This window comes from Nonomuraea marmarensis (genome assembly GCF_043197025.1).
In the GTDB taxonomy this organism is placed as follows: Bacteria; Actinomycetota; Actinomycetes; order Streptosporangiales; family Streptosporangiaceae; genus Nonomuraea; species Nonomuraea marmarensis.
On the sequence record NZ_JBICRM010000006.1, the window covers coordinates 1 to 112,026 of the forward strand.

A 112,026-nucleotide genomic window follows, 5' to 3' on the forward strand; every position below is an offset into this window, starting at 1 on the left:
TGGCCTACCACTGCCAGCAGGCGGTCAATAACGGGACACTCAGTGTCACCGTCTCCTCCGGCCGGAGCCCCTTCATCTACCCCCACCGCCACACATGGCTCGTCGGGCTGGGGCGAAGCCCCATTAGGGCTTGAGCTCCGTCGGGTGGGCAGGGGGAAGCGGCTGACCTTCGGCCAGACTGGCGAGAAGGAACTGACGGCCTGGATGGCTGAACACGCCCGTGTGTGCTGGATCCAGCACGACGAACCCTGGACTGGCGAATCCGAACTGATCGCCCTGCTGGATCTCCCCCTCAACCTGGATCAGAACCGCCACCACGCCTTCCATCCTTACCTAAGCGGCCTCCGTGCCTCGGCGCGCACCCGCGCTCGCAACCTCCCGATCAGCGCCTGACGATGCACGCGCTTTGACGCACCCGGCCAGCCCTCTTCCCCGGCTGTGCCATGCTCTCTCTTCCAGCGGCTATCCAAGGAATTGGGTAGCGCACGGTACAGATCCGCCAGGAGTGGTGTGAGCTCCTTGGGCGGTAAGTCGGCTCTCCGGATTACGGATGCCCTCGACGCCCGACACGGCGCACTCGCCCAATACGTCGGCCAGGCCGGTTCGGTGCAGCTTGCCGAGCTGGTTGTGGGCCATGCCGTTCGTGACGATGCAGACCTGCTATGCCGCGGCACTCAGCTCGGACAATGCCTCCAGCACGCCCAGATAACATCGCACGATGTGCAGCATGCGCTCGCGATAGGCGGCCCACAGCTCGTCGGCAGGTTCCGGCAGCAGGAAACGCTCGCATGCCTTGCCGAAGACGACCTCTTGATGCGCTTACCTGTTCCTGTTCAGGGAGACGAGCCAGGCCACGCCCTCCGGGCCAGCCGTCGTTGCTCGGCGAACTCTTCCGCCCAGTGCAAGAATGCGGTATCGCGGCTGATGTGAGTCCTGTCGAGGTCGAAGAGGGCAGGCGCTGCACGATGACACCCTAGGCGCGGGCATCTCACCGGCAACAGGCCATTCCCTGATCCGGTACGTACCTCGGAGAATTCCTTCCAAATCATCTCTGTATCGAGTGATCAAGGTCTTCTGGCCGCATGCAGGTATCGCCTGGTGCTCCGTTGGAGGCTCTCGTTGGCTGATCGGGGACCGGATCGAAGGAAGATCCCGTAATCTTCTGGACGTATCGGTGATGCGGCCCGACGGGCTTCCGCTTTGGTGGCGGACATGCCCCCATACCGCACGAGTCTTTCGTGCTGCCTGGGGGTATCCGTGGCCGTTTTCCGGCATTCGGCAGAAAGCCTGGTCCAGTTGGTGTCTGAATCGGTGCCCGAGCGCATCCTCAGCGATGTGATCGCTGATCACCTGCGCGCCACCCAAGGCATCAATCCAGGCAAGGGGGAACGCAGGTCCTGGGACCGGAGCATCCCGATTCTGGCCCGAGATCTGGTCGAAGCGGGACTTGGTGGCGTCGAGATGCTCATCGAGTACCAGCTCCCGTTAACCAGCAAGCGGGCCGACGTCATTCTCGCCGGGCACGACCGGCGCACGGGAGCCGACTCCTACCTGATCGTCGAGCTCAAGCAGTGGAGCCAGGCCGAGCTGTACGAGGACGACGCTGATCTCGTCTTGGTGCCCGGCATGGATCATCGGCCCAAGCTTCACCCGGTTGTGCAGGTGCGGGGCTACTGCGACTATCTGGCCGACTTCGTCGGAGCCCTGGACCAGCACCGGAATGCGGTGCGTGGGGTGGCTTACCTGCACAACGCCAGCGACCCGGACATCCACGATCTCTATGACCATGTCGAGGACGAGCGCACCCGGCTCTTCAGCAAGACGCGCCGGGGCCAGTTCGTCGACTATCTCAAGGCGCAGTTCGCGCCCAAGCCTGGGGCCACGGCGGCTGATCGCCTGCTGTCCAGTTCCATCCGGCCGTCCAAGCAACTCCTCAAGGCCGCCGCCGAGGAGATCAAGAACCGCGATCAGTTCGTCCTGCTGGCCGAGCAGCGCTTGGCCTACGAGATGGTGCTGCATGCAGTCGAGAAGGCTCGAGCGGGCAATTCGAAGCAGGTGGTGATCATCACCGGAGGGCCTGGCTCGGGCAAGAGCGTCATCGCGTTGTCCCTGCTGGGTGAGCTCTCTGGCCGCGGTTACTCGGCTCTGCATGCCACTGGTTCACGCTCCTTCACTGAGACGATGAGGCGCGTTGTCGCCAAGGGGTCGACCCGGATGAAGGCGATGTTCAAGTACTTCAACAACTTCATGACCGCCAAGCCCAATGATCTGGATGCTCTCATCTGCGACGAGGCCCACCGCATTCGCGAGACCTCGGCCAACAGGTTCACTAGTTCGGCCCAGCGAACGGGCCGGCCACAGTTGGACGAGCTGATCAACGCAGCGAGGATGCCGGTCTTCCTGCTGGATGAGCATCAGGTGGTACGGCCGGGCGAGATGGGACGGGTCGCCGACATCACCACCTACGCCCATTCTCTTGGTCTAGCCGTGCACCAGGTCGATCTGGACGCGCAGTTCCGCTGTGGTGGGAGCCGCAAGTACGAGGATTGGGTGCTGCGCCTGCTGGGCCTCGACGGCGGCGCTCCGGAGACGTGGACGGGTGACGACCACTTCGCGGTTTCCCTCACCGAGTCGCCCTACGAGTTGGAGGCTCTGCTGCGGAGCCAGCTGGAAGCGGGGTACTCAGCGCGGATGACGGCCGGTTTCTGTTGGCCCTGGAGTGCCCCGAACGGAGATGACAGCCTGGTCGCAGATGTGCGTGTCGGTGACTGGGCGCGGCCGTGGAACGTCAAGGGTGACAGGGCCATGGGGAACGCTCCCGCCAGTGCCTTGTGGGCCTCGGCGCCCGGTGGGTTCGAGCAGGTGGGGTGCGTCTACACCGCGCAGGGCTTCGAGTACGACTGGAACGGCGTGATCTTCGGTCCGGACCTCGTCTATCGCGACGGCAAGCTGGTCACCGTGCGCAGCGCCAGCAAGGACCCGGCGCTGATGCGGAAGGGGGTCAGCGACGAACAGGCGGACCGGCTGATCCGCAACACCTACAAGGTGCTGCTGACCCGCGGCATGATGGGCACCGCCGTGTACTCAGTCGATCCGGCGACGCAGGAGTTCCTCGCGGGACTGCTGGAGCCGTGTGCAGCCGTTCGTTGATGCGAGAGAGTGCGCGTCTGCCAGATCCTGTACCGTCGGGTGCCTCCCGCCAGGTGATGCCCGTGCGCCTCTTCCACCAGACGCCGTTCAGCACCCCCTGTAGGTCACCCTTTGGCGGATCGCTCGGAGCGTGGATCGCCTGCCTGCCCAAAAGGAGGTAGCCGGCCTGCGCAACCTGCCCTGCACGGCCTGGCCCAGAACCAAATCTGGCTGGAGCTGGTCGCGCTGGCCTGCGACCTGATCGCCTGTATGCAGATGCTCACCCTGCCCGGCACCCCGGCCCACCGCTACAAACGCAAACCCCCAACGTCTCAGGCTGCGGCTCTTTGCGGTGGCCGGATGCCTGGTCCGCGGCAGCCGACGGCTACATCTGCGCATCGCCGCCGGCTGGCCCTGGACATCCACGATCATCACCGCTCTGACCCGGCTGCAAGCCCTGCCCACCCCGACCTGACCACCCGCAAAGCCGCCCCCACGAGCAGAAAGGACAATCCGCGGCCCCGTGGAACCCTGCCCGCTCCCAGCCGAACGCCTCAGTCGACCACGGCGAGATCATGAAAGATCTAGGCTTGACTTCCGGCGATCACTCGTGCCTGTGGGACGCCCGAGTGATTGCCAGGAAACGCGGACACATCCACGCCGATGGCTTCATAATCCCGACATGAACCGTGAGTACCGGTACGGCGACGCAGTGCGTCTACTGGGTGGCACGGATCCGGCGATCAAGAAGCTGGACACGCTACTCGGTTTGGGCACGCTCGGCCTCTGGGACCTCGTCGACGCCAAGAACGAGCTCATCAAGCTGGGCAACGACCTACTGGGGCGATGGCGCGAATGGCGCTCTGGCGACGACTGGCGAAGCCGTACCGAACGGATCGAGGCTGCTTACGAAATCCTCGTGTTCACGTCGCTCTTTGAAGCCGTAGATGACCTGAGGCTGCCATTCACGGGCGACGACCTGAAGCTCGCCAAACAAGCGGCGGGCAAGCTCGATTCTAAGAGGCGCACCATGCTCCAGGCCAACGTGCGCAACGTTCTGGACGGCCTCGAGGTTCCTCCGGGTCCTTCGCCACAACGCCCATATGAGGACGTCAAGGTCGATATCGTCAAATTTTACGAAAGACTCGCGAATAATATCCTTAGGGTCCTGCAGGGCGTCGCTGGATGGGATGAGCTGACCGCCCATGGGATGGAGCGGGTCACCATCGAAATCGGTATGGCGCTCCCAGGGCTCGCGCTGGCTCGGTACGAGGATGGCTACCGGCGACTCGCGGGCGATGTGCCCGAATTCGCGTTGTGGGCCCAAATGATGGAGCATCAAGCCACCCGGGCCAGCCTTGCGGGGTTGGAGCGGGTCCTGGCCGGAATGACCGCTGGTAAGGTCCTCCCCGACGAGCTCAAGGCACTAAGAAATGCACAGCAGAACGCACTCGCGTGTTCAGTAGCGGAAACCGGCGATGTGCCCGGCATGCGGTTGCCGACCCTGGAGGAGGCGTACCTCCCGCAGCGGTTTCGTGCGGGTGAGATCATGTCGGGCCGTGACAACCCGAGCATGGAGTCCTGGTGGAAGGACAAGCTGGTACGCGAAGACCTGCCGAGCTTCATTACGGCCTGCTTGACGCGTTCGGCGGCCGGTCGCATGCCGTTGATTGTGCTGGGGCTGCCAGGGGCGGGCAAGTCGGTTCTGACCAGGATCCTTGGTGCCCGCCTGCCAACGGCGTTCTTCCCCATCCGGGTGCCGTTGCGCGAGGTGTCGGCGAACGCTGACATCCAGGAGCAGATCGAAGAGGCGATCTATCACGCGACTGGGGAGAAGCTGCGGTGGCCCGCTCTTGCCAGATCGGCCGGCAATGCATTGCCGGTGCTGATCCTAGACGGCTTCGACGAACTGCTGCAAGCCACAGGTGTCAGGCAGTCCGACTACTTGGGAAAGGTTGAACGCTTTCAAGAAAGGGAGGCGGCGGCGGGGCGTACTGTCGCAGTGATTGTCACGTCGCGAACTGCTGTCTTCCACTGTGCGAAGCCTTCGATCAGCACCATTGTCACGCGGCTCGAGCCATTCGACGAGGACCAGATCGGCCGTTGGCTGAGAGTGTGGAACAAGACCAACGCCTCGTATTTCAATAAGCTTGGTGTGAAGCCCTTCGCGCTCGACCTCGCGTTGGCCCACCGAGATCTCGCCGAACAGCCGCTGCTCCTGCTCATGCTCGCGCTGTACGACGCCGACGACAACGCCCTTGGGAAGGCTGCTCCCGGCTTGGGCCAGGCCGAGTTGTACGAGCAATTGATGATCAGCTTCGTCAAGCGAGAGCTGAAGAAGGGCCGGTGCCCGGACGACGAACTGAATGACCGAGCGGAAATGGAGCTGCAGCGGCTGGGTTTCGTGGCCTTCTCCATGCTCAACCGGCGCACCCAGTGGGCCACGTCGATGCAGGTAAGCGACGATCTCGGCGCTCTTCGCCAAGATCTGCGAGAGCCCAGCTTCTCCACGCCAGCCAGCCCCGGCGAGCAGACCTTCGGTCGGTTCTTCTTCATTTACGAGGCAAAGGCTGCCCGGGACGCGGATGTGGTGCAAGCCTACGAATTCCTCCATGCGACGTTTGGCGAGTTCCTCATCGCACGGCTCGTCAAGTCGCTGTTGACCGAGATGGTCTCCATGCCCCGCCGCATCCTCACGGAGAGTCTTGATGATTCTTTGCTGCGCTCGCTGCTGTCGTGGGCAACCCTATCGTCGCGCACACCTGTGGTCGCGTTCCTGGGAGAACTGGCCAAAACGGGACAGGAGGCTGATCGCTGGCACGCCCTGGTACGGCGACTATTCAAGCGGCTTAATGCGCAGCCCGATGTCGATCTTCCCAGCTACCGGCCCAGGATCGCCAGTCCTGCGGAGCGGTACGCGTACTATTCAGCGAATCTATTGGCGCTGGCAGTCACCACCGCGGAACAGGTGCTGGCCTCCGAATTACTCCCGGGTCTTGAAGATGTGCCCACCGAGTGGAAACGGTACTTCTACTTGTGGCAATCGCAGTTCACAGACGAGGAATGGGCTGCTCAGCTACGAGTGGTCACCAGTACGCCGAAGGTGACATCAGACGATCTCGTCTTGAGGGTGAACCAAGCGATCAACGGCGGGGAGACGGTGGGTGACTTGCCGACTGGAGGGATAAGCCCACTGACAATGTTCACGCGGACCTACATCGACCTCACGTCGCCAGGCGACGAATCCGTCTAGTGGGGTGACCACGAACGTTCGCCGGGCTTGATCACGCGGCCTTGTGGCGGGTGCGGCCCCAGCGCTGCTGGCGTTCGCTGCGAATGCGAGCGCGTTCGCGGCGTTGGGCGGCCAGCACGTCGGGGTGATGGGCGTTGGCGTTGCGCCAGCGCAGGTAGGCCTGTAGCTCACGGGCCAGGACGGGCGTTCCCAGAAGCCGCCTGCCGTGGGCAGGATCACTCCGGGGGCGAGCAGGGAGTCGTCGGCGGAGATCGGTGGCTTGCCCCCGCCGAGCAGTTCCGGCTTGGCCAGTTCCATGCGTTCCAGGAGGAGTAGCCGCTTGTTGATCTCGGGGCCCTGGGTTCCGGCCCATGCCGCCGTCTGAGGGATGGCGTCGGCGGAGGCGGTCGACAGCCAGGCTCCGCACAGGATGTTCCACAGCTCCTCGCCGATGGAGCCCAGTGAGACTTCGGCCTGGCGTAGTGCGTCCTTCAGGCTGCGGACGCGGTGGGGGACCATGCCCTCCAATTGGCCCATGGCTAGCCCGGGTTGTCCGCCGGCGTGCGGGCTAACAGTGCCCGGAGTTCGTCCACCGCGGCGGCGCAGCCTCTGCTCAAGGCCTGGCGCTGGCCGGTCAGCTCGTCGGCGAAGCGTTGTGCAGCCGGGCCGGTCCAGATGTTCTGGGCCATGAGCCCGGCCACGCGGTCGAGGGCGGGCCTGGCTTGGCGACTTCGGGCGCGTTGACCAGGCTCGGGGTCCAAGATGTAGGCCATTGAACTGCGCGTCTTTGCCACAGCAACCGCATCGCCCGGATTGGTCTGACGCGTCAGGTGGGACGACGCGGTCCCATAGACAACGTCCCCAGGGCGAAGCCGCAAAGTACTTCAGCGCAGTGAGCTGGGGAAACGCCGTGAAGATCATCCCGTATATATCCCGTGATCAAGGTCCTACGGCTGCATACGGGTGCTTCTGGCGACCTATCCAAGGTCTGGAAGCAAAAGACCTGCGGCCGAGAAACCGCAGGTCAGAGGCCGAAATGCCTGGTGGAGAAGTGTGCCCCCGGCAGGATTCGAACCTGCGGCACCCGCTTTAGGAGAGCGGTGCTCTATCCCCTGAGCTACGGAGGCGGACTCCCGTAAGCCTAGCGAAAGTATGGCAGTGCGTGGGACGTGGGCACGGGATGAGTTTGGTGGGGTTGGTTATGGGTGCTCTGAGCTGCGGTAAAGGCATGACAAGTGATCAGATTCTTGCGCATCGCGCGTGGATAGCGTTCGCCTGTGACCAGGAGGCGATGCAAGCAAGCCCGTCGGCGGCCCGTGGTGTTGTTTGGGGCGCTGTTGGCGCCGGCGATCCTTGCTGGAGGGTTGCTGGCTGGGGAGATGCGGGGGCTTGAGGGGGGTGTGGAGGCTTCCAGGGTGATCGGTGGTCGTGGGGGGGTGGCGTTTGAGCCGGTGTTGGTGCCTGCGCCTGCTCATCCGGATCGGCGGTACGAAGGCAGTGTGCCTGCGCCCGTGCGTGTCGTGCCCGATCCGCGGGGTTCGTCCGCTGTTGCAGCTGCTCCTGATCCTCTGGCTGAGGAGCCGTTTACGCCTGCGCCTGGGCGGACTCGGGCCGGATGTCCTGGGGAGTGGGAGGACACCTGGTTGTGGGAGTTGTGCCGGGAACGGGAGGAGGAGGCGGGGCAAGGTGTCAGTGACAGTTGGTTGCCTGGGATTTGAGGGTGGTGGCTGAGCGCTTTGGTGGTTGAGGTGTTGTGGGGGCTGTGAGTGGTGTGGCGCTGGCGGGTGCGACCCGGGATTGCTCTGCGGACCGGGTCGGCGGCAGCGGGTACGCCTGGGGCTCCTGGGGTGGGGATGTGGGGTTCCAGGTGGGCGGGGCGGCATGGGTTGTGGCTGGTTGCGGGCGCTGGCCGTACAAAGTGGGCTTTTTCTCTCATAACAGCTCTCCGGAGTTCGGTCCGGGCACTCGGGGGGCTGTAGTAACGTGCGTGCCTGACCCAGGTAACGAGTTTGCAAACGGAGGAGTCGAACGTGCCAGCCCCTCGATCAGCGGGTCTGATCGCGGTCGTCATGGCGATGGCTTCTCTCTTCGTGCCGTCTACGGAGGCCCGGGCGCAGGTGCAGGAGCTGCGGGATCCGTCCAATCTGACTGAGTTGCGCAAGGAGGCCGAGCGGTCGGCCAAGGAGCTCGAGGACGCCACCAAGGCTCTCGAGAAGCGGCGGGCCACCATCGCCGCCTCCGAGAAGGAGCTCAAGACCAAGCTCACGGCGCTGCAGGAGCTGGAGCAGCGGCTCGCGGTGATGCGGCAGCCTGTGTCGCAGATGGCTGAGTTGCTGTACGAGCAGCCGATCGTGGCTGATGGGGTCGTTCCGTTTCTGTCGGGGGAGGCCGATGAGGGCACCTTGCGGGCGCTTACCGATGCGACTCAGATCGTGACCGTGCGGCAGCAGGCTGTTGAGCAGACGAGTGCGCTCTACAAAGAGACTGAGCGGCTGGCCGGTGAGGCGCAGGAGCTTCGGGCCGGAAACCTGCTGGCTGAGGCGCAGCTCGCGGCTGAGGTCGATACGCTTCGGCAGCGTTCGGACAAGATCGTGAAGTCTCTGACCGCCGCGCTGGTGAAGCTGGGGATCAAGGTTGACAAGGTGGGGCGGGCGGCGCTGGGGTGCAATCCGCTGCAGGCGGCGACGGCCGGCGACTATCCCAACGGGCTGATTCCCAAGGGCATGCTCTGTCCGTTGCAGCAGAAGGGGTTCAGTCTGAGGGCCGACGCGACCATCGCGTTCGTGAGTCTGAACGAGGCTTTTCGGCGGCGGTTCGGGAAGCCTATGTGTGTTACCGATGCTTATCGGAGTCTCGCTGAGCAGCAGTCCATCTACTATCGGCGGCCGGGGTTCGCGGCGGTGCCTGGGCGGAGCAACCACGGGCTTGGGCTCGCTGTGGACCTGTGTGGCGGGGTGGAGAGGTCCGGGTCGACCGAGTTCGTGTGGATGGAGAGGAACTCGAAGAGGTACGGGTGGTTCCATCCATCGTGGGCCTACAGCAGCCCGTTCGAGCCGTGGCATTGGGAGTACGATCCCAAGATCGATTCGCTGCTCTGAGTCTCTTGGTTTCAAAGGGTTCAGCGTGAGCCCCCGATGCAGATCAGGGGCTCATGGTGGTCTCAGGCGCCGTTCTTCGCCAGCAATCGATCGAGCCTGAGGCCGAGCTCGATCATTTCGCACCGCAGGGAGTCGAATTTCTGCACCATCTCAGAACGAGCGGACGTGAAGTGCTCGTTCGTGTGCCGTCGAAGGCCTGCGAGTTCGACGCTGAGGGCGTCGATGTCCTGGGTCATCTCGGATTGTAGGTCTGCGATCTCGGCCTTCACCTCGGCGACGGCGATCGATGTCGCGGTGATGTCGGTCTGTATGCCCTCCATGCGAGTGCAGCTTGCCGCCGGGATGTTCGGGTGCCGGCGTCGAGCCCCGACGTCGCCGGAGGCTGCGCCACCGGAACGTGCGGTCGCTTCGAGGGCTTCCAAACGGAGTTTCAAGTCGAGAATCTCCGCTTCTACGTCCACGTACCCCTACCTTTGCGGTAGCCGGAAGGGACCCCACGCCCTGATGGCCGGGTCCCACTTTCTGTGAGCACATGGTTGCAGCTGGTTCATGATCGTGACGATCGGTCGGAAGGATCAGAGTGTGGTTTATCCACCTCGGAGTCGTGAAGATCATCAATGGGATGAGACCTCTAGACCGGAAGTATCTCCGTGCTGCAGAAGGCGCAGCGGGAGGCGGCCTTCGGGATCTCTGACAGGCATTCAGGGCATTCACGGGTCTTCGTCTCGACCATGGTGGTGGCGCGGTCTCTGAGGTGTGTGTACGGCTTCACGACCAGGAAGTAGATCACCGCGGCGACCATCAGGAACGAGATGACCGCGTTGATGAAGTTGCCGTACATGAAGTTGGACTGGCCGATCGTGACCTTGAGTGAGGAGAAGTCGGGTAGGCCGCCGAACGCCGAGATCAGCGGGGTGAGGAGGTCGGCCACGAACGACTGCACGATCGAGTTGAAGGCCGCTCCGATGACGACCGCGACGGCCAGGTCGATGACGTTTCCCTGCGTGAGGAACTTCTTGAATCCGTTCATGGCAAGGAATCGTAGCTGAACGATTACCTTAAGTTAGGTTTAATGGTGATCGAAAGGCGGCCGCTGGTCTGGGCTGCGGCTAGGTTGGCGGCTTGGGCTGGGGTCGTCGCCAGTACTACTAATGTGCCGTGGCTGTCGTCGGTGTCTGGTGCGGGGATGGTGATGACGGTTATGTCCTCGGCGATCGTGTGGGCTGGTTGGCCTTCCTCCCAGGCTGCCAGGACGCCGATCGTGGAGCCGGGGGAGAGGAGTTTGGCGGCTGCCGGGTCTGCAATGCGTACCGGGGTGGCGATCATGCCTGGTGGGAGGGGGAACGAACGGAGGAGGCGGACGTCTGTCAGCGGCTCGCCCTTGCGCATGGGGGTTGCCAGGACTTGGCCGGCCGTGGACGTACGGACTGCTCCTGCTGGTGGGTGGTTGAGGGCGACTGGGTGGAGGTCGTCCGGGTGGAGAGGGCCGGGGGACAGATCGCGGGCGGCTACGAGGACTGTGGGGGATGGGGGTGGGCGGGTGGCGACAAATGCGGCTATGACGGCTGTGGCGGCCAGCGCCGCCGCTATGAGGCGGCGGCGACGGCCGTAGCGCTGCAACCAGGGCCGGATCATGGCAGCTCGAAGGGGAGCTTGATGCCGTCGAGGGCGGAGCCGCAGGGGCAGGTGCGCTCGTCGGGCAGGGCCTCGACGGTCTCGGCGACCAGGGTGCGCATGCGGGTGACGTTTTGGGCGAAGAACTCGAGGACCTCGTCATGGGTGACGCCCTGACCCGCCTCCACTCCGGCGTCGTGGTCGGTCACCAGGGAGAGTGACGTGTAGCAGAGGGCCAGCTCGCGGGCCAGGATCGCCTCCGGGAAGCCGGTCATGCCCACGATCGACCAGCCGTTGGCCGCGTACCACTGTGACTCCGCCCGGGTGGAGAAACGCGGGCCCTCGATCACCACCAGAGTGCCGCCGTCGACCGTTTCCCACCCGCCGGATCTCGCGGTCCGTACGGCCGTCGCTCGGCCCGACGGGCAGTACGGGTCGGCGAACGAGACGTGGACTGCGCCGTCTATGTCGTAATAAGTCTGTACGCGGCCTGAGGTGCGGTCTACGAGTTGGTCGGGGATGACCAAGGCGCCGGGACCGTACTCCGCTCGTAGCGAACCTACGGCGCTGGGCGCGAGCACTTGACGGACGCCGAGCGAGCGCAGTGCCCAGAGGTTGGCGCGATAGGGGATGCGGTGCGGCGGGAAACGATGATCTCGCCCGTGTCTGGGGATGAACGCCACGGAACGCGAGCCGATGCGTCCGACTGTGACAACATCGCTCGGGGGCCCGTAGGGCGTGGCGAGCTCGATCTCCTCCGCGTCGTCGAGCAGTGAGTAGAAGCCCGAGCCGCCGATGACGCCGATGTCTGCGCGAGTGACCATGGCGGAGAGAGTAGCCGGATTGTCGGTGAGCGAGTGCGGGCCGAATCTCGTTCTGTGGATAACTCTGTTGCGGTGGGTGGGCACACCAGTACGAAGAGTAGGATCGTTGCGGGTGGCAACAGGGGATCAACTCATCGTTATCGCGCTCGTGCTCGGGATGCCGCTGGCTGCGCGACGATCAGACGATCATGTCCACGGTCCCGTTCAGGGGGTTGATGGTGCTGTCCCAGGCGGGCGGATTTGGTGCGGGCGATCCTTGGTGAGGTCGTCTCGGTGCGGGAAAGGGGGGAGACGCCAGGGGGCACTTGTGCGCAAGCCGCATGGTCCTGCTTGAGCTGTGTGCTTGTGCTCACACAACTGAGCGGTCATGGCTGGGCTCGAGTAGGGCGGCCGGACTTGCGCTGGGCCGATGTGCCTCCGCAGGGCGGCCGTGCTCACGCCGGGGCCATCGTCCCAGCTCACGCCGACGCCATCGTCCGTGCGCCAGGTAGCCGGGCCTGAGCTGCGTGGCTGGGCTCGTACTGAATGGTCAGGCCAAAGACCGTCTCGGGTCGGCCTGGGGGATCAGTTGGAGGCGGCGGCCGGTGCGGTGGCCGGGGTCGACGAGCTTGAGTCCGCGGCCTTGGTCTCCGCGGGCTTCGACGTCGAAGGGGAAGTCGTGGAAGGGGAGGTCGACGAAGTGCGGTTGTCCGTCCGGTAGAAGCCGGAGCCCTTGAACACGATGCCGACAGCGGAGAACACCTTCCGCAGGTTTCCCTGGCAGTTCGGGCAAACCGTCAGCGCATCGTCGGTGAACTTCTGAACGACCTCGAGCTGCTCACCGCAGTCGTTGCAGGCGTACTGGTATGTCGGCACGCGCTCCTCCTTCAGGTCTGGCACTCGAGCGATGCGACTGCTAATGGTAACCGATGGGGACAAACACCTATTCCAGCCCCCGCTCCCCGTACCAGCCGGCCAGCTTGCCGCTGCGGCTCACGGCGCGCAGGCGGCGCTCCACCTGGTCGCGACAGGAGGCGGTCGTGACCAGCAGGAGCTGGTCGTTCGCCCTGATCCTGGTGGTGCTGGCGGGCACGAAGGATTTGCCGTCGCGCACGATCAAGGTGACGGCGGCGCCGGCGGGCAGGCGGAGCTCGAAGATCTCCACGCCGTGCAGGCGCGAGCCGGCCGGGATCCTGACCTGGAGCAGGTCCGCCTGGAGTTCCTCCAGCGGCGCCGACTCGACCGCGAGGTCGTGCGCCTCCCCGGGCGCGCTCACCCCGAACAACCGGGCGGCGAACGGCAGCGTCGGCCCCTGGAGCAGCGTGAACACGATGACGATCACGAAAACCTGGTTGAAGATCTCCTTGGAGCCCTCGAGGCCGGACGCCCACGGAATGGTCGCGAGCACGATGGGGATCGCGCCGCGCAGCCCCGCCCACGACAGGAACGCCTGGTCGCGCCAGCTCGTCCTGCCCAGTCGCAAAGCCCGCGCCACCAGGGAACTCGCCAGCACGGAGAGCGGCCGCGCCAGCAGGACCAGGACGGTGCCGGCGATCAGGCCCGGCACGATGGCCGACGGCATCTCCTCGGGGCTGGCCAGCAGGCCAAGCATGACGAAGAGTCCGATCTGCGCCAGCCACGCCGCGCCCTCCGCGAACCCCCTGGTCGCCGCCCGGTGCGGCAGTCGTGAATTGCCCAGGATCAACGCCGTCAGGTAGACGGCCAGGAAGCCTGAGCCGTGCAGCAGCACGGCGCCGCCGTACGAGACGAAGGTGAGCGCGAGCACGGCGATGGGGTAGAGGCCGGAGGCGGGGAGGGCGACGCGGCGCAGTGCGTAGGCGCCCGCCGGGCCGATGGCGAGGCCGACCGCGGCGCCGATGATCAGCTCGACCGAGGTCTCCAGTAGGAACGTTCCCACGGTCGCCTGCGCATGCGACGCACCGCTGAGCAGCACGACGGCGATCACCGTGGGGGCGTCGTTGAACCCGGACTCCGCCTCCAGTACGCCCGCCAGCCGCGGCGGCAGCGGCAGTCTGCGCAGCACGGAGAAGACGGCCGCGGCGTCCGTGGAGGCCAGCACCGCGCCCAGGATGAGGGCCGTTGTCCGGTCGATGCCCAGAAGCGCCTGTACGACCAGCGCCAGCACGACGATGCTGACCGTCACGCCCACGGTCGCCAGCACCAGGGCCATGGGGACGGAACGCCGCACATGGGACCAGTTCGTGGTGAGGCCACCTTCGGCCAGGATCACCGCCAGCGCGGTCAGACCGATCTGCTGGGCCGCCTGAGGGTTGTCAAAAGGGATCCCGAACCCGGACTCTCCCAGAAGCAGACCGAAGCCCAGGAACAGTAGAAGACTGGGCAGACCACTGCGATGCGCGATGCGTACCGACGCGATCGCCGCGATGACAATTCCGGCACCGACAAGAAGCCAGACATCAAGTGTCATCTGGCCCCCTCTCGTACCTGCGTTCACATAAGAGTAGTGAGTCCCCCGGGCGTCATCGCAAAACGGACTCGGCGGTCGTGGGGCTCCGATGGAACACCCTCGATCAACTCGCCGTCGTGCAGCAAGGCCACGGTGGGAACGTTCGGGCCCACCCTGGCCAGGGCCCGATCGTACGAGCCGCCGCCGCGGCCGAGGCGTACCCCTGTCCGCCTGTCCACCGCCAGCGCGGGCACGATCACGAGCGCCGCGGTGCGAACGGCGTCGACGCCGCGGCGCGTGTCAACCGGCTCCATGATCCCGTAGCGGCCCGGGGCGAGCGTGTCCGGCCCGTCGTACACTGCCCAATCCAGGTCATTATCGTCACGAAGCACCGGAAGGATCACCGTGGCGCCGTGTTTCCAGAGAGCGAACACGAGCCCGTGCGTATCCGGCTCCGACCCCGTTGACCAGTAGCAAGCCACCAGACCGGCCATCTGGACCCACGGTTGTTCGAGCAGCGTTTCGCGGACCTTGATGGCGTTTGCCCGCAGCTGTTCGGGGGAGAGGGAGGTACGCGCCGCGTTAAGCTCGCGGCGCAGCTTCAGCTTGTCCACAGATCCCTCCACTAGGGTCTACTCATGGCTGACTTCGACCCTGTGACGAAAGCCGTCGTGCCCGCCGCGGGTCTGGGCACCCGGTTCCTTCCGGCGACCAAGGCGACACCGAAAGAGATGTTGCCCATCGTCGACAAGCCCGCGATCCAGTATGTCGTCGAGGAGGCCGCCTCCGCTGGGCTCCTCGACGTGCTCATGGTCACCGGCAAGAACAAACGGTCTATCGAGGATCATTTCGACCGCGCGTTCGAGCTGGAGGAAGCCCTCGAGGCCAAGGGCGACGAGCATCGGCTGTCCCAGGTTCGTGAGCCCGCCTCACTCGCGACCCTCCACTACGTACGCCAGGGCGAGCCCAAAGGGCTCGGCCACGCGGTGCTCTGCGCCAAGCACCACGTCGGTGATCATCCGTTCGCCTGCTTGCTCGGTGACGACCTGATCGACTACCGCGATCAGTTGCTCAAACGCATGATAGAGGTGCGTGACACGTTCGGGGGCAGCGTGATCGCGCTGATGGAGGTGCCGAAGGAGCAGGTCTCCCTGTACGGCGTCGCGACCATCGAGCCCACCGCCGAGGACGATGTCGTGCGGGTGACCGACCTGGTGGAGAAGCCGCCGGCCGATGAGGCGCCGTCCAACTGGGCGATCATCGGGCGTTATGTGATCGATCCGGCGGTGTTCGAGGTGCTGGAGAATACCCCGCCGGGGCGCGGAGGCGAGATCCAGCTCACCGACGCCCTCCGCACGCTCGCGGCTCGCGGCCCCGACGACGGCGGGCCCGTGCACGGGGTGCTGTTCAGGGGGCGGCGATACGACACCGGTGACAAGCTCGACTATTTGCGGACGGTGGTGAAGTTCGCGGCGGACCGGGAGGATCTGGCGCCGGATTTCGTGCCCTGGTTGCGGGAGTTCCTCAATGAAGTCGGTTGACACGCATCTGGCCGAGATCCTGGCCACTGTGCGTCCGCTGGCGCCGCTGGAGCTGGAGTTGGAGCAGGCGCTGGGGGCGACGCTGGCCGAGGAATTGTCATCGCCGGTGCCGCTGCCGCCGTTCGACAACTCGGCCATGGATGGCTATGCCGTGCGGGCTGAGGATGTTTCGGAAATTCCGGTTAGGTTGCCGGTGATCGACGATGTGGCGGCCGGATCCGTGGAGTTGCGGGCCGTGGGGCCCGGGCATGCCGTACGGATCATGACCGGGGCGCCCATGCCGGCCGGGGCCGATGCCGTGGTGCCGGTGGAGTGGACGGATGGGGGGACGGTCTCCGTACTGATCGATCGTCCGGTCGAGGTCGGCAATGCGGTTCGGCGGGCAGGGGAGGACGTACAAGCCGGTGAGGTCGTGCTCAAACCGGGCACCGTGATCGGTCCCGCGCAGCTGGGCATCATCGCCGGGGTGGGGCGGCGGCGTGTCCTGGCCCGCCCGCGCCCCCGGGTCGTCGTCATCTCGACCGGCGCCGAGCTGGTCGAGCCGGGTGCGCCGCTGGCTCATGGACAGATCTGGGATTCCAACAGCTTCACCCTGACCGCCGCCGTGCGCGAGGCTGGCGCCGAGGGGTTCCGCGCCGGGTCCGTGGGGGACGATCCGGCCGTCCTGCTCGATCAACTCGACACCCATCTCGTACGCGCTGACGCGATCATCACCAGCGGCGGTGTGTCCATGGGGGCGTACGAGCCGGTCAAGGAGGCTCTGTCGCCGCTTGGCACGGTTCGGTTCGAGAAGGTGGCGATGCAGCCGGGGATGCCGCAGGGGTTCGGCGTCCTGGGGGAGGATCGGGTGCCGATCTTCGCCCTCCCCGGCAACCCGGTGTCGTCTTTCGTGTCTTTCATGCTGTTCGTACGTCCTGCGCTCGACAAGATGCGCGGGCTGCCCAGTGAGGTGCTGGAAACGGTCACCGCGCGGGTCACCAGGCCGTTGCGGTCGCCTGCTGGGCGGCGGTCGTTCCTGCGCGGGGTGCTGGCCTCCGACGGCACCATCTCGCCGGTGCATGGGCAGGGCTCTCATCAGCTCGCAGCCCTGGCCTTGGCGAACGCGCTCATCGTGGTGCCCGAGGACGTGACCGAAATAGCCGAGGGGACAGCTGTCGAGGTGATCCGGCTATGAGCGAGTTGACCCATATCGACGAGACCGGCGCTGCTCGCATGGTGGACGTTTCCGCCAAGGACGTGTCGGCCCGCACCGCCACGGCCACCGGGCGGGTGTTGTTGTCCGCCGAGGTGGTGGAGCTGCTGCGGTCGGGCGAGGTGCCCAAGGGCGACGCGCTGGGGGTGGCGCGGATCGCGGGGATCATGGGGGCGAAGCGCACGCCCGACCTGATCCCGCTCTGTCATCCGATCGCCCTGCATGGGGTGAAGGTCACCCTGGACGTCGAGGACTGGGGCGTGGCGATCACGTGCCGGGTGAAGACGGCCGACCGTACCGGCGTGGAGATGGAGGCGCTGACGGCGGTCTCGGTGGCCGCGCTGGCACTGATCGACATGGTCAAGGCGGTGGATCCGGCCGCGGTGATCACGGATGTGCGGGTGGAGGAGAAGCTGGGCGGCAAGACCGGCCGCTGGACCAGGGATCCGGAATGATCCGCGCGCTGGTGATCACCGTGTCGAACCGGGCATCGGCCGGGGTTTATGAGGATAAATCCGGCCCTCTCCTGGTCGATCTGCTGCGTCGTGAGGCTGGGTGCGAGGACGTGGAGGGTCCCGTGGTGGTGCCCGACGGCGAGGCTGTCGAGAGGGCGCTTCGCGATGGGGTGGCGGGCGGCTATGACGTCATCGTGACCACCGGGGGGACCGGGCTGACGCCCATGGATCTGACGCCGGAGATGACGGCTCGGGTGATTTCTCGGGAGATTCCCGGTATCGCCGAGGCCGTTCGGCTGGCGAATCGGGAAAAGGTGCCCGCTTCCGTGTTGTCCAGAGGGCTGGCGGGACAGGCGGGTGACACCTTGATCGTGAATTTGCCTGGATCCTCCGGTGGCGTACGCGACGGCGTCGCCGTACTCGCGCCGATTTTGCGGCACGCGGTCGATCAGATCCGGGGCGGTGATCACCCGCGTTGACCGCGATTAGAGGTGCCGATCGGCCACCCGTGGCGACATCATGCCCGATAGGGGGATGATGAGAGATGTGGATCGACTTCGTGGCTGGCCGGCGACTCTTAACGAAGGCCCGGTAGGCCTCCGGCCGCTGCGGCTGAGTGACGTGCGCGTGTGGCGTGAGACTCGGCTGCGCAACGCCGACTGGCTGCGTCCGTGGGAGCCGAGCAATCCTGAGACACCGCTGTTCAGGACCGGGCTCGGGCCCTACATCTCCATGGTCGGCACCCTGCGCCGCGAGGCCAGGCAGGGGTTGGCGCTGCCTTGGGTGGTGACGTACGGGGGGCGGTTCGCGGGGCAGTTGACCGTGGGCGCCATCGTGTGGGGATCTGCCCGTTCTGCCCAGGTCGGATATTGGATCGACGGTGCGCTGGCGGGTAAGGGGATCACGCCTACCGCCCTCGCCATGGCCGTTGACCATTGCTTTTTCACCACCGGATTGCATCGGCTGGAAGCGAACATCCGCCCCGAGAACCAAGCCAGCCGTAGAGTGGTTGAGAAGCTCGGATTCAGGGAAGAAGGCATTCGGCGTCGCCAACTCCACATTGACGGAGCCTGGCGCGACCACATTTGCTACGCGCTGACCGTTGAGGACGTTCCTGGCGGGCTGCTCGTGCAGTGGCGTCGCGCTCGTGAGTCAGCCGCTCACGGTGGGTCTCCCGTCGAAGAGGTTTGACGATCTCGCGACACACCGCACCGAATGCTCGTCAATCAGTGACACGCGGTCTTACGGTGCGTGACGTGAGCACATTGAAGGCGCGACGAGCACACCCGCGTCTTCGTGCTGCCCGGAGGTGGTCGTGAGCAGCGTCCTCCTCTATCTGGCCATCGTCGTGATGTGGCTTTGTGTCCTGATCCCGATGTGGTTGCGCAGGGACAAGACGAATCTGGCCGAACTGGCCGAACTCGAAGAGCACTACACCGGCGAACACGCGCTGCCCGATCTCGACAACCTGGACCCTTCGGACACCGACGAGGACGACGGGGCACCGCCTGCGGAGGTCGTCGACGTCCGCCAGTTCCGGCTGCGCCGCCGCGCCATCATCGTGGCCCGCCGGCGCCGGCTCCTCTTCTTCACCGGCCTGCTGGTGCTGGCCTCCGTGGTGACGGCTGCGGTCCAGATGATCCCGTGGTGGGGCGTGGCGCCCGCTGTGGTCATCATGCTGGCGTACATGGCGTTTCTGCGCATCGCCGTACAAGTGGACAGCGAACGCCGAGAACGCGCCCGCCAGGGCCGCGCGGAGCGGCAGCGGCGGGCACGCGAGCAGCGGCGGGCGGTGGAAGAGGCGGAGGCCGAGATCATCGACCTCACCTCCCTGCATACGGACGTCCTGTTCGATCAGTACGCCGAGCCGCCCAAGCGGGCGGTGGGGGACTGAAACGGTGGCGCGAGGACCCTCGGGAGTTTGCTAATCTAGTCGAGTCCATGGGGATGTAGCGCAGTCCGGTAGCGCACTTCGTTCGCATCGAAGGGGTCAGGGGTTCGAATCCCCTCATCTCCACCGCGGGCCGTTCTTGAGACGGCTGGACTGAAGTTGACGGGATCCCGTCTGATCATCGTGATCGGGCGGGATCTTGTCGTTTCAAGGGTTTCCGAATCGGGTTCGTCCTGGTTTGGGAGCCGCGGAGCAGGTGTCCGGGAAGGCCCGGGTGGTGTCAGGGCGCTGGTGGAGGACCGAGTTCGCGTCGCTGGGCATGGCGATGCCGACGGTGAGTGAGGCGCTGCGACAGGGTGGCGGGTTTTGCGGCTTATGGGGCGGGTGGTGGCCTGCTCTGGCCTGCGGGTGGTGTGCTGTCGAAGGTCCCGGCTGGAGTCTGCGGAGTGTCGGCGAGTGTGACGGGCTCGTCTTGGGGCTCGTGGATGTGGCGCCATTGATCGAGGAAGTGGTCGTTGGCGACCGCGACGAGCAGCGCGACCAGGATCGTCTGGGCGACGCGTCCGTGGGCGAGTCGGTTCTTGGGATCGCCGAGGTCGAGGTCGTGTCCCTTGATCCTGCCGTTGATGCCTTCGGTGTTTATCTCTAGTTGATCGTTTAGATGGGCCGGTGACCTGCGCTGTCTCGTCATGGACGATGTCTTCAACGAGACAGCGCCGGAAATTTGGCCGTCGGTCAGCACGGGCCGATCGTTGTCGAACCGCGACGTCGAGGAGCAAGGCGTTCAGCCCGTTGCTCGCCGAGCGCGGCGGCGAGCTGTCGCCGGAGGCGTTCGTTTTCCTGTCGGAGTTCCTGCAGCCGGGCAGTGGTCTCGTCGAGTCGCTGCCGCAGCGAGGCGTCCGTGGCGCGCTGGCCCGGTGGAATAGTCGGCTGTCCCGAGGAGCGGGTCAGCTCGCGCAGGCGCTGGATCTCGGCTCGGAGATCGGGCTGGTTGTAGAGCCACGAGCGAGAGACGCCGGCCGCGTGAGCGACGACCTCGAAGGTCACTGATGTGCCGTCGCGCTGGAGCTCGCGCAGGGCCTGGACGGCCTTGGACCGGGTGAGCTCCCGCCGACGGCGAGCGGCCTCGATGAGGTGCACGGAGTTGTCAGTCGGCATCGCAGTGAGCCTCCTCCTGAACGTCTTCGGTGAGGGAGGTGATGATCGCGTCGAGGTTGGTCACCACGGTCCGGTTCATCTCCGCCAGCCGCTGCTGGCCGCGGGCTTCGGCGGCTGAGACGATCTGGAGCAGTTCGGTTCGCTGGCGACGGTGCTGGGGCAGGAACTCGGCGGTCGTCAGGAACATTGGGCAGGTCAAGCAGGCGTTGGCATGCGGGCAGGATTGTTGGACCGGAAGCCCGCAGTAGCCGTTGGGCAGGGCCTGTGTCGCGCGTGACAGCCGTTGCTTGGCCCAGGCGGCTTCGGCGAGCGGGCCGTCGGGGTCCAAGGTCACGGTCTTGCCGGTGATGCCGACCTTGCGGGCCTTTTCCCAGTGTTCTCGGATCGTGGTGTCGTGCAGGCGGGCGTAGTGGGCGGTCATCTGGGGTGAGTCGTGATCGAGGATGCGGCGGACGACTTCCTGCGGGACGTCCCGGTTGATCAGCCGGGTCGCCAGTGTGTGACGCCATTGATGCGGCGTGAGGTGGAACGGGCGGCCTCGTTCGTCTCGGACGTCGCAGCACGTCAGCCAGCGATTGAGCGCGGCTCGGTAGGTGCTGCTGCTGGTAGGGCGGGTGCCGTCGGCGTTGTTCATCTGCCGCGGGAACAGCACCGAGTCGGCGTGCGGCCATCGTGTGCGTACTCGGTGCTGCTGTCGGCCGATGAGCTCCTCGAGCTCTTCGTCGATGGGCACCAGCGCCTCGCGCTTCATCTTGTGGTTGAAGTAGCGCAGGTAGGGCGCTCCTTCGGCGTCGCGAACGATGCAGTCGAAGCCGATCTTGAGGGCGTCGGAGACGCGTAGCCCGCAGCGCATCAGGATGAGGGTGCTCAGCTGATGGGCCGGGTCGTCCCAGCGCTGCAGGTTCGCGGAGTCTTCGACCTGAGCCATGACATGCTCGGCGAGAGCGCGGGGCAGCAGACCGGGACGTTTGGGATAGTCGCTGGTGAAGAACATGGTGCCGGTCGGCAGTGTGGCGTCCCAGCCGTGCTGACGAATCGCGGTGAAGAAGGTGTTCAGCGCGCAGATGAAGCTGGCCTGATACTGGCTGCTGGCCGTCATCAGGCGCAGGTGCGCAAGGTAGCGCTCCAGCACGGCCCGATCGATGCCGGCGAGCTGGTCGACGTCGGGGGCGCGTTCAGCGAGGAAAGCCGCGAAGTGGGTGACGCTGCGGACGCTGAGATGACAGGTGGGCTTGCTGGACCCGGTCGATAGCCGCCACCGCAGCCAGCGTTTGGCCAGCTCGCGCAACCAGGGCTGAGGAATACGGTCGAAGCGGAGAACCGCGTTGGTGACGCTCGGCCCGAGGTTGCGCAGCCGCCAGATGTCGCGAGGGTACTCGGTCTCCCAGCCGGTGCCCTCCAGCAGGGTTTCGAGATGCCGACGCCCGTAGATGATCAGCTGGACAGCGTCCCGTCGAGAGGTCGTGCGGTTGGGGGCCAGCGCCCGCCACTGTGCTTCTGTCCATTCCAGCAGGGAGCCCACGCCGGTAGCGATCAGGAGGCGGACGGCACGTGAGACGGTGGTGGGTGTGGTCTTCCCAGAGGCTTCGTCACGGCGGCATTGCAGCGCGTACTGCATCTCGCGGCGCAGATGCGGTGGCAGGCCGCCGACGATGATGCGCTCGCCGGTGGGACGGCGTCGCAGCGCTTCGGCCGTGCGGGCGAACTCCTCGACCGGGGGACAGTTGTGCCTGCGCCACTGCTCGTGATGGCGGCGGCAGAGGACGCTTCGGGACTGAGCCCAGCGAGGACAATCCTCAACCAGGCATTCTGCGGGCGGCCGTTTGAACGCGATCGGCTTGAGCAGGGCCAGGCCGTCGGGAAGGGCGGGACGGCCCAGCCGCTGCCAGGCGCTGAGGTGAGAGTGGCAAAGGTCGTGCGCGCCGGCGGCGAAGTTGCAGGCGCCGACGGCGCATTTCGGCGTCGGCGCGAGCTGCCTGACCAGGCGTGCAGCGGCTATGAACTCGGCCAGGTCCGGGCGTCCCAAGTACTGCCAGCGCTGGTGGTGGGCATTACACAGCCCCCGGGCATGGATGCCGCGCGAGCAGCCGGTCACTGCGCATGGCGTCGCGCCGAACACCGGGTCGTCGACCGCGAAGGCCACCTCATCGCCGCGAAACTCGGGCCGGATCACGGCCAGGAGTTTCTCCTTGAGCCCCGGAAGGATCGGTGCAGGTCGCGTGGCTCGTCCGAGGTTGGCCGCCAGGTTGCTCACCAGGCCACCTCGTTCCCGGTGAACCAGCCCGCGGCCTCGAGCACTTTGCGGGCATCGGCGGCGGTGAGGTGGCCATAGACGGCCGAAGTTGTGGCGATCGAGCTGTGTCCCAGCAGCATGGAGACGCTCTCCAGCGGCACTCCGTCGCGGAGCATTCGTGTCGCGGCGGTGTGCCGGCACCAGTGCGGGTCGAAGTCCAGCCCGGTGTGTCGTCGGATGCGTTTGACCAGGTCGTAGATCGCTGAGTAGGTCATGGCGTGGCCGCGCGGTTCGGCCCAGAGGTTGACGAAGACGTAGTCGGAGTCGAGGTCGCCGTACTCGGTGTGCATGTAGTCGCCGTAGAGGCGGATCAACGAGGCGCTGACCGGGATGTGCCGCTGCCGCTGCGACTTGGTCCGCGCCTGGTTGGCGTTGTGCCGGGGAACGATCGTGATCTCCTGCTTGGCGGCAGCGATGTCCTCGTGCCGCAGGCCCAGGGCTTCCCCGATGCGAACGGCACTGTCGTAGAGGACAGCGAACAGGAAGCGGTCCCGCAACCGCGTGCAGGCGTTCAGGATCGCCTGCACCTCCTCGGTGGTCAGGACGCGGGGCAGCTTCTTGGCCGTCTTCAAGGTGATGGCGCGGCCCGCGTGCGGCCGGTTCTTGCTGATGTGGTGCAGGAACGGCTTCCAGTTGCCGCGGTCGCCGACGCGCCAAGTGGTCAGCAACTCGCCGACGTCCTCGCCATGGCGGGCGTGGTGCTGGTAGAAGGCCGAGACCGCGGCGAGCTTGCGGTTGATGGTGGTCGCCGACACGTATGGCTCGACGGCCGGCAACACCGCGACCTGACCCTCGCGGCCGCTGGGCGGCAGGCGAAGCCAACTGATGAACTCGCCGATGTCCTCCAGTCGGACTTCACGCCAGTCCAGTTCCTGCTGGCTGAGGAAGTCCCAGTAGTCCTTGAGGTCGTGGGCGTAGGCCTTGACGGTGTTGGGAGACTTGTCGGTGTCGCTGAGAAAGGCCAGATAACGCTCGATGGGTTCCACCGGGACGTCGTCGTCCCCGAGCACTGTCCACGAATCCTCTGGCGAGGCGGCCATGCTCACTCGCCGCACCTGCACCATTCGCACTCCTCCACTTGCCGAACGTGATGGACAAGGGAGGAGATAACCACGTCCACGACGCAGCCCGCAGGCTCGATCAGAAGAGTGAACGACATGGAGGACGCCCTTCGGGCGGCTCTAGATAACGGTGTTGGCCCGGACGGACTTGTAGGTCCCGATCCAGGCAGGACTGAGGTAGGCCACGTCCTGGCGGAACTTGTCGAGGTGGCCGAGGTCGTCCTTGCGGACGGTGATGGTGTGCTGGTGGCAGATCCTCGGCAGTTCGCCGGCCTTCAGGTCGGGCTGTGGGGGAAGGACGCGGGGTTTGGCCGCCGGGTGAGCGCCTCGTTGCCGGGTGTTGGTGAGGTCGACCGCGGCGGGCCGGTTGGGTCCGCGCTGGTGGAGGCGGTCGAAGCGGGGGCAGGTCAGCGACGGGGAGGTGCCTGCTGCCGGGCACTGGAAGCGGACGGCGCCGCCTGCGTTCGCGCTCTGTTTGAGGCGCAGCAAGTACGGCGCTCGCGCGCTGATGAGCGCGGTGAGTTCTTCCGATGGGGTGCGGATGGCGGCGTCGTCCAGGCCGGTGGTGGCTTGGGCGAGCCGGTCGGGCATCAGCGGGCAGGCCAGGGAGCCGTCGATGAGCAGCGCGCCGTGTGCGCTGCCCTGCACTCCCCGCTGATCCACTTTGTAATCGAGGGCGAGCTTGTAGCCGAGTTCGCGTGCGGGTTGGGCGAAGTGGCCGGGTTGTTGGTCGGTGTAGGCGCGGTCGACGACGGCGAAGGCGGTGGGCAGGCCGAGCCCGGCCAGTGGGCGCAGAGTGGTGATGGCGTCGGCGCCGATGCGTTTGTGCGGGGTGTCGAGGACCAGGCCGAGCGCCAGCTGTGGGAAGGAGCCGAGCACGGAGCGGGTGCGGGCGGCGACGGTGAGGGTGGCGCTGTAGCCGTACTCGGGTGGGTCGTTGCCTGCGGAGTGGTGCCAGCCTGCGGTGATCTCGGTGGAGGCGATCAGTTCGCCGGTGGAGCGGCGGGTTCGGGGTGGGCGGGCGAACACCGGGGTGGCGGTGGTGTCGATGCCGACGTCGCCGCGGAAGTGGCGGAGGTAGCCCCGGCCTTTGGCCCAGCGCACCGGGGTGAGCACCAGCGCGGTGACGATGTCCTGCAGCAGTTCCCGCTTATGCGAGTGTGCTGGGTCGTCATCGTCCCACGTGGCGGCCAGCGCGTCGGCCTGATGCTGGGGCAGGCGGGCGCGCCGATCGTGGCGGGCCGGATCCAGCACGGTGGTCAGCCGGTCGAAGGCCCGGTAGAAGCGGCGGGAGGAGGCGAGCACCTGGTGGATATCTTCGGGGTTGATGTCGGGCAGGCCGAGCCGGTGGCGTGCGGCGGCGGTCAGACAGAACGCGGCGATCCGCCAGGCCTCGACGAGAGTGGCCTTGCCGGTGTGGTTGATGGACAGCAGCAGGCAGGTCAGCACCGCGGCGATCGGCAGCCCGGGCGGGCCGGGCCTCGGGCCGAGTTCGGCGTCGATCAGCGGCAGGACGCCGGAGTCGTCCAGCAGCCGGGCGTAGTGACTGACGACGGCGTCGGGGATCTGTGCCGTCTGCTTGGCGGGAGGGCAGGGTCGGGTGGCTCGGGCTCGGGTGGTGCGCGGCGGCCAGGCGCGTGGCTTCGCCGTACTCAACGGGCCGGTTCGTCGGGCCTGCCGCGCAGCAGCGCGACCGCGGTCTGTTCGTCCAGGGCGGGGACGAAGTGTTGGTAGCGGGCCAGTGCGGAGGTGCTCATCCCGGCCGCGGCGGCCACCACTGCCAGGTCGATGCGGGCGCTCAGCAGTTCGACGATCCACGAGGAGCGCAGCCGGCGCACCGACAGGGCGGGCAGGCCGCCGGTCGGCCGGTGGCGGGCGGTCCAGGAGCTGAACAGGTTTTTGGCGTGCCGGGCGGCGCGCCTGGGCCGGAAGACGAACCGGTCGCCCGGCTGGTCGGCGGCGTGAACCAGGACGTCCTCCCAGGAGGCGCGGCAGACGATCAACCGCTGGGTGCCGGGGACGGTGACCACGACGGCACCGGAGTCCAGGCGGCGCAGATGCCTGGTCCGGACGGCGGCCAGCTCGCCGGAGGTCAGCCCGCAGCCGAAGGCGAGTGCCATCAATGCCAGCGCGTCGGTGCGGGCTTGGCCGGGCAGGCGTTCGGCCCAGCCGCGAAGGCGGCCGAGCTGGGCCGGCGAGTACGGCGGGCTGACCGTTTTGGGGGCTTTCATCGGCGGCGGCGCTTGTTCGCCGCGTTCCAGCCAGGCCAGTGTGGCGCGCATGTGCCGCAGCCAGCTGCGGTAGGTCTGCGCCGAAGTCGGGGCCAGATCGGTGCAGCCGGTCAGGACGAACGCGTCGATCGTCTCGTGCCGCAGCCACACTTCAGGGTCATCCGGCAGGCCGGAGCGGTGACACCACACGGCCAGTCTGGTGGTCGCGGTGAGCAGCCGTTGCACCCGGTAGGGAGATCGGTCGGCGCTGGCGGCGACCAGCATCCGCACGTGCCCGGCGACAAGGTCCCATTCCGGCTGGGGCTTCTGCGGCCGGTAGCCGGTGATCGTGGCCGAGGTCTCCGCATCGAGGGTCACACCCCATCCATAGCGGCAAGACAACCTGCCGTTACGCAGTGCGACGACATCCACCGAAAGGAGCGCTTTGTCATGGTCGGAGGACGCGGGCGTTCCCGCTCTCCCCGGGATTTGGCCGAGGACCCGGAGAACTGGCCCCACGCGGACCTGTCCGGCCATGTGGCCGCCGCCGTCGTCCAGGCCATCGCCGCGACCCTGCAAGGAGTGATGGCCGAGCGGAGGCTGAGCTTCCGCCGCCTGGCTGAGGTGTCCGGGGTGAACCGACAAACGATCAACGACTTGACCACCGGCCGCTGCTGGCCCGATGTGGCCACCATCGCCCAGTTGGAGGCCGGTCTGGCCATCCGCTTGTGGCCCGTCCCGCCGACCTCCCCCGACAGGTCCGGAGGAAGTTGACCCGCGACGAACTCGCTTTCGCCCTGGTGAGGGCATCATCGATCCTCCCCGCCCCGAATCTGCCGCTGGCAGGGCAGGGCGAAATCCGGGCTCGACGCCTCCCCAAGACACCCGATCTGGATTACGCTCAGGAACGCGGGAGCCACCGTCAGTTAGTCCTGCTGGGCGCTCACGCAACCCGGGTGCCGCCGAGCTGAACCCTCGGCGGCACCCTGCTCGTCTGGCCTGGCACCCGCATGACCGTCGTCGCTGAGCGCCTGCCCTGTGATGTGTCTCTTGCTCTATGCCTCGTCGTTGGCGACTCCCCCCAGCACGTGGCCATTGATGCCCGCGGCGATAGAGAACAGGCCCGGCTCGTGCTGGGTCAGCCAGCCCAGAGCCGTCAGCCGCTTGAGCCGTGCTCGGGTGGTCTCCACCCGCCCTCGCACGTCGGGCTCGCCCAGCGCTTGGGCCACCTCCTTGGCACGCATCGTCCGCCCGGAACTTGCCATGATCACGACGACCTGCTTGTCGAGCCCGGCGACCGGTTTCGGCGCCGGCACGGCTTCCTCCGGCGAGGCGTGCGTTGGGGCGTCAGGCGTTCCGCCAGATGGCGCTTGCTCGGGCCGGGAATGCCCGACCAGCATCGGCGCGACTATCCTCCGGGCGGTGGCCAGGTCGCTCAGTCGCTCTTCCAGGGCCGCCACCTGCTCACGCAACGACTCAAGTTGCCCGCGGACGGACTCCTCGTCCGCAGCCAGCCGCTCCAGCAGCGATGCTTCACCCAACGTCATGCCCGACCTCCACATACTGGCGCCGTGCGTAACCAGCAGGAAATCTGCGACTTCAAAGAGTCACATGGTGCCTGCAAACCGTAACTGTAGATGGCTTTGCGGCTCGCGTGAAGAGACACATCTGCAGCGGGCTCCTCACAGCCGCGCACAGCTCTCCCTCTGCGACAGACCCGCCGGATGGCTCGACAACCACTCACTATGCGTCGCCTTGAGGCGATCCCTTCGCCGCAGAGTCTTGGAGAGCGCAGTCTGCTCCGCCGTCGTAAGGGTGGTAGATCCGACTCATGCGCAAGTCGGCGATCAAGACGCCGGCCATGACATCATCAGCCGCCGCTCTCAGCAGCGAGTCAAGGGCTCCCCACCGCCAGCTCTGGCGTGTCACCAGCATGTGGGAGTAGCTGGGAAATTCCTCGCCCCTCGTCATCCTCTGTGACTGTCATCCACAGGCGTGCCCCAGGGTTCAACGACAGCGGCTCCGGATACTCCAGAGGCGTGGCGAACTCGCTCTCTCCCGTGTAGGCGACGGTGACGACGAACACCTCCTGGCCGTCGAACAACTCAGACAACACGGTGTTGTGCCGGTGCAGCAGGATCTCGTACTCGGCCGGTGTATCCGCATACCGCTTGGATTCGGGAAGGCTGTGGAAGCGAACCCAGCGTGAGGCGTAGAACCGCTTCAGCTCATGGCCGACAGGCGGACAATCTGGCCAGTTCGCTTGCCACCGCTCACTCAGTTCAGGCCACTCATCGAGCACGCAACGCCACGTCATGAGGTCAGCGTAGAGAGACGGCCAACCTGGACGCGAAAGCATTTCGCGGGCCACCGGCCAGGCGGCCTCACAAGGGCCTACTGGGATTTTGTCATTTCAGAGGTTTCCCGAATCTGGTTCGCCCGGGTTTCCTGATGATCAAGGGTTACCTCAGGCCAGGTGCCCGGAGAACGGGGGAAGCTCAGGCCACGCGTGTCACATTCGCCGTGTCTGAGGGTTCACCTCTGTGAGCTCTGGCGATGGGATGGTGTGACAGATGGACGAGAACGAGTGGCTGGCCGCGCGCTTCGAGCAGCACCGACCCCGGCTGCGGGCGGTGGCCTATCGAATGCTCGGCTCGCTGGCTGACGCCGACGACGCTGTTCAGGATGCCTGGCTGCGGCTGAGCCGGTCCGACGCGGAGCGGATCGACAACCTGGACGGATGGTTGACCGCCGTCGTCGCCAGGGAGTGCCTGCATATGTTGCGCTCCCGCCGACGCCGCCGGGAGGATCCTTTCGCCGCGCACCTGCCCGACCTGGTTGTCATCCCGGACGGGGACCTCGACCCCGAGCAGGAGGCGTTGCTGGCCGACTCGGTGAGCTTGGCCCTGCTCGTCGTGCTCGACCAGCTCACTCCTGCTGAGCGGTTGGCGTTCGTACTGCACGACCTGTTCAAACTGCCCTTCGAGGAGATCGCCGGCATCGCGGGCCGCACCCCGGCCGCCGCGCGGCAACTGGCCAGCCGGGCACGACGCCGGGTGCACGACGCCAAGATCCCATCACACGATCCGGATCTAGCGCGCCAGCGGCAGGTCGTCCGTGCCTTCTACGCGGCCGCGTGGAACGGCGACTTCGACGCCCTTGTCCAGGTCCTCGACCCCGACGTCGTCCTGCGCACCGACTTCGGCACCACCCGGCCGCCCACCGTCGTGCGCGGCGCGCCGGCCGTGGCCAAGCAGGCCCGCGCCCCACGTGGTGGCCAACTGCGCCCCGCCCTGGTCAACGGCGCGATCGGAACGTTGATCACCCGCGACGGGCGGCCGTTCTCCGTCATGGCCTTCACCGTCGCGGGCGACAAGATCGTCAGGATCGACATTGTCCGCGACCCCGACCGCGTCCACCGCCTCGCGTCCGCCCTCCTCAACCGGACATAGCGAACACGGCGAGCCCTATTTCGACGAGCTGAGGGCCGGATGCCGCGTAACCGGACGGCGCGGTATCAGGCCAGGGATTCGAGATATTTCTGGGTTTCCCGCTTCTTGAAGTACTGCGCCCAGCCTGCCGGCTGCGCGTTGAACCCGGGTTCGCGGGCGGTGTGGTCGGCACCGTGCTCGACCAGCAGGCGCGCGATCGGCAGCTCACCAGCTGCCGCCGCATAGTGCAAGGCGGTAGCGCCGGCGGCGGTGACATCGTTGACGCCGAAGCCAAGATCGATCAGCAGCCGGACCGTTGACCAGTTGCGTGCCTCGGCCATCCGCGCAACCAAGTCCGCCTGCCGATCGCGCAGGCCGGGATCGGCGGTCAGCATCGACCGCATCGTCGCTTCGTCGGCAGCCTCGGCGGCTTCTACGAACTGCATTGTGTCCTCCTCGTGTGTTGCATTCGTACCTATGAGCCCAGACAACGAACCGATGTGACAGGGAGTACCCGAGTGCCTGTCGGCCGGCGTCAGCGAGGGCGAGGACGACAGCGGCATGGTGCTGATCTTCCAGTGCTGAATCACCACCACCACAACCCGCGGGCCGCCTCGCGCCCCTCAGCCGGGCCGGCCTCGCACGGGAAACGATCACTCCCGGCTCGGGAAGCGATCTCCCACCCCCCTGCTACACCGCAGGCCAGCCCCACTCGTGAACACCCCACAAGGGGCCGTTCTTGAGACGGCTGGACTGAAGTTGACGGGATCCCGTCTGATCATCGAGATCAGGCGGGATCTTGTCGTTTCGGGAGTTTCCGAATCGGGTTCGTCCTGGTTTGGGAGTCACGGATCGGGTGTCCGGGAGGGCCCGGGTGATGTCAGGCGGCTGGTGGAGGTCGGAGTTCGCGTCGCTGGGCATGGCGGCGCCGGCTCCGGGCTGGGTGTTGCGGCAAGGCGATCTGAAGTGCGGATTACGGGGCCCAGGGCAAGAACAACGGCAGACTCGCACTCAAGCGCCGGACCGGGCAGGTGGCGGTCCACGTTCCTTTGCGGTTCCGGTCACGATCTTCCGTTTTGGTGGTCACATGGGTTTTGCGTTCGAGCGCGCTCGAAGGCATAGCGTCCCCATCATGACGACACAGACCTGGATCATCACTGGCGCGTCCCGCGGGTTCGGACGCGCACTGGCGGAGTCGGCGCTCGCGGCGGGCGACCACGTGGTGGCGGCGGTGCGCCGGCCCGAGAGTGTGGCCGATCTGGAGGCCAGGTACCCGGACAACTGCCTGATCGCGAAGTTCGATGCCCGGGACATCGCCGCGGCCGCGGACCTCGTGCGCGACACCCTCGACCGCTTCGGTCAGCTCGATGTGCTGGTCAACAACGCGGGCCGGGCCGTGGTCGGAGCGGTTGAGGAGGTCAGCGACGCGCAGTTGCGCGAGTTGATGGATCTGCACCTGTTCGGCCCCGCCGCGCTCGTCCGGGCGGCGCTGCCCACGATGCGTGAGCGGGGCACCGGGACGATCGTGCAGATGAGCAGCCAGGGTGGGCGGACGTCGTTCCCCGGCGTGTCGGCGTACTCCGCGTCGAAGTTCGCCCTCGAAGGTTGGTCCGAGGCCCTGGCCGGGGAGGTCGCGCCGTTCGGGATCCGGGTGATGCTCGTCGAGCCCAGCCGGTTCAGGACTGGCTTCAACGGGGGCGACGTGCTCGAGTTCGTCGAGCCGTCCGCGACCTACCGTGACTTGCTCGCCAACGTCCGTGCGGACATGGCCGGGACCGACGGCCGCCAGGAAGGTGATCCGGCGCGGGCGGCCGAGATCATCGTGTCCCTCGCGCACGGCGACGCGGTGCCGCTGCGGCTGCCGCTCGGGCGCGAGGCGGTCGAGCGTATCTCGCGTGCCTACCGGCGCGGCCTGGACGAGGTCGAGCAGTGGGCCGAGACCGCCCGCAGCGCCGACTTCGAGGGTGTCTCTGCATCGGTACGGCCCATCTAGGCTCGTGGTCATGGCCACCGACGATCTGATGACCAGGGCGCTCGAAGCGCTGGGGGACGACGGTCCGCTGTCGGTCGAGGCGATCCACCGCCTCGCCGACCTGGCCGATCTGCCCGAGACGATGACGATCGCCGAGGTTGCCGACCTCCTCGACATCTCGCCCCACACGCTGCGCTATTACGAGCGGGCCGGGCTGGTCGAGGTGGCCCGCGACGGTAATGGTCATCGCGTCTACGACGCCGAAGCGGTTCGGCGCCTGGTGTTCCTCACCCGGATGCGGCTGTCCGGTATGTCGATGCGTGACCTGCAGCACTACGTTTCGCTCGTCGATGCCGGAGGGCACACGGTGCCGGAGCGGCTCGATGTGCTGGTCGAACATCGCGACACCATCCGCCGCCGGATTCGTGAGCTGACTCTTTCCCTCACGGCGGTCGAATACAAGATCACCACGTACGGGGGCTCGACCGGGCCGGGCGTTCAGGCCCTCGGCACCACCAACGGTACCGACCGCACGGGGCTGCCGGATGAGCCGCTGCGATGGGCACTCCCGGCAGAGTGAGGAACGCCGACGCTCACCGGGCTGCTAGCGGTAGTCCGGCCTCCCTCCAATCTCCGGCCACAGCCCTGCGGGAAACGATCACTTCCCCGCCGGGAAGCGATCTTCAAGGCCTCGCATTCTCCAAGCTCAACTGCACTCGTGAACTCCCCACCCAAAGGCCGTTCTTGAAACGGCTGGACTGAAGTTGACGGGATCCCGTCTGATCATCGCGATCGGGCGGGATCTTGTCGTTTCAGGAGTTTCCGAATTGGGTTCGTCCTGGTTTGGGAGCCGCGGAGCAGGTGTCCGGGAAGGCCCGGGTGGTGTCAGGGCGCTGGTGGAGGTCGGAGTTCGCGTCGCTGGGCATGGCGATGCCGGCTCTGGGCTGGGTGTTGCGACAAGGTGATCTGAAGTGCGGGTTATGGGGCGGGTGGTGGCCTGCTCCGGCCGGTGAGCGGTGTGCGGTCGATGTGCTCTGCTGGGATCTCGGGGATGTCGGCGGATGTGTCGGGCTCGTCTGGGGGCTGGTGGGTGTGGCGCCACTGGTCGAGGAAGTGGTCGTTGGCGACGGTGACGAGCAGCGCGACCAAGATGGTCTGGGCGACGCGGCCGTGGGCGAGCCGGTTCTTCGGATCACTCAGGTCCTCGGGATCTATGCGAGCCGGGTTGGACGGCTCCCGTTCGACGACCACGTCATCGTCTTCATCGGTATCGATGTCGCCGCAGTGGTCGTTGGTGAGTTCCGTCAGGGTCTCGTGCGTGATGGACAGGCGCTGCAGTCGTTCCTCGACCACGGCCAGTCGTGCCCGTGTTCATTCGGCCTGCTGCAGGGCTGCCGCCTCAGCTTGGGCCACGCGCTCCAACAGTGACGTCACCATCGCCTCCCCTAGGAGAAACAGTCGTACCCGCCTGCCGTATTCACGCCATGCAACCCAACAACTCCACACTGTAAGCGGCGAAACGCTGGCAGTCACTACACGCGGTCAAGATCGTCACACATGAACGTGCTCTCATCAGAAAACGGCCATGCCCTACTCGTGGTCCGTCCCACCCCATCACCGAAGGCGCGGCGTATAGGGCGCCAGAGCGGCGGTGTCCACGTCCGCATCGGGCCAGCGGCGGCGTAGCGCCTCGGCCAGGCGCTGACACAGGCCCGTCAGCTGCGGCAGAGCATGATGTTCCCGGGCGGTAGAAGCGGCAGCCTCCAAGATCGAGACGAGCTGGGCACGGCTGTCGTCACCTGCTGTACGCCTATCCAACACCTGCAGACGCCAGAGGCGGGCCAACGCGAACGCCACACACGCCGCCGCCAAGGCCATCCCATAGAGCCGCTCGTCCTCGGCCTGCGGCACCCCGACTGCCAGAGCACGCCGGTAGACCTCGCCAACCTGCGGCAGAGGCGCAGAACCGGAAGCCCGCGCCGTCGTACTCACCCGCATCCAGGCCGGACCGGGAACATGCAGGCAGACGGCATCGTGCAGGGCATGGGTGAAGCCGGCGAACTCGAAGTCGATCAGACGCGCATCGGGCGGCCCGTCCGCACAGACCAGGACATTGTTGGTCTCCGGATCGCCGTTGCTCAGCGTCAGGAACGGCCCCGGATCGGCTAGCTCCGCCAGCGCGAGGGCGAACTCGCGCTCCACCGCCCCGGTGATCGGCACTCCCAGCACCTCGGCCTGCGACAGCCCTTCTCGGCGCAGCCGGGCGACGCGCCCAAGCCGGTCGGCCTCCGGATCGACCTGCCCCAGGCGCTCTCGCCGCCGGTAGTACAGCTCCGCCTGTCCGGCAGTGAACGCGCCAAGCTCGCCACGGGCACGAGCGAAAGCCTCCAGGCGTACGGCATGCGCGAAAACACCATCCCCGCGTAACAATCCGTCCAGCGCAACCCGCGGCGCTAGATCCTCGAGAATGATGCGCCCCGCGAGAAAATCCTCCGCCAGCACGCGTGGCGCTAGATCGACTCTGAGATCCTCTGCCAGAAACCGCAGCGCGCCTACCTCTGTACGTAACCGCCACGCCTCGGTGTGCCAGGCGTCAACATGAGGGCCCGCCCACTTGACGATCACGAACTCGCCGCGGTCGGTGCGCGCACGGGCGACCCGCCACGGCTCCAACCTGGTCCACTCCACCACGTTGATCACCGGTACAGCCTAGAACGGCACAGGCGAGCACGGCCCGAACTGCATTTCTGGGAAACGATCACACTCTGGCCGGGAAGCGATCTTTCGTCGCGCCCTGTCGTTCCAGGTCAGCCCTATTCGTGAACACCCCACAAGCTCAAAGGCCACTTCCTGGCATCGGAAGTGGCCTTTTTGATCTTCTGGGTGACTACGCTACTTGCTCATCGAGGCCAACGTTCGGCGATCACCACGACGATGGCGGTCAGGAAGCATGCCAGCCCGACGGACACGATGACGATCACTTGTGCGGACGGTCTGGTCGTCCAGGCCGGTGGTGGCATGGACGAGCGGCGCGGGAAGCGATACCCGTGTCTCTTCTGAGATCATTGCACCGTCAATCTGAGTGATGAGGCAGACGGCCCTGTCCGCACCCCGGGTCCCGTCCTTTACCGTGCGGGCGACCTCATCGCAGTGAGGCTACACGCAGGCCGTGAAGGCAGGGAGGGACACGCCTGAGTTCGGGTCGGCGCCTGAGAGGCAGCGCGACCCCGCGGTCAGATCGGAATATTGCCGCCAATATCCGGGCTGATCGGTCGTGAGCAGAATTCTTGTGACCGGTGCTACCGGCAATGTCGGTCGGCAGGTTGTTGATCAGCTTGTGTCCGTTGGCGGCCCAGTGCGGGCGCTTGTGAGAGATGCTCAGCAGCTTCGGCTCCCACAGGTCGTGGAAGGAGATCTGGCCAGGCCGGGCAGCCTGGAGCGGGCGCTGGCGGGCGTCGAGACGGTGTTCCTGATCTGGCCCTTTCTCGCCACCGAAGGTGCCTTCGACGTTCTGGACGTGATCAAGAGGCATGCTCGCCGCGTCGTCTACCTCTCATCGTCGGGAGTGGATGACGGTGCCGAGCGGCAGAGCGACCCGATCAACCAGCTTCATGCCGACATGGAGAGCCTGATCGAAAAGTCCGGCCTGCGGTGGACCTTCCTGCGGTCGAACACCATCGCCTCCAACGCTCGTGGATGGGCCGCGCAGATCCGCGGCACGGGCGTCGTTCGGGGGCCCGACATCGCCGCCACCGCGGTGATCGATCCGCATGATATCGCGGCCGTGGCGGTGCGTGTGCTGATCGGTGACGGGCATGTGGGGGCGACGTACGTACTGACCGGTCCGGAGGTGGTGAGTAGAGGGCAGCAGGTGGACGCGATCGGGCAGGCCATCGGCCGGCCGCTGCGGTTCGAGAGGGTGCCGGTGCAGGTCGCACGCGAGCAGATGCTCGCGGACGGCAGGCCGCCTGCCCTGGTGGAAGCCCTGCTGGCAAGCGCCGAGACGCGGCCGCACTCGGGATTGATCACCTCCACGGTGGAGGAGATCACGGGAACGCCGGCGCGCACGTTCCGTCAGTGGGCCACCGATTATGCGGACGATTTTCGCTGAGTGAGGACCGCATCAGCTGGACAGGAGGCGCAGGGCTTGCTCCGAGGGCGAGTCCGGCTCCGTGGTGTACAGGCCGAGGGACTGCTCTGGGTCGTCGGAGACGGCCAGGGCCTCGTAGTTCAACGTCAGGTCGCCCGCCACCGGGTGATGCAGCCGCTTGACGCCGTGGCTGTGCCGCAGCACGTCGTGCTCGGCCCACCAGCGGCGGAAGTCCTCGTCGCGGAGCGACAGCTCGCCGATCAGCTCGGCGAGCCGGCGGTCGTCGGGGTTGCGGCCGGCGTACAGGCGCAGCGCGGCGACGGTGTCCCGCGCGCCCGTTTCCCAGTCGATGTACAGGCGGCGGGCGGCCGGCGTCAGGAACATGTAGCGGGCCATGTTGCGCTCGCGCTCCGGCAGTGTGTCGAAGTCGGTGATCAGCGCGCGGCCCATGCGGTTGGCGGCCAGCACGTCCAGGCGGCGGCCGACGACCAGGGCCGGGATGTCCGTCATCGACTCCAGCACCCGCAGCAGGCCCGGCCGCACCCGCTGCGGCGGCAGCGAGCGCAGCCGTGGCCGGCCGCGCCGGGCGAGGTCGAAGAGGTGGTCGCGCTCCGCGTCGGTCAGGCGCAGGGCGCGGGCCAGGGCGTCCAGTACGGCCGCGGAGACGTTGAGGTTGCGGCCGCGCTCCAGGCGGATGTAGTAGTCGACGCTCACCCCGGCGAGCTGGGCGACCTCCTCGCGGCGCAGCCCCGGCACCCGGCGGGTGCCCCGTTGCGGTGCGAGTCCGGCCTGGTCGGGGGTCACCCGAGCTCGGCGCGAACGCAGGAACTCCCGCAACTCCCCGTTGCCGGACCCGTGGTCGTTCATGTGCCCAGGCTAGGTCAGCGGTCGTGGTGCGAAGGCGGCTGAGAGGGGGTCTGACAGACCCCTGGTTGAGGCAGGTCTCCCTAGTGGCCCTGAACAGCCCGCGGCGGGTGGTTGGCTGAAGGCGAAGCCACTGAAGACTAGGAGACAGACGGCGATGAAACGCAGGATTCTCGGTGGAACGGGCATCTCGGTCAGCGAGTACGCCCTCGGCACGATGATGCTGGGCGCCATGGGCAACACCGACCACGACGAGTCGGTACGCATGATCCACCGGGCACTGGACGCAGGCGTCAACTTCGTCGACACGGCCGACGTCTATTCCCGGGGCGAGTCGGAGGAGATCGTCGGCAAGGCGCTCAAGGGCCGGCGTGATGACGTGGTGCTGGCGACCAAGTTCGCCCTGCCGATGGGGCCGGACGACAACCATCGCGGGGGTTCGCCGCGCTGGATCAAGCGCGCCGTGGAGGACAGCCTGCGGCGGCTCGGCACCGACTACATCGATCTCTACCAAATGCACCGGCCGGACTGGGACACCGACCTCGATGAGACGCTCGCGGCGCTCTCCGACCTGGTCCGGTCGGGCAAGGTACGCGCGATCGGCAGCTCGACGTTCCCGGCCGAATTGATCGTCGAGGCGCAGTGGGCCGCGGACCGGGGCGGGCACGCCCGCTTCCGTACCGAGCAGCCGCGGTACTCGATCCTCACCAGGATCATCGAAGGCGGCGTGCTGCCCACGGCGCAGCGCCACGGCATGGGCGTCCTGACGTACGGGCCGCTGAGCAGCGGCTGGTTGTCCGGGCGCGCGGACCCGACCGTGGGCCATCGCGTCGCCACCGCCCCGCAGGCGTTCGACCTGTCGATTCCGGCGAACCAGGTCAGGATGGAGGCCGTACGCCTGCTCACCAAGCTCGCCGCCGATGCCGGGATGCCGCTGACGCACCTGGCCACGGCGTTCGTCCTGGCGCATCCGGCCGTCACGTCCGTTCTGATCGGGCCCCGGACGCCGCAGCAGCTGGATGATCTCCTGGCGGGCGCGGACGTGGAGTTGAGTGCGGACGTGCTCGACCGGATCGACGAGATCGTGCCGCCGGGCAGCGAGATCAACCCGGCGGACAACTACAACGCCGCGGTACCGGCGATCGGGGACAAGCGCCTGCGCCGCCGCTGACGGCCTGGCGGTAGCGTCACTCGCGACTCCAGGGACCCGAGGGGATGTCGCGTGCTTGAAATCGCGCCGTTGCGCAAGAACCGGCAGTTCCAGCTGCTCTGGGTCGGTAGCGCGGTCTCCCAGGTGGGCATGGGCAGATCGGATACGCACGGGCCGTGGTGGACGGCGACTGGGTGCACGTGTCGGGTACGACCGGTTTCGACTACACCAACATGACCATCTCCGACGACGTGGTGGAGCAGGCCGAGCAGTGCCTGCGCAACATCGGGGCCGCCCTGGACGCGGCCGGGTGCACGTTCGCCGACGTCGTACGCGTGCGCTGCCTCCTGCCCGACCGCGCGGACGTCGAGCCCTGCTGGCCCGTGCTGCGCGCGTGCTTCGGCGAGGTACGGCCGGCCGCCACCATGCTCATGTGCGGCCTCTCCGATCCCCGCATGAAGATCGAGATCGAGGTGTACGCCCGCCGCCCCATCGGCGATCCGAGCTGACCGTCAGGTTCCGCGGGTGTAGGTGAGCTCGAAGTCGAGGTGCCAGGTCTCGCCGTCCTTCGACATCTCCCACCTCGCGTTCACCGTGTCGCCGTCGGGGCTGAACGTCCCGTGGAAGCGCTGGTTGAACCCGGGCGCGTGCCGCCAGATCCGCCACACCCCGTCGGCGAGCGTCATCTGGTACACGCGATGGACGCCGCGCGCGTCGGCGTACAGCATGGTGAATTCCTCCGTGGCGTCGTCGAGCCCGATCACCGCGGTGGTCGGGAACGGCGCGTTGTCCCGCCACGCCTGGGGAGCGGTGGGCGGCGGCGGTTCGGTGTCGGAGAACTGGCGCAGGAACAGGCCGTCGTCCTGCCAGCCGAACTCGGTCCACGCGCTGCCGAGCCCGTCCACCTTCGGTTGCACCGTCCATCGGCCGATCAGCGCGTCGAGCCGGGCGAGTGCGGGATGCCTGCCGTCCATCTCGATGTCCCTCCGCGTTGCCATCACCAGGTGACACGAGGGTATTGCCTTCCCTGGCCGGCCTCCAGTGCGCTCAGCCGCAGAGCAGCCCCCCGAGCAGGCCGCTGATCCCGAGGGAGTCCAGGAGCGACGGCGCCGCGGCGGCGGGCGGGGGAGCGGGGGCAACCGGGGCGCAGCCGGTGATGAACGGGTCGAGAAGAGCGCTGACCCCGATGGCGTCCAGGAACGACCTGGGAGTGGGCGCCGGGGTGGAGCTGGTCGTGCAGACCGGCCGGGTGGCGGCGAGCGTTTCGAGCAGCTGCGCGACCTCGCTGTCAGTCAGCGGAACGGGCGACGTTGCCGAACCCGGGGCCGGGGTCGCGGTGGCGGCACACGCCTTCGCCCTGCTGACGAGCACGTCGATCAACGACCGGGCGTGGGCGAGGCTGAGCGGCGGCGAGGAAGGCGTCGCGTTCGGCACGGCCCAGAGCGGCGCGTCCGGTACGGCAGGCGGCGGGCCGGCATCTCGCGGGACGAAAGAGCCTGGGGTGGCGGACGGGGTCGGGCTCGGCATGAAAGGGAGGACCGGCCTGGGGAAGGCGGAAGGCGTCGTGCTCCGGGGTGTCCATGGACTGCCGCCGGCGATCGCTCCGAAGAACCTCCTGATGTCGTCGGCGTCGACGTTTCCGGTCAGCGGCGGGGGCGGCGACACGTTAATGCTGATGTAGTCGTTGTTGCTGCACGGCACCACGTCGCCGTCCTCGGCGGAAACCGGCGCGGCGGCCAGCAACACACCGGCGGAGGTCGCGGCGAATACGGCAATGGCGGGCCTGAACATGATGCTCCCTGCGGGTGGCGATTTTGTCGTCCGCAGTGATCATTACCCTTAGTGGTGGTTCAAGTACTTCATAGTTGGATCTAGCCCTCTTTACCCCTCGGGCCACCGATTTGTCATGGAGTAAGGTGGGGTTCTATTGTCACGCTTCGTGAAACTCCTCATGATCGCGGCGCTTACGGGCGCTCTCGTGGCGCCTTTAGCCGGTACGGCCGCCGCCGAAACGACGTCGTACCCCGTCAAACACCCCAAGCTGAGAGCCAACCCGCTCTACGAGGCCGGTCCGCTGCCCGCGACGACCTGTGCGGAGCCGCCGGTCAAGCGCCACAACCGCAAGCTGGCCCGCGACTATGTCGACGCGGTCATCGACTGCCTGGAAACCACCTGGGAACAACATCTCACTAACGCCGACCTGCCTTTCCGCAAAGTCAAGGTGCGGCACCTTGACAGGATTCCCAAGAAGTACTGCGGCTACAAGACGGATAACGCTGACTCCCAGGCCTGGTACTGCGACAAGACCGGCACGCTGGTCGTCCAGATCGGCAAGGAATGGCTTGATGACCCCGACGACCTGTGGCTGTTCTACATGACCGCCTCCATGTACGGCTACCACGTGCAGAACCTCGTCGGAATCGCGCACGCCTACGACGTGGCGCCATACGGCAAAAGGGCTGAGCTCCTTGAGCAGGCCCGGCGCTACAGCCTCCAGTCCGACTGCTTCGGCGGCGCATTCATGAAGAGTGTCTGGCCGATGGAGGGGCGGACCACGAAGGACGTGAATTACTTCCGGACCCTGCCCGAAGGCGACGCCCGCGGCGAGGAACGCTGGCTCGGCAAGGCGGCCGACATCCGTGCCTGGATCAAGCGCGGTTTCGCCACCGGCGACCCGGGCTCCTGCAACACCTGGACGGCCGCGTCCGCCAAGGTGGCCTAACATATGAGCGCTTTCACATCCCCAGGAGAGGAGCCCGTCCCGTGTACCCCCCGATCGAGCCCTACGAGCACGGCCTGCTCGACACCGGCGACGGCAACCTCGTCTACTGGGAGGTCTGCGGCAACCCGGAGGGCAAGCCCGCGCTCGTCGTCCACGGCGGCCCGGGGTCGGGATGCTCGACGGGCATGCGCCGCACGTTCGATCCGGAGCGCTACCGGATCGTCCTGTTCGACCAGCGCAACTGCGGCAGGAGCCGGCCGCACGCCAGCGACCCCGCCACCGACCTGAGCAACAACACCACTCAGCATCTCATCGCCGACATGGAGCTCCTGCGCGAGCACCTCGGCATCGACAAGTGGCTGCTGTACGGCGGGTCGTGGGGGTCGACGCTGATCCTGGCCTACGCCGAGGCCCATCTGGAGCGGGTGTCGGAGATCGTCATCGTCAGCGTCACGACCACGCGCCGCTCCGAGATCGACTGGCTCTACCGGGGCGTCGGGAGGTTCTTCCCCGAGGAACGGGAGCGGTTCACGCAGGGCGTGCCCGAGGCGGACCGGGACGGCGACCTGCCGGGGCTGCTGGCGGCGTACTCGCGGCTCATGGCCGACCCTGACCCGAAGGTACGCGAGCAGGCCGCCCGCGACTGGACCGCCTGGGAGGACGCGGTGATCTCCCAGGAACCCAACGGCAAGAAGAACGCCTACAGCAACCGGCCCCCGGATGCCCTGCACGCGCTGGTCCGGATCTGCTCGCACTACTTCTCCAACGCCGCCTGGCTGGAGGAGGGCGTGCTGCTGCGCGAGGCGGGGCGGCTGGCCGGGATCCCCGGCGTGCTCATCCACGGCCGCCTGGACATGGGTGGACCGCTCGACACGGCCTGGGAACTGGCCCGGGCCTGGCCCGACGCCAAGCTGGTCGTCGTGGAGGATTCGGGGCACACCGGCAGCGAGACGTTGCGGAAAGAGCTGCACGCGGCCATCGACGCCTTCGCCGCCCGATAGGGGTGGGAATCCCGCGGCTCAGGGGCATTTTGGACGGTGCCCGAGGTGACCATCGCCTCGCCGTCGGTCGATTCCGTACGGTGAGCCGCGGGTTCGCATGGCTGGCAGGAGGACGGGGTGGCCGGGCCTCGTCCGCTCGCTGACCTGCCGTTACGGTAACCGCGCCGCCCATTCGGGCACCACCTATTTATCGTTTGCGGCGGCGTGAAGGGCGTCCGAGACCGCTAACCGCTGTCTCAAAAATGTCTCAGAAAATGTCTCAATATTAGTGCGGCGGCAGGTGCCGGTAGAGCGTCGCGCGGGACACGCCGAGCGTGCGGGCGATCTCGGCGGCCGTGTGCTCGCCCGAGGCGTGCATGCGCCGGGCCGTCTCGACCGCCTCCGGAGTCATCGCCCCAGGCCGGCCGCGCCGGCGCGGGGCCGGAGGTGGCGCGGGGCGATCCTCCAGGAGGCGCTCGACCCCGGCCAGTACGGCGGGCCGCAACATCTCCGTCGGCAGGTCCGCGAACATGACGACGGGGTCGCTGAGCATGGCGAACGCCTGCACCGCCCGGATCCGGTCCGCGTGGTCCGCGACGGGACCCGCGATGATGTGCTCCGCCAGGAAGGCGGCGTCTCGAAAACGTTGGTAGACCGATCCCTCGGCGGCCAGCGCCAGGTCCTGCAACTGCATCCTGAGCAGGTGACGGTGGGTCAGCCACACGTCGAGCAGGCCCTCGATCGCCGCCCACCGCCGGTCGCCCGGTGCGCGGTTGGCCGCGTCGATCGCGGCCTCCATGTCGGCCAGCATCGGCTCTGCCAGGGCCGCGACCAGGTCCTTCTTGCTGGGGAAGTGATAGAGGACCGCGGTCTTGGTCAGCTCCAGCCGCTCCGCGATCTCGCGGATCGAGGTCGCGTGGTAGCCGCGCGAGGCGAACAGGTCGAGCGCTACCTGGAGGATTCGCGAGCGAGTGTCGTCCGTCACGCCGCCGAGTGTAGCCGTTGCCTGACCGGGGGTCGGGAGCTTATAGTCTCGAACTGACCGATGGTCAGGGAGGGCAGATGAGAGAGATCTTGATTTCAGGGGCGAGCATCGCCGGGCAGACGCTGGCGTACTGGCTGGCCAGGCACGGGATGCGGCCCACGCTGGTCGAACGGGCGCCAGGGCCGCGCATGGGCGGCAACGGGGTGGACCTGCGGGACCAGGCGATCGAGGTGGCCGAGCGGATGGGGATCATGCCGCGGGTCCGGGCCGCGGCGGCGGACGTACAAGGCATCAAGTTCGTCAATGCCTCGGATCGGGCCGTGGCGCGGATGGACATGCGGAGCGCGGGGGGCGAGGTCGAGATCATGCGCGGTGACCTGGTGGCGCTGCTGTCCGAGGCGGAATCGGGGGTGGAGTACGTGTTCGGCGACTCCGTACGGGCGCTGGCGGAGGACGGCGATGGGGTGACGGTGTCGTTCGAGCAGGGCGCCACCCGGAGGTTCGACCTGGTCGTCGGGGCCGACGGGCTGCACTCCACGGTGCGGCGGCTGGCTTTCGGGCCCGAGCAGCGGTTCCTGCGGCACAAGGGGCACTATTTCGCGTTCGCGAACGCGGACTCGGCGCTGGGGGAGGATCGGTGGGTGTCGATGTTCAACCTGCCGGGGAAGATGGCCGGGGTCTACCGGTCGGGGAACCACGCGCAGGCGAAGGCGTACTTCATCTTCAGGTCCGGGTTGCTGGCCTACGATCACCGCGACGTCGGCGAGCACAAGCGGCTGCTGAAGGAGGTGTTCGCGCATGAGACGTCATGGCGGGTGCGTGAGCTGCTCGACGGGGCGCTCGACGATCCCGACCTCTACTTCGACGCGTTGAGTCAGGTGCGGATGCCGTCGTGGTCGTCCGGGCGGGTGGCGCTGGTGGGCGACGCCGCCTACTGCGCGTCCCCCGCGTCGGGGGCGGGGGCGGAGCTGGCGATCGTGGGGGCGTACCGGCTGGCGGGGGAGCTCGCGGGCGCCGCCGATCACCGGGTGGCCTTCCGCCGGTACGAGGAGGGTCTCAGGGAGCTGGTCAGGCGCAAGCAGCGGATCGGGCCCAACGTCCGCATGATGGTGCCGAAGAACCGGCTCGGCATGTGGACGCGGAACGCCGTGGTGTCGGTGTTGCCCCGGTCTTAGGTCATACCGGAGGTACGAGGACGAAGTAGCGGTCGAGCCGCGGCGTCGGCCTGCTGGGCGGCGGCCTGAAATGCGAGGACTTCCCGGCGGAAACGAGAGGCGGGTTCCATGACCTCACTGTGCCTCAGCAGCCGCCGGCCTCCACCGGGTTATGGGCGGGTGGCAGCGGTCCGCCGGGTCGGCGGGCGGATTGCGTGCGCGGCGCCGCCGAAGGCCAGCGCTGTGGTCACCAGCAGCGCGCTCACCCACAGCGGCGACCGGAACCCGAGCCCCGCCCCGATGGCGAGCCCGCCGAGCCAGGGGCCGGCGGCGGCGCCCACGTTGAAGGCGGCGGTGGCGAACGCGCCGCCCAGCGTCGGCGCGCCGGTCGCCGCGTAGAGCACCTGCGAGATCAACGTGGACCCGACGGCGAACGACAACGTCCCTTGGACGAAGACCAGCACGATCGCCGGCACTGGGTACCCGGCCACCGCCGCGAAGGCGACCCAGCCGGCGGCCAGCGCCACCCCGCCGCCCACCAGGAGCCGCATGGGCCGCGCGTCGGCGATCCGCCCGCTGATGCTCACCCCGGCGAACGAGCCCAGGCCGAACAGCGCCAGCATGGCCGGCATCCAGCCCGCCCCGATGCCGGTGTCGCCGGTGAGCAAGGGCACGAGGTACGTGAACGTACAGAAGGTGGCGCCGTTCACCAGAGCGCCCAGCAGCAGGAGCATCACTAGCCGGGGCCGGCGCAGCGAGCGCAGTTCCCCGCGCGCGCCCGTACCGGCTGGGTCTGGGGAGCCGCCTGGCACGGACCTCAGGACGGCCACGATAGCCGGGACCAGAGCGACGGCCACCGCCCAGAACGCCGAGCGCCACCCCCACAGCTCACCGAGCAGCGCGCCGCCCGGCACGCCCGCCACGCACGCGAGGGTGACGCCGCCGAGCAGGACAGAGGTGGCGCGGGCCTTGGCGTTGGGTGGCGCCAGGCCGATCGCGGTCGCCATGGCCACGGCCAGGAACCCGGCGTTGGCCAGCGCGGCGATGACCCGCGTGGCGAGCAGCACCTCGTAGCTGGTGGTGAGCGCGCCGACGACGTGCGCGAGCAGGAAGGCGACCAGGAACGTCAGCAGCGCGCGCCGCCGCGGCCAGCGCAGCGACATGGCCGCGGTCAGCGGCGCGCCGACCACCATCCCGACGGCGAACGCCGAGGTCAGCAGCCCGGCGGCGGGGATGGAGACCTGCAGGTCCCGCGCTATGCCGGGCACGAGCCCGGACAACATGAACTCGGAGGTCCCCTGGGCGAAGATCGCCAGCCCGAGCAGGTAAACAGCGAATGGCATGAGAAAGAAAGCTCCGCGACGTGGATCGACACAGGAAGCGGTCAGGACGAAGGGCCTGCCGCGCTGGACGGCGTCGTGAAACCGACGCACGGTCCAGGCCGACGGTGATCCGAATGGCATGCGGTCGCGGGCCGCGGAGATCCCCGGCCTCAGGAGCGACGACGCGGAACAGCCACCGGATGACCGGTGGCTAGCGTCTTGACGCCTCGGGGCTGGACATACGCGGCAACGTAGCAATGCCGGCCGAGGGATGTCCAATCAAATACGCCGGTGTGCGCCCGAGCAGGCGGCCCTGGTCGCGGTGCACCCGTGGGACATCGACGGCGCCCTATGGCTCGGGGAAGAAGCCGGCGCTCTGGACGTACTGCATCGCCTTCGTGAACTCGGGGTCGCTCAGGCGGCGCTCCATCTCCTCCGGCGAGACGTCCTCGATGCGGGTCTGGATCCACCACAGCTTGCCGAACGGGTCGCGGACCCGCCCCACCCGGTCGCCGAAGTACAGGTGCGTGACCTCCGTCACCGACGTCCCGCCCGCCTCGACGGCCCGGCGATGGGTGGCGTCGGCGTCGGGGACGTACAGGCGCAGGAAGGCGGGCGTGTGCGGCCAGCCGGGCGCGGCGTCGAACATGCACGCCGACACGCTGGACTGGCTGGCCTTCCGGCTGACATCGCTGGGCTGCGAGTTCAGGGTGTACGAGCCGCCCGAGCTCACCGAGCACCTGCGCGCGCTGGCCGCCCGCCTCACCCGTGCCGCTGGAGAAAGTCCAGCGCCAGAGGGCCGGCGATCTGCCTGAACTCCTCGAAGTACGCGTGCCGCGCCCCCTCCACCATCCGCAGCTCCGCCCCGGGGATGCGCCCGGCCAGCAGCGGGGCGTTGGCCGCCGGGTTGAACACGTCGTCGGTCCCGTGCACGACCAGCGTGGGAGCGGTGATGGAGGGCAGCGCGTCCCAGCTGTCGTGCCCCGCGCTGGCGGCCAGGTGGCGGCGGCGGGCGTAGGCGGGCATGCCGGGGTCGCCCACCGTGTGGTACGGGCCGGGATGCGTGGCCAGCCAGGCCGGGGTGTACATGAGCTCCAGCAACGCCCGCTCGGCCGCCGCCCGGTCCGGCTGGGCCAGCGATCGGCGCACGTCGTTGCCGCGCTCGACCCCGTGGGCGCCGCCCGGCGAGCTGCAGCCGAGCACCAGCGCCGCGACCCGCTCGGGGTAATCGGCCGCCAGCCACTGCGCCACCCGCCCGCCCATCGACGTCCCGTACACGTGCGCCCGCCGCACCCCCAGCTCGTCCAGCACGGCCAGCACGTCGGTGGCGAAGCCGCGGGTGGTGTACGGCTCGTCGGGTTTGTCGCTGTCTCCGGTGCCGCGGTAGTCGAAGGTGATCGTACGGAACGCCGCGTCGAAGTCCGCGCGCACGGGATCCCACCAGTGGTGGTCGTTGGCCTGCCCCTGGAGCAGTACGAGGAGCGGCCCGCTGCCGCGGACCTGGTAGGACAGCTTGACGCCGCTCGAGGTGGTTGCGTAAGGCACAGCTTCGATGGTGCCTCATCCGGTGCTGATCGTGGACGGCGGAGCATCCTGGTGCGAGATCTCTCGGGCAGGATGTCCGGTGGGCGGGCACGGCTCCGACGTCCCTGGTGAGAGAGAGGACACAAGCCATGAAATACATGATCCTTTCGTACGGCTCGCAGCAGGACTACGACGTCCTGTCCGGCAAGGACACCGGCCGGCCCGCCTGGTCGTCTGAGGACGTGGGGGCGATGGTCCAGTTCATGGAGTCGTTCAACAAGGAGCTGGAGGAGTCGGGGGAGTTGGTCGAGACCCGTGCCCTGGCCGCTCCCGTGCACACCAGGCGGCTGCAGTCCAAGGACGGCGTCCCGGTCGTCACCGACGGCCCCTACGCGGAGACGCAGGAGGTCCTCGCCGGTTACTGGATCGTGGACTGCGAGAGCTTCGACCGGGCGACCGAGATCGCCGCCCGCCTGGGGCAGTGCCCCTATCCCGGCGGCGCCTACGACGACGCCGTGGCGGACGTACGGCCCATCATCGACTCCCAGGCCGACATGGGGTTCTGAGCGCCTTGCCCGAGATCGAGGTCGAGGACCTGCTGCGCGAGCTGGCGCCGCAGGTCCTCGGCGCGGTGGTCCGACGTTACGGGCATTTCGCCGCAGCCGAGGACGCCGCGCAGGAAGCACTGCTAGCGGCCGCCCTGCAGTGGCCGAAGGAGGGGTTGCCGGACAACCCGCGGGCCTGGCTGATCACCGTGGCCGCGCGCCGGCTGACCGACCTGCTCCGCGGTGAGCAGGCCCGTCGGCGCCGCGAGGACACCGTCGCCTCCTGGACGTTGCCCGAGGAGTGGCTGGCGCCCGCCGCCGACAAGCCGGTCACCGATGCGGACGACACGCTGATCCTGCTGTTCATGTGCTGCCATCCGTCGTTGTCGCCCGCCTCGCAGATCGCGCTCACCCTCCGGGCGGTCGGCGGCCTGACCACCCCGGAGATCGCCCGCGCGTTCCTGATGCCCGAGGGCACCATGACGCGCCGCATCACCAGGGCCAAGCAGCGGGTCAAGGACAGCGGGGTGCCGTTCCGCCTGCCGCAGGGTCCCGAGCGCGCCGAACGGCTCGGCGCGGTGCTGCACGTGCTCTACCTGATCTTCAACGAGGGGTACGCCAGCACATCCGGGCCCGACCTACAGCGTGCGGAGCTGACGGCGGAGGCGATCAGGCTGACCCGCATGGTGCACCGGCTGCTGCCCGACGACGCCGAGGTGGCGGGGCTGCTCGCGCTCATGCTGCTCACCGACGCGCGACGACTTGCGCGTACGGGCCGGGACAGCGCGCTGATCCCGATGGCCGAGCAGGATCGCGGACTGTGGAACGCCGGCCACATCGCCGAGGGCGTCGACCTCGTCACCGGTGCCCTGTCCAAGGGGACGCCCGGGCCGTACCAGCTGCAGGCGGCGATCGCGGCGCTGCACGACGAGGCGCCGAGCGCGGAGGAGACCGACTGGCCGCAGATCACGGCACTGTACGAGGCGCTGATGCGGACCTCCGGCAACCCCATGATCGCGCTCAACCACGCCGTCGCCCTGGCCATGGCCCGCGGCCCCCGGGCCGGGCTGGACCGGCTGGAACGCCTCCAGCACGACGACCGCATCGCGGGCGACCATCGGCTGCACGCGGTGCGCGCCCACCTGCTGGAGATGGCCGGCGACCACGCGGCCGCCCGCGTCTCCTACGAGGAGGCGGCCAGGCGGGCGATGAGCCTCCCGCAGCAGCGCTACCTGCACGCCAGGGCGGCCCGCCTGAAGGATTCAGTCGAACCTGATGTGCCGCAGACTGATCCAGATACGCCGGAGGCGATGGCGTAGCGGGCCGTCGGTGTCCGGGGCCAGGGTCAGGCCCGCCGCGGCCGCGATCCGGTCGGCCACCTGCGGGATCGTCAGCCGTTCCGTCGCGATGTGCTCGGCGAACTCCGGCGTGCGCAGCCTCTCCAGACACTCGTCGAGCCTGGACACGGCGAACGCCTCCCGCTTCAGCCCCGGGCTCATCCCGCGCTCGCGCAGCCGCCCCAGCACCGTCTCCCTGTCGGCGAGCAGCGCGAAGTGGCGTACGTCGTGGCCCGCCTCGCGCAGCCGGCCCAGGATCTGGTCGTAGTAGGCGGGCTCGACCAGCGTCATCGGGGCGATCACCACGCCGTCGTGCTTGGCCAGCGTCAGGTCCAGCACCTCGAACACCCCCTGGCGCCAGGCGGGCAGATGCTGGAAGTCGGAGCGCAGCGCGGGCGGCATCATCCTGCGCAGGCCGAAGCCGACGTGTTCGGGATCGCACACCACGCTTCCGGCGAGCCGTCGGCGCAGCTCGTACGCGGTCTGCGTCTTGCCGCCGCCGAACGGGCCGTTGATCCACACCAGCATGCCCGACAGCCTACGGGCGGTAGCGTCAGGTTTCGTGACGGTGGCGAAGGACGTGTGGGAGCGGTTCACCGAGGTCTCCCGCGCGATGAAGGGTGAGACGGAGCGGCGGCTGAGCGTGTACGGCGTGCACGTGGGCCAGCAGTTCGTCCTGGAGTGCCTCTGGGCAGAGGACGGGTTGACGCCGAGCGAGATCGCCAAGCGGATCGGGATCGAGGCGGCGACGCTGACGAGGGCGCTGCCCCGGATGGAGGCCGCCGGGCTGGTACGCCGCCGCCCCGACGAGCGGGACCGGAGACGGATCCGTACCTGGCTGACCGAGCACGGCCAGGAGCTGCGGGGGCCGGTGACGGAGGCGATGGCCCAGCTCCAGCGGGATGCCGTGGCGCTGCTGACCGAGCACGAGGCCGAACTGCTGGCCGAAGGGCTGAGCCGGATGCGCCGCTCGTTGAAGGGCGAATGATTACTAAGCCAGCTTAGTTATTGCTAAGCTGGCTTAGTAATTTCCTGAAAGGAGCAATCCGATGGATCTGGGTCTGGCGGGCAAGGTCGTGTTCGTCACGGGTGGGTCGCGGGGGATCGGGCGGGCGACCGCCGTGGCCTTCGCCCGGGAGGGGGCGCGGGTCGCGTTCTCGTACCACAGTGACAAGGAGGAGGCGGGCGTCACCGCCGCCGCGATCGGGGCGGAAGCCCTGGCGGTGCGCTTCGACCTGGCCGACCCCGAGTCGATGGGCTCGGCGGTCGCCGCGGTGCGGGAGCGGTGGGGCGGCATCGACGTGTTCGTGGCGAACGCGGTGCGCTGGCCCGACTCCCTGCCCGATCCCGGGCGCAGGTTCGAGGACGTGCCGCGGCAGGAGTGGCGCGACCTGCTACGCCCGAACGTCGAGGGCGCGATCGCCGGCCTCCAGGCCGTCCTGCCCGCCATGCGCGGGCGGCCGGACGGGCGCATCGTGCTGGTCTCCTCGGACGTGGCCCGGCATCGCGGACCCGGCACGCCCGGACTGGGCATCTACGGCTCCAGCAAGGCGGCGCTGGCCGGCCTGGCCAACGGGCTGATCGCGGAGCTCGGCGGCGACATCTTGGTGAACATCGTCACGCCCGGCTTCACCGTCACCGAGCGCAACCTGGCGGCCATGCCACAGCGGCTGCGTGACGAGCGGGCCGCGCACACCCCGACCGGCCGCCTGTCCACTCCAGAGGACGTGGCGCGGGCGATCGTCTTCCTGGGCTCGCCCGCCAACGGCAACATCACGGGGGAGGTGCTCAACGTCACCGGCGGAGTATGAGCTTGACGGAGTGAGTACTCACTCCGTACTGTCATGGGCATGATGAACGCGACAGGCCGGCGACGTGCGCCGGCGATGAGCCCAGAACAGCGCCGCGAGATGATCGTCAGAGCGGCCCTTCCCCTGGTGGTGGAGTACGGCACCTCCGTGACCACCGCCCAGATCGCCCGCGCGGCGGGCATCGGCGAGGGCACGATCTTCCGTGCCTTCGGCGACAAGGACGCGGTGCTGGCCGCCTGCATGCAGGAGGCGCTGCGGCCGGACGACACACTCGCCCACGTGGCGTCGATCTCGCTGGACCTGCCGCTGGCCGAGCGGCTGGTCGAGGCGTCGGAGGCGATGCGCGGCCACCTGGCCAGGATGGGCGCGGTCACCGGCGCCCTGGCCACCTCAGGCCGCCTACGGCGCGGCGGCCTCATGCGGGGCATGCTCCCCGAGAGACCAGGCGGCGAGGGCCCCTCCGGGGCGGCCGAGGTTCCCCGTCCCGACGGCGAGCCCTCCGCCGAGGCGCTTAGGGAGGGCGCTGCCGGTCAGGGGCGCGACTTTGGGCGGGAAGCGTCCATGGCCGCCACTCGTGAGGTGCTGGTCGGGCTGTTCGAGCCCGAGCGTGACACCCTCCGGCTCCCTCCCGAGCAGCTCGCCGAGGCGTTCCAGTTCCTGGCCCTGGCGGCGGGCCGGGGACCGTCTTCGCTCACCTCCGCCCAGATGGTGGACCTGTTCCTGCACGGCGCGCTGAAGGACGGCGAGGCCGGGTGAAGGACCTCTACGAGGACCTCCCGCCCCGCAGCCGCAAGGGCGTTCCAGGGCCTCGGTGCGGGCGCGCTGCTCACCCTGGGCATGGCCCTGATCCGCGACCTCCACCCGCCCAGCCACGCGGAGGGCATGATCCGCATGCAGACGCTGATGGCGGCCATGATGATCGCCGGCATGGTGGGCGGACCACTGCTCGGCGGCCTGCTGACCGATCACGCGAGCTGGCGCTGGGCGTTCCTGGTCAACCTACCCATCGGCGCGGTCGCCGCCGCGGTGGTCGCCGTGGTGCTGCCCGAGCGCCGCGCCGCCGAGGCCGCTCCCGGCAGGCTGGACGCGGCCGGGATCGCCCTGCTCGCCACCGGCGCGCGGATCACGGCGGCGGGCGGGGGCTCGACGGTCGCCTGGATCGGCGGCGTCGCGGGGCTGCTCGCATTCGCCGCGATCCTCCTCATACGCGACGTCCCCCTCACCCGCCCCGCCGTCCCGGGCCGGGCCACCGCCGCTCGGTCATGACTGCCGGCGGTCCTGGTCATGGCGAGCGCCCGACTCTTCGGAAAATAGTCCGGTCCGGCGGGGAATGTTCGGCCTGAAGGTGTGGTTACATAGCTCGTGGCCGGTGTGTCCAGTGTCCCCGGGCCTCACCTATTGCCTTCGCGGATTACCGTTCGGCTGGAGCCGCGTTGTGCCTATCGCCGAGAGGCGACCTGCACACCGGTACTCACTCGTTGAGCGCCCGCCCTCCCCGGAGGGCGGGCGCTCATTGCTTCGCGTAGTACGGGTCCGTGACCCCGCCCGGGCTGCTCAGCGTCTCCGTGTCGATGCCGGTCAGCTTGGCGCCCGCCCGGTAGGCACTGTCCAAGAACTCCAGCACGGCCACCACGGGATCCCCCATGGCGCGGACGTCGTCATAGCGCAGGACGGCCAGATGGCTGCCCCGCGCGGGCAACCACTCGGCCTGCTCCGGACGCAACGGCTCCCGTTCCAGCCCCTCGGGCTCCGGCGCGGTGTAGGAGTAGAACGCCGGCCACGGCCGCTCCTTGTCACCGAACCAGAACCCCGAGCTGATGACCTCCCAGCTGTACGCCTCCCGCGTGACGGAGTCGGCGTCCGGCGAGACCGTGACGACCCGCCCGGTGAACCGGGTGACCGCGATGTCGAACGTGTGCCAGAAGTGGTGCACCGGGCTGGTCTTGCCGGCGAAGTCCGCGGCGAAGCGGTCGAGCAACTGCACCACCTGGGACAGGATCCGCCAGTAGCGGTTGATCAGCACCGGGTCGTAGCGCGCGTGCAGGGTGTCCTCGGCGAACGGCGTGTCGTCGCCCAGGTCGAACGGCACCGCCCAGATCTCGGGCCGGATGCCCAGACCCGCCAGCGTCTCGAAGAGCCGGTCGTGGAACGACGCCACCGACCTGCCGATCAGGCTGAACTCTGCGCTGCGGCCGTCGAACACGTCCACCACCAGCCGATGGCGTACGAGGTCGAAGTCGACGCAGAACAGCGGCTGCTCGCCCAGCCCGCCCATCGGCCGCGTGGTGAGCCCCCGCCCGGTCGGATGGAAGGGAACCTGCCACCAGTGGTTCCGGCGATTGCTCGACGACAGCCGGATCTTCCCGACGATCTGCGCGAACCTGTGAAAGGTCTCCTTGGCCTCGGCCCACTCAGCGAGCGGCATGGCCGGGAACAGCTCCATGACATCATGGTAACTACTGTGCGTATTCGGACAGCTCCCAGGGGTCGTGGGCGGAGAACACCGCCACCCCGTGGTCGTGGACGAGCGAGCGCAGGCGTTCCTGGCTGGACACCCGGCGCTCGGGATCGACCTGGGCGTCGAGTTGCACGATGTCCATCAGCGGGTGCGGCTGGGGATCGCGGGACAACTCGCCGTGGTAGAAGTACGCGTCCCCGGCGTGCAGGAGCCAGCGCTCGCCGTCGTTGACCGCCACCCCGGCGTGCCCTCGGGTGTGCCCGTCGAGCGGCACGAGGAGGAAGTCCTCCGGCAGGCCGGTCAGCGGCCGCACCCCCTCCGCGCCCAGCCAGCGCGTGCCCGTGCCGGGATAGGTCACCCAGTTCGGCCCGTGCGCCCAGTGGCCGGGGCGGTAGCGGCGGTTCGGGGCCTCGGCCAGCGCCGCGTCCAGCTCCGCCGCCATCACGTGCACCTGGGCGTGCGGGAAGTCGGGCAACCCGCCGCTGTGGTCCACGTCCAGGTGGGTCAGCACGATGTGCCGGACGTCAAGGGGGTCGTGGCCGAGCGCGGCGACCTGCCGCACGGCCGTCTCGGCGGGCGCGAGCACCGGCCCGACGAGTTCCGTCCATTCGCGGTCGAGCTGTTCGTCCGGTTTGGCCAGGTCGTCCAGGCCGAGCCCGGTCTCCACCAGCACGAGCCCGGAGGCGGGGGTCTCGATCAGCAGTGCGTGGCACACGGCCCGTGCGGCGGGAAGGCCCTGGGGCGAGTCGATCTCGCGCATGGAGGCGAGGTTGAGATGATGAATTCGCATGCGGCTAGACTGCGACTTGAAGCGCGGTTCAAGTCAAGGAGCCAGGTCGTGGACGACACGTTGATCGACATCGGCGAGGTGGCCAGGCAGTCCGGGCTGGCCGCGTCGGCGTTGCGGTTCTACGAGCGCAAGGGGCTCATCGAGGCCGAGGGACGCAACGGGCTGCGCCGCGCGTACCGGCCGGAGACGCTGGAACGCCTGGCGCTGATCGCGTGCGCCCGCGACGCGGGGTTCACGCTGTCCGAGATCGCCGAGTTCCTGCGGGCCAGGCCGTCCGACGCGAAGCTGCGCGAGCGCATCGCCGCCAAGGAACGCGAGGTGGACGAGCGGGTCTCGCAGCTCACCCGGCTGCGCGACAGCCTGCGGCACGCGGCGGTCTGCGAGCACGACCCGCTGATCGAGTGCCCCGAGTTCAAGCAGGCTGTCCGCAGGGTCTCGGCATCATCCTGAGCTGACGTACTTCCTGGGGCGCAGAGCGTGGGCCCGCAGGGCCGCCAGGGCCGCGAGTTGCCCCGGCCGGTCCATGCGCACCGCCAGGTCGTCGCTGAACGCCAGCCCCAGCGCCGTGAGCTGGGCGATCAGGTCGGCCACCGGTCCGGCGACGTCCTCCAGGCCCGTGGCGGGATGCCAGCCCTCGCCGCCGACCACCTCCGCCACCCGCTCGCGCAGCTTGGCGGGCGACATCAGCGTGCCGTCGGCGAGCAGCAGCAGCGCGGCCTCCCGCGCCGACACCTCGAACTCGTGCTCGCCCCTGGCCAGCAGCAGCCGGGTCACCGCCGACCACATGGCCTCAGGAGACTTCAGCAGCCGCCGGCCGTAGTCGGTGATGGCCAGCTTCTGGCCGTCGCGGCTGATCGCGCCCAGCTCCCGCTCGGCCAGCTCGCGCAGCCTGAGCGCCTCGGGCGACGGCGCCAGCCGCAGCGGCAGGCTGCCTTCCGAGGCGGCCAGGGAGAGCAGCCGGTGCAGGACGGGCAGGGGCTGCGGTTTGACGGGCGCGTGCAGGCGCACCTCGAACGGCTGCGCCAGCTCCCGCCGGGCCGGGCCGCGGCCCAGCACCCAGCGGTTGAGCCGCTCGCCGTGCACCCGGTTGAGCCAGCTGTCCCCGCCCAGGTCGGCGCGCGGCTCGGTCAGCCAGCGGCGGGTCAGGGCGATGCGGTCGACCGTCTCACCGGCGACGATCGCCAGCTCCAGCGCCGCCGAGCAGGCGATGTGCGCGCCCAGCTCCTCGGGCCCCATGATCATGCTCCACTGCAGCTCGGGCACGTCGGGCGGGAGCACGCCGGTGGCCTCCAGCGCCTGCTGGTAGGCGGCGGTGCCGGCGTCCTCGCCCTCGCGGGCGTAGGTGCGCAGGATCTGCACGGTCGTGGGGGAGACGCACAACGCGGCGTAACGTTCCATCCCGCCGAGCTGCAGCAGCCGTCCCAGGGAACGTGCCAGGCGCTCGTGGTCACCACCTGGCTTGAGCGGCCCTACCTTGATCGGCAGGGTGTACCAGAGGAACTCGCAGACGTCGAGCTGGGTCACCGTCTCCAGTGGTTCCCCACCCGTCAACCATTCGACGGCGGTCCTGGCCTCCTCGGCCAGGTCCGGCTGCGTGCGCTCCAACTCGGCGAGCAGGGCGGTGACATCCGGTGCACTCATGCCTCGAAGTTTGCCGTATCGACCCCGGGCCTGACGATGACCGAATCCGGTGCGTATTGGGTCTTGCACTGCGACTACCCTAAGAAACCACTATTGATCCGGGCGCAACTGGGTCATATCCATCGCTTTTCGAAAAGCATGCGGGCCTTCCACTCGGTGTAGGGGATCAACTCGGCGGACAGGATCGGGTGCAGCCACCAGAAGTTGATCAGTGCCAGCAGGGCGAAGGCTCCGACGACGGCGGCCCCGATGGTACGGCGCACCGGCATGGTGCCCGCCGCCGTTGGCGTGGACGGCCCGATCAGCAGCCCGGCACACAGCGTAATGGCCAGCACCATGAAAGGCACCATCGGGATGGCGTAGAACAGGAACATCGTACGGTTGTCCGCGATCGCGAAGTAGAACCAGGGCAGCCAGCCCATCGCGTACGCGACCACCACGGCCCCGGCGCGCCAGTCGCGCGTGGAGAAGTACCACGTGATCAGGGCGACCAGCGCCGCCACCGCGCCGAACCAGATCACCGGCGTGCCCACCCCGAGCACCGCCTCCGAGCAGTCCTTGACGCCGCACGTGTTCTGCCGGCCCTCGTAGTAGAAGGCGACGGGACGCAGCAACAGCGGCCACTGCCACGGCTCGGACATATAGGGATGAGAGGTCGCCAGATCGCTGTGGAAGGTGAAGACCTGCCACTGGTACTGGATCCACGACCGCATCGAGTCGAAGACGAAAAAGAACGGATTACCCGCCGAGGTGGCCTGGTCCCAGTTGCGCCCGTAGCCGGTGGCGGTGGCGAACCAGCCCGTCCAGGTGGCCATGTACGCCACGAACGGCACGGCCACGAACGCCACGACGCCCTGTGGCACGTCCTTGCTGAACGCCCCCACGTACGGATTCCGCAGCCCCACGGCCCGGCGCGCGCCGAAGTCCCACAACAGGGACATGATCGCGAACGCCACCGCGAAGAACAGTCCCGACCACTTGACCGCCATCGCCCCGGCCAGGCAGACCCCGGCGCCGATCCGCCACCACCTGATCCCCAGCGAAGGGCCGTGCGGGGACATCGGCGAGTTCTCGTACCAGGCGACCAGTCGCTCCCGCGCCCGGTCCCGGTCGACCACCAGGCACGCGAACGCGGCCAGCACCCAGAACATCAGGAAGATGTCCAGCAGCGCCGTGCGCGACAACACGTAGTGCAGTCCGTCGAGCGCCAGCAGCAGCCCCGCGAAGCAGCCGAGCAGGGTCGAACGCGTCATCCTGCGCGCCACCCTGGCCAGGATGAGGATGGACAACGTGCCGATGACCGCCGCGGCGAACCGCCAGCCGAACGGGTTGAGCCCGAACAACCACTCGCCCACGCCGATCATCCACTTGCCCAGCGGCGGGTGCACGACGTAGGAGGCGCACTTGTCGAGGGTCTCGGAGGTGCACGACTGCCAGATGTTCGTGTTGCCGGCGATGATCGCCTTGTCCGCGTCCTTGATCGTGACCCGCTCGACACCCCAGGTGATCAGCGAGTACGCGTCCTTCATGTAGTACGTCTCGTCGAACACCACGGCGTTGGGATGGCCGAGGTTGATGAAACGCAGGATGCCGCCGAAGACGGTGATCAGCAGCGGCCCGATCCACCCCCACAGGACGCTGCCGCGCATGGGAGGTATGACCCGATCGCGTACGGACCGCGTCTGAGGCTGGCTCACGCCGACCTCCGAGCTCTCGTAGGCCTGGTACGGGGAATCGGTCACCGCCATTCGGACATCGTACGGGCCCCAAGCCGATAGGTAGGTAGAAACACGGTCTAATTGGGATGCCCTGACACAATGGCCAGGTGACTGGGAACGGCAGGTTGGTGCTGGCAGGGGCGCCCATAGGCCAGGCGGGTGACGTCTCGCCCCGGCTGCGCGAGGTGCTCCAGAGCGCCGACGTGGTGGCCGCGGAGGACACGAGACGGCTGCGCAGGCTCGCCGGCGAGCTGGGCGTGGAGATCGCGGGCCGGGTGGTGTCCTACTACGACCAGAACGAGGCGGGCCGGGCCCAGGAGCTGGTCGAGGCGCTCAAACAGGGCCGCACGGTGGTGGTGATCACGGATGCGGGCATGCCGGGCGTGTCCGACCCCGGCTACCGCCTGACGCGCCTGGCGGTCGATGCGGGCATCACGGTCACCGCGTTGCCGGGGCCGAGCGCCGTCACCACCGCCCTGGCGGTGTCGGGGCTGGCCAGCGACCGGTTCTGCTTCGAGGGGTTCCCGCCGCGCAAGCCCGGCGACCGGGCCCGCCGCCTGACCGCGCTGGCGGCCGAGGAGCGCACGATGGTCTTCTTCGAGGCGCCGCACCGGCTGGCGAGCTCCCTGGAGGCCATGGCGGCGGCGTTCGGTCCCGACCGGCAGGCCGCGGTGTGCCGGGAGCTGACCAAGACGTACGAGGAGGTACGGCGGGGCGGGCTCGGCGAGCTGGCCGAGTGGGCCGCCGGAGGCGTCAAGGGCGAGATCACGGTCGTCGTCGCGGGGCACGTGGCCTCGGACGTGGAGCAGGACCTGGACGCGCTGGTCGCCGAGGTGGACCGCAGGGTCGCCGAGGGCACGCAGCGCAAGCTCGCCATCGCCGACGTGGCCAAGGGGGCGGGGATCCCCAAACGAGAGTTGTATGACCTGGTTCACAAACGCCTATAGTGCGCAACGTGAGGAACTGGGGGGTTTCCCCGCAGCGGCTGGTCCCGCCGATCCAGGGGACCGCGCTGGTGGGCTGGGCCGGGCCGCTCCTGGTGGCGCTCTTCGGCGGGATACTGCGCTTCGTCCGGCTCGGTGAGCCCAAGGCCGTCGTCTTCGACGAGACGTACTACGCCAAGGACGCGTACTCGCTGCTCAGGCACGGCGTGGAGCGGACCATGCTCGGCGACGCCAAGAACCCCATCGCCGACCAGCGCCTCATCGCCGGCAACCTGGACATCTTCAAGCAGTGCCCGCAACCCTCCGACTGCGCCTCCTTCGTGGCCCACCCGCCGCTGGGCAAGTGGATGATCGGCGTGGGCGAGTGGTTGTTCGGGCTCAACCCGTTCGGCTGGCGCTTCGCGGCGGCCTTGGTGGGCACGCTGTCCATCCTGATCATGGCCAGGGTGGCGCGCAGGATGACGCGTTCGACCCTGCTGGGGTGCCTCGCGGGGCTGCTGCTGGCGCTCGACGGGCTGCACCTGGTGTTGTCGCGCACGGCGCTGCTGGACATCTTCCTGATGTTCTGGGTGCTGGCCGGATTCGCGTGCGTGGTGGCCGACCGGGACTGGGCACGGCGGCGGCTCGTCGACTGGTACGCGAGCTCGCCCATCACCGGGCTCGGGCCGCGGCTGGGGTTACGTCCGTGGCGGGTGGCCGCCGGGCTCTGCCTGGGGGCCGCGTGCGCGGTGAAGTGGTCGGGGGTCTTCTTCCTGATCGCGTTCATGGCCATGACCGTGTTGTGGGACATGGGGGCCAGGCGGGCATTGGGGCTGCGGGAGCCGTACCGGGGGGCGTGGTCGTACGACGTGCCCGGCGCGTTCGCGGCGATGGCGGTCGTGCCCGCCGCGACGTTCGTGGCCACCTGGACCGGGTGGTTCGTCACCGCCGGCGGGTGGGGGCGCAACTGGGAGCAGGCCACCTCGTCGGGGCCGGTGTTCTTCGTGATCGACTCGGTGCGGTCGTGGCTGCAGTACCAGTGGCAGGTGCTCGGCTATCACAGCGGCCTGGACGCCTACCACCAGTACATGTCGGAGCCCTGGCAGTGGCCGCTGCTGTTACGGCAGGTCTCCTTCTACGATTCGGCGAACCTGCCGCCGTCGGCGTGCGGGGCCGACAAGTGCTCGCAGGCCGTGCTCGGGGTCGGCACCCCCGCCCTCTGGTACGGCGCCGCGCTCGCGCTGATCGGCCTCATCGCGTGGTACGTGGCCACGCGCGACTGGCGGGCGGGGGCGACCCTGCTGGGATTCGCGGCCGGCTGGTTGCCGTGGTTCTACTACGCCATCGCCGACAACCGGACGATGTACCTGTTCTACATGATCCCCGTGGTGCCGTTCATGGTGCTGGCGGTCGTGCTGATGGCGGGGCTGGCCCTGGGCAAGGAGGACGCCCCGCCGGCCCGGCGGGCGACCGGGGCCGCGGCGGTGGGGGCGTTCGCGCTCGTCGTGCTGATCAACTTCTGGTGGCTCTATCCGGTGCTGACCGCCGAGACGATCACACACGCAGAGTGGTGGGCGCGGATTTTGCTGCGCTCCTGGGTGACCGCCGCGCCCAAGTGACCCCGCGGCGCAGCGTGATCGCCGCGGCGATGCAGGCCAGGGGGACGGCCGGAAGGACGTACCGGTAGTCGAACTCGGCCGTCGCCGCGGGGGCCAGCAGCAGCCCGACCGCGCCCAGCCACGGCAGCACCACCGGGCCGCCGAACTTGCGCCACCGGACGGCGACGCCGTACAGGCCGATCAGCAGGATGCCGCCGAGCATGATGCCGCGCAGATAGAACACCTTCTGGTAGCCGCTCATGATGTCGGCCCATGGATGCACGATCCGGGTCTCGGGCGGGCCCTGCTCGTAGCTGAACGCGTCGGTGTCGGTCCGGCCGCCCTGGTAGGACGACCACTTCGGCAGGCGCTTGGGCTGGCCGTTGTCGTCGAGCTCGACGTAGGGCTTGAACTCGTACATGTTGTACGTCGACGGGTCCGGGAACAGCGGCCGTGACCAGTTGAACGAGCGGAAGAAGTCACGCGCGACCACGCTCAGGTAGTCGCCGGGCTGCGACAGGATCGCCCGCGTGGCGAACTTGCTGGCGGCGTCGTTGGTGATCTCGCTCCACTTCTTGTTGATGCCCCACCGGTGCAGCACCTCGCCGGTGCCCGTGCCGTCGCCGTTGCCCTGACCCCACAGGTACCACTGCGCGTAGTCCTTGCGCTGGCTGACCGGGTCGTTGATGCACAGCAGCAGGAGCTGGACCTCTTTGTACTTGTCGATGTCCATCTTGTTGCAGTCGGCGAAGATGGCCGTGCGCATGTACAGGATGAGGCCGTCGCTGTTGGTCATCGCGAACTTCCCGTACGCGGAGGCGAACCACCCCATGTACACCATCACCGGCACCGCGCAGGCCGTGATGACGGCGGCGATCGGGCGCCAGCCCGTCCGCTTGACCAGCAGGTAGAGCACGACGAGGGCCAGGATCGGCAGGCCGATCGAACGCGTCAACCACGTCATCGCCAGCAGCAGGCCGATGACCGCGCCCGCCTTCCACGACAACCGCCGCTTCCACAACACCAGCGTGACCACGCCCACCACGAGCAGCGTGAACATGGTGTCGGACATCACCATCTGCTCGAGCTGAATCTGGTAGGCGTCGAACAGCACCGGCGCCGCCGCCAGCGTGGCGCCCCACTTCGGCAGCCTGAACTTGATCCGCAGCAACGCGTAGATCAGCGCGGCCGTGGCCAGTCCCATCAGATGCTGTGTGAACATCACCAGCGTGAAGCTGTGGAACGGCTTGAGCAGCATCAGCCAGAAGCTGTAGCCGTCGGGCCTGATCGGGTGCGGCCTCGGGTGCAACGCCACCGAGACGTACTCGTAGGAGTCGTTGAACCACATGGCCGGGCCGTAGCCGAGCATGGTCATGAGCCGCAGCACGGCGCCCACGCCGAAGGCAGCGGCGAACACTCGATGACGGCGCAACATGGACAGCGCACGGGCTGCCCGGCCAGGAGCGGAGTGGTCCACAGGGGTAATCTCCGCGACGCTCACCATGCTGTAAAGAATGCCAGTCGTTTTTGGGTCTTGACCCGAGTGTGTTCGGGACAGGGCATGATGGTGGACTGGAAGAGCCTTAACTGAAGGGTAGACACGTGGAACTGACGGTGGTCATGCCCTGCCTCAACGAGGCGGAGACCGTGGAAGTCTGTGTGCGCAAAGCACTGGCGTGCATGGCGGAGCACGGCATCGAGGGCGAGGTCCTGATCGCCGACAACGGCAGCACGGACGGCTCGCAACAGCTCGCCCGGGACGCCGGAGCCCGCGTGGTCCACGTCGACGAGAAGGGCTACGGAAACGCCCTCATGGGCGGGATCAGGGCGGCGCGCGGCAAATACGTCATCATGGGCGACGCTGACGACTCCTACGACTTCACCGCGCTGCTGCCGTTCGTCGAGCAGTTGCGCGACGGCGCCGACCTGGTGATGGGCAACCGCTTCAAGGGCGGCATCGCCCCCGGCGCCATGCCGCCGCTGCACCGTTATCTGGGCAATCCGGTGTTGTCGTTCGTGGGGCGGTTGTTCTTCCCGTCGGCGATCGGTGACTTCCACTGCGGGCTGCGCGGTTTCAGGCGCGAGTCGATCCTGGGGCTGCAACTGCAGACGGGTGGCATGGAGTTCGCCTCGGAGATGGTGGTCCGCTCGACGCTGTCGGGCCTGGACGTGCGCGAGGTGCCCACGACGCTCTCGCCCGACGGCCGCTCCCGCCCGCCGCACCTGCGCTCGTGGCGCGACGGCTGGCGCCACCTGCGCTTCCTGCTCCTCTACAGCCCGAAGTGGCTGTTCTTCTACCCCGGCGTGCTCATGATGGTGCTCGGGCTGGCCGCGGGGACCGCGCTGACGTTCGGGCCGGTGGAGATCGGGGAGCTGGCCTTCGACGTCGACACCCTGGTCGGGTCGTCCGCGCTGGTGGTGATCGGGTTCCAGGCGGCGTTGTTCGCGCTGTTCACGAAGGTCTACGCGGCCGAGGAGGGGTTCCTGCCGGAGTCGCCGCGCATCCGTAAGATCATCGACATCGTGACCCTGGAGAAGGGTCTGGTCGTGGGTGGGCTGCTGGCGCTGGCCGGTCTCATCGGCCTGGTGATGTCGCTGGTGCACTGGCAGGTGCGCAGCTTCGGCGAACTCGACCCGCGCGAGTCGCTCCGCATCGTGGTGCCGTCCGCGACGGCGCTGATCGTGAGCTTCCAGACGATCTTCGCCTCGCTGTTCATCAGCATCCTGGGCATCCGCCGCACCCGCGAAAGCTCCATCGACGTCGCCGCCAAGGCAGCCGAAGAAGCCGCCGAGGTGGTTTCACTAGAAGAATCAAAGCGATAAACATTTTCTGTTACGCGGTGCCGGGGTCGGCCACCCGCCGACGCCGGCTCGCGACCTTCCAGGGAAACGGCCGCTGTCGGCGGGTGGCGAACCACGGCACCGCGTAAAAGATCGAGGTTTGGCTTTTGACAGGGGCCGCGCAGATAGGCTTAGGGTCATGTCTCAGCACATCTTGACCGCCGTTGCGTGGCCGTACGCTAACGGCCCCCGCCACATCGGGCACGTCTCAGGGTTCGGCGTGCCGTCCGACGTCTTCAGCCGCTACCAGCGGATGGCGGGCAACAAGGTGCTGATGGTGTCCGGCACCGACGAGCACGGCACGCCCATCCAGGTGCAGGCCGACACGGAGGGCGTGAGCGCCAGGGAGCTGGCCGACCGCTACAACCGGGTGATCGCCGAAGACCTCACCGGCCTCGGCCTGTCCTACGACCTGTTCACCAGGACCACGACGAACAACCACTACGCCGTCACCCAGGAGATCTTCAAGGGTCTCTACGACAACGGCTACATCTTCCCCAAGACCACGATGGGCGCGATCTCGCCCTCCACCGGCCGTACGCTGCCCGACCGCTACATCGAGGGCACCTGCCCCATCTGCGGCTACGACGGCGCGCGCGGCGACCAGTGCGACAACTGCGGCAACCAGCTCGACCCGATCCAGCTGATCAACCCGAAGAGCCGCATCAACGGCGAGACCCCGGTGTTCGCCGAGACCGAGCACTTCATGCTCGACCTGCCCGCCTTCGCCGAGGTGCTGGGCTCCTACCTGCAGTCCAAGCAGGGCGAGTGGCGGCCCAACGTGCTCAAGTTCGCGCTCAACCTGCTCGGCGACCTGCAGCCGCGGGCGATCAGCCGCGACCTCGACTGGGGCGTGCCGATCCCGCTCGACGGCTGGCGCGACCAGCCCAACAAGCGGCTTTACGTGTGGTTCGACGCGGTGATCGGCTACCTGTCGGCCTCCATCGAGTGGGCCAGGCGCTCCGGCGACCCCGACGCATGGCGGGCGTGGTGGCAGAACCCCGACGCGCGCGGCTACTACTTCATGGGCAAGGACAACATCGTCTTCCACGCCGAGATCTGGCCGGCGATGTTGCTCGGCTACAGCGGGCAGGGTGACCGCGGCGGCTCCGCGGGCTCGCTCGGAGCGTTGAACGTGCCGTCCGAGGTGGTCTCGAGCGAGTTCCTGACGATGGAGGGCAAGAAGTTCTCCTCGTCGCGGCAAGTGGTTATTTACGTGCGCGACTTCCTGGCGCGTTACGACGCCGACGCGCTGCGCTACTACATCGCGGTGGCAGGTCCGGAAAATCAGGACACCGACTTCACCTGGCAGGAGTTCGTCAACCGCAACAACGGCGAGCTGGTCGCGGCCTGGGGCAACCTGGTCAACCGGTCGATCTCGATGGCGGCGAAGAACTTCGGGACCATTCCGGAGCCCGGCGACCTGACCGACGCCGACCGGGCCCTGCTGGAGCGCTCACGGGGCACGTTCGCGCCGGTGGGCGCGGAGCTGGCCAGGTCCAGGTTCAAGAACGCCATCACCGAGGCGTTCGACGTGGTCCGCGAGGCCAACAAATACCTGGCCGAGCAGGAGCCGTGGAAGCTCAAGGACGACCCGGCGCGGCAGAAGTCGATCCTGCACGTCGCGCTCCAGGTGGTCGACGACGCCAAGACGATGCTCACGCCGTTCCTGCCCAGCTCGTCCAACAAGGTGTTCGCCATGCTGGGCGGCGAGGGCGTGTGGTCCGGGATGCCGGAGATGCGCGACGTCGACGAGGACGGCGGCACGCCGTACCCGGTGATCACCGGCGACTACGACGGGGCGGCCCGCTGGGAGCACCGGCCGATCAAGCCGGGCACGCCGCTCGCGCCGCCCGTGCCGCTGTTCAAGAAGCTCGATCCGAAGGTCGTGGACGAGGAGCTGGCCCGGCTGGAGAAGTGACGTCGTGAGCAAGCCGCCCGCCGCGCCCGAGCCGCTTTCCACGCCTGTGTTCGACAGCCACTGTCATCTCGACATCATGGTCGGCAACAGGCAGGCGTCGTCCGGCGACTCCGTGGCGCAGGCGGCGCAGGCGGCCACGGCCAGCGTGCGGAGCATCCTCGAGGACGCCCGCGCGGTCGGCGTGACCAGGCTGGTCACGATCGGCTACGACCTGACGTCCTCGCGGTGGGGCGCGGAGGTGGCGGCAGACCAGGAAGGCGTGTACGCCGGGGTGGCCATCCACCCCAACGAGGCTCACGAGGCCACCCCCGAGGCGTTGGCCGAGATCGAGGCGCTGGCGGGGCAACGAGACGTGCGCGCGGTGGGGGAGACCGGGCTCGACTACTACCGCGACTGGGCGAGCAGGGACGACCAGCACGCGAGCTTCCGCGCCCACATCGAGATCGCCAAGCGCACCGGCAAGGCGCTGGTCATCCACGACCGGGACGCGCACGACGACGTGCTGAAGGTGCTGGCCGAGGAAGGCGCGCCCGGGAAGGTGGTGTTCCACAGCTTCTCGGGCGACGCCGAAATGGCCAAAAAGTGCGTCGAAGCCGGATATTTCATGTCTTTCTCAGGGCCCGTTACCTACAAGAACGCCGCCTACCTCCGCGAGGCGGCCGAAGTGGCGCCCATGGAGCTCATGCTGGTCGAGACCGACGCCCCCTACCTTCCGCCGGTCCCGTACCGGGGCAAACCCAACGCCCCCTATCTCATCCCGCTCACTCTGCGTTGCCTGGCCGAGGTCAAAAAGGTCCATCCGGACGAGTTGTGCGAGGCGATCAGCGCCAACGGAGTCACAGTCTTCGGCGAGTGGTGACCATCTTTTGGTGAACCGGTGGATGCGGGCGTGCCGTCGCCGCTAGCGTTCGGGCGATCACAGCCAGCTACCGGAGGTGGTTCGTGCGAGGCAAGAGGCGTGCGCCCAGGCCGCCGATCCCGTGGGGTTCCCCGTGGACGCCCGTGGTGTGCCTGGCGGGTGTGGTGGCCATCGGCGCGGTCGTGGCGGTGTCGTTCCTGGTCAAAGAGGTTGTCGTGGTCGTCGACGGCAAGCCGGTGGCGGTCCGCAGCTTCGCGGGGACCGTGGACGGGGTGCTCGGCGACGCCGGGGTCTCGATGGGGTTCGGCGACGTCGTACGCCCGGCCGCCCAGGAGGCCGTCTCCGACGGCTCCACGATCGAGGTACGCCGCGCCCGCCCGCTCACCCTGACCCTGGACGGCCGCACCTCCACGCACCTGGTCACCGCCACGAACGTGGGCGACGCCCTGGCCGAGCTCGACATCGCCCCGGCGGCCGGCCGGCTCTCCGCGCCGCCTGACGACGCGGTGCCGCTGGAGGGGATGGCCATCACGGTGTACACCAGGCGGAAGGTCTACGTGGTCGCCGGCACCTCCCGGCTCACCTCGCGTACCACCGCCAGGACGGTACGCGAGGTGCTCAGGCAGAAGCGCATCTCGCTGGGCCGCGGCTACCAGGTGACCCCGCCGCTCGGCAGCTTCCCGAAGGACGGGACGGTCATCACGGTCACGCCGCCGCGTACCGTAGTGATCGAGCAGCCCGTCCTGCGGCTCAACTGGCAGGCGCTGGCGGACTGCGAGTCGCACAGCGACCCGGACGCGTACAACCCGGACGGGCCCTACTACGGGATGTACCAGTTCAGCCTGCCCGTGTGGGAGGCCGTGGGCGGCATGGGACTGCCCAGCAGCTGGCCGGAGGAAGAGCAGACGTACCGGGCGCAGCTCCTGTACCAGCAGGTGGGCGGCAAGTGGCACAGCCAGTGGCCCAGTTGCGGCGCGCACCTGTTCAACGAGAGCCCCCCGCAACTGGCCGGCCAGAACCCCTGACCGGCCTTTCGCCCGCTTTCGTCCGGCCACTCGCCGGGCGGCCGCTCGCTCGACGGCCGCTCGCTCGACGGCCGCTCGCTCGACGGCCGCTCGCTCGACGGCCGCTCGCCCGACGGCCGCTCGCCCGACGGCGGCGGGCAGCCGTCCGGCCAGGGTGCTCAGCCGGACACCGACACTCCGAAGTCGGCGCCCTTGGGCGGCTGGAGCGGTTGGAGGGAGCCGGAGTTCCGCGCGGCGACCGCTACCCGCCCGTACGGCTGCGCGTCCGGCTGCCCCACGAAGAGCTTGTTGCCGCTGAAGGCCACCGACCAGCCGAACAGCCCGTCGGCCGACGGTAATCTCCTGTCCTCGTTGGCGTCCTTCCAGGAGACGATCCGGACACCGCCACCGTAGGGTGCGCCGATGGCCAGCCTGCCGTCCACCGACGCGGCCAGCGAGAACCCGAACGCCTGCTTGCCCCCCTGCGTCACCCTCCGCGTGGGCTTCCTGTTCGGGTCCAGCAGCTGCACGTACCCGGGTCCCGGCGAACTCACCGCGTAGCCGGAGCCTTCCGCGTACGCCACGGCGTAGCCGTACCGGTCACCGGAGGTGTCGGTCGGCGAGTCCAGCTTCAACGTCGTGAGCTCGGCCGCCAGCACATCGTCGATGAAGACGACACAGCCCGAATCGATCTTGCCGGCCTCGACCTGCCGGCCCGCGCCGTCGTCGTTCTCGTACGGCACGCCGACGATCAGCCCGTTCTTCGGCCCGAATGCCATCGACCAGCCGAACTGGTCGCCCACCTCGCTGTTGCCCCGTACGTCGACGGATTCCTGGCTGATCCTGCGCAGCGGCGCCGTGCCCTTGCGCACGTAGATGGCGCCCACGTCCAGGAGCGAGCCCTCGTCCTCGTACGGCGCGCCGATCGCCACCAGGTCTCCCCGCGCCGCCAGCGACCAGCCGAAGTGCGCGAACCGCTGCGGCTGGGCGGCGGTCAGGCGCTGTGGAGGCTTGGTGCCGCCGCCGTAGACCACGTAGGCGGCCCCGGCGTCCTCGGTGCCGTCCACGTCCGCGTACGGGGCGCCGATCACGAGGTCGGCACAGGCGTCGGCGTCGACCTTCGCCAGCCGTACCGACCAGCCGAAGGCGTCGCCCCTGGCGAGGTCCGGGACGGTGACGGGGACGACCTTGTCGCCGGACAGCACGTGTAGCGACCCCTTCTGGTCGTCCGCGAACGGATCGCCCACGGCCACGTCGTCCACGCCGTCACCATCGAAGTCAGCGGCTCCCGCACACGCCGCCACGCCGCCGGTCCCGGCAGCGGTCCCGGTGCCGGTGGAGAGCAGCGGAGCTCCCGCGGCGATCAGCAGCGCGATGAGGGTAGATCGGATCATCACAGCCCGACCTCGATCTGCTTGCCGTTCTCGAGCATGGTCGCCGTCATCTTCACGGGTTTCCGGTACGCGGCCAGGTCGAACACGAACGCACTGTCCACTCGCCCACCAGGCAGGATGGCCGGGGGCAGGGTGACGGCGGCCGGATCGTGCTCCCCGCCCCTGTCGTCGACCATGGTGACCACGGGCTGGATCAGCAGCCTGCGCTCGCCACCTGGGTTGATCATGGTCCACCGGATCACGCAGAGCTGGCCCTGGGTCGCGGTTTGGCCCTCGTACTCCTTCAGCCCGCACTCGGGAGCCGTCGCGACGATCGCGATGGGATCGTCGAAGTTCGCGCCCAGCGCGAACCTGCGGCCCACGTCGTTGGGCCCGGCCGTGGTGGCGGTCTGGGACGGAGTGACCGTGGTGGTCGTGTTGCGGCTGGAGGTGACGATCAGTACGCCCGCCGTCACCACGATCGCCAGCACGGCGGCCGCGGCGGCGATGAGCCACCGGGTGCCGGTCGTCCTCGACCCGCCGATGGTGTCGGGCTCGTCGCCGGGCGGGGCGCCCACGACGGACCGCTCACCCGGCTGGGTCTCGGTCCCTAACGAGCCTCCTTGCGGCAGCCGCGTCTGCTGCTCCTCGGGCCGGACGGTCTCGCGCGGCCGGCTCCGCCGCAACAACCCACGCGCCCGCTCCTGCTCCCGCAACGGAGCCTGAGCCTGGTTCTGGGCTTCCCAGCGAGCCAGCTCTTCCTTGGCCGCCTGCTCTTCCCTCCGTGCCAGCTCTTCAACGGAGGGCTGACTCTGACGGGCCGCACCCGGCGCACTGGGGGCACCGGGAGTACCCGGAGTACCGGTGGCACCCGGAACGCTGGGAACGTTGCCAGGACCGGCGTTACCCGGCATGCTCGGCGCCCTGCCGACCGCGTCCCTACCAGCCGATTCCCCGCCAACCGCGTCCTTACCAGCCGCATCACCACCGGTCGCATTTCTACCGGTCGCGTCCCTCGGTGGCGGTGTCGTGAACGTGGCCGTGATGTCCGGCTCGTCCACGACGTTCTGCGGCGGCTGCCAGTCGCTGAGCATCTCGGTCGCCACCAGGGTCGGCGGATCGACCGCGAGCGCGGGCGTACTGCCTCCCACCAGGGCGATCAGCAGCTCCTGCGCGGTCGGGCGCAGGTGCGGCTCCATCGCAGTGGCCCGCCGTACCAGCTCGTTGAGCGGCGCGGGCAGCGCACCCAGCTCGGGAGGGTTGTTCAGTACGCGCGTGGCCAGTGTGATGGGGTCGCCACGCCCGAACGGGTGACGCCCGTTGCCCGCGTACGCGATCAGGCAGCCCCAGGCGAAGATGTCGGCCGCCGGGCTGACGGCCTGACCGCGTACCTGCTCGGGTGCCCACCAGCCGGGACTCCCCAGCAACTCGCCGGAGAGCGTGAACCCGGTCTCCCTGTCGAGCGCCCTGGCGATCCCGAAGTCGATCACCCGCGGCCCGGACAGCGAGAGGATCACGTTCGCCGGCTTCAAGTCTCTATGTACCAGCCCGGCCACGTGGATCGCCGCCAGCGCCGCCGCGACTCCCAGTGCGACGCCGTGCAGCGGCCCTGGCTCCAGAGCCCCATATTTCGCAATCTGGTCCGACAGCGGGGTGCCCGCGATGTACTCGGTCACCATGTACGGTCGCCCGTCACCGGTGTTGCCGTTGTCCAGCACCTGAGCCGTGCAGAACGACGCCACCCGGCGAGCGTTCTCGACCTCCGCATGGAACCTGACCGCGAACCCCTCCTGGTTGGCGAACTCCGCCTTGACCACCTTGAGCGCGACGAACCGCCCCGTCGGCGCCCGTGCGAGGAACACGGTTCCCATCCCGCCCTCGCCGAGCCGCCCAAGCAGCCGGTACGGCCCGATTTCCCGCAAGTCCGTCGGGCGGAGCGGCGCGGCGCCCGTTGGCTCCATGAGGGACGTTCCTTCCTGTTCCACGCCATCCTCTCCTTTGGTCTCCCCATCCGCCATCGCAGGTTCTTCGATGCGGGAGACTGGTTGGATGATGAGCCTGTTGGGCCCTGCAGAAATACGTATTTTGGCGAACAAGCTAGATCTTCGTCCCACAAAAAAGCTAGGCCAGAACTTCGTGATCGACGCGGGAACCGTCCGGCGCATCGTCCGTGTGGCCGATTTGTCACCAAATGACGTGGTCATCGAGGTAGGTCCGGGCCTGGGCTCGCTCACCCTGGCCCTCCTGCCATCGGCCGCACACGTGGTGGCCGTAGAGATCGACCCGGCCCTGGCGACCCAACTCCCCATCACCGTGGCGGATCACGATGGGCACGACAACCTCACGGTCGTGAACGCCGACGCCATGAAGATCACTCCCGACGACCTGTCCGGCCTCACCCCCACGGCCCTGGTCGCCAACCTCCCCTACAACGTGGCCGTCCCGGTGCTCCTCCACCTCCTGGAGGTCCTGCCGTCGCTGCGCAAGGGCCTGGTCATGGTGCAGTCCGAGGTGGCCGACCGCCTCGCCGCCGGTCCAGGCTCGAAGGTGTACGGGATTCCCTCGGTCAAGGCGGCCTGGTACGCCGACGTACGCCGGGCGGGCCCGGTGGGCCGTACCGTCTTCTGGCCCGTGCCCAACGTCGATTCCGGCCTCGTCTCTTTGATCCGCCGCGAACCACCAGCCACCACGGCCACACGCAGCGAGGTCTTCGCCGTGGTGGACGCCGCCTTCGCCCAACGCCGCAAAACCCTGCGCGCAGCCTTGTCACCCTGGGCTGGAAGCCCCGCCCAAGCGGAGATCATACTCCGGGGCGCCGGGGTGAACCCTTCGGCCCGAGGGGAAGAACTCGACATCGAATCCTTCGCCCGCATAGCCGAACACAAACCGCTCACTGAGTATCAGTAGGCGGGCCACCGTTGGGCCACGGAGTCGGGCAAGCTTGCGCTCCGTTACGGTGGCGCGCCACTGACCGGTCAGCGGCCGTTTCCTGGACAGAGACGAGCCAGCGTCGGCGGGTGGCAGACCACGGCACCGCGTACAAGATGCTTATGGGTTGGGGTTTCGCATTAGACGAGGGTGGCGCCGTGGACGGGGCCGTGGGCGGCGACGGTGGTGTGTGCCGCGCCCGTGGCGGTCAGGCTCTGGGCCAGGTCGCGGGCGTGGGTGGCGTCGATGGCCAGGAACGCGCAGGTAGGACCCGAGCCGGAGACGATCGCGCCCAGGGCTCCGTGCTGGCGCCCCGCGTCGAGGGTGGGGGCGAGTTCGGGGCGGAGGTTGAGGGCGGCCGCCTGCAGGTCGTTGCTCAGGTGAGCACCCAGGGAGTAGGCATCGCCCGTGCCCAGGGCTTCCATCAGCGTGTCGTCCAGTTGCGGCCACGGGACATCGGCGGCTGCGGCCTCTCTGAGGCGGTCGCATTCGGCGTACACGGTGGCTGTGGAAAGACCGCCGTTCGCCAGCGCGAACACCCAGTGGAACGTGCCGCCCGTGGGCAACTCGCTCAGCTGCTCGCCCCGCCCGGTGCCGACCGCGGTGCCGCCGAGTAGCGAGAACGGCACGTCGCTGCCCAGGTCTCCGGCGATCTCCATGAGGTCTTCGAACGGCAGCCCCAGCCCCCACAACTCGTTGCAGGCCACCAGCGCACCGGCGGCGTCCGCACTCCCGCCCGCCATCCCGCCCGCCACGGGGATGGCCTTCTGGATGATCAGATCCGCGCCGTAGGTGCGCCCCGCATGCTTGGCGAGCGCGCGGGCAGCCCTGATCGCCAAGTTACTGTCGTCGACCGGCACCTGGTCGGACCACTTCCCGTGCACCGCCACGGTGATCGACTCGGACTCTTTAGCCATCACCTCATCGAAGATCGACACTGCGTGGAAGACGTTGACCAGGTCGTGGTAGCCATCTTCCCGGAGCGGGCCCACAGAAAGCTGCACGTTGACCTTCGCGGGCACACGTACGGTCACCGAACTCATCGATCTTCTGCCACTCTCATCACTTGCCGGGGTCAAGGACACTCGATGCTATCGGGGCGCGCAGCCCTGACATGCGGTTCTCGAAATATGATCTCCGGGATGGCCGACCCGACAACACGCAGAGTCAAGCTGGTGGTCATTTGCCCCCATCTTGATCGGTAACAAAGAGTGATCCAGCGAGTCAGCGCCCCCTCCCCGGTCCCGTCACGGGATTCCGACCAGGCTGGTCAGCCGGGGCGTACGGCGCCGCGGAAGTTGGAGCGGTAGTAGGCCGAGTTGAGGAAGTCGGTCTTTCGCACCACGTCGCCTGTCTTGGGGGCGTGGATCATGAGCTTCCCTCCCAGGAACAGGGCCACGTGGGTGGGGTCGCCGGTGCCGCCGCCGAAGAAGAGCAGGTCGCCCATGCGTCGTGCGGTCAGGGGGATCCTGCGGCCCTGGCGGAACTGGGCGCCGGTGTAGTGGCTCAGCCGTATGCCCGCTCTGGACCAGGCGTAGAGGGTGAGGCCGCTGCAGTCGAAGCCTCTGGTGGTCGCTCCTCTGCCGATGCCGATGGTGGGGCCTTTCGTGGACCCTCCGCCCCAGGAGAAGGAGACGCCCAGCTGGTCGAGCGCGGCGGAGGCGGCGATATGGCCCTTGAGGGTGTCTGTCGGGAGGGGCGCGGCTTGGGCGGGGTCGGGGAAGGCCGCCAGGGTTGTGAAGAGTCCGCCGCCGAGGGTGAGCCAGAGCAACGCGAAACGGTGGATCATGGTTGGCCTCCTGCACCGTAAGGGTTGGGGAGGCCAGGATCATTTGGCGGGGTGAGGTGGCGTCGGACCGAGCGTGGTTCTGTGGACGATGGGATCTGGCCGGGGTGAGGTTGTGGAAAACGCCGATACCCTGGGAAGGCCATGAATCTGGTCAATCTTGAGTCGGTTTCTCATGCTTACGGGCCCAAGCCGCTCCTCAGCGACATCTCACTAGGTGTGGAGGCCGGGGAACGCATCGGCGTTGTCGGCCGCAACGGGGGTGGTAAGACGACCCTGTTGTCGGTGATCGCCGGAGATGTGCGGCCGGACAGCGGTCGGGTCACCCATACCCGGGGCCTGCGGGTCGGGTTCCTGTCGCAGCAGGATGCGCTCGACCCGGGCGCCGCCGTACGGGAGATCGTCCTCGGCGAGCTGGCCGAGCACGAGTGGGCAGGGGATCAGCGGCTACGCGAGATCCTCGCGAACCTCATCGGTGACCTCGACCTCGACGCCAAGGCCGCCGATCTCTCCGGCGGCGAACGCAGGCGTACGGCGCTGGCCCAGCTGCTCATCGACGACCACGACCTGATCATGCTGGACGAGCCCACCAACCACCTCGACATCGAGGCCATCGCGTGGCTGGCCGGGCATCTGGCCGCCAGGAAGAGCGCCTTGGTGGCCGTGACGCACGATCGGTGGTTCCTCGATGCGGTGTCCACCCGTACGTGGGAGGTCGTGGACGGGCGGGTCGAGCGGTATGACGGGGGATATGCCGCTTATGTGCTCGCCAAGGCAGAGCGGGCGCGGATCGCCCAGGCCGCCGAAGAGCGTCGTCAGAACCTCATGCGCAAGGAGATCGCCTGGTTGCGCCGCGGCCCGCCCGCCCGCACGTCCAAGCCCAAGTTCCGGATCGACGCCGCCCAGGCCCTGATCGCGAACGAGCCGCCGGCCCGCGAGACCGTCGAGCTGATGCGGTTCGCGGCGGCCCGGCTCGGCAAGACCGTCTACGACCTCGAGGACGTCACCCTGCACGCCGGCGGGCCGGACAGCGGGCCGCTGGTGCTCGATCACCTCACCTGGCAGTTCGGCCCGGGGGATCGGATCGGGCTGATCGGGGTGAACGGGTCCGGCAAGTCGTCGGTGTTGCGGTTGCTCGCCGACACGGTCAAACCCGACTCCGGGCGCGTGATCAGGGGCAAGACGGTACGCCTCGCGCACCTGTCGCAGGAGCTGTCCGAGCTTGATCCGGCGCGGCGGGTGCTGGAGTCGGTCGAGGAAGTACGCAAGTACCTCCAGCTCGGCAAGAAGGAGTGGACCGCTTCCCAACTCCTCGAACGCCTGGGGTTCAAGGGCGAGGCGCAGTGGAAGGTCGTCGGCGACCTGTCCGGCGGCGAGCGGCGGCGGTTGCAGTTGCTCAGGCTCCTCATGGACGACCCCAATGTCCTGCTGCTCGACGAGCCCACCAACGACCTCGACATCGAGACGCTCAACGAGCTCGAAGACCTGCTGGACGGCTGGCCGGGCACGCTGATCCTGGTGAGCCACGACCGCTACTTCCTGGAGCGGGTCACCGATCGGAGCGTGGCGCTGCTGGGCGACGGCAAGCTCTCGCTGCTGCCCGGCGGGGTGGACGAATACCTCCAACGGCGGGCTGCGGGCACGGCCCTGACCGCTCGCCTCGCCACCACGACCTCGGGCTCCGGTGCCGCTGCGCCCGGTTCTCCCGCCGACGCCGTGTTCGGCCGCCTCGCCGGCGCCACATCGGGCCGTCCCGGTGCCGCCGGGTCTGGTCGCCCCGGCGGCGCGACGTCCGGCCGTCCCGGTGACCTGGGTTCCCCAGGTACGGGCGGCTCCACGGCGTTGCCGGCCGGCGGCTCCGCAGCGGATACGTCCCCGACCGACCAGGCCAAGGGCGGGCTGTCGGCCAAGGAAGAACGCGAACTCCGCAAGGAGCTCAACCGCCTCGAGCGCCAGCTCGACAAGCTGACCGGCCAGGAGGCCCGCCTCCACACCGCCATGGCGGAAGCGGCCAGCGACTACGCCAAGCTCGGCTCACTCGACGCTCAACTGCGCGAGATCATCGCCCAGAAGGACACGATCGAGGGCGAGTGGCTGGAGCTGGCCGACCGCCTGGGCGACTGACACCCCACGCCTTCGGCTGGATGCCCTCACCGGCGGTAACCAAGACGGTGACGGCGGCCAAGAGACGGTGACGGCGGCCAGGCGCGGGATAACATCACATCGGATCCCGCCGGAAGCGGCGTCCAGCGAAACCACGGTGGTTCCGCTGGACGTGAATGGGGTGGCGGGTCGTTCGACCCACCGATGGGGCGGGGTTGTCGATCGGAGATCTAGGGCGCGGACCGCTGGCTTCAGCCATGGGGGTAAGCCCTTCTGTCGAATCTTTGAGCGGTAGATAGATCATCTTTGTATATTGATCGGTGTGGCTGTGACCTTGCGCACGAACAGCAACATCGCCTTCCAGTGCGCCTTTCACATGGTGTGGTGCCCCAAGTACCGCCGGCGGGTGCTGGGCGGACGGATCGAGGCGCGGCTGAAGGAGCTGATCCACGAGGTGATCGCGGAGAAGGGGGCGTGGCCGGTGGAATTGGAGGTCATGCCCGACCACGTTCACCTGCTGGTCGAGGTGGACCCGCAGTTCGGGATCCACAAGCTGGTCAAGGCCATCAAGGGCCGCTCCTCCCGCGTGCTGCGTCAGGAGTTCCCGCCCCTGAAGTCCAAGCTTCCGACGCTGTGGACCAATTCGTGGCCACTGTGGGCGGGGCACCTTTGGATGTCGTCAAGCGGTACGTCGAGAACCAGAAGAACCGGTGATCGCGGATGCTGACCGGACGCAGGTATCGCCTGGACCTCACGCCTTGGCAGGCCGAGTTCGCTGAGCGGATCGGCGGGGCCTGCCGCAGCGTCTGGAACACCGCCCTGGAGCAGCGGCGCACCTATCGGCGTCGCGGGGCCTTCATCGGCTACCACGAGCAGGCCCGCCAGCTCGCCGAGGCCAAGCAGGACTTCGGCTGGCTTTGCGAGGCGCCCGGCCACTGCCTGCAGCAGACGCTCATCGACCTGGACCAGGCGTGTACCCGGCACGGGACCTGGAAGGTCCGCTGGAAGTCCAAGGCCAAGACGCGGCCGTCGTTCCGGTTCCCCGAAGGCGGAAAGATCGCCATCGAGCGGTTGAATCGGCGCTGGGCGCGGGCGAAACTCCCCAAGCTCGGCTGGGTCCGTTTCCGCATCACCCGCCCGCTCGGCGGCACGGTCAAGAACGCCACCGTCAGCCGGGATGGCCGGCAATGGCATGTCAGTTTCCTCGTCGAAGACGGCGTGGCCACGCCCGAGCGGCACGACAACCCGGGCAGCGCGGTCGGCATCGACCGAGGTGTGGCCAAGGTCGTCACCCGCTCTGACGGGCTCTTCCACCACCAGACCTTCGCCCGCGACCGGGAAGTCGAACACGCCGCCACGCTCCAGCGCCGCCTGGCCCGCACCCAGAAAGGCTCTGCCCGGCGCAAGCACGTCGCCACGAAGCTCGGCAAGGCGCTGGCGAAGGTACGGCGTCGCCGCGCTGACTTCGCCGCCAAGGCCGCACACACCCTGGCCACCAGCTTCGAGCTGATCGTGTTCGAGGCCCTGGCCACCAAGAACATGACCGCCGGGGTCCAACCCAAGCCAGACCCCGAACAGCCGGGTGGGTTCCTGCCCAACGGGGCCGCCGCCAAGTCCGGCCTGAACCGGGCCATCCTGGACAAAGGCTGGCACCGGATCGAGCTGGCCACCCGCAGCAAGGCCCGCTACACGGGCACCCACGTGATCATCGTCAACCCGGCGTACACCAGTCAGACGTGCAACGTGTGCGCGGTGGTGGATCGGAAGTCCCGCCAGAGCCAAGCGGTCTTCCGGTGCACCTCGTGCGGCCACACCGAACACGCCGACGTGAACGCCGCCAAGAACATCCTCACCGCCGGGAGGGCGGAGCACGCACAACCCAGACCGGGTGTGCGGGTTGGGGCGCGCAAACCACGCAACCGTGTGGGCCGGAAGGCGAACCGCCAAGCAACAGCAGCCCAGGGCCACGCTACGGCGAGCCCCGAGCTGGCTGGAATCCCCCGACCTTTAGTCGTGGGGAGCACTTCAATCAGCGAAGAACGCGGCCAAGATCGCGCTCGTAACGGCGAGAACCCTGTGAGCCTTCACGACCGGCGCTGGATAGACGGCAACCAGCGTCGGCGAGTCCGGGCAACTTGACCCGCGTAAAAAAGATTCAGCGAGGAGAGTCAAAGGGGGTGAGCAGCGTGCGCAGGAGGGAGGAGAGCGAGCGCTGATCGTCGGGCCCCAGCCCGGACAGCAGGTCGTGCTCCCGCCGCAGTAGGTCGGCGAAGGCGGAGTCCACCCTGGTCAGCCCCGTGTCGGTCAGCGACACCAGCACCCCCCGCCGATCCTCGGGATCGGGCCGCCGCCGCACCAGCCCCGACTGGGCGAGCCGGTCGATGCGGTTGGTCATGGTCCCGGAGGTGACGAGCGTGGCCCGCAACAGGGCCCCCGGGCTGAGCTCGTACGGCTTGCCCGCCCGCCGCAGCGCCGTCAGCACGTCGAACTCCCACGGCTCCAGATCGTGCTCGGCGAACGCCGCCCGCCTGGCGCGGTCGAGATGCTTGGCCAGTCGTGACACCCTGGAGAGCACCTGGAGCGGCTCGACGTCGAGGTCGGGACGTTCCGCTCGCCAAGCCGCGACGAGGCGGTCGACCTCGTCTCTAGCATCCTCCGTCATGACACAGAGTGTACTGTCTTGACATCGAGATATCTCTCTCGATATCAATTATCTTCATGTCAAGAGATATCTGGGACCCAGAGACCTACGCCGTCTACGCGGACGAGCGGTCGCGGCCGTTCATCGAGCTGATCTCCAGAGTCGGGGCGGTCGATCCCGATTATGTCGTGGACGCCGGCTGCGGCAGCGGCGAACTCACCGTGGAGCTCGGCAAACGCTGGCCCCGCGCGACCGTGGAGGGCTTCGACTCCTCGCCCGCGATGATCACCAAGGCCCGCAAGCTGGAGACGCCGGTCAGGTTCGCGGTCGCCGACGTGGACACCTGGCGTCCCGACCGGCCGATGGACGTGATCGTCTCCAACGCCGTCCTGCAGTGGGTGCCCGCGCACCGCGACGTGCTGGAGCACTGGGTCGAGGCGCTGGCCCCGGGCGGCTGGCTGGCCTTCCAGGTGCCGGGCAACTTCGACGCCCCCAGCCACGTCGCCATCCGCGAGTTGTGCGCCTCCCGCGCGTGGTCCGACCGGCTCGGCGACGTCACCAGGGCGAACCCGGTCGGCGACCCCGTCGACTACCTCGACCTGCTCAACGACTGCGGCTGCCAGGTGGACGCGTGGGAGACGACCTACACACACGTGCTCCGCGGCGCTGACCCGGTTCTCGACTGGGTCTCAGGCACCGCCCTGCGCCCGATCCTGGACCTGCTCGACCAGGATGAGCAGCGGCGCTTCAAGCAGGACCTCGCCAAGCCGCTCGCCGAGGCGTACCCGGCCAGGAGCTACGGCACCCCCTTCCCGTTCAGGCGAATCTTCGTGGTGGCGCAGAAATGATCAGAGCGCTGCATCACGTCCAGCTCGCCGCGCCCGCAGGCAGCGAGCCGCTGTTGAGGGAGTTCTACGAGGGTGTGCTCGGCCTGCGCGAGGTGCCCAAGCCGCCCGAACTGGCCAGGCGCGGCGGCGCCTGGTTCAGGGGCGAGGGCGTCGAGGTCCACCTCGGCATCGAGGACGACTTCAGGCCCGCGCGCAAGGCGCACCCCGCGTTCGTGGTGGACGACATCGACGTGTACGCCGCCAAACTGCCGGACGCCATCCCAGACGACCTTTTCCCGGGGTATCGCCGAATCTACGTCTCGGACCCGGTCGGGAACAGAATCGAGCTCCTGCAGTTGGTGTGATGTTCACCTTGCGGTGGCATGATTGTCCGAAATCGGACACTTGCGAGGTGCAGTGGGCATCGAGATCGAGGACAAGTTCGACGTTCCCCCCGAGTATGTGATTCCGGACCTGAGCGGTCTGGCCGACGTCGTGGGCCCCAAGAACTACCAGCTCGTGGCGCTTTACTATGACACGCCCGATCTCCGGCTGGCCGCCCGAGGCGTCACGCTCAGGCGAAGACGCGGTGGCTCCGATCCCGGCTGGCACCTGAAGCTGCCCAAGGCCAAGGGCGTGCGGCAGGAGATCACCCATCCGCTCACCCGCAGCACCAAGGTCGTGCCCCACGAACTGGCCGAACTCGTCCGCGCCTACACCCGCGGCGCCGAGCTCCAGCAGGTCGCCGAGCTGGACACCCACAGGAGCGTCACCGTGCTGCTCGACGGTGACACCAAGCTGGTCGAGATCGCCGACGACCACGTCAAGGGCACGGTCTTCAAAGACGAGCCCAAGGTCGTACGGTGGCGCGAGGTCGAGGCGGAACTGCTCGACGGCGGCACGCAGGCGCTGCTGGCCAAGGTCGGCAAGCGGCTCAGGAAGGCGGGCGCGACGCCCTCCGCGGCCGCCAGCAAGCTCGCCAAACTGCTCGAACCCGCTCCGCCCGCCAAAGCCCCCACCAAACCGGGCACGGCCGGCGAGATCGTCGTCGACTACCTCGCGAGTCAGGTCGCCGCCCTCCTCTCGCAGGACCCGCGGGTACGCCGGGCCGAGGACGACGCCGTGCACCAGGCGCGGGTGGCCGCCCGCAGGTTGCGCAGCGCCCTGAAGGCGTTCAAGGCGGTCGTGATCGACACCGACGAGCTCCAGGAGGAGCTGCGCTGGCTCGGCACGGTGCTCGGCGAGGCCCGCGACCTGGAGGTGACCAGAGCCAGGTTCGCCAGGGAACTCGCCACCCTGGCTCCGGAGCTGGTCACGGGCCCCATCCAGACCAGGCTCGGCGCGGATCTGCACAAACGCGAGCAAGAGGCGTACGAGCGCATCAAAGAGGTGCTCAGCGGCGACCGCTACTACACTCTCCTTAACGCGCTCGACGAGCTCGTCGCCAATCCGAGCCTGGGCAAGGCGGCGGCCAAGCCGGCGCAGGAAAGGCTCAGCACCATCGCGGCGGCCAACTGGGACAGGGTGACCAGGGCCTACGACACGGCCCAGGCCATCGAAGACCTCGAACGCCGCGAGATCGCCATGCACGACGTGCGCAAGGCGGCCAAACGTGCTCGTTACACCGCCGAAGCGCTGCAACCCACCCTCGGCAGGGACATGGGCAAGCTGGCCAAGCTCGCCGAGGACATCCAGGAAATACTGGGGACGCACCAGGACGGCGTGGTCGCGCAGGAAACGCTGGCGAAGGAGGCGGAAAGCGCCCGGCAGGCAGGCGAGGACACCTTCACGTACGGGCTGCTCATCGGGATCGAGCGCAACACGGCCGAGCGAGCTCACGCCGACTTCCCCAGAGTCTGGGCGGAAACGGTCAAGGCAGTGAGGAAACTGCTATGAGCATGCCGGTCATACCCTTCGAACGCGGCAGTCTGCTCGACGGCCGGCGATGCCCGCCGACGAGTTGCCGCGCACCGAGGGGAGGATCGCGGACGGATTCGCGGAACTGCCCGTCACCTGGTGATCAGGTCGCGTAGCGCTCGACGCTGACGACCTGCTCGCCCGTCCTGTGCAGCACCGCGAACGCGCCCTTGCGCAGGTGCACGTCCTTGCCGCTCAACGTGCGGATCAGGCCGGGCAGCACCTTGCCGTGGCTGCACACGGCCGCGGCCACGCCGACGTCCCTGACCAGCGCGGGCGTCTTCTGCGGATCCTGGCTCTCCTCGCTGAGCAGCGGCTCGACCTTGATCTCGCTACCGTACGGCTCCAGCGTCTGGACGCATCGGGCACTGGGTGAGCTCATCAGCAGTTCGGGCCGGTAGGCGGGCAGCGCGGTGGCCAGGTTCGCCGCCTGGGAGGCGCCGTCGGTGTCGAGCGGGCGCAGCGTGTCCTCGTCGTGCCACTCGCTCCTGGAACCGGCCGAGCCGTGCCGTACGAGGACGAGTGGCACGCTCTCCAGCGGCGCGACCCGCAGGGCCCGCAGCAGCCCCGCGTCCCACTCGTACGTCAGCAGCCGCCTGGCCTCCTCCACCGGCAGCCAGCGCAGCTCGTCCACCTCATCACCGGGGACGAACCCCGCGTCGGCGAAGACCTGCGCCGTCCAGTAGTCGACCCGCTTGAGCCGGTCGGCGCTCATGTAGTGGATGGGCGGCAGGGCGCGGCCGAGCAGGACGGTCAGCCCGGTCTCCTCGCGCACCTCGCGCAGGGCGGCGGCGATCACGTGCTCGCCGGACTTCAGCTTGCCCTTGGGGAAGGTCCAGTCGTCATAGTTCGGTCGGTGGATGACGGCCACTTCGGGGCGGGTCTCCTCGCCCCTCCAGACCACGGCTCCGGCGGCGCGGAGCAGGTCAGTCATCAACGGTCCTCCAACGTCGGGTCCCGACGAGATGGCTCTGCAGGTCCTCGCCCTCGTGGCGGGCCCACGTGCCATCGGAGTTCAGCCACCACGCGTTCGTGGTCTCGGCCATGGCCAGGTCCATCAGTTCGATGAGATAGGCCTTGTGCTGCTGCGCCGTCACCTTGACCAGGGCTTCGACGCGGCGATCCAGGTTCCTGCGCATCAGGTCGGCGCTGCCGATCCAGATCTCGGGCCGCCGTCCCAGGCCGAACTCGTACACCCGGGAATGCTCAAGAAACCGCCCCAGGATCGACCTTACGCGGATATTTTCGGACAAATCGGGAATTCCTGGGCGGAGTATGCAGATGCCGCGCACCCACACGTCCACCGGGACGCTGGCCCTCGACGCCCGGTACAGGGCGTCGATGATCGGCTCGTCCACCAGCGAGTTCGTCTTGATCCTGATCCGGGCGGGCCGCCCCGCCTCCTGATGGGCGATCTCGCGCTCGATCCTGGCCAGCAGCCCGCTGCGCATGGAGTGCGGCGCGACCAGGAGCCGGCGGTAGGCGGAGTGGTTGGAGTAGCCGGTCAGGTGGATGAACAGGTCCGTGACATCCTCGCCGACCAGCGGGTCCGCCGTGAGCAGGCCGAAGTCCTCGTACTGCCTGGCGGTCTTGGGGTTGTAGTTGCCGGTGCCGATGTGGCAGTAGCGGCGCAGCTCGCCCGAGGCCTCCTGGCGGACCACGAGGGCGAGCTTGCAGTGCGTCTTGAGCCCGACCACGCCGTAGACGACGTGGCAGCCGGCCTTCTCCAGCTTGCGGGCCCAGGAGATGTTCGCGTGCTCGTCGAAGCGGGCCTTGATCTCCACGACCACCACGACCTGCTTGCCCGCCTCGGCCGCGTCGATCAGCGCGTCCACGATGGGGGACTTGCCGCTGGTCCGGTAGAGGGTCTGCTTGATCGCCAGGACCCTGGGATCGGCCGCGGCCACCTCGATGAAGCGCTGCACGCTGGTGGCGAACGAATCGTACGGGTGGTGCAGCAGCACGTCGCGCTCGCGCAGGATCGAGAAGAGGTCGTCCTCGGCGTTGATCACCTCCGCGGGCACGAACGGCCGGTAGCCGAGCTCGCCCCGGTCCAGGTCGGCGATGGCGTGCAGGCCCGACAGGTCGAGCGGCCCCGGCAGGCGGTAGATCTCGTGCGGCGCCAGCTCCAGCTCCTCCACCAGCGGCGCCAGCACCTCGGGGGTGATCGTGTCCTCGACCTCCAGCCGCACGGGCGGGCCGAACCGCCTCATGAGCAGCTCCTTCTCCAGGGCCTGCATGAGGTTCTCGGTGACGTCCTCGTCCACGTCGAGATCCTCGTTCCTGGTGACGCGGAAGGCGTGGTGCTGGAGGATCTCCATGCCCTTGAAGAGCTGTCCCAGATGTGCCGCAATAACATCCTCAAGCGGGACAAATCTGTCTTTAGAGGCTGGTACGAACCTGGGCAACTGCGACGGAACCTTGACCCTGGCGAAAACCGTGTGATCGGTTGCCGGATTCCGCACCAGGACGGCCAGATTCAGGCTGAGCCCGGAAATATACGGAAACGGGTGGGCGGGGTCCACGGCCAGCGGCGTCAGCACCGGCCTGATCCGCTCCCTGAACAGCTTGCGCAGCTCCGTACGCTCCTCGCGGCCCAGGTCGTCCCACCGGACCACCGCGATGCCCTCGGTCGCCAGCTGCGGGCAGATCTTGTCGTGGAAGGCCGCCGCGTGCCGCCTGGCCAGCTCGTCCGCGATCGTCGCGATCCTGGCCAGCTCCTCGCGCGGCTTCAGCCCGCTCTTGGTCCGCAACAGCAGGCCCGTGGCCATCCGCCGTTTCAGCCCCGCCACCCGTACCCGGAAGAACTCGTCCAGGTTGCTCGCGAAGATCGCCAGAAAGCGCACCCGCTCCAGCAGCGGGATCGACGGGTCCTCGGCCAGTTCCAGCACCCGCTCGTTGAACTGGAGCCAGCTCTCCTCGCGGTTGAGGAACCGCTCCTGTGGCAGGGGCAGGTCGTTTGCAGGCTGGATTGGTTCCGCGGACATATGGCGTATATTGCCCCATTTGGTTGAACAGAACGTTAACGTAGCCGCAACGACTACCTTTGCCTATGCCCAACAACCCCGCTGCTCAGGGGCTTCCCGCCGGCGGCGGCTCCGCCTGTTCGAGCCGCGCGGCGCGCTCGGCCAGCCGTGCCTCCCGCTGGCGGATCTTGTCCTCGCGCTCGAGGGCCTTCTCCGCATCCTTCAGCAGCCGCTCGCGCTCCTTCAGCTCGCGCACCCGGGCCTTCTCGGCCTCCTTCAGCTCCCGCTGGCGGACCTTCTCGGCCTCCTTGAGCTCCTTCTCCCTGGCCTTCTCCAGCTCGCGCTGCTCCTTCTCGCTGGTGCGCGGCCTGGCGGCCGCGTGCTCGCGCGTCGCGGCGGTGATCGCCGGATTGGGGTTGAGCCCGGTCAGGCCGTTCCAGGCCAAGTTGACCAGGTGAGCGGCCACCTCCTCGCGGCCGGGCTTGCGCACGTCGAGCCACCACTGCCCGGTCAGCGCCACCATGCCGACCAGCATCTGCGCGTACATCGGCGCGAGCTTGGGGTCGTAGCCCCGTGCGGAGAACTCGTCGGCCAGCACGTCCTCGACCTGGCTGGCGATCTCGCTGATCAGGCTCGCGAACGTGCCCGTGCCCGAGGCGGCGTGCGAGTCGCGCACCAGGATGCGGAAGCCCTCGCTGCTCTCCTCGATGTACTGCAGCAGGGCCAGCGCGGCCCGCTCCAGCTTGATCAGTGAATGGGTGGCGGACAGGGCCTCGGTGATCATGCCGAGCAGCTTCTGCATCTCGCGGTCGACCACGACCGCGTAGACGCCTTCCTTGCCGCCGAAATGCTCGTACACCACGGGTTTCGACACCTGTGCGGTAGCTGCGATTTCCTCGATAGAGGTCCCGTCGAACCCCTTCTCCGAGAAGAGCGTGCGGCTGATGCGGATCAGCTGCTCTCGTCGCTCGCTACCGGACATGCGCCTGCGAGATCGGGGTTCGGTCACGGTCTCCATAATGACGGCCACGGATGCGTGACCGCTCATCGGCTGTTTGACGTCAGGCAATGCGCTTCGCCGCCAGCCGCTCGGCCGTCGGCCAGCGGACGTCGTGCACCCAGCCCAGCTTCTCGAAGATGCGGATGAGCCCGGCGCTCAGGTCGATCTGGCCCTTGAGCGCGCCGTGCCTGGCGCAGGTCGGGTCGGAGTGGTGCAGGTTGTGCCACGACTCGCCGAAGGAGGGGATGGCCAGCCACCACACGTTGCGGGACTTGTCGCGTACCTGGAAGTCCTCCTCGCCGAAGACGTGGCAGATCGAGTTGATCGACCAGGTCACGTGGTGCAGCAGCCCGACGCGTACGAGCGAGCCCCAGAACAGCGCGGTCAGCGCGCCCTGCCAGGACCAGGTGAGCAGCAGGCCCAGCACGCCGGGGAGCAGGATCGAGACGAGGGCCAGCGGGGGGAACCACTTGTGCAGCTTGACGACGTCCGGGTCCTTGCACAGGTCGGGGGCGTACTTCTCCCTGTTGGTCCGCTCGCTCTCGAACAGCCAGCCCATGTGGGCGTACAGCAGTCCCTTGGACATGGACCTGAAGCCGGGGCCGAAGCGCCACGGCGAGTGCGGGTCGCCCTCCTTGTCGGAGAACTTGTGGTGCTTGCGGTGCGTGGCCACCCAGTCGAGCACCGACATCTCCAGTGAGAGGCTGCCCGCGATGCCCATCGCGATCTTCAGCCCGCGCTTGGCCTTGAACGAGCCGTGCGTGAAGTAGCGGTGCAGCCCGACGGTGACGCCGAGGCCCGAGACCACGTAGAAGACGAAGGCGATCGCGATGTCCGTCCAGCCGAGTCCCCATCCCCACGCCAGCGGCACCGCCGCCGCGATCGCGATCAGGGGTAGTCCGACGACGAGTGCGAAGATGACGAGCTCTGCCTTGGACCTCGGCTCGGGTTCGAAATCCGGCTTCGGTGCAGGTGCTGGACGTTCGGCGAGAACGGTCATGGGCTACCTCCAACGGCATGTATGGGTTGAATGTCCTGGCTACGCAACCGTAACCTACGCCATCGTAAGTAAGGAAGACCTAAGCCGGGAATGTGGGGAAGGCGACGCTCCGCCGTACAAGGTGGGTGGGGTTCGTGGCTTGCGCCTTTTTGGGCGGTCTGTTATATAGGGCGACGCGCCGCGCAACCGCTGTGACCAGGGAAGTTCACCCCCGAGCCGGATGTGCGGTGTAATTACGGGCGCGCGGGCGGGTGCGGGCTCGGTATCGTATGAGGTGTGTCGGACACCACGTGTCCGATCCATCCCGGATCGTCTAATCGGCAGGACAAGTGGTTTTGGTCCACTTTGTAGGGGTTCGAGTCCTCTTCCGGGAGCATTGAGGCGCTCCCCCGCGAGAATGTTCATGGTGGGGCCAGGTATCCTCACGGTGTCGGGAGGGTTGCGGTGCGGTAGCCGTACCAAGTGCCCTGATCCGTCCAGCCACAGGGAGCCTCAGTCCGTGAGTGTGCCGCGCCCGGCCGCCGTCATCGTCCTCGCCGCAGGCGAGGGCACCCGGATGAAGAGCCAGACCCCGAAAGTCCTGCACGAGCTGTGTGGCCGCGCACTGGTCGACCACATGCTCTCAGCCGCCCGTGACCTCGGTCCCGAGCAGCTCATCGTGGTCATCGGCCACGCGCTGGAGCGGGTCGGCGGCCACCTGGCCGCCACCAGCCCCGACGCGCGCGCCGTCGTCCAGCGGGAGCAGCGCGGCACCGGCCACGCGGTGCGCACCGTGCTCGAGGAGGTCGGCACGATCTCCGGCACGGTCCTGGTCACGTACGCGGACGTGCCGCTCCTGCGCACCCAGACCCTCACCGAGCTGCTCGAACGGCACGCCACCGATGGCAACGCGGTCACCGTGCTCACGGCCGAGGTGCCCGACCCGACCGGCTACGGGCGGATCATCCGCGACGAGGCGGGCGCCGTGCTGGAGATCGTCGAGGAGAAGGACGCCGGCGCCGAGCAGCGCGCCATCAGGGAGATGAACTCCGGCATCTACGCCTTCGACGGCCTGCTGCTCGCCGACGCCGTCAAGCGCGTGTCCACCGACAACGCCCAGGGCGAGGAATACCTCACCGACGTGCTGGCCATCCTGCGCGGTGACGGCCACCGGGTCGGCGCCTGCGTGGCGGCCGACTTCGTCGAGGTCGAGGGCGTCAACGACCGTGTGCAGCTCGCCGCCGCCCGCAAGGTGCTCAACGAGCGGCTGCTCCACGCCCACATGCGCGCCGGTGTCACGATCATCGACCCCGGCAGCACCTGGATCGACGTCGGCGTGCGGATCGCCCCCGACACGGTCGTCCACCCCGGCACCCAGCTCCACGGCAGCACCGTCATCGAGACCGGCGCCGAGGTCGGACCGGCCACCACGCTGACCCACACCCGGGTCGGCGAGGGCGCGGTCGTCCGCAACGCCGTCTGCGACAGCGCCGAGATCGGCCCGGAGGCCAGCGTCGGCCCCTACGCCTACCTGCGCCCCGGCACCGTGCTCGGCAGCAAGTCCAAGGCCGGCACGTTCGTCGAGATGAAGAACACCCAGGTCGGCGAGCGCTCCAAGGTGCCCCACCTGTCCTACGCGGGCGACGCCACGATCGGCGACGACGTCAACATCGGCGCGGCCGTGGTGTTCGTCAACTACGACGGGGTCAACAAAAATCGCTCCACCGTACGCGACGGCGCGTTCGTCGGGTGCGACACCATGCTCGTCGCCCCGGTGACGGTCGGAGACGGCGCCTACACCGCCGCCGGCTCCGTCATCGACGGCGACGTGCCACCCGGCGCGATGGGGGTGGCGAGGGCGCGACAGCGCAACGTCGAGAAATGGGTCTTGCGCAGGCGCGCGGGCACGAAGTCGGCCGCGGCCGCCGAGCGGGCGCTGGCCGAGCAAGAGCAGGAGAAACAGCAGTGACCAGCATCAAGCAGCCGGGTGAGAAGAATCTCATGCTCTTCTCCGGGCGGGCCTATCCAGAGCTGGCCGACGAGGTGGCCGCGCACGTCGGCGTCTCACTCACCCCCACCAAACTGATCGACTTCGCCAACGGCGAGATCTACGCCCGCTATCTGGAGTCCGTACGCGGCTGCGACGCCTTCGTGATCCAGAGCCACACCGGACCCATCAACAAGTGGATCATGGAACAGCTGATCATGGTAGACGCGCTGAAGCGGGCCTCCGCGAAGCGCATCACCGTGGTCATGCCGTTCTTCGGCTACGCCCGCCAGGACAAGAAGGGCCGGGGCCGCGAGCCGATCACGGCCAGGCTGATGGCCGACCTGTTCAAGACCGCGGGCGCTGACCGGCTCATGTCGATCGACCTGCACACCTCCCAGATCCAGGGTTTCTTCGACGGCCCGGTGGACCACCTGTTCGCCATGCCGGTGCTGGAGAGCTACCTGAAGAACAAGCTCGACCTGGAGACCACCACGGTCGTCTCGCCCGACACCGGCCGGGTCCGGCTGTCGGAGCGCTGGGCCGACACGCTCGGCACGCCGCTGGCGTTCATCCACAAGCGCCGCGACCTCGACGTGGCCAACCAGGTGAAGGTCAACGAGGTGGTCGGACACGTACGCGGCCGCACGTGCGTGGTGATCGACGACATGATCGACACCGCGGGCACGATCTGCAAGGCCGCCGACGCCCTCTACGAGCAGGGCGCCACCAACGTGATCACCGCCGCCACCCACGCGGTCTTCTCCGACCCCGCGGTCGACCGGCTGAAGAACTCCCGGATCTCCGAGGTCATCGTCACCAACACGCTGCCGCTGGCGCAGGCCAACAGGTTCGACAAGCTGACGGTGTTGTCGATCGCGCCGCTCATCGCCCGCGCGATCACGGAGGTCTTCACGGACGGCTCGGTCACGAGCTTGTTCGAGGGCGATACGTGAGTGAGCGAAGCGAGTGAACAATTAGACGCAGCACCTTGGCTGGTCGGCCGAAGGCCGGCCAGCGGGTAGAATCTTGGGGTTGCGCTCGTAACGCCTTCCGCTAGGGCGGGTGAGGGTGAGCGCCGCAAACGAATCGATCCCCAAGCATCCCTAGGAGATGTCATGTCCGAAGTACGTATCGCCGCCGAGTCGCGCACCGCGTTCGGCAAGGGTGCCGCCCGTAAGATCCGCCGCGCCGACAAGGTGCCCGCCGTTCTCTACGGGCACGGCACCGACACCAAGCACCTCACCCTGCCCGGCCACGAGGTGCTGCTCGCGCTCCGCACGCCCAACGTGCTGATCCACCTCAAGGGTGACGGCGTCGACGAGCTGGCGCTGCCCAAGGGCATCCAGCGCGACCCGATCAAGGGCTTCGTCGAGCACGTCGACCTGCTCCTGGTCAGGCGCGGCGAGAAGGTCACCGTCGAGATCCCGGTCACCACGGTCGGCGACGTCAACTCCGATGGCCTGCTCGACCAGCAGCTCGTCTCCGTCGCCGTGGAGGCAGAGGCCACCAACATCCCGACCGGCGTCGAGGTCGACGTCGAGGGCCTGGTGATCGGCACCGTGATCACCGCCGGCCAGCTCCGGCTGCCGCAGGGCGCCACACTGATCGCCGACCCCGAGGCCGTCGTCCTCCACGTCATCAACAAGCCGATCGAGGCTCCGACGGAGGAGGAAGCGGCCGCCGAGGGCCTGGAGATCGTGGCCGCCGCCGAGCGCGAGACCGCCGAGGCCCCCGCCGCCGAGTAACACGTTCTCCAGTGAACGGGGCGGCACTGCGCGAGCCGCCCCGTTCCGCTGCAAGGGGTGCATATGGATCGCTGGCTGATCGCCGGACTGGGCAACCCAGGACCCGGATACGCGGGCAACAGGCACAACGCGGGCTTCATGGTGCTCGACGAGCTGGCGGCCAGGGCCGGCGGGCGGTTCAAGGCCCACAAGAGCAGGGCCGAGGTGTGCGAGACGAGTGGCGCCATCCTGGCCAAGCCCCTCACGTACATGAACCTGTCGGGCGGTCCCGTCAAGGCGCTCTCCGACTTCTACAAGATCGGCCCGGACCGGCTGATCGTCGTGCACGACGAGCTCGACGTGCCCTACGGCGCGCTGCGGGCCAAGCTCGGCGGCGGCGACAACGGGCACAACGGGCTCAAGTCGATCACCAAGGTCCTCGGCACCCGCGACTACCTGCGGGTCCGCTTCGGCATCGGGCGGCCGCCGGGCCGCATGGACGCCGCCTCCTTCGTGCTCAGGGACTTCGCCACCATGGAGCGCAAGGACCTGCCCTTCCTTGTCGACCGGGCGGCCGACGTGGTGGAGTCGCTGATGACCCGCGGCCTGGAGGCCACCCAGAACGACTTCCACCGGGCTGATCTGAACATTTCCGGCCCTCCTCGCTGATCACCGCATAGAGCCGTTCGCCAGTTCGCCGGCCTCCGCGCGACTACGATCTGTGACTGCCCGTACAGGAATGGGTCACCTGGAGGCATGCGTGCGCGGTGAAGGACTCATGGCCGTCGTCAGGACCGGCCATGTGGTCTCCTGGGGGGCCAGGCCGCGCACGCCTTCCTGGGTCCGCTCCTATCGGCTGCGCGCCGTGCTGGGCGACCTGTGCGGCGCGGGCATCGGGTCCTGCGCCGCGTTCTGGGTCAGGTTCGGCGGGCTCACTCCGTACGTGCTGCCGTACCTGCTGGTCAGCCTGGCGTTGCCGGTGGTGTGGTGTTGCGCGGTTGCGCTCAACCGGGCGTACGAGCCGCGCATGCTCGGCGTCGGCTCCGAGGAGTTCCGCCGGGTCGTGCAGGCGGGCGTGGCGCTGACGGCTGGCACCGCCATCGGCTCCTACCTCACCAAAACGGACGTCGCCCGCGGCTACGTCGTGCTCGCGCTGCCGCTCGTCACACTGCTCACCCTGGTCCTCAGGTACGCCCTGCGGCGCTCGCTGAACCGGCGCAGGGCGGCGGGCGAGTGCATGCGCCGGGTCGTCGCGGTCGGGCATCCGGCCTCGATCGCCGAGCTGGTGCAGCTCTTCCGCAAGGAGCGCTACCACGGCATGGACGTCGTGGCCGCCTGCCTGCCGGGCGGCGCGCCCGGCGAGCACGTGGACGAGGTGCCCGTCGCGGGCGACCTCAGCGACGTGCCGATCGTGGTCGACCAGGTCGGCGCCGACACCGTGGCCGTGCTGGCCTGCCCGGAGATGGACGGCCAGGCGCTGCGGCGGCTGGCCTGGCGGCTGGAGCGCACGCACACCGAGCTGGTGGTCGCGCCCGCGCTGATGGACGTGGCCGGGCCGCGCATCATGATCAGGCCGGCCGCCGGGCTGCCGCTGCTGCACGTGGAGCATCCGGAGCTGACCGGGGCCAGGCAACTGGTCAAGAACGTCTTCGACCGGCTGGTCGCCGCCGCGCTGCTGGTGCTGCTGGCGCCGGTGCTGGCAGGGCTGGCGGTCGCCGTACGGGCGACGAGCCCCGGGCCCGCGCTGTTCAGGCAGACCAGGGTGGGCAGGGACGGGCGGCTGTTCACGATCGTGAAATTTCGTACTATGCGGCGCGGCTCGGAGCGGCAGAAGATCACCCTGGTCAGCGACCGTGACGGGGTGCTGTTCAAGCTCAGGAACGATCCACGCGTCACGCCGCTCGGCACCCTCATGCGCCGCCACTCGCTCGACGAGCTGCCCCAGCTCATCAACGTCGTACGCGGCCACATGTCGCTCGTCGGTCCCCGGCCGCCGCTGCCGGAGGAGGTGGCCCGCTACGGCGACGACGTGCGCAGACGACTCCTCGTACGCCCTGGGCTGACCGGACTGTGGCAGGTCAGCGGAAGATCTGACCTATCGTGGGAGGAATCCGTGCGTCTAGACCTGCGTTACGTGGAGAACTGGTCCCTCACCATGGATCTCCAGATCCTGTGGAAGACTTGGTCGGCCGTCGCCCGCGGGCAAGGAGCTTATTGATGACGATTCGCGACGACCACGCCCTGGCCGCCGACCTGGCGACGGAGGCGGGCGAGCGGCTGCTGCGGATTCGCGAGCGCATGGGGTTCGGCGATTCGGCCGCGCTGCGGGCCGAAGGCGACCGCGCCTCCCACGTCTTCCTGATGGAGTCGCTGGGCAGGCTGCGGCCGAGCGACAACATCCTGTCCGAGGAGGCCACGCGCGAGGAGCGGCTCGATCCGCGCAGGCTCACGGCACACCGCGTATGGATCGTCGATCCGCTCGACGGCACGCGGGAGTTCGCGGAGCGGCGAGCCGGCCCCGGAAGTGGCAGCTTGCGTAACCAAGACGGGGCCGAAGGGAGCGCGACCATAAGCACAGCGGAGGGCCGGTCCGACTGGGCCGTGCACGTGGCGCTGTGGGAGGGCGGCAGGCTGGCCGCGGGCGCCGTGGCGTTGCCTGCCCAGGGCCGCACGCTGACGACCGCCGACCCGCCCAAGCCGCCGGCCTTCGACGGGGGCCGGTTCCGGATCGCGGTGAGCCGCACCAGACCGCCCGAGTTCGTACGGAAACTCGCCTTTCTCGTGGGCGCCGACCTGGTGCCGATCGGGTCGGCGGGGGCGAAGATCGCCGCGGTGCTCACCGGCGAGGTCGAGGCGTACGTACACGCCGGAGGCCAGTACGAGTGGGACTCCGCCGCGCCCGTCGCGGTCGCGCAGGCCGCGGGAGTCCACGCGAGCCGCATCGACGGCTCCGCCCTCACCTACAACCAAGCCGACCCGTCACTACCCGATATCCTGGTTTCCCTACCTGAGCTGGCGACATCGTTGCTCGCCGGGATCCGGGACCTACACCGCTAACCGCCGGAGGAAGCTCCATGCTGCAGCGCGACTACACGACGTCGCAGCTCGACGTGCTCGAAGCCGAGGCCATCCACATCATGCGTGAGGTGGCGGCCGAGTTCGAGCGTCCCTGTCTGCTCTTCTCCGGGGGCAAGGACTCGATCGTCATGCTCCGCATCGCGGAGAAGGCGTTCTGGCCGGCGGCCATCCCGTTTCCGCTCATGCACGTCGACACGGGGCACAACTTCGAGGAGGTCATCGAGTTCCGCGACCGCCGTTCGGCGGAGCTCGGCGCGCGGCTGATCGTGGCCAGCGTGCAGGACTCCATCGACCAGGGCCGGGTCGTCGAGGAGACCGGGCGGCGCGCCTCGCGCAACCGCCTGCAGACCACCACGTTGCTCGACGGGATCGAGGAGCACGAGTTCGACTCGGTCTTCGGCGGCGCGCGGCGCGATGAGGAGAAGGCCAGGGCCAAGGAGCGGGTGTTCTCCTTCCGCGACGACTTCGGCCAGTGGGACCCGAAGAACCAGCGCCCCGAGTTGTGGAACCTCTACAACGCGCGCATCCGCAAGGGCGAGCACATCCGCGTCTTCCCGCTGTCCAACTGGACCGAGCTCGACGTCTGGGACTACATCCGGCGCGAGGGCATCGAGATCCCCTCCATCTACTTCGCCCACACCCGCAAGGTGTTCGAGCGCGACGGCATGCTGCTGCCCGACTCCGACGTCGTCCAGCGGGGCGACGACGAGCCGCTGTTCGAGGGCGTGGTGCGTTACCGCACGGTGGGCGACATGACCTGCACGGGTGCCGTGCAGTCCACGGCCGTCACGGTCGAGGAGATCATCGAGGAGATCGCGGCCACCCGGATCACCGAGCGCGGGGCCACCAGGGCCGACGACCGCTCGTCGGAGGCGGCCATGGAAGACCGCAAAAGAGAGGGTTACTTCTGATGCTGACCGTCCGTACCAGTTGCGGTACACCCTGGAGGACCGGCTGTGTCTGCTTCAAGGGCTACTTCTAATGGACATTCTTCGCTTTGCCACTGCGGGGAGCGTCGATGACGGCAAGTCCACCCTCATCGGACGGTTGCTCTTCGACTCCAAGGCGATCTTCGAGGACCAGCTGGAGGCGGTCGAGCGTACCTCGCGCGACCGGGGCACCGAATACACCGACCTGTCGCTGCTGACCGACGGCCTGCGGGCGGAGCGGGAGCAGGGGATCACGATCGACGTGGCGTACCGCTATTTCGCCACCCCCAAGCGCAAGTTCATCATCGCCGACACGCCCGGGCACATCCAGTACACCCGCAACATGGTCACCGGCGCCTCCACGGCCGATCTGGCGATCATCCTCATCGACGCCCGCAAGGGCGTGCTGGAGCAGTCGCGCAGGCACGCGTTCCTGACCACGCTGCTGCGCGTGCCGCACCTGGTGCTGGCCGTCAACAAGATGGACCTGGTCGACTACTCGCAGGAGCGGTTCGAGGAGATCAGGGAGGAGTTCACCGCGTTCGCCTCCAAGCTGAACGTCTCCGACCTCACCTTCATCCCGATCTCCGCGCTCAACGGCGACAACGTGGTCTCGCGCTCGGAGAACATGCCCTGGTATCTGGGCACGTCGCTGCTGCACCACCTGGAGAACGTGCACATCGCCTCCGACCGCAACCTGGTCGACGTGCGCTTCCCGGTCCAGTACGTGATCCGCCCGCAACGGGCCACCGAGCACGCCTTCCACGACTACCGCGGCTATGCGGGCCAGGTGGCGGGCGGCGTGCTGAAACCCGGCGACGAGGTGGTGCACCTGCCGTCGGGGCTGACCACCCGGATCGCCTCGATCGACACGTTCGACGGACCTGTCGAGGAGGCGTTCCCGCCCATGTCGGTGACGCTGCGCTTCGAGGACGACCTCGACATCTCGCGCGGCGACATGATCGCCCGCCCCAACAACCAGCCGAACGTGGCGCAGGAGCTGGAGGCGATGGTCTGCTGGATGGGCGACGGCCTCAAGCTGACGCCCCGGTCCAAGCTGACGATCAAGCACACCACCCGTACGGCCCGCGCCCTGGTGCGTGACCTGCACTACCGGCTCGACGTCAACACCCTGCACCGGGACGAGGAGGCGACGTCGCTCGGCCTCAACGAGATCGGGCGGGTGTCGCTGCGGGTCACGCAGCCGATGTTCGTGGACGACTACGCGCGTAACCGGCTGACCGGCGGCTTCATCCTGGTGGACGAGTCCACGAACGGCACGGTCGGCGCCGGCATGATCCTCGACGCCAGCTGACGGTAGATCTTTTGGCGTTCGCCTGACCCGCTGATTACTCTCCGCGCTAGGGTCGTCGCGTTCGGTGTTCACCACGCGAAAGCCCTCCTCCGTGAATGATCGTGCAACCACCACCCGAGTGATCTACCTGGGTGGACTCGGCCGCAGTGGCACCACACTGCTCGAGAGGCTCCTTGGCGAGCTTCCCGGCGTGGTGGCGCTCGGGGAGGTGACGCACCTTTGGGAGAGGGGGGTCATCTCGGAGGAGCTCTGCGGGTGCGGTGTGGCGTTTCCCTCCTGCGCCTTCTGGGCGCAGGTAGGTGAGCGGGCGTTCGGCGGATGGACTCGGTTGCTGGCTGAAAGAGTCCTGACGCTGCGGCGCCGCGTCGACCGCACCCGCAGAATCGCGTGGATCGAACATCCCGACCTGGCCGAGTACGTCCAGGCGTACCGGCTGCTGTACGCGGCCGCGGACGCCCGGGTCGTGATCGACTCCAGCAAGCACGCGTCGCTGGCCTGCTGCCTGCTGGCGAGCGGGGTGGACGTGCGGATCGTGCACGTGGTCAGGGACCCGCGCGCGGTCGCCCACTCCTGGGGCAGGACCGTGCGGCGTCCCGAGAACGGGCGGCCCATGACCCGCTGGGACCCCGCCCGCACGGCGATCCACTGGACCGCCCAGAACACCGCCCTGGAGCTGCTCGCCGGACGTGGCGGGCGGGTGACCAGGGTGCGGTACGAGGACCTCGTCGCCGCGCCGGGGGCCACGCTCACGGCGCTGACGCGCCGGCTCGGGCTGGCGGAGCCGGAGCTGCCGTTCATCGAGGGGCGCACCGCGTGGCTCGGCCCCTCCCACACCGCCTCCGGCAATCCGATGCGCTTCCACGTGGGGCGGGTCGAGCTGCGGCGGGACGACTCGTGGGTGTCGGGGCTGCCCGAACGCGACCGGCGGGTGGTCAACGCCCTCACGTGGCCGCTCAGGGCCAGGTACGGCTACTGGGGGGCGGCGGCGTGACCCGGTCCGTCGGCGTGGTCATCCCCACGCGCGGGAACCGCCCGGCCCAGCTCCGGGAGGCGGTGGCGGCGGTGCTGGCCCAGGACTATCCGGGCAGGCTGTCCGTGGTGGTGGTGACGGACGGCCCGGCGGTTTCCGACACGCTGGCCGACGTGGTCGTCAGCGCCTGCCATCCCGTTCGCGTCCTGCCCAACACGCTCACTCCCGGGCTCCCCGGGGCGCGCAACACCGGCATCGCGGCCTGCGACACCGACCTCGTCGCCTTCTGCGACGACGACGACGTCTGGCTGCCGGGCAAGCTCTCCGCGCAGGCGCGGGCGCTGCGGGACGGGGGCGAGTTCGCCAGTTGCGGCATCGAGGTCGAGTACGGCCGCCGCCGCATCCCCAGACTCGCCGGAACCTCCGCCGTGACCGCGGACGATCTGGTCCGTTCCCGGATGGTGATGGTGCACTCGTCGACGTTCCTGTTCGAGCGCGGCGGGTTGTGGGCCGACGAGAGCGCGCCCGCCGGTCAGAACGAGGACTGGGACCTCGCCCTACGCGCCGCCAGGCGGCACCCCATCGTGCATGTCGATCAGCCGCTCGTACGGGTGCGGTGGGGCGGATCCCACTATGTCGCCCGATGGGCGGACCGCATTGCCGGGCTCGACTGGATGCTGGCCCGGCACCCCGAACTGGCCGTGGACCCGCGCGGCGCGGCGCGGGTCTACGGCCAGCTGGCCTTCAGCCACGCGGCGCTCGGGCACCGGCTTGAGGCCGCCCGCTGGGCCGCCCGGTCGCTCAAGGCCCGCCCCGCCGAACCCCGCGCCCCGATCGCCCTGGCGGTGGCCGCGGGCCTCGTCTCCGCGACCACCGTCCTCTCGGCGCTGCACAACCGTGGACACGGCATATGACCCCGCCCAAGCTCACACAGGCGACGGATGACACGCCTACCGTGGGCGACCGGCCGGACGCCGGGCGGGGCGCGCGAGTGCGGGTGGGTGGCATCGGGGTTGACGCGCTCACCGAGGACGAGGTCGTCCGGAGGGTGGCCGCCGAGCTGGAGGCGGGCCGGGGTGGCCGGATCGTCACCCCGAACATCGACATCTGCCGGGCCGCCGCCACCGACCCCGCGCTCAAGGAGCTCGTGTGCTCGGCCGAGCTCGTGGTGGCCGACGGGATGCCACTGGTGTGGGCGGCCAGGCTGCTCGGCACCCCCGTGCCCCAGCGCGTCACGGGAGCCGATCTCATCTGGTCGCTCAGCAAGCTCGCCGCTCGCCGCGGCTGGCCCGTCTACCTGCTCGGCGGTCCGCCGGGCGTGGCGCGGCGGGCGGCCGGCGAGCTCACGAGCTGCCATCCGCGGTTGAAGGTGTGCGGCGTGCACGCACCGCCGTACCACTTCGACGCCACCCCGGAGGGAAGCGAACGCGTCCGGCGCAAGGTGGTGGCGGCGGGGCCGGGGCTCGTGTTCGTGGGGCTCGGGTTTCCCCGGCAGGATCGGCTCATCGCCGAGTTGCGGGGTGAGCTGCCGGGAGCGTGGTTCGTGGGGTGCGGGGCGGCGATCGCCTTCGCGGCGGGCACGGTCTCGCGAGCACCCGGATGGATGCGGCGAGCCGGGCTGGAGTGGCTGTTCCGGCTGGTCAGCGAGCCGAGACGGCTGGCGCGGCGGTATCTGGTGGACGACCTGCCGTTCGCGGTACGGCTGCTGGGCGGCTGCCTGGCCACGCGCGTCAGGCGGGCACTGGGGTCGTGAGCGTGCGGATGCGGGCCATCTCCTCGGAGCTCAGGCCGCGGGCGGCGGTGGCCAGGGCCAGGCGGGAGTCCATGGGGCGGTAGGCAGTGCGGGACAGGCCCGACCAGGCGAATCCCGTTCCCGGCCGGGTGGTACCGGTGCACGACCTGGCGATGCGGCGTTCGGCGGTCGGGGTCCAGGGGAGGTCCGCGTAGGCGTACAGGCGCTGGAAGCCGGGGAGTGGGTCGGCGGCCAGGGACTCGTACGAGGTAAGGAGGATGCCGGGGGTGCGGGCCAGGATCGTGCGGGTGGCCCGCCACAGGGCGGCGGCCTTGGCGACGCGGTCCTGGGAGCCGACGAGGGCGCGTAGTTCCAGCAGCTCCGGGTGGTCGCGGATGAGCAGGGGTTGTTCCAGGAGCTCGTGGAAGTAGACCGTCCAGCCCAGCCGCTGCCAGCTCGCCACGAACGACACCGGGTCGCGTACCAGGGCGATCACCCTGCACCCGAGCCGGGCGGCGAACCAGCCCGCGCTCAGCACCGCGAACGGGTCGTCCAGCAGGGCGCGCCGCCCCGCCAGGCGGCCGAGCGTGAAGGCGGCGCCGTAACGGAGGAGGCGGGCCAGGTCGTACGGGGAGCGGTTCGCGCGCAGCTCGGAGAGCCAGCGGTAGCGCAGGGCCACCGTGTCGCGGAAGGCGGGCAGCCAGTCGGGGGCGTTGTCGTCGCAGATGTACTGGAACCTGTGGGTCACGGTGGCCTTGAGCACCCCCGGGCAGCGGCCTGGCGGGTGCTGGGGGTTGAGGGGCTCGTTGACGTAGACCAGGTCGCCCCCGGCCGCCAGCATCCTGCCCGTCCAGCTCGTGCCGCTCCTCGGCAGCCCCGTCACCAGGATCGGCGCTCTCATGTGGCCGCCCGCATGCGGAGGGCCGTCAGGGTATGGCGGCCGAACGGGTGCAGGCCGTAGCGGCGGTGCAGCTGCCACAGCGGGAGCAGGTTCTTCACGATCACGCCGCCCGACCAGCCGATGACCGCCCCGAGCGCCCCATGGGCCGGGATCAGGGCCACGTCCAGGGCGACGGTGCACGTGATGGCGGCCAGCAGGTTGAGCAGGCTCGTGCCCGTGTGCCCGGCCGCCGTCAGCACGACGTCCACCATGCCGCAGGCCGTCGCCACCATCATCGTCCCGGCCAGCACCAGAGCCACCGGCCCCGCCGAGCCGTAGGAGGGTCCGAACACCCGCAGCACCCAGGGCGCCAGCGCGGCGTAAGCCACCCAGACCGGCCACGTCAGCAGCACCAGCCAGATCGTGGCCGCCTGGTACAGCTCCCTGGCCAGCGCCGCCTCGCCGTCGGCGAGCGCCCTGACCAGCCGAGCCTGTACGGCCTGCGCCAGCCCCTGATTCGCCAGCTGCCCGACCACCTTGAACCGGGTGGCGGCCAGGTAGACGGCGGCCTGCGCCGGCCCACCGAGCAAGGCGACGAGAACGATGTCGAGCCGCTGGAACACCGCCTGGATCGCCCCCGCGACCGACCGCGGAGCCGTGTACCGCCACAGATCCCGCCCCGTGCCCGGCAGATAGGGCGTCCACGGCACCCGCCCGCGCACCTCGGCCGCCGCCAGGACCAGCACCAGCACGTACGGCGCCGCCCACGCGACCGGCAACCCCTCGACCGCCCCCGCCCAGGCCGCACCGGCCGCCAACACGAGCTGGCAACCGGGCAGCAGCACCCCGTCCAGCAACACCGTGGGCCGCATGACCCCGAACCCCCGCGTGGCGGCCAGCAGAACATCCCCCACCACGATGACCGGCAGCGCCACCGCCAGCAGCCCCAACCGCGGATACAGCACCACCCCCGCGGCCCCGGAAACCACCACGCAGGGCACCAGCGCCGCCCGGATATATCCGGAAATACCCAGATATCCATATGTCTTCGCGCGCGCGATGAAGTACACGAGCCCGTTCCCCGCATCCAGCTTCGCGACCCCGGCCACCATCAGCGCCAGCGCGGTCGCCGTGAAGAAGGCCCCGGCCGCCGAAGGAGCCAGCGCCCTGGTCACGACCACGACCAGCAAGAACTGCACGACCGCACTGAAAACAGCCCCGGAGACCCCGGCGACCCCCCTCCGCCCCAAGATCACCGCCGCCACGAGGGCACCTCGCCCAGCCACCGCACCAGCCGCGCGTCGTACGCCTCGAAGTGGTCCCGCAAGGCGTCCCCGAGCACCCTGGGCACCCGTCGAGGCAAAGCCCGCCGGTTGTAGCGCTCGAACACCGGATACCCCAGCTGCGGCACCCCCAGGAACTCCAGCACCCGGTCATAGACGGCCTCCGGCTCGGTGAAGAACCGGTGGCTGTCGAGCACCAGGATGCGTTCGCGCCCGATCAGCGGCTCCAGCCGGTCGAGTTGCTCGGCGTAGCGCCCGCGGGCCAGGTACGCGTGGTGGCGGTGCGAGTGGTGGCGGGCGAAAGGCGAGTCCCGCAACAGCTCCTCGGCCCCGGCCAGCCGCTGGGATTCGAGCTCCACCGCGTACTCGAAGAGCGACTCCGTCTCGAAGCCCCGGGCCAGTTCGTGGGCATGGGCCGAGCAGGCCCGCTCCACCGGGTCCCGGACCAGCACGATCAGCCTCACCCCGGGCAGATCGGCCGCGATCCGCTCCCCGGCCAGCGGGTGGAACAGGTAATAGGGCGACGACTCGAAGGCGAGCGCCCGCGTACCGTATCGATGGCCGAGCAGTGCCGCGCTCAGCCGCAGCGGAAAGTGCCCCTGATACCAGGACGACCCTCGCGAGTAGCCGACGTCGAAGTAGTGCACGCCCTTGTGCAGCACCGGCTTGAGCAGCAGCGGGTGTTGCGCCAGCGCCCGGTACAGCGAGGTAGTGCCACAACGCTGCGCTCCCGCGATGAGGAACGACGGCAACATCCGCGCCCGGGACGTGAGCCTCCCCGTCGCCCGCGAGAACGACAACACCGGCCGCTTCGCCCTCCTCACGTGAGCAGCTCCTCGTGGTCGATCACCGGGTTGAGCCAGGACTCCGGCGGCCCGAGCGGTGAGTGCCCGTCGGCGGCATGCCTGTCGGCCAGCGCGATGAGGTACCGCAGCGCCGTCTGCCTGGCCACCGCCCCCGACACCCCCAAGGGCGCGAGCTCGCGCACGGCCCGCGCCACGCACGCCCGCGCCGCCAGCGGCGGGTCCATCCTGCGCAGCGCCCGCTGGAAGAAGTGGTGCACGGCGTCGAAGCCGTAGGGGACGCCGCCCTCGTAGCGTTCCCAGTCCCACACGAGCAGCCGACCGTCGGGGGACGGGCACATGTTCCACGGCACGAGGTCCCCGTGCCAGGCCGGGCACGGCCCTCCGGTGCCCGCGATCTCCTTGATCGCGTCCAGGAGCAGCGACCGGGGCACCCGGCCGCGCCGGACCGGCAGCGGCGACAACGCCAGCACCGCCAGCCCCCGCCAGGAGCCGTGGTGCAGCACGGCGGGAGTGGCGACGGTGCCCAGCGACAACCCGGCCAGCCTGCGCAGGGCCGCCGCCTCGGCGGTGATCAGCTCGCGCGCCCGCGCGCTGTCGCCGATCTTCACGAACGCCAGCCGCCGCCCGCCGGAACGGGCCTCCAGAATGGGTTTGCGGTTGGCCCGCAACGCCGGGCGCACGTGCAGGACGGTCTCGACCGGGCGGCGGAAGACCTCGCTCAGGTACGCCGCGATGGACCCCTCGACCGGCACCAAGACCTCGGACCCCGGATGCCACCACCGGCGCGGCGCCAGCCGCCGGGGCACGGCCGGGTGCGGCAACACCGTATACGCCCGGGGCGACCCGGAGCCCGGATACAGCAGCCGCACGGTCTCCTCGAGGTACCCGAGCCGGATCGAGGCATCGTTCATACGTCACTCCGCTGGGAATTGCGCCACAGGAGGGCGAACGAGATGAGATAGAGGCTGAGCGGCGTGACCAGCCCGTCGTAGACGAACATGTAGAGCAGCACGAGCCCCATCACCAGCACCCCGGCCAGCCCTACCGGGCTGCGGTCGCGCCAGTGACGGCGGATCGCGCCCAGGAAGAACGCCACGTAGAGCGCCGCCCCCGTGAACCCCTGCGTGATGATCAGCAGCCACAGTTGCCCGTCGCTGCCCAGCGGCGGATGCCCGCAACCCTCGCACCACTCGGTCTTGCCCGTGGTGATCGTGCGGTGGTTGCCCATGGCGTTGCGGGTGTTGCCGTAGCCGATGAACGGCGAGTGGCCCGCGGCCGCGACGGTGGCCGTCACGGTGAAGGCCCTGATGTCGTTCGAGTGCGGTTTGTCCAGCCGCTGCGCGACCAGGGCAGCCAGCGGGCTGAGCGCGAACGCCAGCGTGGCCGCCGTCACCGCCCCGCACAACGCGACCCTGGTACGCCCGCCCACCCGGACGATCACGTAGAGCACGGCCAGGCCCAGGCCGATCCAGAGGCCGCGGTTGAGCGAGTACACGATCGGGACGGCGGCCAGGCCGATCAACCCGGCCACGAAGAGCTTCTGCCGCTGCCCCCCGTGCACCCACCAGCCGACCACGAACCAGACCAGCAGCACCGACACGTTGCTGCCCCACGCGTTCGCCCACTCGAACGGCGCCTCCGGCCTGGGCAGGGAGAACCCCAGCACCTTCTGCGTCTGGGCGGCGGTGGGATGGATGAGGTTCTGCACGAACGCGTTCTCGCCGGCCCAGCCGGGCAGCAGCAGCTCCACCGGCGAGGTGAAGGAGAACTCCGGGAGGAGCACGCCGAGCAGCCCGCCGGCGACCGTGGTGACGAACAGCACGCCCAGCATCCGTACGAGGCGGAGCTGCGGCAGCTCGCGCTCGGTCAGGTTGCCCAGGTAGAGCACCATGACCAGGACGGCCGCGTAGAGCGCCAGCCGCATGCCGTAGCCGACGACCCGGCCCGGCCCGAGCTCCCCGTACGTACCCGGCGGCGTCTCCGCCAGCATCAACGCGCTCACCAGGTACCCGGCCAGCAACAACGCCCACAACCCGAACCCGCGCGGCACCTGGATGGGCCTGCGCCGCCACAACAACACCCCCATCGGGACCGCGAGCACGATCACCGACAACCCGCCGAACCCGAGCGCCCACCAGAGCGGATAGCCGACGAGCAGCGCCCCGATGGGCCACGCGGGTCCTCTCACGTCGGCTGGCCGGGCCGCCGCGGGTGGTGCAGCGCCTGCATGGGCGTGGTCTCGGCCGACACGCTGATCTCCAGCTCGCCGGTCGCGACGAGCTTGCCGAGCGAGGTGTGCGTGCGCGGCTCCAGCAGGGGCACGAACGACGGCACCGCGTCGGTCGCCGTCACCACGCCGACGATCGGCACGTCGTGCCTGCCCAGGTGCAGTACGGTGGCTGCGACCTGCGTCGAGGTCACCCGGCCCAGCCCTACGAGCAGCAGCGCCGCGTCCGCCCTGGCCAGATCGCGCACGTCGGAGCCGTCGAGCACCGACAGCGGCGCGCTGACCGACAGCGGCTCGGCCAGGGACGATGAGCAGAGATCGGCGGGCAGCGCCTTGACCAGCAGCCGCTGGCCCGGGCAGGCGGCGACCACGGAGCACGCCAGCTCGTGCAGCACCCCGTGCTCGCGCGAGCCCGACAGGTCGGTCAGCACGGGCAACCCGGTCAGCCGCTCGACGTCGGCGGCCGTGCGCAGCCTCGTGTCGAGCCGGTCACGGGCGTAGGCGGCGGCCGAGCCGGTGAGCAGCCCGGCCATCAGCCCGGTCCCCAGGTAGAGCGGCAGGCTGGGCGAGCTGGGCGCGGACGGCGGCGCGGCCTGGCTGATGATCGTGCCGGGAGTCACCGCGACCGTCCGCAGCGCGTCGTACTTCAGCGCGAGGCTGGCGGCCTGCCGGTTGAGCACGCCCTGCCGCTGCGTGGCGATCGCGTGCTCGGCGCTGCCCCTGGCCAGCCCGCCGAGCTCCTTGATCACCAGGTCGATCCCCGCGTTGACCTGCTTGAGCTTGCCGAGCACCGCCTGCTGCTGCTCGGCCATCGCGGTCAGCGTGCTCTCGCGGCGGTTGGCCAGGTACGCCTCGGCGTACGCGCGGGACTGGGCCGCCGCGGCGCCGGGCTCAGGGGCCGTCACCGAGATCCACAACACCGCCGAGTTGGGCGGCACCGACACCTCGACGGGCCCGGGCACGACGCCCCCGAGCGTCCCTGCCGCGCGTGCCGCGACCACGGCCGACTGCGCGACCTGGGCCTCGGTGTCGAGGTTGAGCGGCTCGCGCTGGCGGGCGGTCACCTGGTTGCCCGGCTCCTGCGCGCCGACCGGCATGACGAGCACCTGCGTGGTCGCGGTGTAGGAGGGCGGCGTGAGGCGCATCAGGGCGAGTCCCGCCGTGCCGCCGAAGACGACGCAGCCCACGAGGACCAGCCACCGCCTGCGCAGGAGGGCGAGGTGCTCGTCCAGGTCCGTGCCGGAGCTCATGGGGGAGGGTCTCCTGGATTGCGTCACGTTCCGAGGTGTGCGCCCACTATAGGTCGGACGATGATCACCCATGGTGAATACCCAAGATTTTCTCTGGTACGGCCAACAAGAAGCCCCTCTATAAAACGAAATATCCAGGAAATTCGGACGCGCTGGCACCCGCCACGAACTGGGGAGACTCCCACACTGGCTGAAGTTCCAGGAATGACATGGCAAGGTTCAGGTTTGACAGGCGGGGGTCATTCGACGAGGGGGTTGAAAGGCTTTGCAGCTACGGGGAATTTCTCATACCGCTACGAATACCGCGTTCATTCTGGCCGTGGTCGTGGTGCTGGCCGCCTGTTCCGGCGCGGAGGGCTCCAACGCGCGTGCGCCGGCGGTGGCCAAGGAGACGGCGGGCTCGCCGCCCTGCACGGCCACCACCCGGCTCATCCCGTCCTGCGGCGCCTGGTGGGGCATCGCGCCCGAGGTCTTCACGGGGGCCCCGGTGGAGCAGGCGTTGCACGGCGCGGAGTCGCGCATGGGCGCCGCCGCCGACGTGCTGCACGTCTACCACCGGGGCAGTGAGTTGTTCCCCACCGGCGCGGAGATCAGGCTGGCCCGCGACCCGGCCCGGCCGCGGTTGCTCATGATCAACTGGAAGCCGTCCTTCGACCACACCTGGGCCGAGATCGCCGGCGGGGCCCTCGACGGCCGGATCGACCGGCTGGCCGTCCACCTCAGGCGTACCTTTCCCGAGCGGTTCTTCCTCACCATCCACCACGAGCCGGAGAACGACGTGGACACCGCGTCGGGCTCGGGCATGCAGGCCGCGGACTACGCGGCCATGTTCCGGCACGTGGTGCTCAGGCTGCGTGCGGAGGGGGTGAAGAACGCGGTCATGGTCATGACCTACATGGGAGCGCCGAACTGGGCGGCCGAGCCCTGGTTCGAGGACCTCTACCCGGGTGACGACGTGGTGGACTGGGTGGCCATGGACCCGTACGCCGACGACCGGGTGCGGGACTTCGACGGGCTGGTCAACAAGACGCGCAGGGAATATCCGGACTGGCCGGGGTTCTACCGGTGGATGCAGGCGCGCTTCCCCGGCAAGCCGGTCATGGTGGCCGAGTGGGGGGTGTTCGAGCGGGCTGAGGACCGTTCGTTCAAGCGGGCCTTCTTCGAGTCGGTGCGCCGGCAGGTCCAGCGTTATCCGCAGATCAAGGCACTGCTCTACTTCGACTCCCCGCAGGCGCCGCGCGGCGACACGAGTTTCGACGCGGGCACGGGGGCTGACCGGGCGTTCACCGAGCTCGCGCGAGACCCGTATTTCCGCTCGACCCGCGTGCCGCGGCCCTAGCGGACCCAGCCGCCACTCTGCAACGTGCCCAGCACCTGGGCGACGGCCGCCCCGATCGTGACGTGCGTGGTGTCGATCACCAGGTCGGCGTCGTCCGGCTCCTCGTACGGGTCGGAGATGCCGGTGAACTCGGGGATCAGGCCGGCGCGGGCCTTGGCGTACAGGCCCTTGCGGTCGCGCCGCTCGCATTCCTCCAGCGGCGTCGCGACGTGCACCAGCAGGAAGTCCGCCCCGACGGACTCGACCATCGCGCGCACCTCCTCGCGGGTGGCCGTGTAGGGGGCGATGGGCGCGCAGATGGCCAGGCCGCCGTGGCGGGCCGCCTCGGCGGCGACGAAGCCGATGCGGCGGATGTTGAGGTCGCGGTCGGCCTTGGAGAACGTCAGGCCCTTGGACAGCAGGTGGCGCACCACGTCGCCGTCGAGGTAGGTCACCGTGCGGCTGCCCAGCTCCAGCAGCGCGTCGCGCAGGCCGCGGGCGATCGTGGACTTGCCGGAGCCGGACAGACCGGTGAAGAAGACCACGAGGCCGCGACGGTGCGGCGGTCCCGGGATGCTCACCGGCTCGGGTCCCGCCAGGTGCTCGGTGGCGCCGTAGGCGGTGGCGACGTGCTCCCGGAGCTCCAGGTCGATCTCGGGCTCCGCACGCGGCGCCAGGGGCACGGAGACGACGATCGTGCCGGTCGGCAGCCGCTCCTTGGCGCGGAGCGCGGCGCGTACGATCGCGGGGCCCGCTTCGCCGTACGAGAGGGGGAGCAGCATGATCATCGCGTCGAGCTCCTTCGCGGTGTCGACGATCTCGGAGAGATCGTCGAGGGGGCCGCGCATGGTGACGGCCAGTGCCGCGCGCCCGCCGAGCTCGGCCTTCACCTCGGCGGGGGTACGCCGCAGGCGCGCGAACGGCCCGTGCTCCGGTGTGCCGAGGCCCTTGATCGGCCCCGAGACCAGCCCGTCGGCCTCCTGGGCGGCCACCGTGAGCGTGGCCAGCGGCAGGCCCTCCGGGTCGAGTAGCGTGATCTCGTCGCCGGAGGAGACCTCAGTGGTCAGGTGGAGGGTGACGGGCGCGGGCCACGGAGTGCCGTCGGCGAGCGTGCCCCGCTCGTGCACCGCGTGCAGGTCATCGTGGCCGAGGAACCCGGTCAGCGGCTCGAACGCGCCGGAGAGCAGCAGCTCGAGATCGGCCAGCTCGCGCGGGTCGGGGGTCCACTCCACGTCTCCTACATCCCAACTATTCCGATTGAATTGGTAGGGAAGGAGTCTAGCGACTGATACCAGTGTGTCGCTAGATGAGCCGGGCGAAGTGGTGCTGGGGCTTTCTGATCACCATCGTGATCTCGTCGTGGGAGGCGGGGTAGCGGCCGTTCGTGAGCCTGGCCATCGCCCTGACCGCGGCGCCGCCGATCCGGCCGGCGCAGGCGGGACCGCTGGTGTTCCGCACGTCGTCGGTGATCAGGAGGCCGCGGCTGAGGCAGAAGGCGTGCATGCCGTCGCTGGACGTCAGCGGCTCGTACACGGTGGGCAGCGGACCCGGCGTGCCGGGACCGATGAGGGGCCGCCACAGCAGGCGGCGCAACCAGGCCGGCGTGACGCGGTCCAGCAGGCCGTAGGCCGACCTGCGGTCGCGCATGCGCAGCAGCACGAGGCCGCCGGGGCGCAGGGACCGCAGGAGGCGGTCGAGCACCAGCTCGGCGTGGCGGATGCGCTCCAGCAGGAACGACAGCTGGATCACGTCATAGGCCCTGGGCGGCAGCGGCACGGAGCGCAGGTCGCCCAGCGACCACGCGACCAGGTCCGCCCGCTCCTCCAGCACGCCCCTGATCGCCGGGTGGTCCTCGTCGGCCCCGGTGGACCTGGTCTCGATGTGCTCGAGCGCCAGCGGCTCGTCGTGCGCGCACCCGGCGACCAGCACGTCGAGCCGGCGCCCGAGCTGGGCCGCGCAGTGCTCGCGGACTCGTTGACCGAAGAGGTCGCCTCTCTGGGCGACCGATCGCACCTCAGACATGTGACCTACAGTAATCAGTCGATGGCTATCAGTAATGCATTTCCCTGCTACGGTCCTTGCCCGTGAACGATGGGGTGTACACCGGCAACGCCGGCATCGACGCCGCAGGCGACCGGGGCTGGCTCCTGGGTCACTTCAAACCCCTCGGCGACCCAAGGCACAGTGACGAGGTCGAGATCAAGTGGGGCGTGCACCCGCCAGGCGACGAGCGGGCGGAGTGGGTCAGGGGTGAGGAGCGCACCGCGCTGCTCGTGCTGATCAGCGGCCGGTTCCGGGTCGAGTTGCCGGGGCGCAGCGTGCTGCTGGCCGAGCCGGGCGACTACGTGGTCTGGGGCAAGGGCGTCGACCATTCGTGGCAGGCGGAGGAGGCGTCGACCGTGCTCACCGTCCGCTGGCCCTCCGTGCCTGGGTACAAGGTCGGGTGACCGTGTCCGGCGAGTACCCTTGGAAAGAACCCCCGCGACCTGACCCGGCCGGGGGTAGTCGTGTTGCCGCATCTGGGGCTGTGGGCGTATCTGATGAGTCTTTCCGGACTGCTTGACCTTGTTCGCGCCGACCCGAAACTGACCGCCGCTCTCGAAGAGGGCGGCGATGTCGCGCTGGTCGCGCCGTCCGCGCTGCGGCCGTTCGGCGTGGCCGCGCTGTCCGGGCACGACCAGCGCACGGTGCTGGCCGTCACCGCGACCGGCCGCGAGGCGGAGGACCTCGCCGCCGCGCTGACCAGCCTCATCGAGCCCGGCTCTGTGGCCGTGTTCCCGGCGTGGGAGACGCTGCCGCACGAGCGGCTCTCGCCGCGCAGCGACACCGTGGGGCAGCGCCTCGCGGTGCTCAGGAGGCTGGCGCACCCGGTCAAGGGCGACGCCGCAGCCGGGCCGCTCAGCGTGGTCGTGGCGCCGATCAGGGCGCTGCTGCAGCCGATCGTGAAGGGGCTCGGCGACCTGGAGCCGATCAGGTTGCGGGCCGGCGGCGACGCCGACCTCGACGACGTGGTGGACAACCTGGTCGGCAACGGCTACCGCCGGGTCGACATGGTGGAGAAGCGCGGCGAGGTGGCCGTGCGGGGCGGGCTGGTCGACGTGTTCCCGCCGACCGAGGAGCATCCGCTGCGGCTGGAGTTCTGGGGCGACACGGTCGAGGAGATCCGCTGGTTCAAGGTGGCCGACCAGCGCTCGCTGGAGGCGGCCGAGGACGGGCTGTTCGCGCCGCCGTGCCGCGAGCTGCTGCTGACCGACGAGGTCAGGGCCCGGGCGCGGGAGCTGGCCGAGGAACACCCCGCGCTGGCCGAGGTGCTCGACCAGCTCGCGGAGGGCATGCCGGTCGAGGGCATGGAGGCGTTCGCGCCCGTGCTGGCAGGGGAGATGGACCTGCTGCTCGACCATCTGCCGATCCGGTCGGCCGTGTTCGTGTGCGATCCCGAGCGGATCAGGGGAAGGGCCGCGGAGCTCGTACGCACCTCGCAGGAGTTCCTCGAAGCCTCCTGGATCAACGCGGCGGCCGGCGGCGAGGCGCCGATCGACCTGGGGGCGGCCGCGTTCCGCTCGCTGGAGGACATCCGCGGGCACGCCGACGTGCTGGGGCAGCCGTGGTGGACGATGGCGCCGTTCGGCGGCGGGGTGGAGCTGGACGCGCAGGACTCGGAGGCCTACCGCGGCGACACGGCCAAGGCGCTGGCCGACATCAAGGGCTGGCTGGCCGAGGAGAAGGCGATCGTGCTGCTCAGCGAGGGGCACGGCCCGGCCGAGCGCATGGTGGAGCTGCTCAAGGGCGTGGACGTGCCCGCGCGGCTGCAGAAATTTCTGGATAAAGCGCCCGAGGCCAAGGTCGTCCACGTCACGACCGGGCTGATCGAGCACGGGTTCATCACGCCCAACCTGGCCGTGCTCACCCACCTGGACCTGGTCGGGCAGAAGGCGTCCACCAAGGACATGCGGCGGCTGCCGTCGCGCCGCCGCAACATGGTGGACCCGCTCCAGCTCAAGGTCGGCGACCACGTGGTGCACGAGCAGCACGGCGTGGGCCGCTACGTCGAGATGGTCCAGCGCACGGTCCAGGGCGCCACCCGCGAATACCTGGTCATCGAATACGCCAAGGGCGACCGGCTCTACGTGCCGACCGACCAGCTCGACGAGGTCACCCGCTACGTCGGCGGCGAGGCGCCCACGCTCAACCGCATGGGCGGCGCCGACTGGGCCAAGGCCAAGTCCAGGGCGAAGAAGGCGGTCAAGGAGATCGCGGGGGAGCTCATCCGGCTCTACTCCGCCCGGATGGCCTCGCCGGGGCACCCGTTCGGGGCGGACACGCCATGGCAGCGGGAGATGGAGGACGCGTTCCCGTACGCAGAGACCGGCGACCAGCTCGAGGCCATCGACGAGGTCAAGCGCGACATGGAGCGCGGCATCCCGATGGACCGGCTGATCTGCGGCGACGTCGGCTACGGCAAGACCGAGATCGCGGTGCGGGCGGCGTTCAAGGCGGTGCAGGACGGCAAGCAGGTGGCGGTGCTGGTGCCGACCACGCTGCTGGTGCAGCAGCACATGTCGACCTTCACCGAGCGGTTCTCCAGCTTTCCCGTCTCGCTCAAGCCGGTTTCCCGCTTCCAGAGCGACGGCGAGGTCAAGGGCACGCTCGAAGGGCTCAGGTCGGGCTCCGTGGACGTGGTGATCGGCACGCACCGGCTGCTCAGCCCGGAGGTCAGGTTCAAGGACCTGGGGCTGATCATCATCGACGAGGAGCAGCGGTTCGGCGTCGAGCACAAGGAGGCGATGAAACACCTGCGCACGCAGGTGGACGTGCTGGCCATGTCCGCCACGCCGATCCCGCGCACGCTGGAGATGGGCCTGACGGGCATCCGCGAGATGTCCACGATCCTCACGCCGCCGGAGGAGCGGCACCCGATCCTCACCTTCGTGGGTCCTTACGAGGAGAAGCAGATCGGGGCCGCGATCAGGCGCGAGCTGATGCGCGACGGCCAGATCTTCTTCGTGCACAACCGGGTGGCCTCGATCAACCGGGTGGCCGCGCGGCTGCGCGAGCTGGTCCCCGAGGCGCGCATCGCGGTGGCGCACGGGCAGATGAACGAGCACCAGCTCGAGAAGATCATGGTGGGCTTCTGGGAGCGCGAATACGACCTGCTCGTCTCCACCACGATCGTGGAGTCCGGGCTCGACGTGCCCAACGCCAACACGCTGATCGTGGACCGGGCCGACAACTACGGCCTGTCGCAGCTCCACCAGATCAGAGGGCGCGTCGGGCGGGGCAGGGAGCGCGGTTACGCGTACTTCCTCTACCCGCCGGAGAAGCCGCTGACCGAGACCGCGCACGAGCGGCTCGCCACGATCTCGCAGCACACCGAGATGGGCGCGGGCATGTACGTCGCGATGAAGGACCTGGAGATCCGCGGCGCGGGCAACGTGCTGGGCGCCGAGCAGTCGGGGTTCATCGCGGGCGTCGGCTTCGACCTGTACGTGCGGCTGATGGCCGAGGCCGTGCAGGAGCAGAAGGCCAAGTTGTCGGGCGCCGAGGTGGTGGAGGAGCAGCCCGACGTCAAGGTCGAGCTGCCGATCAACGCCCACATCCCGCACGACTACGTCACCTCCGAGCGGTTGCGGCTGGAGGCGTACAAGCGGATCGCGGCCATCGCCGCGCCCGCCGACATCGACGAGGTGCGCGCCGAGCTGACCGACCGCTACGGCAAGCCGCCCGCGGAGGTGGAGAACCTGCTGGAGGTCGCCAAGTTCCGGATCAGCGCCCGCCAGGCCGGGCTCACGGACGTCACGCTGCAGGGCCAGAACATCAAGTTCGGCCCCGCCAGGCTGAAGGAGTCGCAGCAGGTCCGCCTCGACCGGCTGTACAAGAAGGCGATATACAAGCAGGCGGCGGAGACGCTGCTGGTGCCGGTTCCCAAGACGAAACCGCTGGGCGGGCAGCCGCTACGCGATCTCGACCTGCTCAAATGGTGCGGCGACCTGGTCGAGGCGATGTTCCTCGAGCCCGCACGGGTAAGCTAACGGCGGTTTTCGGGTCGGAAAGGGACGTACGTGAAGTCGATACGAGTGGCTGTGGCCGTCGCCGCGGCAGGCATCGCGCTGACCGCTTGCTCATCCCCGATGCACGCCGGGGCCGCGGCCGTGGTCGGTAACGAGCGCATCTCGACGGGTCAGCTCGACAAGGACACGCAGGACTACCTGGCCGCGCTGAAGAGGGCCAAGCTCGACGAGTCGGCGCTGGGCGGCGTGCCGGCCAGCCAGGTCGTGCTGCAGCGCCTGGTGAACGTGAGCGCGTCCAGGCAGCTCATCTCGCGCTACAACGTGCAGGTGAGCCAGACGGAGATCGACGCCGCGCTCAAGAGCCCCGGCCAGTACGAGACGCCCGAGATCAATCTCCTGGCCAATGGCGTCTCGCCGCTCGACGCCGCCGACTACGGCCGGGCGGTGGTCGGCCTCACGAAGCTGCAGCAGCAGTTCGGTGGCCAGAGCGGGCAGGAGCGGCTGGTGAAGGAGCTCAGTGCGATCAGGCCGATCTTCAACCCTCGCTACGGCGAGCTGAACCCGGCGCGGTCGCAGGAGAACCCGGCGCTGTTCGTGGACACCGGCAGGTTCGGCAAGCTCACGGCCCCGCAGACGCAGCCTCAGCAGCAGCCGCAGGGCTGAGCCGTGCCGCTGATCGTCGTCACCACCTCGCCCAGGGTCGCGCCGGGCATGCTGAGCCACCAGGCGTGGCAGGCGCTGCGCTCGGGGCCGGTGCTGACCGGTTCGGCGGCGCATCCCCAGCTGCCCTACCTGGCCGAGGCCGGGATCGAGATCGAGGTCGTCGAGCCGGACCCGCGGGCGCTGGCCGGGCGGGCGGTCGCCGAGACCGTCGTGTGGCTGGCGGCCTCCGAGAGCGAGGACTTCATGCGCGCGGTGGGGAACGCCGCCGTCGCGCTCGACGAGCCGCCGCTGATCGAGGTCGTGCCGGGCTCCTACGACCTGCCGGGCGCGCGGGTGCTGGACCTGGTCGCGGTGATGGACCGGTTGCGGGTCGAGTGTCCGTGGGATCGGAAGCAAACGCACGAGACGTTGGTGCCGTACCTGCTCGAAGAGGCTTATGAGGTGCTTGAGACCATCGAGCAGGGCGATTACCCGGCGCTCCGTGAGGAGCTGGGGGATCTGCTGCTGCAGGTGGTCTTCCATGCGCGGGTGGCCGAGGACTTCGACATGGACGACGTCGCGGCCGGGATCGTCGAGAAGCTCGTACGCCGCCATCCCCACGTGTTCGGCTCGGTGCGGGCGGAGAGCGCCGACGAGGTGAGCGAGAACTGGGAGGCGATCAAGGCCGCCGAGCGGGCCGCCAAGGGCAGCGAGTCGGTGCTCGACGGCGTGCCCATGGGCCAGCCCGCGTTGTCGCTGGCCGCCCAGTTGCTGCGCAGGGCCGAGCGGGCCGGGGCGCCGGAGTCGCTGTCGGCCGCGGTGGGGCAGGGGGTGGCCAGGGAGCTGTTCGACCTCGTCCGCCGGGCTGCCGACGCCGGGCTGGACGCCGAAGCCGAGCTGCGGGCCGCGGCGCGTTCGTACCGGGACCGGGTCCGGGCCTGGGAGTCGACCACCGACCGATAGGCTCTGATGGCATATTGCCTTTCGATTTAGGAGCGCATCCCGTGGCTACCATCGAGGTCGTTTACGCTCGCGAGATCCTCGACTCCCGGGGCAACCCGACGGTCGAGGTCGAGGTGGTGCTCGACGACGGCAGCAGCGGCCGGGCGGCCGTGCCGAGCGGGGCTTCCACCGGCCAGTTCGAGGCGGTCGAGCTGCGTGACGGCGGCCGCCGCTACGGCGGCAAGGGCGTGGAGAAGGCCGTGCTCGCCGTGACCGACGAGATCTTCGAGGAGATCAGCGGGATCGAGGCCGAGGACCAGCGCATCATCGACCAGATCATGATCGACCTGGACCGCACGCCCAACAAGTCCAAGCTTGGCGCCAACGCCATCCTGGGCGTCTCGCTGGCCGTCGCCAAGGCCGCCGCCGACAGCGCCGACCTGCCGCTGTTCCGCTACGTCGGCGGCCCCAACGCCCACGTGCTGCCCGTGCCGATGATGAACATCCTCAACGGCGGCGCCCACGCCGACACCAACGTCGACATCCAGGAGTTCATGATCGCGCCGATCGGGGCGGAGACGTTCCGCGAGGCCGTGCGCATGGGCACCGAGGTCTATCAGGCGCTCAAGGGCGTGCTCAAGGAGAAGGGCTACGCCACCGGCCTGGG

Annotated in this window: 107 protein-coding genes, 3 tRNA genes and 2 pseudogenes (1 of these 112 only partly in view); 61 read left to right on the top strand and 51 right to left on the bottom strand. The window is 68.7% G+C overall.

The features are described 5' to 3' along the window. The first annotated feature begins 42 nt into the window (after window positions 1–42). The 4 genes from ACFLIM_RS11180 to ACFLIM_RS11195 all read left to right on the top strand — a co-directional run bounded on the left by ACFLIM_RS11180 (window position 43) and on the right by ACFLIM_RS11195 (window position 6,382). A complete protein-coding gene (locus ACFLIM_RS11180; RefSeq protein WP_393164819.1) occupies window positions 43–393 on the top strand; it encodes a GIY-YIG nuclease family protein in 351 nt (116 codons plus the stop codon). Window positions 394–510: 117 nt separating this feature from the next. Continuing rightward, complete coding sequence (locus tag ACFLIM_RS11185) at window positions 511–930, top strand: hypothetical protein (RefSeq protein ID WP_393164435.1); 420 nt, start codon at window positions 511–513, stop codon at window positions 928–930. A gap of 327 nt (window positions 931–1,257) precedes the next feature. Then, window positions 1,258–3,150 (top strand): DNA/RNA helicase domain-containing protein, encoded by a 1,893-nt coding sequence (locus ACFLIM_RS11190; protein WP_393164436.1) that lies wholly within the window; start codon window positions 1,258–1,260, stop codon window positions 3,148–3,150. Between the two features lie 661 nt (window positions 3,151–3,811). Then, on the top strand, window positions 3,812–6,382 hold the full coding sequence (locus ACFLIM_RS11195) for an NACHT domain-containing protein (RefSeq protein ID WP_393164437.1): 2,571 nt from the start codon (window positions 3,812–3,814) through the stop codon (window positions 6,380–6,382). A gap of 518 nt (window positions 6,383–6,900) precedes the next feature. Here ACFLIM_RS11195 and ACFLIM_RS11200 read toward each other — a convergent pair. Both ACFLIM_RS11200 and ACFLIM_RS11205 read right to left on the bottom strand, forming a co-directional pair. Next, window positions 6,901–7,134, bottom strand: coding sequence for a hypothetical protein (locus ACFLIM_RS11200; RefSeq protein WP_393164438.1), 234 nt, complete (start codon window positions 7,132–7,134; stop codon window positions 6,901–6,903). Between the two features lie 281 nt (window positions 7,135–7,415). Beyond that, window positions 7,416–7,488: transfer RNA gene (locus tag ACFLIM_RS11205), tRNA-Arg, on the bottom strand. A 903-nt stretch (window positions 7,489–8,391) separates the two neighbouring features. Between ACFLIM_RS11205 and ACFLIM_RS11210 the strand changes: the two genes are divergently transcribed. Further along, window positions 8,392–9,459 (top strand): D-alanyl-D-alanine carboxypeptidase family protein, encoded by a 1,068-nt coding sequence (locus ACFLIM_RS11210; protein ID WP_393164439.1) that lies wholly within the window; start codon window positions 8,392–8,394, stop codon window positions 9,457–9,459. Window positions 9,460–9,521: 62 nt separating this feature from the next. Here ACFLIM_RS11210 and ACFLIM_RS11215 read toward each other — a convergent pair whose 3' ends face one another. The 7 genes from ACFLIM_RS11215 to ACFLIM_RS11245 form a co-directional block, all read right to left on the bottom strand. Further along, the gene (locus tag ACFLIM_RS11215; RefSeq protein ID WP_393164440.1) at window positions 9,522–9,920 is read right to left on the bottom strand and encodes a hypothetical protein; all 399 of its coding nucleotides are present in this window, start codon (window positions 9,918–9,920) and stop codon (window positions 9,522–9,524) included. 170 nt (window positions 9,921–10,090) lie between these two features. Beyond that, window positions 10,091–10,489: a large conductance mechanosensitive channel protein MscL gene (gene mscL / locus ACFLIM_RS11220; RefSeq protein WP_393164441.1), complete on the bottom strand. Its 399-nt coding sequence runs from the start codon at window positions 10,487–10,489 to the stop codon at window positions 10,091–10,093. Between the two features lie 23 nt (window positions 10,490–10,512). Further along, window positions 10,513–10,785, bottom strand: a complete 273-nt coding sequence (locus ACFLIM_RS11225; RefSeq protein ID WP_393164442.1) for an RcpC/CpaB family pilus assembly protein — start codon at window positions 10,783–10,785, stop codon at window positions 10,513–10,515. A 305-nt stretch (window positions 10,786–11,090) separates the two neighbouring features. Continuing rightward, window positions 11,091–11,897 (bottom strand): S-methyl-5'-thioadenosine phosphorylase, encoded by an 807-nt coding sequence (locus ACFLIM_RS11230; RefSeq protein WP_393164443.1) that lies wholly within the window; start codon window positions 11,895–11,897, stop codon window positions 11,091–11,093. 564 nt (window positions 11,898–12,461) lie between these two features. Further along, window positions 12,462–12,752 (bottom strand): FmdB family zinc ribbon protein, encoded by a 291-nt coding sequence (locus ACFLIM_RS11235; RefSeq protein WP_393164444.1) that lies wholly within the window; start codon window positions 12,750–12,752, stop codon window positions 12,462–12,464. A gap of 67 nt (window positions 12,753–12,819) precedes the next feature. Beyond that, the gene (locus ACFLIM_RS11240; RefSeq protein WP_393164445.1) at window positions 12,820–14,325 is read right to left on the bottom strand and encodes a potassium/proton antiporter; all 1,506 of its coding nucleotides are present in this window, start codon (window positions 14,323–14,325) and stop codon (window positions 12,820–12,822) included. A gap of 23 nt (window positions 14,326–14,348) precedes the next feature. Continuing rightward, window positions 14,349–14,918 (bottom strand): 5-formyltetrahydrofolate cyclo-ligase, encoded by a 570-nt coding sequence (locus ACFLIM_RS11245; protein ID WP_393164446.1) that lies wholly within the window; start codon window positions 14,916–14,918, stop codon window positions 14,349–14,351. Window positions 14,919–14,942: 24 nt separating this feature from the next. Between ACFLIM_RS11245 and galU the strand changes: the two genes are divergently transcribed. The 7 genes from galU (at window position 14,943) to ACFLIM_RS11280 (ending at window position 19,509) form a co-directional block, all read left to right on the top strand. Next, window positions 14,943–15,845 carry a UTP--glucose-1-phosphate uridylyltransferase GalU gene (galU, locus tag ACFLIM_RS11250; RefSeq protein WP_393164447.1) on the top strand — a complete coding sequence of 301 codons (903 nt, stop codon included), beginning with the start codon at window positions 14,943–14,945 and terminating at the stop codon, window positions 15,843–15,845. After that, a complete protein-coding gene (gene glp, locus ACFLIM_RS11255; protein ID WP_393164448.1) occupies window positions 15,832–17,019 on the top strand; it encodes a molybdotransferase-like divisome protein Glp in 1,188 nt (395 codons plus the stop codon). Before galU ends, glp begins: the two co-directional genes overlap by 14 nt. Further along, complete coding sequence (gene moaC / locus ACFLIM_RS11260) at window positions 17,016–17,492, top strand: cyclic pyranopterin monophosphate synthase MoaC (RefSeq protein ID WP_393164449.1); 477 nt, start codon at window positions 17,016–17,018, stop codon at window positions 17,490–17,492. Before glp ends, moaC begins: the two co-directional genes overlap by 4 nt. Then, window positions 17,489–17,971 (top strand): MogA/MoaB family molybdenum cofactor biosynthesis protein, encoded by a 483-nt coding sequence (locus tag ACFLIM_RS11265; RefSeq protein WP_393164450.1) that lies wholly within the window; start codon window positions 17,489–17,491, stop codon window positions 17,969–17,971. The genes moaC and ACFLIM_RS11265 overlap by 4 nt, the downstream gene beginning before the upstream one ends. Before the next feature lie 58 nt (window positions 17,972–18,029). After that, complete coding sequence (locus ACFLIM_RS11270) at window positions 18,030–18,683, top strand: GNAT family N-acetyltransferase (protein WP_393164821.1); 654 nt, start codon at window positions 18,030–18,032, stop codon at window positions 18,681–18,683. A gap of 124 nt (window positions 18,684–18,807) precedes the next feature. Continuing rightward, a complete protein-coding gene (gene sepX / locus ACFLIM_RS11275; RefSeq protein ID WP_393164451.1) occupies window positions 18,808–19,386 on the top strand; it encodes a divisome protein SepX/GlpR in 579 nt (192 codons plus the stop codon). A gap of 49 nt (window positions 19,387–19,435) precedes the next feature. Further along, window positions 19,436–19,509 (top strand) — tRNA-Ala (locus ACFLIM_RS11280). A gap of 247 nt (window positions 19,510–19,756) precedes the next feature. Here ACFLIM_RS11280 and ACFLIM_RS11285 read toward each other — a convergent pair. From ACFLIM_RS11285 to ACFLIM_RS11310, 6 genes are all read right to left on the bottom strand, one after another. Then, a complete protein-coding gene (locus ACFLIM_RS11285) occupies window positions 19,757–20,125 on the bottom strand; it encodes a hypothetical protein (RefSeq protein WP_393164452.1) in 369 nt (122 codons plus the stop codon). Next, entirely contained in the window at window positions 20,119–20,541 is a 423-nt protein-coding gene (locus ACFLIM_RS11290) for a DUF6262 family protein (RefSeq protein ID WP_393164453.1), read from the bottom strand. The genes ACFLIM_RS11285 and ACFLIM_RS11290 overlap by 7 nt, the downstream gene beginning before the upstream one ends. Beyond that, a complete protein-coding gene (locus ACFLIM_RS11295; RefSeq protein ID WP_393164454.1) occupies window positions 20,531–22,795 on the bottom strand; it encodes a tyrosine-type recombinase/integrase in 2,265 nt (754 codons plus the stop codon). The genes ACFLIM_RS11290 and ACFLIM_RS11295 overlap by 11 nt, the downstream gene beginning before the upstream one ends. After that, entirely contained in the window at window positions 22,792–23,898 is a 1,107-nt protein-coding gene (locus ACFLIM_RS11300) for a tyrosine-type recombinase/integrase (RefSeq protein WP_393164455.1), read from the bottom strand. Before ACFLIM_RS11300 ends, ACFLIM_RS11295 begins: the two co-directional genes overlap by 4 nt. Before the next feature lie 117 nt (window positions 23,899–24,015). Next, on the bottom strand, window positions 24,016–25,551 hold the full coding sequence (locus ACFLIM_RS11305; RefSeq protein WP_393164456.1) for a hypothetical protein: 1,536 nt from the start codon (window positions 25,549–25,551) through the stop codon (window positions 24,016–24,018). Next, a complete protein-coding gene (locus ACFLIM_RS11310) occupies window positions 25,548–26,483 on the bottom strand; it encodes a hypothetical protein (protein WP_393164457.1) in 936 nt (311 codons plus the stop codon). The genes ACFLIM_RS11305 and ACFLIM_RS11310 overlap by 4 nt, the downstream gene beginning before the upstream one ends. 72 nt (window positions 26,484–26,555) lie before the next feature. On the opposite strand from ACFLIM_RS11310, the gene ACFLIM_RS11315 reads away from it, so the two are divergent. Further along, window positions 26,556–26,879 (top strand): hypothetical protein, encoded by a 324-nt coding sequence (locus ACFLIM_RS11315; protein WP_393164458.1) that lies wholly within the window; start codon window positions 26,556–26,558, stop codon window positions 26,877–26,879. 281 nt (window positions 26,880–27,160) lie between these two features. On the opposite strand, the gene ACFLIM_RS11320 is transcribed toward ACFLIM_RS11315, so the two are convergent. The 3 genes from ACFLIM_RS11320 to ACFLIM_RS11325 all read right to left on the bottom strand — a co-directional run bounded on the left by ACFLIM_RS11320 (window position 27,161) and on the right by ACFLIM_RS11325 (window position 28,422). Continuing rightward, entirely contained in the window at window positions 27,161–27,652 is a 492-nt protein-coding gene (locus ACFLIM_RS11320; RefSeq protein ID WP_393164459.1) for a hypothetical protein, read from the bottom strand. A 196-nt stretch (window positions 27,653–27,848) separates the two neighbouring features. Then, window positions 27,849–28,076: a DUF3885 domain-containing protein gene (locus ACFLIM_RS50350; protein ID WP_449291469.1), complete on the bottom strand. Its 228-nt coding sequence runs from the start codon at window positions 28,074–28,076 to the stop codon at window positions 27,849–27,851. Next, window positions 28,000–28,422 carry a DUF3885 domain-containing protein gene (locus ACFLIM_RS11325; protein WP_393164460.1) on the bottom strand — a complete coding sequence of 141 codons (423 nt, stop codon included), beginning with the start codon at window positions 28,420–28,422 and terminating at the stop codon, window positions 28,000–28,002. Before ACFLIM_RS11325 ends, ACFLIM_RS50350 begins: the two co-directional genes overlap by 77 nt. Window positions 28,423–28,678: 256 nt before the next feature. Here ACFLIM_RS11325 and ACFLIM_RS11330 point away from each other — a divergent pair, with 256 nt between their 5' ends. Next, window positions 28,679–29,557 (top strand): sigma-70 family RNA polymerase sigma factor, encoded by an 879-nt coding sequence (locus ACFLIM_RS11330; RefSeq protein WP_393164461.1) that lies wholly within the window; start codon window positions 28,679–28,681, stop codon window positions 29,555–29,557. Between the two features lie 65 nt (window positions 29,558–29,622). On the opposite strand, the gene ACFLIM_RS11335 is transcribed toward ACFLIM_RS11330, so the two are convergent. After that, complete coding sequence (locus tag ACFLIM_RS11335) at window positions 29,623–29,982, bottom strand: ankyrin repeat domain-containing protein (protein WP_393164462.1); 360 nt, start codon at window positions 29,980–29,982, stop codon at window positions 29,623–29,625. Window positions 29,983–30,668: 686 nt separating this feature from the next. Between ACFLIM_RS11335 and ACFLIM_RS11340 the strand changes: the two genes are divergently transcribed. Together ACFLIM_RS11340 and ACFLIM_RS11345 are read left to right on the top strand one after the other, a co-directional pair. Beyond that, entirely contained in the window at window positions 30,669–31,529 is an 861-nt protein-coding gene (locus ACFLIM_RS11340; RefSeq protein ID WP_393164463.1) for an SDR family NAD(P)-dependent oxidoreductase, read from the top strand. A 10-nt stretch (window positions 31,530–31,539) separates the two neighbouring features. Further along, window positions 31,540–32,088 (top strand): MerR family transcriptional regulator, encoded by a 549-nt coding sequence (locus ACFLIM_RS11345; protein WP_393164464.1) that lies wholly within the window; start codon window positions 31,540–31,542, stop codon window positions 32,086–32,088. Window positions 32,089–32,486: 398 nt separating this feature from the next. Here the strand turns inward: ACFLIM_RS11345 and ACFLIM_RS11350 are convergent, their stop codons facing one another. Both ACFLIM_RS11350 and ACFLIM_RS11355 read right to left on the bottom strand, forming a co-directional pair. Further along, window positions 32,487–32,861 carry a hypothetical protein gene (locus ACFLIM_RS11350; protein WP_393164465.1) on the bottom strand — a complete coding sequence of 125 codons (375 nt, stop codon included), beginning with the start codon at window positions 32,859–32,861 and terminating at the stop codon, window positions 32,487–32,489. Window positions 32,862–33,122: 261 nt separating this feature from the next. Next, window positions 33,123–34,208, bottom strand: a complete 1,086-nt coding sequence (locus ACFLIM_RS11355; protein WP_393164466.1) for a hypothetical protein — start codon at window positions 34,206–34,208, stop codon at window positions 33,123–33,125. 589 nt (window positions 34,209–34,797) lie between these two features. Between ACFLIM_RS11355 and ACFLIM_RS11360 the strand changes: the two genes are divergently transcribed. Beyond that, window positions 34,798–35,619, top strand: coding sequence for an NAD(P)H-binding protein (locus ACFLIM_RS11360; protein ID WP_393164823.1), 822 nt, complete (start codon window positions 34,798–34,800; stop codon window positions 35,617–35,619). 12 nt (window positions 35,620–35,631) lie between these two features. Here the strand turns inward: ACFLIM_RS11360 and ACFLIM_RS11365 are convergent, their stop codons facing one another. Further along, complete coding sequence (locus ACFLIM_RS11365; protein ID WP_393164467.1) at window positions 35,632–36,465, bottom strand: helix-turn-helix transcriptional regulator; 834 nt, start codon at window positions 36,463–36,465, stop codon at window positions 35,632–35,634. 154 nt (window positions 36,466–36,619) lie between these two features. On the opposite strand from ACFLIM_RS11365, the gene ACFLIM_RS11370 reads away from it, so the two are divergent. Continuing rightward, window positions 36,620–37,633, top strand: a complete 1,014-nt coding sequence (locus ACFLIM_RS11370; protein WP_393164468.1) for an aldo/keto reductase — start codon at window positions 36,620–36,622, stop codon at window positions 37,631–37,633. A 137-nt stretch (window positions 37,634–37,770) separates the two neighbouring features. Beyond that, window positions 37,771–38,121, top strand: coding sequence for a RidA family protein (locus ACFLIM_RS11375; RefSeq protein WP_393164825.1), 351 nt, complete (start codon window positions 37,771–37,773; stop codon window positions 38,119–38,121). Between the two features lie 3 nt (window positions 38,122–38,124). Here the strand turns inward: ACFLIM_RS11375 and ACFLIM_RS11380 are convergent, their stop codons facing one another. Together ACFLIM_RS11380 and ACFLIM_RS11385 are read right to left on the bottom strand one after the other, a co-directional pair. Next, complete coding sequence (locus tag ACFLIM_RS11380) at window positions 38,125–38,610, bottom strand: hypothetical protein (RefSeq protein ID WP_393164469.1); 486 nt, start codon at window positions 38,608–38,610, stop codon at window positions 38,125–38,127. 49 nt (window positions 38,611–38,659) lie between these two features. Beyond that, on the bottom strand, window positions 38,660–39,403 hold the full coding sequence (locus ACFLIM_RS11385) for a hypothetical protein (RefSeq protein WP_393164470.1): 744 nt from the start codon (window positions 39,401–39,403) through the stop codon (window positions 38,660–38,662). Window positions 39,404–39,563: 160 nt separating this feature from the next. On the opposite strand from ACFLIM_RS11385, the gene ACFLIM_RS11390 reads away from it, so the two are divergent. After that, window positions 39,564–40,334, top strand: a complete 771-nt coding sequence (locus ACFLIM_RS11390; RefSeq protein ID WP_393164471.1) for a neutral zinc metallopeptidase — start codon at window positions 39,564–39,566, stop codon at window positions 40,332–40,334. Window positions 40,335–40,375: 41 nt separating this feature from the next. Further along, complete coding sequence (gene pip, locus ACFLIM_RS11395) at window positions 40,376–41,335, top strand: prolyl aminopeptidase (RefSeq protein ID WP_393164472.1); 960 nt, start codon at window positions 40,376–40,378, stop codon at window positions 41,333–41,335. A 265-nt stretch (window positions 41,336–41,600) separates the two neighbouring features. Here the strand turns inward: pip and ACFLIM_RS11400 are convergent, their stop codons facing one another. Next, a complete protein-coding gene (locus tag ACFLIM_RS11400; RefSeq protein ID WP_393164473.1) occupies window positions 41,601–42,299 on the bottom strand; it encodes a TetR family transcriptional regulator in 699 nt (232 codons plus the stop codon). A 77-nt stretch (window positions 42,300–42,376) separates the two neighbouring features. On the opposite strand from ACFLIM_RS11400, the gene ACFLIM_RS11405 reads away from it, so the two are divergent. Beyond that, the gene (locus ACFLIM_RS11405; protein WP_393164474.1) at window positions 42,377–43,474 is read left to right on the top strand and encodes an FAD-dependent monooxygenase; all 1,098 of its coding nucleotides are present in this window, start codon (window positions 42,377–42,379) and stop codon (window positions 43,472–43,474) included. Between the two features lie 149 nt (window positions 43,475–43,623). On the opposite strand, the gene ACFLIM_RS11410 is transcribed toward ACFLIM_RS11405, so the two are convergent. Next, a complete protein-coding gene (locus ACFLIM_RS11410; RefSeq protein ID WP_393164475.1) occupies window positions 43,624–44,796 on the bottom strand; it encodes a Cmx/CmrA family chloramphenicol efflux MFS transporter in 1,173 nt (390 codons plus the stop codon). A 328-nt stretch (window positions 44,797–45,124) separates the two neighbouring features. Next, window positions 45,125–45,508, bottom strand: coding sequence for a VOC family protein (locus ACFLIM_RS11415; RefSeq protein WP_393164476.1), 384 nt, complete (start codon window positions 45,506–45,508; stop codon window positions 45,125–45,127). On the opposite strand from ACFLIM_RS11415, the gene ACFLIM_RS50355 reads away from it, so the two are divergent. Further along, window positions 45,468–45,590, top strand: coding sequence for a hypothetical protein (locus tag ACFLIM_RS50355; RefSeq protein ID WP_449291471.1), 123 nt, complete (start codon window positions 45,468–45,470; stop codon window positions 45,588–45,590). The two genes, ACFLIM_RS11415 and ACFLIM_RS50355, sit on opposite strands and share 41 nt — an antisense overlap. Here ACFLIM_RS50355 and ACFLIM_RS11420 read toward each other — a convergent pair. Beyond that, window positions 45,538–46,320 carry an alpha/beta fold hydrolase gene (locus ACFLIM_RS11420; RefSeq protein ID WP_393164477.1) on the bottom strand — a complete coding sequence of 261 codons (783 nt, stop codon included), beginning with the start codon at window positions 46,318–46,320 and terminating at the stop codon, window positions 45,538–45,540. The genes ACFLIM_RS50355 and ACFLIM_RS11420 overlap by 53 nt on opposite strands. Window positions 46,321–46,448: 128 nt before the next feature. On the opposite strand from ACFLIM_RS11420, the gene ACFLIM_RS11425 reads away from it, so the two are divergent. Both ACFLIM_RS11425 and ACFLIM_RS11430 read left to right on the top strand, forming a co-directional pair. Further along, window positions 46,449–46,865: a YciI family protein gene (locus tag ACFLIM_RS11425; protein WP_393164478.1), complete on the top strand. Its 417-nt coding sequence runs from the start codon at window positions 46,449–46,451 to the stop codon at window positions 46,863–46,865. A 5-nt stretch (window positions 46,866–46,870) separates the two neighbouring features. Next, the gene (locus ACFLIM_RS11430; RefSeq protein ID WP_393164479.1) at window positions 46,871–48,163 is read left to right on the top strand and encodes an RNA polymerase sigma factor; all 1,293 of its coding nucleotides are present in this window, start codon (window positions 46,871–46,873) and stop codon (window positions 48,161–48,163) included. Here the strand turns inward: ACFLIM_RS11430 and ACFLIM_RS11435 are convergent. Further along, a complete protein-coding gene (locus ACFLIM_RS11435; protein WP_393164480.1) occupies window positions 48,107–48,709 on the bottom strand; it encodes an AAA family ATPase in 603 nt (200 codons plus the stop codon). The genes ACFLIM_RS11430 and ACFLIM_RS11435 overlap by 57 nt on opposite strands. A gap of 34 nt (window positions 48,710–48,743) precedes the next feature. On the opposite strand from ACFLIM_RS11435, the gene ACFLIM_RS11440 reads away from it, so the two are divergent. The 4 genes and pseudogenes from ACFLIM_RS11440 to ACFLIM_RS11455 all read left to right on the top strand — a co-directional run. Next, window positions 48,744–49,169 carry a MarR family winged helix-turn-helix transcriptional regulator gene (locus tag ACFLIM_RS11440; RefSeq protein ID WP_393164481.1) on the top strand — a complete coding sequence of 142 codons (426 nt, stop codon included), beginning with the start codon at window positions 48,744–48,746 and terminating at the stop codon, window positions 49,167–49,169. Between the two features lie 61 nt (window positions 49,170–49,230). Beyond that, on the top strand, window positions 49,231–49,992 hold the full coding sequence (locus ACFLIM_RS11445; RefSeq protein WP_393164482.1) for an SDR family NAD(P)-dependent oxidoreductase: 762 nt from the start codon (window positions 49,231–49,233) through the stop codon (window positions 49,990–49,992). 75 nt (window positions 49,993–50,067) lie between these two features. Beyond that, window positions 50,068–50,748 carry a TetR/AcrR family transcriptional regulator gene (locus ACFLIM_RS11450; RefSeq protein ID WP_393164483.1) on the top strand — a complete coding sequence of 227 codons (681 nt, stop codon included), beginning with the start codon at window positions 50,068–50,070 and terminating at the stop codon, window positions 50,746–50,748. 42 nt (window positions 50,749–50,790) lie between these two features. Continuing rightward, window positions 50,791–51,258 (top strand): annotated as a pseudogene (locus ACFLIM_RS11455) (MFS transporter); the annotation flags it as partial. A 244-nt stretch (window positions 51,259–51,502) separates the two neighbouring features. Here ACFLIM_RS11455 and ACFLIM_RS11460 read toward each other — a convergent pair. Then, on the bottom strand, window positions 51,503–52,435 hold the full coding sequence (locus ACFLIM_RS11460; protein WP_393164484.1) for a DUF5996 family protein: 933 nt from the start codon (window positions 52,433–52,435) through the stop codon (window positions 51,503–51,505). A 13-nt stretch (window positions 52,436–52,448) separates the two neighbouring features. After that, complete coding sequence (locus ACFLIM_RS11465; protein WP_393164485.1) at window positions 52,449–53,240, bottom strand: MBL fold metallo-hydrolase; 792 nt, start codon at window positions 53,238–53,240, stop codon at window positions 52,449–52,451. A gap of 48 nt (window positions 53,241–53,288) precedes the next feature. Here ACFLIM_RS11465 and ACFLIM_RS11470 point away from each other — a divergent pair, with 48 nt between their 5' ends. Then, the gene (locus ACFLIM_RS11470; RefSeq protein ID WP_393164486.1) at window positions 53,289–53,690 is read left to right on the top strand and encodes a MerR family transcriptional regulator; all 402 of its coding nucleotides are present in this window, start codon (window positions 53,289–53,291) and stop codon (window positions 53,688–53,690) included. Here ACFLIM_RS11470 and ACFLIM_RS11475 read toward each other — a convergent pair. Both ACFLIM_RS11475 and ACFLIM_RS11480 read right to left on the bottom strand, forming a co-directional pair. Continuing rightward, window positions 53,682–54,881 (bottom strand): hypothetical protein, encoded by a 1,200-nt coding sequence (locus ACFLIM_RS11475; protein ID WP_393164487.1) that lies wholly within the window; start codon window positions 54,879–54,881, stop codon window positions 53,682–53,684. The two genes, ACFLIM_RS11470 and ACFLIM_RS11475, sit on opposite strands and share 9 nt — an antisense overlap. 113 nt (window positions 54,882–54,994) lie before the next feature. Then, window positions 54,995–56,629 (bottom strand): dolichyl-phosphate-mannose--protein mannosyltransferase, encoded by a 1,635-nt coding sequence (locus ACFLIM_RS11480; protein ID WP_393164488.1) that lies wholly within the window; start codon window positions 56,627–56,629, stop codon window positions 54,995–54,997. 77 nt (window positions 56,630–56,706) lie between these two features. Between ACFLIM_RS11480 and rsmI the strand changes: the two genes are divergently transcribed. Both rsmI and ACFLIM_RS11490 read left to right on the top strand, forming a co-directional pair. Beyond that, entirely contained in the window at window positions 56,707–57,546 is an 840-nt protein-coding gene (gene rsmI, locus ACFLIM_RS11485; RefSeq protein WP_393164489.1) for a 16S rRNA (cytidine(1402)-2'-O)-methyltransferase, read from the top strand. 8 nt (window positions 57,547–57,554) lie between these two features. Further along, window positions 57,555–59,141 (top strand): dolichyl-phosphate-mannose--protein mannosyltransferase, encoded by a 1,587-nt coding sequence (locus tag ACFLIM_RS11490; RefSeq protein WP_393164490.1) that lies wholly within the window; start codon window positions 57,555–57,557, stop codon window positions 59,139–59,141. Here ACFLIM_RS11490 and ACFLIM_RS11495 read toward each other — a convergent pair. Further along, window positions 59,077–60,624: a hypothetical protein gene (locus ACFLIM_RS11495; protein ID WP_393164491.1), complete on the bottom strand. Its 1,548-nt coding sequence runs from the start codon at window positions 60,622–60,624 to the stop codon at window positions 59,077–59,079. The genes ACFLIM_RS11490 and ACFLIM_RS11495 overlap by 65 nt on opposite strands. Before the next feature lie 98 nt (window positions 60,625–60,722). Here ACFLIM_RS11495 and ACFLIM_RS11500 point away from each other — a divergent pair, with 98 nt between their 5' ends. The 4 genes from ACFLIM_RS11500 (at window position 60,723) to ACFLIM_RS11515 (ending at window position 65,766) form a co-directional block, all read left to right on the top strand. Next, a complete protein-coding gene (locus tag ACFLIM_RS11500; RefSeq protein WP_393164492.1) occupies window positions 60,723–61,943 on the top strand; it encodes a glycosyltransferase family 2 protein in 1,221 nt (406 codons plus the stop codon). A gap of 157 nt (window positions 61,944–62,100) precedes the next feature. Further along, window positions 62,101–63,882 carry a methionine--tRNA ligase gene (gene metG / locus ACFLIM_RS11505; RefSeq protein WP_393164493.1) on the top strand — a complete coding sequence of 594 codons (1,782 nt, stop codon included), beginning with the start codon at window positions 62,101–62,103 and terminating at the stop codon, window positions 63,880–63,882. Window positions 63,883–63,886: 4 nt separating this feature from the next. Further along, the gene (locus ACFLIM_RS11510; protein ID WP_393164494.1) at window positions 63,887–64,741 is read left to right on the top strand and encodes a TatD family hydrolase; all 855 of its coding nucleotides are present in this window, start codon (window positions 63,887–63,889) and stop codon (window positions 64,739–64,741) included. An 83-nt stretch (window positions 64,742–64,824) separates the two neighbouring features. Next, the gene (locus ACFLIM_RS11515) at window positions 64,825–65,766 is read left to right on the top strand and encodes a ubiquitin-like domain-containing protein (RefSeq protein ID WP_393164495.1); all 942 of its coding nucleotides are present in this window, start codon (window positions 64,825–64,827) and stop codon (window positions 65,764–65,766) included. A gap of 158 nt (window positions 65,767–65,924) precedes the next feature. Here the strand turns inward: ACFLIM_RS11515 and ACFLIM_RS11520 are convergent, their stop codons facing one another. Together ACFLIM_RS11520 and ACFLIM_RS11525 are read right to left on the bottom strand one after the other, a co-directional pair. After that, complete coding sequence (locus ACFLIM_RS11520; RefSeq protein WP_393164496.1) at window positions 65,925–67,139, bottom strand: hypothetical protein; 1,215 nt, start codon at window positions 67,137–67,139, stop codon at window positions 65,925–65,927. Beyond that, window positions 67,139–69,103: a serine/threonine-protein kinase gene (locus tag ACFLIM_RS11525; RefSeq protein ID WP_393164497.1), complete on the bottom strand. Its 1,965-nt coding sequence runs from the start codon at window positions 69,101–69,103 to the stop codon at window positions 67,139–67,141. The genes ACFLIM_RS11520 and ACFLIM_RS11525 overlap by 1 nt, the downstream gene beginning before the upstream one ends. A 46-nt stretch (window positions 69,104–69,149) precedes the next feature. Here ACFLIM_RS11525 and rsmA point away from each other — a divergent pair, with 46 nt between their 5' ends. After that, entirely contained in the window at window positions 69,150–70,025 is an 876-nt protein-coding gene (rsmA, locus tag ACFLIM_RS11530; protein ID WP_393164827.1) for a 16S rRNA (adenine(1518)-N(6)/adenine(1519)-N(6))-dimethyltransferase RsmA, read from the top strand. Window positions 70,026–70,186: 161 nt separating this feature from the next. Here the strand turns inward: rsmA and ACFLIM_RS11535 are convergent, their stop codons facing one another. Together ACFLIM_RS11535 and ACFLIM_RS11540 are read right to left on the bottom strand one after the other, a co-directional pair. Continuing rightward, window positions 70,187–71,089: a 4-(cytidine 5'-diphospho)-2-C-methyl-D-erythritol kinase gene (locus ACFLIM_RS11535; RefSeq protein WP_393164498.1), complete on the bottom strand. Its 903-nt coding sequence runs from the start codon at window positions 71,087–71,089 to the stop codon at window positions 70,187–70,189. A gap of 227 nt (window positions 71,090–71,316) precedes the next feature. Next, window positions 71,317–71,835, bottom strand: coding sequence for an NlpC/P60 family protein (locus tag ACFLIM_RS11540; RefSeq protein WP_393164499.1), 519 nt, complete (start codon window positions 71,833–71,835; stop codon window positions 71,317–71,319). Window positions 71,836–71,976: 141 nt separating this feature from the next. Between ACFLIM_RS11540 and ACFLIM_RS11545 the strand changes: the two genes are divergently transcribed. From ACFLIM_RS11545 to ACFLIM_RS11555, 3 genes and pseudogenes are all read left to right on the top strand, one after another. Then, the gene (locus ACFLIM_RS11545) at window positions 71,977–73,956 is read left to right on the top strand and encodes an ABC-F family ATP-binding cassette domain-containing protein (RefSeq protein WP_393164500.1); all 1,980 of its coding nucleotides are present in this window, start codon (window positions 71,977–71,979) and stop codon (window positions 73,954–73,956) included. A 301-nt stretch (window positions 73,957–74,257) separates the two neighbouring features. Beyond that, window positions 74,258–74,649 (top strand): annotated as a pseudogene (gene tnpA, locus ACFLIM_RS11550) (IS200/IS605 family transposase). A gap of 6 nt (window positions 74,650–74,655) precedes the next feature. After that, complete coding sequence (locus ACFLIM_RS11555; protein ID WP_393164501.1) at window positions 74,656–76,074, top strand: RNA-guided endonuclease InsQ/TnpB family protein; 1,419 nt, start codon at window positions 74,656–74,658, stop codon at window positions 76,072–76,074. Between the two features lie 16 nt (window positions 76,075–76,090). Here ACFLIM_RS11555 and ACFLIM_RS11560 read toward each other — a convergent pair whose 3' ends face one another. Further along, on the bottom strand, window positions 76,091–76,597 hold the full coding sequence (locus ACFLIM_RS11560; protein WP_393164502.1) for a MarR family winged helix-turn-helix transcriptional regulator: 507 nt from the start codon (window positions 76,595–76,597) through the stop codon (window positions 76,091–76,093). A 56-nt stretch (window positions 76,598–76,653) separates the two neighbouring features. On the opposite strand from ACFLIM_RS11560, the gene ACFLIM_RS11565 reads away from it, so the two are divergent. Genes ACFLIM_RS11565 through ACFLIM_RS11575 form a run of 3 tightly spaced genes read left to right on the top strand, consistent with a single transcriptional unit; the run spans window position 76,654 to window position 79,299 of the window. Further along, window positions 76,654–77,424 (top strand): trans-aconitate 2-methyltransferase, encoded by a 771-nt coding sequence (locus ACFLIM_RS11565; protein ID WP_393164503.1) that lies wholly within the window; start codon window positions 76,654–76,656, stop codon window positions 77,422–77,424. Then, entirely contained in the window at window positions 77,421–77,768 is a 348-nt protein-coding gene (locus tag ACFLIM_RS11570) for a glyoxalase (protein WP_393164504.1), read from the top strand. Before ACFLIM_RS11565 ends, ACFLIM_RS11570 begins: the two co-directional genes overlap by 4 nt. 52 nt (window positions 77,769–77,820) lie before the next feature. Next, window positions 77,821–79,299 carry a CYTH and CHAD domain-containing protein gene (locus ACFLIM_RS11575; protein WP_393164505.1) on the top strand — a complete coding sequence of 493 codons (1,479 nt, stop codon included), beginning with the start codon at window positions 77,821–77,823 and terminating at the stop codon, window positions 79,297–79,299. A 124-nt stretch (window positions 79,300–79,423) separates the two neighbouring features. Here the strand turns inward: ACFLIM_RS11575 and ACFLIM_RS11580 are convergent, their stop codons facing one another. From ACFLIM_RS11580 to ACFLIM_RS11595, 4 genes are all read right to left on the bottom strand, one after another. After that, the gene (locus tag ACFLIM_RS11580) at window positions 79,424–80,254 is read right to left on the bottom strand and encodes an NUDIX hydrolase (protein ID WP_393164506.1); all 831 of its coding nucleotides are present in this window, start codon (window positions 80,252–80,254) and stop codon (window positions 79,424–79,426) included. Next, window positions 80,247–82,307, bottom strand: coding sequence for an RNA degradosome polyphosphate kinase (locus ACFLIM_RS11585; RefSeq protein ID WP_393164507.1), 2,061 nt, complete (start codon window positions 82,305–82,307; stop codon window positions 80,247–80,249). The genes ACFLIM_RS11580 and ACFLIM_RS11585 overlap by 8 nt, the downstream gene beginning before the upstream one ends. A gap of 85 nt (window positions 82,308–82,392) precedes the next feature. After that, window positions 82,393–83,304, bottom strand: a complete 912-nt coding sequence (locus ACFLIM_RS11590; protein WP_393164828.1) for a TetR/AcrR family transcriptional regulator — start codon at window positions 83,302–83,304, stop codon at window positions 82,393–82,395. A 43-nt stretch (window positions 83,305–83,347) separates the two neighbouring features. Continuing rightward, the gene (locus ACFLIM_RS11595) at window positions 83,348–84,286 is read right to left on the bottom strand and encodes an acyl-CoA desaturase (protein WP_393164508.1); all 939 of its coding nucleotides are present in this window, start codon (window positions 84,284–84,286) and stop codon (window positions 83,348–83,350) included. A 302-nt stretch (window positions 84,287–84,588) separates the two neighbouring features. On the opposite strand from ACFLIM_RS11595, the gene ACFLIM_RS11600 reads away from it, so the two are divergent. The 12 genes from ACFLIM_RS11600 to ACFLIM_RS11655 all read left to right on the top strand — a co-directional run bounded on the left by ACFLIM_RS11600 (window position 84,589) and on the right by ACFLIM_RS11655 (window position 96,024). Next, a tRNA-Gln gene (locus ACFLIM_RS11600) sits at window positions 84,589–84,660 on the top strand. A 125-nt stretch (window positions 84,661–84,785) separates the two neighbouring features. Continuing rightward, the gene (gene glmU / locus ACFLIM_RS11605) at window positions 84,786–86,234 is read left to right on the top strand and encodes a bifunctional UDP-N-acetylglucosamine diphosphorylase/glucosamine-1-phosphate N-acetyltransferase GlmU (RefSeq protein WP_393164509.1); all 1,449 of its coding nucleotides are present in this window, start codon (window positions 84,786–84,788) and stop codon (window positions 86,232–86,234) included. Then, window positions 86,231–87,208 (top strand): ribose-phosphate diphosphokinase, encoded by a 978-nt coding sequence (locus ACFLIM_RS11610; protein WP_393164510.1) that lies wholly within the window; start codon window positions 86,231–86,233, stop codon window positions 87,206–87,208. The genes glmU and ACFLIM_RS11610 overlap by 4 nt, the downstream gene beginning before the upstream one ends. A gap of 162 nt (window positions 87,209–87,370) precedes the next feature. Beyond that, window positions 87,371–88,000, top strand: a complete 630-nt coding sequence (locus tag ACFLIM_RS11615) for a 50S ribosomal protein L25/general stress protein Ctc (RefSeq protein WP_393164511.1) — start codon at window positions 87,371–87,373, stop codon at window positions 87,998–88,000. A gap of 63 nt (window positions 88,001–88,063) precedes the next feature. Continuing rightward, window positions 88,064–88,648, top strand: coding sequence for an aminoacyl-tRNA hydrolase (gene pth, locus ACFLIM_RS11620; protein WP_393164512.1), 585 nt, complete (start codon window positions 88,064–88,066; stop codon window positions 88,646–88,648). Between the two features lie 109 nt (window positions 88,649–88,757). Then, window positions 88,758–90,197: a sugar transferase gene (locus ACFLIM_RS11625; protein WP_393164830.1), complete on the top strand. Its 1,440-nt coding sequence runs from the start codon at window positions 88,758–88,760 to the stop codon at window positions 90,195–90,197. Continuing rightward, window positions 90,197–91,036 carry a 3'(2'),5'-bisphosphate nucleotidase CysQ gene (locus ACFLIM_RS11630; protein WP_393164513.1) on the top strand — a complete coding sequence of 280 codons (840 nt, stop codon included), beginning with the start codon at window positions 90,197–90,199 and terminating at the stop codon, window positions 91,034–91,036. The genes ACFLIM_RS11625 and ACFLIM_RS11630 overlap by 1 nt, the downstream gene beginning before the upstream one ends. A 17-nt stretch (window positions 91,037–91,053) precedes the next feature. Next, window positions 91,054–91,968 carry a sulfate adenylyltransferase subunit CysD gene (gene cysD / locus ACFLIM_RS11635; RefSeq protein WP_393164514.1) on the top strand — a complete coding sequence of 305 codons (915 nt, stop codon included), beginning with the start codon at window positions 91,054–91,056 and terminating at the stop codon, window positions 91,966–91,968. A 70-nt stretch (window positions 91,969–92,038) separates the two neighbouring features. After that, window positions 92,039–93,301 (top strand): sulfate adenylyltransferase subunit CysN, encoded by a 1,263-nt coding sequence (cysN, locus tag ACFLIM_RS11640; RefSeq protein ID WP_393164515.1) that lies wholly within the window; start codon window positions 92,039–92,041, stop codon window positions 93,299–93,301. A gap of 91 nt (window positions 93,302–93,392) precedes the next feature. After that, on the top strand, window positions 93,393–94,292 hold the full coding sequence (locus ACFLIM_RS11645) for a sulfotransferase family protein (protein ID WP_393164516.1): 900 nt from the start codon (window positions 93,393–93,395) through the stop codon (window positions 94,290–94,292). Continuing rightward, window positions 94,289–95,185 (top strand): glycosyltransferase family 2 protein, encoded by an 897-nt coding sequence (locus ACFLIM_RS11650; RefSeq protein ID WP_393164517.1) that lies wholly within the window; start codon window positions 94,289–94,291, stop codon window positions 95,183–95,185. Before ACFLIM_RS11645 ends, ACFLIM_RS11650 begins: the two co-directional genes overlap by 4 nt. Continuing rightward, window positions 95,182–96,024 carry a WecB/TagA/CpsF family glycosyltransferase gene (locus ACFLIM_RS11655; RefSeq protein ID WP_393164518.1) on the top strand — a complete coding sequence of 281 codons (843 nt, stop codon included), beginning with the start codon at window positions 95,182–95,184 and terminating at the stop codon, window positions 96,022–96,024. Before ACFLIM_RS11650 ends, ACFLIM_RS11655 begins: the two co-directional genes overlap by 4 nt. Here the strand turns inward: ACFLIM_RS11655 and ACFLIM_RS11660 are convergent. Genes ACFLIM_RS11660 through ACFLIM_RS11685 form a run of 6 tightly spaced genes read right to left on the bottom strand, consistent with a single transcriptional unit; the run spans window position 96,002 to window position 102,449 of the window. Further along, the gene (locus ACFLIM_RS11660) at window positions 96,002–96,904 is read right to left on the bottom strand and encodes a sulfotransferase (RefSeq protein WP_393164519.1); all 903 of its coding nucleotides are present in this window, start codon (window positions 96,902–96,904) and stop codon (window positions 96,002–96,004) included. The genes ACFLIM_RS11655 and ACFLIM_RS11660 overlap by 23 nt on opposite strands. Continuing rightward, entirely contained in the window at window positions 96,901–98,082 is a 1,182-nt protein-coding gene (locus ACFLIM_RS11665) for a lipopolysaccharide biosynthesis protein (protein ID WP_393164520.1), read from the bottom strand. Before ACFLIM_RS11665 ends, ACFLIM_RS11660 begins: the two co-directional genes overlap by 4 nt. A 53-nt stretch (window positions 98,083–98,135) precedes the next feature. After that, on the bottom strand, window positions 98,136–98,990 hold the full coding sequence (locus ACFLIM_RS11670; protein WP_393164521.1) for a sulfotransferase: 855 nt from the start codon (window positions 98,988–98,990) through the stop codon (window positions 98,136–98,138). Further along, complete coding sequence (locus ACFLIM_RS11675; RefSeq protein WP_393164522.1) at window positions 98,987–99,883, bottom strand: hypothetical protein; 897 nt, start codon at window positions 99,881–99,883, stop codon at window positions 98,987–98,989. Before ACFLIM_RS11675 ends, ACFLIM_RS11670 begins: the two co-directional genes overlap by 4 nt. Then, entirely contained in the window at window positions 99,880–101,160 is a 1,281-nt protein-coding gene (locus ACFLIM_RS11680) for a hypothetical protein (RefSeq protein ID WP_393164523.1), read from the bottom strand. Before ACFLIM_RS11680 ends, ACFLIM_RS11675 begins: the two co-directional genes overlap by 4 nt. Continuing rightward, window positions 101,157–102,449: a YveK family protein gene (locus tag ACFLIM_RS11685; protein ID WP_393164524.1), complete on the bottom strand. Its 1,293-nt coding sequence runs from the start codon at window positions 102,447–102,449 to the stop codon at window positions 101,157–101,159. The genes ACFLIM_RS11680 and ACFLIM_RS11685 overlap by 4 nt, the downstream gene beginning before the upstream one ends. A gap of 319 nt (window positions 102,450–102,768) precedes the next feature. Between ACFLIM_RS11685 and ACFLIM_RS11690 the strand changes: the two genes are divergently transcribed. After that, window positions 102,769–103,788 (top strand): glycoside hydrolase family 26 protein, encoded by a 1,020-nt coding sequence (locus tag ACFLIM_RS11690; protein WP_393164525.1) that lies wholly within the window; start codon window positions 102,769–102,771, stop codon window positions 103,786–103,788. Here the strand turns inward: ACFLIM_RS11690 and cysC are convergent. Continuing rightward, window positions 103,785–104,999 carry an adenylyl-sulfate kinase gene (cysC, locus tag ACFLIM_RS11695; RefSeq protein WP_393164526.1) on the bottom strand — a complete coding sequence of 405 codons (1,215 nt, stop codon included), beginning with the start codon at window positions 104,997–104,999 and terminating at the stop codon, window positions 103,785–103,787. The two genes, ACFLIM_RS11690 and cysC, sit on opposite strands and share 4 nt — an antisense overlap. 70 nt (window positions 105,000–105,069) lie before the next feature. After that, window positions 105,070–105,789: a class I SAM-dependent methyltransferase gene (locus tag ACFLIM_RS11700; protein WP_393164527.1), complete on the bottom strand. Its 720-nt coding sequence runs from the start codon at window positions 105,787–105,789 to the stop codon at window positions 105,070–105,072. 62 nt (window positions 105,790–105,851) lie between these two features. Here ACFLIM_RS11700 and ACFLIM_RS11705 point away from each other — a divergent pair, with 62 nt between their 5' ends. The 5 genes from ACFLIM_RS11705 to eno form a co-directional block, all read left to right on the top strand. Next, window positions 105,852–106,214 carry a signal peptidase I gene (locus tag ACFLIM_RS11705; protein WP_393164528.1) on the top strand — a complete coding sequence of 121 codons (363 nt, stop codon included), beginning with the start codon at window positions 105,852–105,854 and terminating at the stop codon, window positions 106,212–106,214. A 93-nt stretch (window positions 106,215–106,307) separates the two neighbouring features. Continuing rightward, window positions 106,308–109,796: a transcription-repair coupling factor gene (mfd, locus tag ACFLIM_RS11710; RefSeq protein WP_393164529.1), complete on the top strand. Its 3,489-nt coding sequence runs from the start codon at window positions 106,308–106,310 to the stop codon at window positions 109,794–109,796. Window positions 109,797–109,826: 30 nt separating this feature from the next. Further along, the gene (locus tag ACFLIM_RS11715) at window positions 109,827–110,438 is read left to right on the top strand and encodes a SurA N-terminal domain-containing protein (protein ID WP_393164530.1); all 612 of its coding nucleotides are present in this window, start codon (window positions 109,827–109,829) and stop codon (window positions 110,436–110,438) included. Window positions 110,439–110,441: 3 nt separating this feature from the next. Then, window positions 110,442–111,380: a MazG family protein gene (locus tag ACFLIM_RS11720; protein ID WP_393164531.1), complete on the top strand. Its 939-nt coding sequence runs from the start codon at window positions 110,442–110,444 to the stop codon at window positions 111,378–111,380. Window positions 111,381–111,421: 41 nt separating this feature from the next. After that, on the top strand, window positions 111,422–112,026 hold the 5' portion of the coding sequence (gene eno / locus ACFLIM_RS11725) for a phosphopyruvate hydratase (protein ID WP_393164532.1). The gene runs 673 nt beyond the window's last position; 605 of the gene's 1,278 nt are visible here — the first part of the coding sequence; the start codon lies at window positions 111,422–111,424; its stop codon lies beyond the right edge, outside the window.

Bases quoted from the DNA above. Each gene is read 5' to 3' on its own strand.
- ACFLIM_RS11520 (WP_393164496.1), bottom strand. From the start codon at position 67,139: ATGATCCGATCTACCCTCATCGCGCTGCTGATCGCCGCGGGAGCTCCG.
- ACFLIM_RS11325 (WP_393164460.1), bottom strand. From the start codon at position 28,422: ATGACGTGGCGTTGCGTGCTCGATGAGTGGCCTGAACTGAGTGAGCGG.
- moaC (WP_393164449.1), top strand. From the start codon at position 17,016: ATGAGCGAGTTGACCCATATCGACGAGACCGGCGCTGCTCGCATGGTG.
- mfd (WP_393164529.1), top strand. From the start codon at position 106,308: ATGAGTCTTTCCGGACTGCTTGACCTTGTTCGCGCCGACCCGAAACTG.
- ACFLIM_RS11335 (WP_393164462.1), bottom strand. From the start codon at position 29,982: ATGCAGTTCGTAGAAGCCGCCGAGGCTGCCGACGAAGCGACGATGCGG.
- ACFLIM_RS11590 (WP_393164828.1), bottom strand. From the start codon at position 83,304: ATGGAGACCGTGACCGAACCCCGATCTCGCAGGCGCATGTCCGGTAGC.
- rsmA (WP_393164827.1), top strand. From the start codon at position 69,150: ATGCGGGAGACTGGTTGGATGATGAGCCTGTTGGGCCCTGCAGAAATA.
- ACFLIM_RS11300 (WP_393164455.1), bottom strand. From the start codon at position 23,898: ATGGTGCAGGTGCGGCGAGTGAGCATGGCCGCCTCGCCAGAGGATTCG.
- ACFLIM_RS11535 (WP_393164498.1), bottom strand. From the start codon at position 71,089: ATGAGTTCGGTGACCGTACGTGTGCCCGCGAAGGTCAACGTGCAGCTT.
- ACFLIM_RS11585 (WP_393164507.1), bottom strand. From the start codon at position 82,307: ATGTCCGCGGAACCAATCCAGCCTGCAAACGACCTGCCCCTGCCACAG.
- ACFLIM_RS11230 (WP_393164443.1), bottom strand. From the start codon at position 11,897: ATGGTCACTCGCGCAGACATCGGCGTCATCGGCGGCTCGGGCTTCTAC.
- metG (WP_393164493.1), top strand. From the start codon at position 62,101: ATGTCTCAGCACATCTTGACCGCCGTTGCGTGGCCGTACGCTAACGGC.
- ACFLIM_RS11555 (WP_393164501.1), top strand. From the start codon at position 74,656: ATGCTGACCGGACGCAGGTATCGCCTGGACCTCACGCCTTGGCAGGCC.
- cysN (WP_393164515.1), top strand. From the start codon at position 92,039: ATGGACATTCTTCGCTTTGCCACTGCGGGGAGCGTCGATGACGGCAAG.
- mscL (WP_393164441.1), bottom strand. From the start codon at position 10,489: ATGAACGGATTCAAGAAGTTCCTCACGCAGGGAAACGTCATCGACCTG.
- ACFLIM_RS11315 (WP_393164458.1), top strand. From the start codon at position 26,556: ATGGTCGGAGGACGCGGGCGTTCCCGCTCTCCCCGGGATTTGGCCGAG.
- ACFLIM_RS11450 (WP_393164483.1), top strand. From the start codon at position 50,068: ATGAGCCCAGAACAGCGCCGCGAGATGATCGTCAGAGCGGCCCTTCCC.
- ACFLIM_RS11370 (WP_393164468.1), top strand. From the start codon at position 36,620: ATGAAACGCAGGATTCTCGGTGGAACGGGCATCTCGGTCAGCGAGTAC.
- ACFLIM_RS11365 (WP_393164467.1), bottom strand. From the start codon at position 36,465: ATGAACGACCACGGGTCCGGCAACGGGGAGTTGCGGGAGTTCCTGCGT.
- ACFLIM_RS11425 (WP_393164478.1), top strand. From the start codon at position 46,449: ATGAAATACATGATCCTTTCGTACGGCTCGCAGCAGGACTACGACGTC.
- glp (WP_393164448.1), top strand. From the start codon at position 15,832: ATGAAGTCGGTTGACACGCATCTGGCCGAGATCCTGGCCACTGTGCGT.
- ACFLIM_RS11225 (WP_393164442.1), bottom strand. From the start codon at position 10,785: ATGATCGCCACCCCGGTACGCATTGCAGACCCGGCAGCCGCCAAACTC.
- ACFLIM_RS11495 (WP_393164491.1), bottom strand. From the start codon at position 60,624: ATGGTGAGCGTCGCGGAGATTACCCCTGTGGACCACTCCGCTCCTGGC.
- galU (WP_393164447.1), top strand. From the start codon at position 14,943: ATGGCTGACTTCGACCCTGTGACGAAAGCCGTCGTGCCCGCCGCGGGT.
- ACFLIM_RS11195 (WP_393164437.1), top strand. From the start codon at position 3,812: ATGAACCGTGAGTACCGGTACGGCGACGCAGTGCGTCTACTGGGTGGC.
- cysD (WP_393164514.1), top strand. From the start codon at position 91,054: ATGCTGCAGCGCGACTACACGACGTCGCAGCTCGACGTGCTCGAAGCC.
- ACFLIM_RS11480 (WP_393164488.1), bottom strand. From the start codon at position 56,629: ATGGCGGTGACCGATTCCCCGTACCAGGCCTACGAGAGCTCGGAGGTC.
- ACFLIM_RS11435 (WP_393164480.1), bottom strand. From the start codon at position 48,709: ATGCTGGTGTGGATCAACGGCCCGTTCGGCGGCGGCAAGACGCAGACC.
- ACFLIM_RS11540 (WP_393164499.1), bottom strand. From the start codon at position 71,835: ATGATCCACCGTTTCGCGTTGCTCTGGCTCACCCTCGGCGGCGGACTC.
- ACFLIM_RS11660 (WP_393164519.1), bottom strand. From the start codon at position 96,904: ATGAGAGCGCCGATCCTGGTGACGGGGCTGCCGAGGAGCGGCACGAGC.
- ACFLIM_RS11240 (WP_393164445.1), bottom strand. From the start codon at position 14,325: ATGACACTTGATGTCTGGCTTCTTGTCGGTGCCGGAATTGTCATCGCG.
- ACFLIM_RS11445 (WP_393164482.1), top strand. From the start codon at position 49,231: ATGGATCTGGGTCTGGCGGGCAAGGTCGTGTTCGTCACGGGTGGGTCG.
- ACFLIM_RS50350 (WP_449291469.1), bottom strand. From the start codon at position 28,076: ATGACGAGGGGCGAGGAATTTCCCAGCTACTCCCACATGCTGGTGACA.
- ACFLIM_RS11460 (WP_393164484.1), bottom strand. From the start codon at position 52,435: ATGGAGCTGTTCCCGGCCATGCCGCTCGCTGAGTGGGCCGAGGCCAAG.
- ACFLIM_RS11290 (WP_393164453.1), bottom strand. From the start codon at position 20,541: ATGCCGACTGACAACTCCGTGCACCTCATCGAGGCCGCTCGCCGTCGG.
- ACFLIM_RS11580 (WP_393164506.1), bottom strand. From the start codon at position 80,254: ATGACTGACCTGCTCCGCGCCGCCGGAGCCGTGGTCTGGAGGGGCGAG.
- ACFLIM_RS11570 (WP_393164504.1), top strand. From the start codon at position 77,421: ATGATCAGAGCGCTGCATCACGTCCAGCTCGCCGCGCCCGCAGGCAGC.
- ACFLIM_RS11345 (WP_393164464.1), top strand. From the start codon at position 31,540: ATGGCCACCGACGATCTGATGACCAGGGCGCTCGAAGCGCTGGGGGAC.
- ACFLIM_RS11675 (WP_393164522.1), bottom strand. From the start codon at position 99,883: ATGAACGATGCCTCGATCCGGCTCGGGTACCTCGAGGAGACCGTGCGG.
- ACFLIM_RS11320 (WP_393164459.1), bottom strand. From the start codon at position 27,652: ATGACGTTGGGTGAAGCATCGCTGCTGGAGCGGCTGGCTGCGGACGAG.
- ACFLIM_RS11545 (WP_393164500.1), top strand. From the start codon at position 71,977: ATGAATCTGGTCAATCTTGAGTCGGTTTCTCATGCTTACGGGCCCAAG.
- ACFLIM_RS11380 (WP_393164469.1), bottom strand. From the start codon at position 38,610: ATGGCAACGCGGAGGGACATCGAGATGGACGGCAGGCATCCCGCACTC.
- ACFLIM_RS11265 (WP_393164450.1), top strand. From the start codon at position 17,489: ATGATCCGCGCGCTGGTGATCACCGTGTCGAACCGGGCATCGGCCGGG.
- ACFLIM_RS11685 (WP_393164524.1), bottom strand. From the start codon at position 102,449: ATGAGCTCCGGCACGGACCTGGACGAGCACCTCGCCCTCCTGCGCAGG.
- ACFLIM_RS11655 (WP_393164518.1), top strand. From the start codon at position 95,182: ATGACCCCGCCCAAGCTCACACAGGCGACGGATGACACGCCTACCGTG.
- ACFLIM_RS11615 (WP_393164511.1), top strand. From the start codon at position 87,371: ATGTCCGAAGTACGTATCGCCGCCGAGTCGCGCACCGCGTTCGGCAAG.
- ACFLIM_RS11270 (WP_393164821.1), top strand. From the start codon at position 18,030: ATGAGAGATGTGGATCGACTTCGTGGCTGGCCGGCGACTCTTAACGAA.
- ACFLIM_RS11560 (WP_393164502.1), bottom strand. From the start codon at position 76,597: ATGACGGAGGATGCTAGAGACGAGGTCGACCGCCTCGTCGCGGCTTGG.
- ACFLIM_RS11625 (WP_393164830.1), top strand. From the start codon at position 88,758: ATGGCCGTCGTCAGGACCGGCCATGTGGTCTCCTGGGGGGCCAGGCCG.
- ACFLIM_RS11565 (WP_393164503.1), top strand. From the start codon at position 76,654: ATGTCAAGAGATATCTGGGACCCAGAGACCTACGCCGTCTACGCGGAC.
- ACFLIM_RS11200 (WP_393164438.1), bottom strand. From the start codon at position 7,134: ATGGCCTACATCTTGGACCCCGAGCCTGGTCAACGCGCCCGAAGTCGC.
- ACFLIM_RS11385 (WP_393164470.1), bottom strand. From the start codon at position 39,403: ATGTTCAGGCCCGCCATTGCCGTATTCGCCGCGACCTCCGCCGGTGTG.
- ACFLIM_RS11410 (WP_393164475.1), bottom strand. From the start codon at position 44,796: ATGCCATTCGCTGTTTACCTGCTCGGGCTGGCGATCTTCGCCCAGGGG.
- ACFLIM_RS11595 (WP_393164508.1), bottom strand. From the start codon at position 84,286: ATGACCGTTCTCGCCGAACGTCCAGCACCTGCACCGAAGCCGGATTTC.
- ACFLIM_RS11700 (WP_393164527.1), bottom strand. From the start codon at position 105,789: ATGTCTGAGGTGCGATCGGTCGCCCAGAGAGGCGACCTCTTCGGTCAA.
- ACFLIM_RS11390 (WP_393164471.1), top strand. From the start codon at position 39,564: ATGATCGCGGCGCTTACGGGCGCTCTCGTGGCGCCTTTAGCCGGTACG.
- ACFLIM_RS11475 (WP_393164487.1), bottom strand. From the start codon at position 54,881: ATGAGTGCACCGGATGTCACCGCCCTGCTCGCCGAGTTGGAGCGCACG.
- ACFLIM_RS11330 (WP_393164461.1), top strand. From the start codon at position 28,679: ATGGACGAGAACGAGTGGCTGGCCGCGCGCTTCGAGCAGCACCGACCC.
- ACFLIM_RS11630 (WP_393164513.1), top strand. From the start codon at position 90,197: ATGACGATTCGCGACGACCACGCCCTGGCCGCCGACCTGGCGACGGAG.
- ACFLIM_RS11340 (WP_393164463.1), top strand. From the start codon at position 30,669: ATGACGACACAGACCTGGATCATCACTGGCGCGTCCCGCGGGTTCGGA.
- ACFLIM_RS11465 (WP_393164485.1), bottom strand. From the start codon at position 53,240: ATGCGAATTCATCATCTCAACCTCGCCTCCATGCGCGAGATCGACTCG.
- pth (WP_393164512.1), top strand. From the start codon at position 88,064: ATGGATCGCTGGCTGATCGCCGGACTGGGCAACCCAGGACCCGGATAC.
- ACFLIM_RS11405 (WP_393164474.1), top strand. From the start codon at position 42,377: ATGAGAGAGATCTTGATTTCAGGGGCGAGCATCGCCGGGCAGACGCTG.